This window comes from Ruegeria sp. AN6 (assembly GCF_056540425.1).
Genome location: NZ_JBQFWR010000012.1, coordinates 56,028 through 140,053, shown reverse-complemented (window position 1 = coordinate 140,053; position 84,026 = coordinate 56,028). Strand labels below are relative to the sequence as shown.

The 84,026-nt window shown below is 56.6% G+C and carries 85 protein-coding genes, 1 pseudogene and 1 riboswitch (1 of these 87 only partly in view); of the genes and pseudogenes, 38 read left to right on the top strand and 48 right to left on the bottom strand.

From position 1 onward, the window contains the following. Nucleotides 1-483, top strand: a 483-nt coding sequence (locus ACR0MQ_RS17620) for a hypothetical protein (RefSeq protein ID WP_480609831.1), incomplete at its 5' end; no start/stop codon positions are given. A gap of 75 nt (nucleotides 484-558) precedes the next feature. Here the strand turns inward: ACR0MQ_RS17620 and ACR0MQ_RS17615 are convergent. From ACR0MQ_RS17615 to ACR0MQ_RS17605, 3 genes are all read right to left on the bottom strand, one after another. Beyond that, nucleotides 559-1,206 carry a response regulator gene (locus tag ACR0MQ_RS17615; protein ID WP_480609828.1) on the bottom strand — a complete coding sequence of 216 codons (648 nt, stop codon included), beginning with the start codon at nucleotides 1,204-1,206 and terminating at the stop codon, nucleotides 559-561. Next, nucleotides 1,203-2,606 (bottom strand): sensor histidine kinase, encoded by a 1,404-nt coding sequence (locus ACR0MQ_RS17610; protein WP_480609825.1) that lies wholly within the window; start codon nucleotides 2,604-2,606, stop codon nucleotides 1,203-1,205. Before ACR0MQ_RS17610 ends, ACR0MQ_RS17615 begins: the two co-directional genes overlap by 4 nt. Nucleotides 2,607-2,709: 103 nt before the next feature. After that, entirely contained in the window at nucleotides 2,710-3,108 is a 399-nt protein-coding gene (locus ACR0MQ_RS17605; RefSeq protein ID WP_480609840.1) for a MerR family transcriptional regulator, read from the bottom strand. Between the two features lie 99 nt (nucleotides 3,109-3,207). Between ACR0MQ_RS17605 and ACR0MQ_RS17600 the strand changes: the two genes are divergently transcribed. The 3 genes and pseudogenes from ACR0MQ_RS17600 to ACR0MQ_RS17590 all read left to right on the top strand — a co-directional run. After that, nucleotides 3,208-3,531, top strand: coding sequence for a hypothetical protein (locus ACR0MQ_RS17600; RefSeq protein ID WP_480609822.1), 324 nt, complete (start codon nucleotides 3,208-3,210; stop codon nucleotides 3,529-3,531). A gap of 4 nt (nucleotides 3,532-3,535) precedes the next feature. Then, entirely contained in the window at nucleotides 3,536-3,754 is a 219-nt protein-coding gene (locus ACR0MQ_RS17595) for a GDCCVxC domain-containing (seleno)protein (protein WP_480609819.1), read from the top strand. Between the two features lie 137 nt (nucleotides 3,755-3,891). Beyond that, nucleotides 3,892-4,254: pseudogene (locus tag ACR0MQ_RS17590) on the top strand (ISNCY family transposase); the annotation flags it as partial. Between the two features lie 179 nt (nucleotides 4,255-4,433). Here ACR0MQ_RS17590 and ACR0MQ_RS17585 read toward each other — a convergent pair. After that, nucleotides 4,434-5,255 (bottom strand): MBL fold metallo-hydrolase, encoded by an 822-nt coding sequence (locus ACR0MQ_RS17585; RefSeq protein ID WP_480609816.1) that lies wholly within the window; start codon nucleotides 5,253-5,255, stop codon nucleotides 4,434-4,436. 360 nt (nucleotides 5,256-5,615) lie between these two features. Next, nucleotides 5,616-6,059, bottom strand: coding sequence for a manganese-binding transcriptional regulator MntR (mntR, locus tag ACR0MQ_RS17580; RefSeq protein WP_480609813.1), 444 nt, complete (start codon nucleotides 6,057-6,059; stop codon nucleotides 5,616-5,618). Between the two features lie 116 nt (nucleotides 6,060-6,175). Between mntR and ACR0MQ_RS17575 the strand changes: the two genes are divergently transcribed. The 4 genes from ACR0MQ_RS17575 to phnE are packed head-to-tail and all read left to right on the top strand — an operon-like array spanning nucleotide 6,176 to nucleotide 10,399. After that, entirely contained in the window at nucleotides 6,176-8,029 is a 1,854-nt protein-coding gene (locus tag ACR0MQ_RS17575; protein ID WP_480609810.1) for a cytochrome c peroxidase, read from the top strand. After that, complete coding sequence (locus tag ACR0MQ_RS17570) at nucleotides 8,029-8,889, top strand: phosphate/phosphite/phosphonate ABC transporter substrate-binding protein (RefSeq protein WP_480609807.1); 861 nt, start codon at nucleotides 8,029-8,031, stop codon at nucleotides 8,887-8,889. The genes ACR0MQ_RS17575 and ACR0MQ_RS17570 overlap by 1 nt, the downstream gene beginning before the upstream one ends. After that, nucleotides 8,886-9,656, top strand: a complete 771-nt coding sequence (locus ACR0MQ_RS17565) for a phosphonate ABC transporter ATP-binding protein (protein ID WP_480609804.1) — start codon at nucleotides 8,886-8,888, stop codon at nucleotides 9,654-9,656. Before ACR0MQ_RS17570 ends, ACR0MQ_RS17565 begins: the two co-directional genes overlap by 4 nt. Beyond that, nucleotides 9,656-10,399 carry a phosphonate ABC transporter, permease protein PhnE gene (phnE, locus tag ACR0MQ_RS17560; RefSeq protein ID WP_480609801.1) on the top strand — a complete coding sequence of 248 codons (744 nt, stop codon included), beginning with the start codon at nucleotides 9,656-9,658 and terminating at the stop codon, nucleotides 10,397-10,399. Before ACR0MQ_RS17565 ends, phnE begins: the two co-directional genes overlap by 1 nt. 214 nt (nucleotides 10,400-10,613) lie before the next feature. On the opposite strand, the gene ACR0MQ_RS17555 is transcribed toward phnE, so the two are convergent. Then, nucleotides 10,614-11,375, bottom strand: coding sequence for a transglutaminase-like domain-containing protein (locus tag ACR0MQ_RS17555; protein WP_480609798.1), 762 nt, complete (start codon nucleotides 11,373-11,375; stop codon nucleotides 10,614-10,616). A gap of 97 nt (nucleotides 11,376-11,472) precedes the next feature. Beyond that, nucleotides 11,473-11,901, bottom strand: a complete 429-nt coding sequence (locus tag ACR0MQ_RS17550) for a MerR family transcriptional regulator (protein WP_170634659.1) — start codon at nucleotides 11,899-11,901, stop codon at nucleotides 11,473-11,475. A gap of 213 nt (nucleotides 11,902-12,114) precedes the next feature. On the opposite strand from ACR0MQ_RS17550, the gene ACR0MQ_RS17545 reads away from it, so the two are divergent. From ACR0MQ_RS17545 to ACR0MQ_RS17515, 7 genes are all read left to right on the top strand, one after another. After that, on the top strand, nucleotides 12,115-12,678 hold the full coding sequence (locus ACR0MQ_RS17545; protein WP_209251500.1) for an SCO family protein: 564 nt from the start codon (nucleotides 12,115-12,117) through the stop codon (nucleotides 12,676-12,678). Nucleotides 12,679-12,683: 5 nt separating this feature from the next. Beyond that, nucleotides 12,684-13,106 carry a disulfide bond formation protein B gene (locus ACR0MQ_RS17540; RefSeq protein WP_209251498.1) on the top strand — a complete coding sequence of 141 codons (423 nt, stop codon included), beginning with the start codon at nucleotides 12,684-12,686 and terminating at the stop codon, nucleotides 13,104-13,106. Next, a complete protein-coding gene (locus ACR0MQ_RS17535; protein WP_480609795.1) occupies nucleotides 13,103-13,762 on the top strand; it encodes a DsbA family protein in 660 nt (219 codons plus the stop codon). The genes ACR0MQ_RS17540 and ACR0MQ_RS17535 overlap by 4 nt, the downstream gene beginning before the upstream one ends. 18 nt (nucleotides 13,763-13,780) lie before the next feature. After that, nucleotides 13,781-14,260, top strand: coding sequence for a copper chaperone PCu(A)C (locus ACR0MQ_RS17530; RefSeq protein WP_170634666.1), 480 nt, complete (start codon nucleotides 13,781-13,783; stop codon nucleotides 14,258-14,260). Beyond that, nucleotides 14,260-14,886, top strand: coding sequence for an SCO family protein (locus ACR0MQ_RS17525; RefSeq protein ID WP_170634668.1), 627 nt, complete (start codon nucleotides 14,260-14,262; stop codon nucleotides 14,884-14,886). The genes ACR0MQ_RS17530 and ACR0MQ_RS17525 overlap by 1 nt, the downstream gene beginning before the upstream one ends. Then, nucleotides 14,883-16,250 carry a M23 family metallopeptidase gene (locus ACR0MQ_RS17520; RefSeq protein WP_170634670.1) on the top strand — a complete coding sequence of 456 codons (1,368 nt, stop codon included), beginning with the start codon at nucleotides 14,883-14,885 and terminating at the stop codon, nucleotides 16,248-16,250. The genes ACR0MQ_RS17525 and ACR0MQ_RS17520 overlap by 4 nt, the downstream gene beginning before the upstream one ends. 102 nt (nucleotides 16,251-16,352) lie before the next feature. After that, nucleotides 16,353-16,514 carry a hypothetical protein gene (locus ACR0MQ_RS17515; RefSeq protein ID WP_480609792.1) on the top strand — a complete coding sequence of 54 codons (162 nt, stop codon included), beginning with the start codon at nucleotides 16,353-16,355 and terminating at the stop codon, nucleotides 16,512-16,514. 52 nt (nucleotides 16,515-16,566) lie between these two features. Here ACR0MQ_RS17515 and ACR0MQ_RS17510 read toward each other — a convergent pair whose 3' ends face one another. Further along, on the bottom strand, nucleotides 16,567-18,900 hold the full coding sequence (locus tag ACR0MQ_RS17510; protein ID WP_480609789.1) for a heavy metal translocating P-type ATPase: 2,334 nt from the start codon (nucleotides 18,898-18,900) through the stop codon (nucleotides 16,567-16,569). A 190-nt stretch (nucleotides 18,901-19,090) separates the two neighbouring features. Between ACR0MQ_RS17510 and ACR0MQ_RS17505 the strand changes: the two genes are divergently transcribed. Further along, nucleotides 19,091-19,363 carry a hypothetical protein gene (locus ACR0MQ_RS17505; protein ID WP_170481529.1) on the top strand — a complete coding sequence of 91 codons (273 nt, stop codon included), beginning with the start codon at nucleotides 19,091-19,093 and terminating at the stop codon, nucleotides 19,361-19,363. A 45-nt stretch (nucleotides 19,364-19,408) separates the two neighbouring features. Here ACR0MQ_RS17505 and ACR0MQ_RS17500 read toward each other — a convergent pair whose 3' ends face one another. The 7 genes from ACR0MQ_RS17500 to ACR0MQ_RS17470 form a co-directional block, all read right to left on the bottom strand. After that, entirely contained in the window at nucleotides 19,409-20,071 is a 663-nt protein-coding gene (locus ACR0MQ_RS17500) for a L,D-transpeptidase (RefSeq protein ID WP_480609786.1), read from the bottom strand. A gap of 397 nt (nucleotides 20,072-20,468) precedes the next feature. Next, entirely contained in the window at nucleotides 20,469-20,972 is a 504-nt protein-coding gene (locus ACR0MQ_RS17495; RefSeq protein WP_170634678.1) for a hypothetical protein, read from the bottom strand. A gap of 64 nt (nucleotides 20,973-21,036) precedes the next feature. Further along, entirely contained in the window at nucleotides 21,037-21,735 is a 699-nt protein-coding gene (locus tag ACR0MQ_RS17490; RefSeq protein WP_170634742.1) for a CbtA family protein, read from the bottom strand. A gap of 4 nt (nucleotides 21,736-21,739) precedes the next feature. After that, nucleotides 21,740-21,910, bottom strand: a complete 171-nt coding sequence (locus ACR0MQ_RS17485; protein ID WP_170481539.1) for a CbtB domain-containing protein — start codon at nucleotides 21,908-21,910, stop codon at nucleotides 21,740-21,742. Nucleotides 21,911-21,944: 34 nt separating this feature from the next. Next, nucleotides 21,945-22,160, bottom strand: a riboswitch (cobalamin riboswitch). Nucleotides 22,161-22,341: 181 nt separating this feature from the next. After that, nucleotides 22,342-22,677 carry a DUF1636 family protein gene (locus ACR0MQ_RS17480; protein WP_170634680.1) on the bottom strand — a complete coding sequence of 112 codons (336 nt, stop codon included), beginning with the start codon at nucleotides 22,675-22,677 and terminating at the stop codon, nucleotides 22,342-22,344. Nucleotides 22,678-23,822: 1,145 nt separating this feature from the next. Beyond that, nucleotides 23,823-24,446 (bottom strand): transglutaminase-like cysteine peptidase, encoded by a 624-nt coding sequence (locus ACR0MQ_RS17475; protein WP_247748073.1) that lies wholly within the window; start codon nucleotides 24,444-24,446, stop codon nucleotides 23,823-23,825. Nucleotides 24,447-24,794: 348 nt separating this feature from the next. Beyond that, the gene (locus ACR0MQ_RS17470; RefSeq protein WP_170634682.1) at nucleotides 24,795-25,211 is read right to left on the bottom strand and encodes a MerR family transcriptional regulator; all 417 of its coding nucleotides are present in this window, start codon (nucleotides 25,209-25,211) and stop codon (nucleotides 24,795-24,797) included. A 145-nt stretch (nucleotides 25,212-25,356) separates the two neighbouring features. On the opposite strand from ACR0MQ_RS17470, the gene ACR0MQ_RS17465 reads away from it, so the two are divergent. Together ACR0MQ_RS17465 and ACR0MQ_RS17460 are read left to right on the top strand one after the other, a co-directional pair. Continuing rightward, a complete protein-coding gene (locus ACR0MQ_RS17465; RefSeq protein ID WP_170634684.1) occupies nucleotides 25,357-25,680 on the top strand; it encodes a hypothetical protein in 324 nt (107 codons plus the stop codon). Nucleotides 25,681-25,684: 4 nt separating this feature from the next. Continuing rightward, the gene (locus ACR0MQ_RS17460) at nucleotides 25,685-25,903 is read left to right on the top strand and encodes a GDCCVxC domain-containing (seleno)protein (protein ID WP_247748072.1); all 219 of its coding nucleotides are present in this window, start codon (nucleotides 25,685-25,687) and stop codon (nucleotides 25,901-25,903) included. A gap of 211 nt (nucleotides 25,904-26,114) precedes the next feature. On the opposite strand, the gene ACR0MQ_RS17455 is transcribed toward ACR0MQ_RS17460, so the two are convergent. Then, a complete protein-coding gene (locus ACR0MQ_RS17455) occupies nucleotides 26,115-26,591 on the bottom strand; it encodes a DUF411 domain-containing protein (RefSeq protein ID WP_480609781.1) in 477 nt (158 codons plus the stop codon). Between the two features lie 284 nt (nucleotides 26,592-26,875). Continuing rightward, entirely contained in the window at nucleotides 26,876-27,289 is a 414-nt protein-coding gene (locus ACR0MQ_RS17450) for a heavy metal-responsive transcriptional regulator (protein WP_170634687.1), read from the bottom strand. A gap of 89 nt (nucleotides 27,290-27,378) precedes the next feature. Between ACR0MQ_RS17450 and ACR0MQ_RS17445 the strand changes: the two genes are divergently transcribed. Then, entirely contained in the window at nucleotides 27,379-28,407 is a 1,029-nt protein-coding gene (locus ACR0MQ_RS17445) for a lysylphosphatidylglycerol synthase domain-containing protein (RefSeq protein ID WP_170634689.1), read from the top strand. Continuing rightward, complete coding sequence (locus tag ACR0MQ_RS17440; RefSeq protein WP_170634691.1) at nucleotides 28,394-29,644, top strand: MFS transporter; 1,251 nt, start codon at nucleotides 28,394-28,396, stop codon at nucleotides 29,642-29,644. The genes ACR0MQ_RS17445 and ACR0MQ_RS17440 overlap by 14 nt, the downstream gene beginning before the upstream one ends. Nucleotides 29,645-29,935: 291 nt before the next feature. Here ACR0MQ_RS17440 and petA read toward each other — a convergent pair whose 3' ends face one another. The 9 genes from petA to ACR0MQ_RS17395 form a co-directional block, all read right to left on the bottom strand. Next, nucleotides 29,936-30,484 (bottom strand): ubiquinol-cytochrome c reductase iron-sulfur subunit, encoded by a 549-nt coding sequence (gene petA / locus ACR0MQ_RS17435; protein ID WP_170634693.1) that lies wholly within the window; start codon nucleotides 30,482-30,484, stop codon nucleotides 29,936-29,938. Between the two features lie 325 nt (nucleotides 30,485-30,809). Then, on the bottom strand, nucleotides 30,810-31,088 hold the full coding sequence (locus ACR0MQ_RS17430) for a DUF2933 domain-containing protein (protein WP_170634695.1): 279 nt from the start codon (nucleotides 31,086-31,088) through the stop codon (nucleotides 30,810-30,812). After that, the gene (locus ACR0MQ_RS17425) at nucleotides 31,085-32,419 is read right to left on the bottom strand and encodes an APC family permease (protein WP_475198682.1); all 1,335 of its coding nucleotides are present in this window, start codon (nucleotides 32,417-32,419) and stop codon (nucleotides 31,085-31,087) included. Before ACR0MQ_RS17425 ends, ACR0MQ_RS17430 begins: the two co-directional genes overlap by 4 nt. Beyond that, the gene (locus ACR0MQ_RS17420) at nucleotides 32,416-34,701 is read right to left on the bottom strand and encodes a copper-transporting P-type ATPase (RefSeq protein WP_480609837.1); all 2,286 of its coding nucleotides are present in this window, start codon (nucleotides 34,699-34,701) and stop codon (nucleotides 32,416-32,418) included. The genes ACR0MQ_RS17425 and ACR0MQ_RS17420 overlap by 4 nt, the downstream gene beginning before the upstream one ends. A gap of 132 nt (nucleotides 34,702-34,833) precedes the next feature. Continuing rightward, nucleotides 34,834-35,883 carry a YncE family protein gene (locus ACR0MQ_RS17415; protein WP_170417931.1) on the bottom strand — a complete coding sequence of 350 codons (1,050 nt, stop codon included), beginning with the start codon at nucleotides 35,881-35,883 and terminating at the stop codon, nucleotides 34,834-34,836. A 132-nt stretch (nucleotides 35,884-36,015) separates the two neighbouring features. Further along, nucleotides 36,016-36,375: a hypothetical protein gene (locus tag ACR0MQ_RS17410; RefSeq protein WP_152460765.1), complete on the bottom strand. Its 360-nt coding sequence runs from the start codon at nucleotides 36,373-36,375 to the stop codon at nucleotides 36,016-36,018. 84 nt (nucleotides 36,376-36,459) lie between these two features. Next, nucleotides 36,460-36,828, bottom strand: coding sequence for a hypothetical protein (locus tag ACR0MQ_RS17405; protein ID WP_157054266.1), 369 nt, complete (start codon nucleotides 36,826-36,828; stop codon nucleotides 36,460-36,462). Further along, nucleotides 36,825-37,547 carry a TVP38/TMEM64 family protein gene (locus ACR0MQ_RS17400; protein WP_331252139.1) on the bottom strand — a complete coding sequence of 241 codons (723 nt, stop codon included), beginning with the start codon at nucleotides 37,545-37,547 and terminating at the stop codon, nucleotides 36,825-36,827. The genes ACR0MQ_RS17405 and ACR0MQ_RS17400 overlap by 4 nt, the downstream gene beginning before the upstream one ends. Before the next feature lie 251 nt (nucleotides 37,548-37,798). Beyond that, nucleotides 37,799-38,314, bottom strand: a complete 516-nt coding sequence (locus ACR0MQ_RS17395; RefSeq protein ID WP_170417928.1) for an EF-hand domain-containing protein — start codon at nucleotides 38,312-38,314, stop codon at nucleotides 37,799-37,801. A 172-nt stretch (nucleotides 38,315-38,486) separates the two neighbouring features. Here ACR0MQ_RS17395 and ACR0MQ_RS17390 point away from each other — a divergent pair, with 172 nt between their 5' ends. After that, entirely contained in the window at nucleotides 38,487-39,212 is a 726-nt protein-coding gene (locus tag ACR0MQ_RS17390) for a response regulator (RefSeq protein ID WP_170417925.1), read from the top strand. After that, a complete protein-coding gene (locus ACR0MQ_RS17385) occupies nucleotides 39,209-40,606 on the top strand; it encodes an ATP-binding protein (protein WP_050605707.1) in 1,398 nt (465 codons plus the stop codon). Before ACR0MQ_RS17390 ends, ACR0MQ_RS17385 begins: the two co-directional genes overlap by 4 nt. A gap of 73 nt (nucleotides 40,607-40,679) precedes the next feature. Here ACR0MQ_RS17385 and ACR0MQ_RS17380 read toward each other — a convergent pair whose 3' ends face one another. The 6 genes from ACR0MQ_RS17380 to ACR0MQ_RS17355 all read right to left on the bottom strand — a co-directional run bounded on the left by ACR0MQ_RS17380 (nucleotide 40,680) and on the right by ACR0MQ_RS17355 (nucleotide 51,138). Then, nucleotides 40,680-41,300, bottom strand: a complete 621-nt coding sequence (locus ACR0MQ_RS17380; protein ID WP_170634705.1) for a class I SAM-dependent methyltransferase — start codon at nucleotides 41,298-41,300, stop codon at nucleotides 40,680-40,682. 565 nt (nucleotides 41,301-41,865) lie between these two features. Continuing rightward, nucleotides 41,866-42,207 (bottom strand): copper-binding protein, encoded by a 342-nt coding sequence (locus tag ACR0MQ_RS17375; RefSeq protein ID WP_209251489.1) that lies wholly within the window; start codon nucleotides 42,205-42,207, stop codon nucleotides 41,866-41,868. 29 nt (nucleotides 42,208-42,236) lie between these two features. Next, nucleotides 42,237-45,416, bottom strand: coding sequence for an efflux RND transporter permease subunit (locus ACR0MQ_RS17370; protein ID WP_209251487.1), 3,180 nt, complete (start codon nucleotides 45,414-45,416; stop codon nucleotides 42,237-42,239). Beyond that, on the bottom strand, nucleotides 45,413-47,608 hold the full coding sequence (locus ACR0MQ_RS17365; RefSeq protein WP_170634709.1) for an efflux RND transporter periplasmic adaptor subunit: 2,196 nt from the start codon (nucleotides 47,606-47,608) through the stop codon (nucleotides 45,413-45,415). Before ACR0MQ_RS17365 ends, ACR0MQ_RS17370 begins: the two co-directional genes overlap by 4 nt. 617 nt (nucleotides 47,609-48,225) lie before the next feature. Further along, nucleotides 48,226-48,612, bottom strand: a complete 387-nt coding sequence (gene cueR, locus ACR0MQ_RS17360) for a Cu(I)-responsive transcriptional regulator (RefSeq protein WP_152460772.1) — start codon at nucleotides 48,610-48,612, stop codon at nucleotides 48,226-48,228. Nucleotides 48,613-48,627: 15 nt separating this feature from the next. After that, nucleotides 48,628-51,138, bottom strand: a complete 2,511-nt coding sequence (locus ACR0MQ_RS17355) for a heavy metal translocating P-type ATPase (protein WP_480609776.1) — start codon at nucleotides 51,136-51,138, stop codon at nucleotides 48,628-48,630. A gap of 173 nt (nucleotides 51,139-51,311) precedes the next feature. On the opposite strand from ACR0MQ_RS17355, the gene ACR0MQ_RS17350 reads away from it, so the two are divergent. Further along, nucleotides 51,312-51,509: a heavy-metal-associated domain-containing protein gene (locus ACR0MQ_RS17350; RefSeq protein ID WP_170634714.1), complete on the top strand. Its 198-nt coding sequence runs from the start codon at nucleotides 51,312-51,314 to the stop codon at nucleotides 51,507-51,509. Nucleotides 51,510-51,544: 35 nt separating this feature from the next. Here ACR0MQ_RS17350 and ACR0MQ_RS17345 read toward each other — a convergent pair whose 3' ends face one another. The 7 genes from ACR0MQ_RS17345 to ACR0MQ_RS17315 all read right to left on the bottom strand — a co-directional run bounded on the left by ACR0MQ_RS17345 (nucleotide 51,545) and on the right by ACR0MQ_RS17315 (nucleotide 57,124). Beyond that, complete coding sequence (locus tag ACR0MQ_RS17345) at nucleotides 51,545-52,273, bottom strand: DsbA family protein (RefSeq protein ID WP_475190680.1); 729 nt, start codon at nucleotides 52,271-52,273, stop codon at nucleotides 51,545-51,547. Between the two features lies 1 nt (nucleotide 52,274). Beyond that, nucleotides 52,275-52,748, bottom strand: coding sequence for a c-type cytochrome (locus ACR0MQ_RS17340; protein WP_170634716.1), 474 nt, complete (start codon nucleotides 52,746-52,748; stop codon nucleotides 52,275-52,277). After that, complete coding sequence (locus tag ACR0MQ_RS17335) at nucleotides 52,748-54,118, bottom strand: multicopper oxidase family protein (RefSeq protein ID WP_480609773.1); 1,371 nt, start codon at nucleotides 54,116-54,118, stop codon at nucleotides 52,748-52,750. Before ACR0MQ_RS17335 ends, ACR0MQ_RS17340 begins: the two co-directional genes overlap by 1 nt. A gap of 39 nt (nucleotides 54,119-54,157) precedes the next feature. Then, nucleotides 54,158-55,057, bottom strand: a complete 900-nt coding sequence (locus ACR0MQ_RS17330; protein WP_480609770.1) for a c-type cytochrome — start codon at nucleotides 55,055-55,057, stop codon at nucleotides 54,158-54,160. 9 nt (nucleotides 55,058-55,066) lie between these two features. After that, the gene (locus ACR0MQ_RS17325; protein WP_170634721.1) at nucleotides 55,067-55,618 is read right to left on the bottom strand and encodes a c-type cytochrome; all 552 of its coding nucleotides are present in this window, start codon (nucleotides 55,616-55,618) and stop codon (nucleotides 55,067-55,069) included. Between the two features lie 396 nt (nucleotides 55,619-56,014). Continuing rightward, nucleotides 56,015-56,464: a c-type cytochrome gene (locus ACR0MQ_RS17320; protein WP_480457108.1), complete on the bottom strand. Its 450-nt coding sequence runs from the start codon at nucleotides 56,462-56,464 to the stop codon at nucleotides 56,015-56,017. A gap of 69 nt (nucleotides 56,465-56,533) precedes the next feature. Continuing rightward, complete coding sequence (locus tag ACR0MQ_RS17315) at nucleotides 56,534-57,124, bottom strand: L,D-transpeptidase (RefSeq protein WP_480457109.1); 591 nt, start codon at nucleotides 57,122-57,124, stop codon at nucleotides 56,534-56,536. Between the two features lie 351 nt (nucleotides 57,125-57,475). On the opposite strand from ACR0MQ_RS17315, the gene ACR0MQ_RS17310 reads away from it, so the two are divergent. Further along, the gene (locus ACR0MQ_RS17310; RefSeq protein WP_480457110.1) at nucleotides 57,476-57,748 is read left to right on the top strand and encodes a hypothetical protein; all 273 of its coding nucleotides are present in this window, start codon (nucleotides 57,476-57,478) and stop codon (nucleotides 57,746-57,748) included. 10 nt (nucleotides 57,749-57,758) lie between these two features. Here ACR0MQ_RS17310 and ACR0MQ_RS17305 read toward each other — a convergent pair whose 3' ends face one another. Further along, on the bottom strand, nucleotides 57,759-58,412 hold the full coding sequence (locus ACR0MQ_RS17305; protein WP_480609766.1) for a L,D-transpeptidase: 654 nt from the start codon (nucleotides 58,410-58,412) through the stop codon (nucleotides 57,759-57,761). A 374-nt stretch (nucleotides 58,413-58,786) separates the two neighbouring features. Here ACR0MQ_RS17305 and ACR0MQ_RS17300 point away from each other — a divergent pair, with 374 nt between their 5' ends. From ACR0MQ_RS17300 to ACR0MQ_RS17290, 3 genes are all read left to right on the top strand, one after another. After that, nucleotides 58,787-59,098: a DUF2933 domain-containing protein gene (locus tag ACR0MQ_RS17300; protein ID WP_255612174.1), complete on the top strand. Its 312-nt coding sequence runs from the start codon at nucleotides 58,787-58,789 to the stop codon at nucleotides 59,096-59,098. 39 nt (nucleotides 59,099-59,137) lie between these two features. Further along, a complete protein-coding gene (locus tag ACR0MQ_RS17295) occupies nucleotides 59,138-59,311 on the top strand; it encodes a hypothetical protein (RefSeq protein WP_170417885.1) in 174 nt (57 codons plus the stop codon). Nucleotides 59,312-59,398: 87 nt separating this feature from the next. Then, nucleotides 59,399-61,525, top strand: coding sequence for a protein-disulfide reductase DsbD family protein (locus tag ACR0MQ_RS17290; protein WP_253285959.1), 2,127 nt, complete (start codon nucleotides 59,399-59,401; stop codon nucleotides 61,523-61,525). Between the two features lie 9 nt (nucleotides 61,526-61,534). Here ACR0MQ_RS17290 and ACR0MQ_RS17285 read toward each other — a convergent pair whose 3' ends face one another. The 5 genes from ACR0MQ_RS17285 to ACR0MQ_RS17265 all read right to left on the bottom strand — a co-directional run bounded on the left by ACR0MQ_RS17285 (nucleotide 61,535) and on the right by ACR0MQ_RS17265 (nucleotide 66,306). Beyond that, the gene (locus ACR0MQ_RS17285) at nucleotides 61,535-61,993 is read right to left on the bottom strand and encodes an ATPase (protein ID WP_170417881.1); all 459 of its coding nucleotides are present in this window, start codon (nucleotides 61,991-61,993) and stop codon (nucleotides 61,535-61,537) included. Nucleotides 61,994-62,107: 114 nt separating this feature from the next. After that, nucleotides 62,108-63,256 carry a c-type cytochrome biogenesis protein CcmI gene (gene ccmI, locus ACR0MQ_RS17280; RefSeq protein WP_170417878.1) on the bottom strand — a complete coding sequence of 383 codons (1,149 nt, stop codon included), beginning with the start codon at nucleotides 63,254-63,256 and terminating at the stop codon, nucleotides 62,108-62,110. After that, nucleotides 63,253-63,741 carry a cytochrome c-type biogenesis protein gene (locus ACR0MQ_RS17275; protein WP_170417876.1) on the bottom strand — a complete coding sequence of 163 codons (489 nt, stop codon included), beginning with the start codon at nucleotides 63,739-63,741 and terminating at the stop codon, nucleotides 63,253-63,255. Before ACR0MQ_RS17275 ends, ccmI begins: the two co-directional genes overlap by 4 nt. Then, on the bottom strand, nucleotides 63,738-64,307 hold the full coding sequence (locus ACR0MQ_RS17270) for a DsbE family thiol:disulfide interchange protein (protein WP_170417873.1): 570 nt from the start codon (nucleotides 64,305-64,307) through the stop codon (nucleotides 63,738-63,740). Before ACR0MQ_RS17270 ends, ACR0MQ_RS17275 begins: the two co-directional genes overlap by 4 nt. Before the next feature lie 4 nt (nucleotides 64,308-64,311). Next, nucleotides 64,312-66,306 (bottom strand): heme lyase CcmF/NrfE family subunit, encoded by a 1,995-nt coding sequence (locus tag ACR0MQ_RS17265; protein ID WP_170417870.1) that lies wholly within the window; start codon nucleotides 66,304-66,306, stop codon nucleotides 64,312-64,314. 236 nt (nucleotides 66,307-66,542) lie between these two features. Between ACR0MQ_RS17265 and ACR0MQ_RS17260 the strand changes: the two genes are divergently transcribed. Then, on the top strand, nucleotides 66,543-67,652 hold the full coding sequence (locus tag ACR0MQ_RS17260) for a transporter (RefSeq protein WP_170417865.1): 1,110 nt from the start codon (nucleotides 66,543-66,545) through the stop codon (nucleotides 67,650-67,652). Nucleotides 67,653-67,656: 4 nt separating this feature from the next. On the opposite strand, the gene ACR0MQ_RS17255 is transcribed toward ACR0MQ_RS17260, so the two are convergent. Next, the gene (locus ACR0MQ_RS17255; protein ID WP_050605729.1) at nucleotides 67,657-68,322 is read right to left on the bottom strand and encodes a hypothetical protein; all 666 of its coding nucleotides are present in this window, start codon (nucleotides 68,320-68,322) and stop codon (nucleotides 67,657-67,659) included. Between the two features lie 229 nt (nucleotides 68,323-68,551). Here ACR0MQ_RS17255 and ACR0MQ_RS17250 point away from each other — a divergent pair, with 229 nt between their 5' ends. The 4 genes from ACR0MQ_RS17250 (at nucleotide 68,552) to repC (ending at nucleotide 73,706) form a co-directional block, all read left to right on the top strand. Continuing rightward, on the top strand, nucleotides 68,552-69,607 hold the full coding sequence (locus ACR0MQ_RS17250; RefSeq protein ID WP_480609763.1) for a tyrosine-type recombinase/integrase: 1,056 nt from the start codon (nucleotides 68,552-68,554) through the stop codon (nucleotides 69,605-69,607). Nucleotides 69,608-70,218: 611 nt separating this feature from the next. Then, nucleotides 70,219-71,421 (top strand): plasmid partitioning protein RepA, encoded by a 1,203-nt coding sequence (gene repA / locus ACR0MQ_RS17245; protein ID WP_480609761.1) that lies wholly within the window; start codon nucleotides 70,219-70,221, stop codon nucleotides 71,419-71,421. Continuing rightward, nucleotides 71,421-72,386, top strand: a complete 966-nt coding sequence (gene repB / locus ACR0MQ_RS17240; protein WP_480609758.1) for a plasmid partitioning protein RepB — start codon at nucleotides 71,421-71,423, stop codon at nucleotides 72,384-72,386. Before repA ends, repB begins: the two co-directional genes overlap by 1 nt. 225 nt (nucleotides 72,387-72,611) lie before the next feature. Beyond that, complete coding sequence (gene repC, locus ACR0MQ_RS17235; RefSeq protein ID WP_480609754.1) at nucleotides 72,612-73,706, top strand: plasmid replication protein RepC; 1,095 nt, start codon at nucleotides 72,612-72,614, stop codon at nucleotides 73,704-73,706. A gap of 392 nt (nucleotides 73,707-74,098) precedes the next feature. On the opposite strand, the gene ACR0MQ_RS17230 is transcribed toward repC, so the two are convergent. Together ACR0MQ_RS17230 and ACR0MQ_RS17225 are read right to left on the bottom strand one after the other, a co-directional pair. Further along, nucleotides 74,099-74,611, bottom strand: coding sequence for an RES family NAD+ phosphorylase (locus ACR0MQ_RS17230; RefSeq protein ID WP_480609751.1), 513 nt, complete (start codon nucleotides 74,609-74,611; stop codon nucleotides 74,099-74,101). Then, complete coding sequence (locus ACR0MQ_RS17225) at nucleotides 74,611-74,961, bottom strand: MbcA/ParS/Xre antitoxin family protein (RefSeq protein ID WP_480609748.1); 351 nt, start codon at nucleotides 74,959-74,961, stop codon at nucleotides 74,611-74,613. The genes ACR0MQ_RS17230 and ACR0MQ_RS17225 overlap by 1 nt, the downstream gene beginning before the upstream one ends. 387 nt (nucleotides 74,962-75,348) lie before the next feature. Between ACR0MQ_RS17225 and ACR0MQ_RS17220 the strand changes: the two genes are divergently transcribed. The 6 genes from ACR0MQ_RS17220 to ACR0MQ_RS17195 form a co-directional block, all read left to right on the top strand. Further along, nucleotides 75,349-76,281 (top strand): ArdC family protein, encoded by a 933-nt coding sequence (locus tag ACR0MQ_RS17220; protein ID WP_480609745.1) that lies wholly within the window; start codon nucleotides 75,349-75,351, stop codon nucleotides 76,279-76,281. 70 nt (nucleotides 76,282-76,351) lie between these two features. After that, on the top strand, nucleotides 76,352-76,741 hold the full coding sequence (locus ACR0MQ_RS17215; RefSeq protein ID WP_480609742.1) for a DUF3768 domain-containing protein: 390 nt from the start codon (nucleotides 76,352-76,354) through the stop codon (nucleotides 76,739-76,741). 268 nt (nucleotides 76,742-77,009) lie between these two features. Continuing rightward, nucleotides 77,010-78,983 carry a ParB/RepB/Spo0J family partition protein gene (locus ACR0MQ_RS17210; RefSeq protein ID WP_480609739.1) on the top strand — a complete coding sequence of 658 codons (1,974 nt, stop codon included), beginning with the start codon at nucleotides 77,010-77,012 and terminating at the stop codon, nucleotides 78,981-78,983. Between the two features lie 76 nt (nucleotides 78,984-79,059). Beyond that, nucleotides 79,060-79,653: a regulator gene (locus ACR0MQ_RS17205; protein ID WP_480609736.1), complete on the top strand. Its 594-nt coding sequence runs from the start codon at nucleotides 79,060-79,062 to the stop codon at nucleotides 79,651-79,653. Next, entirely contained in the window at nucleotides 79,653-80,309 is a 657-nt protein-coding gene (locus ACR0MQ_RS17200; RefSeq protein WP_480609734.1) for a DUF6927 domain-containing protein, read from the top strand. Before ACR0MQ_RS17205 ends, ACR0MQ_RS17200 begins: the two co-directional genes overlap by 1 nt. Before the next feature lie 104 nt (nucleotides 80,310-80,413). After that, nucleotides 80,414-84,026, top strand: partial view of a strawberry notch-like NTP hydrolase domain-containing protein gene (locus tag ACR0MQ_RS17195; RefSeq protein WP_480609731.1) — the 5' portion only. The gene runs 656 nt beyond the window's last position; 3,613 of the gene's 4,269 nt are visible here — the first part of the coding sequence; it begins with the start codon at nucleotides 80,414-80,416; its stop codon lies beyond the right edge, outside the window.

Sequence of the window (84,026 nt, the reverse complement as noted above, 5' to 3'; positions counted from 1 at the left end):
GATGATGATGACTCCAAACGCTCCAACAAAGGCAGCGGAAAGAAGGACCGGTCTCAAGCAGGGGGCAAACCGTCGGGCTCGGCTGGAGTAACAAAGGTCGAAACAAACGCTAACGGCATTGAAGTGCGTTACGCCGACGGAACCAAGGAGGAGATCGAAAACGGGCGGTACGAGAGAAAGAATGCTCAGAATCGCACTGTTGAGGAGCGCCCTGCGACCGGTGCTGACGTCTCAAGGCTTCGGTCTTTGGCGAATGGTATCTCAATCGACAACGTGCGCTCTTCTGCGCAAGGCGGCACTGCCGGAAGTCGACCCACGAAAATCGAACGCCAGGGCAATAATATCGAAGTGAACTATGCCAATGGGTGGAAGGAGGAGATCGAGTTTGGGCGTTACGAGTTGAAAGACCCGTACAACCGGACTGTTGTGGAAAGAAACGCAACGGCTTCTGATCGCCGGAGGCTACAGTCGGTTGCCAACTGAACTGCAACTCTAGTCGATGATCGGTTGGCGGCTTCTCTTGGTGGGAGGCCGCCATCGTCGTCAAATAGACCGAATTTAATCTCCCTTGCTCCAAACATCATGGGCAATGAGCGCAGCCTCTACCCGATTCCGAGCATGAAGCTTTGACAGGATTGCCGTCATGTAGTGCTTCACGGTTTTTTCCTGAAGGTCTAACTCGTCAGCGATTTCACGATTACTCAGTCCTTTGGCCACACGTCTCAGTATTTCTTCCTCCCGATGCGTAAGGTCATCGAGAATGCTGCTGTTAACAGACATGCCGGTGTCAGCGTTGATTTGAAGCAATACCCGCGAGGCCAAGCCCGGAGAAACGAACCCTTCGCCTGCGGCGATGCTGTGTAAGGAAGCAGTCAATTCGCTCGCGGTCACGCCCTTCACAATGTACCCAATCGCGCCCGCCTCCAAGGCGTCCGCTACATCGCTGCTGTTCTCTGAGACTGTCAAGATTGCAATGAAGGGCGGATTTGCCATCGCTGCAATTTCACGTGTTGCGCTTATCCCGCCACCGGGCATCGAGAGGTCAAGAATGGCTATGTCCGGTTGATGCGTGACGACCAGCGATACTGCATCTTCAGCGCTGGACCCAGCAGCCAAAACTTCAAAACCATCAGCTTCATCCAACGTTCGTTGCAGTCCATCCCTGAAAATTGGATGATCATCCGCTATAATGATAGAGGTTGTCATGATGCGCTCATCTTTCTGGAAAACAGTGTCATAGCAATGGTGGTGCCTTCGCCCGGTCTCGATGCGACTTCGAACATGCCACCAATACTCTCAACCCGATCTCGCAAGCCCATAAGCCCCTGGCCACCATCGTCTCGCAACGTGGTTTCTTCTGACCTGTCAAATCCAGGTCCGTCGTCTTTGACCTTTACAACTATGCGGTCGTTCTGCGCCTCAGAGATAACAGTGCATTTGGAAGCTGGAGCATATCTCGCGGCATTGGAAAGCGTCTCCTGAAGAAACCGAAAAACGCACAGCTTGTCGGACAATGACAACTCTGGGGCCCGGCTACCCAGGAATGAAATATCCGGTCGCAACGGGCTGTGTTCGACGTGATCCTCTACGGCTCTCTTCACAACATCGACGAGTGACAGGCTGTCGATATCTGGCGCGGATAGCCCTCGCGATATTGCACGAATTTCAGCCAGAGACTTTTGCAAAGACTGCTGAATTTCCTCTGCCTCTTTAGGCCTTTCGGACTCTTTGGAAAACGCCGCCTCCAGTCTAAGGGCGGCGAGCGACAAGTATTGCGCAGGACCATCATGTAGCTCGGCACCGAGTTTCTTGAGGAACCGATCTGTTTGCGTGGCATATCTTTCTGACGCCTCGACCACACGCGACCGCAGCCGAGCATTCTGCTCTGCCATCCTCTCACTTTCTGTCAGGCGCTGTTTAAGAAGAGCCCCCTGTCTTCGAATAGTTTTGTCACCTATTGCGACGATGGAATACAGAACAATAGTACTTGCCAGAAATGCGGAACCGACGACCAACCAACTTGTTCGCCTGGCCTTGGCTAAGTCTAACTCAAGCTGATCAGCTCTTTCGTAGAACTCCGCAACTGCGATGATTTCGCCGGACCAGAGTTCGCGGATAGGGCTGTAAACTTCAAGTAATGGTATCCCCAATGCCGCCTCGGCGGCGCTCTCGGCGTGATCAAGCTCTTCGAAAGAACCAGAGATATCACCGCTCCACGCTCGCCTTAAGTCATCCGTTGGATTGAAACGAATTCCAATGATGTCCGTATCCGAGGCATGTGCAATAACACCGCCTTCCTTCCAGAATTTGTAGGAGACAATGCGGTCACGCATTGGCTGAGTCATGAAAATCTCGTCCAGCGCCAAGCTCGCCTGCTCAGAAAGATGGTCGCCATGTGCTAATTCCTGGCTGAGCGGGGAAACCACGCTTTCCATATATAGCGCTGCGGAATTGGCGGAGTTCTGCACGACGGCGTTCTGGATTCGATTAGACACCCAGACCCCGACGATTGCGGTAGCAGTACCCATCACGAAAATGCTGGCCGCAAGAAAGACTCGCGACAACGACCAATTGCCAATCGTCAGGTCAGTTACTTTCGCTCTCATCGTGAAATCGACTATGTACTACAATCTGTTACCGCACCACAGACCTTGGTCTGACGTGATCTGGCTAAATCTCAGACTCTTTGATTCCACCCAGCGGCCAGAGTCAGATATCATCCATCGTTCTCAGTCTTTGCAGCATTGGGCATTGAACGTTTCCGCTATCACAATTGGCCGTAAGCTCACTCAAGGCGTGCTCCAGGCGTCTGAGTTCATCAATCTTACTTCGAACGCTGGTAATGTGAGCCTCGGCCAATTCTTTCACTGACCGGCAGTCTTCAGCACTTCCTTCCGACAGCTCCAAAAACGCCTTTGCGTCTGAGAGAGGAAACCCCAGGTCGCGGCACTTCTTCAGAAATCGAAGTCTTCCCACATCGCTTGCTGAATAGAGGCGACGATTGTTCAGAGCTCGAGCGGGTCTTGGTACGATACCTTCGCGTTCGTAGTAACGGATGGTTTCTATTCCGACCCCGCTTTGCCGGGAGGCTTCACCTATCGCAATCATGTGAAATGCCACCCCTTGATCCTGTAGTTACTACAGGAGTTATACGCTCTGAATGTCGATGCCTCAACACAATCAAATCGAGTACCCAGGGAGCGAAAGATGAAGAAATATGTGAGCCTCAGCTACTTGGGATCGGTTTCCGCTCTGGGGGTCGCGACATGCTGTGTTCTTCCAATGGCCATGATGTTGTTAGGCCTGGGTGGCAGTTGGTTGGCGGTATTCGGAAAAATAGCAGCGGCAAGCTACTATGTTCTCGCCATCTCAACAGCGCTGGTGGCAGTTTCGTGGTTCGTAGCGCATCGAAACGGGACGATGGCAAATCTGAAATGGTGGCTTGTCGGAAGCACAGCGATTACCGCGATGGCATGGATCATCGTGTTCAATGAGGCGCAGATCAACGACTATCTAATCATGCAGATGTGAGACAATGACAAAACAAACTGTGGTGCTGGATAGCACTTTGACCTGCCCTCGGTGTGGGCACGTTGAAATCGAGAAAATGCCAACTGACTCGTGCCAGTGGTTTTATGAATGCAAATCATGCAAGTCAGTTTTGAAGCCTTTAGAAGGCGATTGCTGTGTTTTTTGTTCCTACGCAACTATCCCGTGCCCGCCAATTCAGTTAGGTGACTGCTGTTGTGGATAAGCGGGCCGCAACCGCTACATCCGAGAAAGATGTTGATTGTCCGTGTTTGCTCGTCCACCAAAGTTTGCAAAGTCTGGTTTCTGCGCTTTGCTGTCATTGGGGCATCGCGCAGCGTCGGTCACACTATGAGCGAGCGCGAGTTGATCCAAATTGTTGGCTCGGATCACCGTCGGTGCGAAGATCGCGGCGATCCCTGCACTTTGCTCGTGTTCATTGATGGCGTGACCAGCACGCTGATGGAACTAATGTTCGTAAAGTCGGAGAGCACCTTCAGTTACTTTGATCCGTTGGAAGCTACCTTCTGAAGCATGGTCGCCTTTTTTACAGATACAAAATACACGGTGTTCCGGGTTCCAAAACCCAGCGAGTACACGTCGGGCATGACCCAGCTCCGGCGCTCTCTCGCCGAGCTAAACATCGAAATCATCTGCGCCAGTTCCTTCCAAGCCAAAGGCCGCATCGTACGCGCGAACCGGACACTGCAAGACCGGCAGGTCAGGTACCCTACCCAGGCGCATTAAAGTTGTCGGAGCGTCCACCCCTTCAGTTACTTCACGAAGATCTGTCACAAACTTCTTGGAAAAGCCATCGAAACGAAGGATATTTCCGACTTTTGTAGCACTACGCGACACAACAACCTTGGCTATTTCGTTTATTTCTCGTGAAACCATGCGCGGAGTCAGTCGGCTTGGCCGGAGTCCTTGAGGTAGCGAGCCATGCCTTCGATATTCTCCTGGCGCCAGGCATCGTACTGGCCCCAATCCTTATAAGCATCCATGGTGACCTCGGTTTTCAAGTCTTCAACCGACTTTCCAGCTTTGAGTCCTTCGAGTATGGCGGCCTGCAAGTCGACCATGTAGGTGCGCGCATCATCGAGATCTGATTTTGTCCCGACGGCTCCATGGCCCGGTGCAAAAATTTCGAAGTCCAAAGCCTGAGCGGTTTCAAGTTGTTTGAACCATCCTCCAATATCAGAGCGGGCAAAATCGCGGAATGGGAGCCGCTTGGGCGCTGCTACATCCACTATAAATGCCACGTTCTCGGGCCGGACAATCGTAACCAGCATATGATTGTCGTGACCAGCTCCAAGGTTCGTGAGTTCGATGGTCTTTCCGCCTATATTGAGCGTGTGTGTGTCGCCTACGCGTATGTCAGGCGCAACGCCATCGATCGACTCCGGTGCATCCTCGTGCGCAATTACGATTGCATCCCCGTGTGCAGCGCCACCTGAGGCATGATCTCCGTGACTGTGCGAATAGATCAGATGGCTGACCTTTTCCTGTTCAATCTGGCCCAAATTGGAATTTAACCATTCGCCGGCCTCTGCGTTGATTGGATCGACCCGGACGACACCCTCTTCCGTGGCCACAAGAAGCGAATTATGAAAATTGTTACGCATCAAATAGACGTCGCCGGCTACCGGCTCAATACTGCGCTTCACCTCTTGCGCCAGCACTGGAGTTGTTAAGGCGACGATCAATGCACTTAGCAAAAGTCTCATAGAGGCCTCCTATAGTCAAAGACTTGATCGGTCGCAGTATGCGATTAACAGCCTCTGCTTGGCGGTCACTTTCCTGTGAACGGGCGCGGCACCAACTGCCTGCGTCGCGGTTCAACCCTGCGATATAGCATCGCCAAATTGATCCTCTCCGCGATCTCGCGCAGCGCTCCAACATGGCTTTTCCGGCCTTAATGGTTCCCGTTCAGGTTGCCTGCATACCCACTTTGCCGCATCAGGGCCAATTGGGGCGTCTAAACCTTTAAAACACTCTAGTTCGATGCGCGGCAAGGTACTTCGCCAAGAAAGTACTATGCGGGGCGCGCGCGCGTTCGGTCTAATAACATTGTGATCTTGGGATTGTTAGGAATTGCGATTGGTGAAGTCTCTAAAAACATGCAGTGTTTCCTCACTGACATGATGTTCAATGCCTTCTGCGTCGTGCTCTGCTACTTCCTGTGAAATACCCAATGCGATCAGGAACTCCACGACAATTCGGTGGCGCTTTCTGCAAGCTTCGGCTAGCTGACGCCCTGCATCGGTCAACTGAAGTGAACGGTAGGGTATTTGCTCAATGAAACCCTCTCGTTTCAAACGAGCCAAATTCTTGGAAACCGTAGGCTGGGTAACGCCTAACCGCTCGGCTATTTCGACCGGGCGCGCAGCGCCATTCTGATGGATTAACTCCGCGATAAGTTCAACATAGTCTTCAACCATTTCGCTTTGGTGGGCCTGTCGCACAGCCTCAAACCCACTCGCCTGGGTATCAATACTACGATCTGAATTTAGCGGTTTTGTTTCGGTCATCGGCTCACGATCAGGTCGTCAATCCAGCCTCCAGTGTATGCACCTGAAAGCCGAACTTGACAATGAGCATGCCTTCATTATTAAATTAGACAAGGCTAACTTTAATAGACAGAGCTATGAAGCACCTGATAGCGTCCACACTTCTTTGCGCATTGCCAGTGATCGCGGATGCCACGGCGATTGAAGAATCTCCCTGGGCACCACGCGCTGCCGCGTATCGACTGACCTTGTTCATGGGAAATCTAACCCCGGTTCCCTGGGATGAAATTGAGAGGAGTTGGACTTCGCCTGCTCCTGGCAGTGACATTCAGGTCGCTCCCTTATCACGCGTAACCGACAACGAGGCGCTTGCGATTAACCAAGCTATGAAAGGCGAAGATCGCCAGGCGCTGTTCGAAGCAAGCACAACTGCCATTGCTGAGGGAATTCTGCGCCATCTGGATGTCGCAAAGACCGCGCTGGGTCAGCCTGAAGCGGCACGCGAGGTCGCGCAAGCGGCTGCTCTGTTCCGCGCATTTGAAGATGGTATCAAGGCTGCGGATGCATCGGCCGCACGCGATCTTGGCCGAGCATGGCTGGTGCTAAACTCCACCCTTGGAAGCGCAGGAGTACTGGGCAACGGCGCACAAACAGTGGATGCCGACCGATTTGCAGAAGCTCAGGCCATTGTCGCTGCCTATATTCGCGTCAACTATCTGCCATCCGAGTATGCCCAACGCGACAAGTTAACACCGCTGCCTGAAACAGTTATTCTTTCCGGCGAACAAATCACCGTGCCCGCCACGCTGCCGCCAGGGTCGAACATCGGTGATCAGGCGCAGCTGCCGCGATTGGTTCTTCAGTTCGAGGAGGCGGGTGAGGATGAAGCCAATCTGCCGCTGGTGGCTTATGGCGACATGCTGTTCGACAGCCCTGAGATCTTCGGCGGTCCGGCGCGCGAGTTGGGGATCGCCTGCTCGACATGTCACAACCGCTCCGACGTGAACCGGGAATTTTTCATTCCTGGCCTGTCGTCTCATCCCGGCGGCATGGATGTGGACGGGTCCTTCTTCAATCCGATGTTCAATGACCGGGCCGATGATCACCTCGACACGCCTTCTATGCGTGGCATCCGCTTTTCCGCACCTTATGGCCGCGACGGGCGTGAACCCAGTCTGCGTCGGTTCATCCGCAACGTGATTGTGACCGAATTCGCGGGAAAGGAACCAACGCCGTTCCAACTGGATGCGCTGGAAGCCTATGTCAAACAATTCGACTTTCTTCCCAACCCAAAGATCGACCGGTCCGGGAAGCTGACCGATCTGGCGTCAGATGCCGCCAAGCGCGGGGAGGTGCTATTCAACACCAAATTTGCCGGACTTGGTGACAATTCCTGCGCGTCGTGTCACACACCTGACCGTCAGTTCCGCGATGGTCTGACCTACGACATCGGCAGTGCTGAACCACCATTCCCCGGCGGCACGGCTACCGCATTCGAAACCCCGACACTGCGCAACGTCAATTTCACTGCACCGTACATGCATGACGGATCGCTGCCGACGCTGGCCAGCGTTGTTGACTGGTTCAATGACACCAAAAATATGGGGTTGGACGAAGCACAGCGCGCAGATCTGACGGCCTATGTCGAAGCCGTCGGAGACGGCGAAGACCCCTATCAAATATTCGAAGGCCGCAATAGCGTTTTCCGCTTGTCCTGGGAGGAACTGACGACATTCGCCAGCACTCTCGATACATTGTTGCCGATGCAGGATGCCGAGAACATAGCGGTTCTGATCGACACAGTGGCTCCTGATCTGGCGGCGGATGCCAGCGTAATGGTCAATCAGAACGCCAAGCCCGAAATCTACGAATTCGCCGCGATCCTGCGGGCGGTTGGCGATGCCAGCGCGGTAGGGAACTGGACCGAAGCCACCCGCCAGTGGGAGCTGTTCAAGGCCATGCAGGCCGAAATTGACGAGAGGATGTTCTGATGTTGTCGCGCCGCACTTTTCTGGCCGCTGTGGCCGCGTCTGCAGCCCTGCCTGTGATGGCTGCAACTGATCCGGGGCTAAAGCTGGCCTTCATCCCGCAGGAGAACCCCGAAAAGCTGTTGGGTGACATCAACGTCATTACAGGCTGGCTTTCCGAGCAGATGGGCGTCCCGGTGACGGGGTTTGTCACGTTCGACCACGCTGCCGCCGTCGAGGCGTTGCGCAACGGTGATGCCGATATCTCGTTCATGGGAGCGTTGCCCTTTGTGTTAGCCGAGGACCAGATCGGCGCCGTACCGCTCTTGTCCGAGGTTTATCGCGGGCAACCCAGCTATTCGGGCCGTGTCTTTGTGCGGCGTGACAGCGGAATCGAAACGCTGGCCGATCTCCGGGGACGTGACATCGCTTTTTCCGATCCGGTCTCGGAATCCGGTTACATCTACCCGCTTGATCTGTTTGTGCGCGCCGGGCTGTTCTCGGGTACGGGCGATGCCGACAGATTTTTCGGGCAGAAATTCTTTGCCGGTGGTTATCAGCAAGCGATGCAGGCCATGGCCAACGGACTGGTCGATGCGGCGGGCGCGAGCCAGTATGCCGATCTCTATCTGTCCCCGGATCAGCAGGCCGAAGTCAAGGTGCTGGCGGAATCAGAACAAATTCCCAGCCACGCAATCATTGCCCGCCCTGACCTGGACGCCGGACTGCAGGCAAAGTTCATTGAAACCATGCTGCGCCTCAACGAAAGTGAGAACCGTCACCTGCTGGCCTACCTCTATGGCCCAGACGGCTATCTCCCTGCTGATCCGTCGGTCTACGAAGGCGTGCGCGAGACTGCGCGGCGCTATGGGTTTCTGAAATGAACCCTGTGATTTCACTCAACGCGGTATCGCAGAACTTTGCCAGTGCGGCAGCTCTTGCAGATGTTTCACTGTCGGTGCAGCCCGGTGAAAGCGTCGCGCTACTCGGTCCTTCCGGTGCGGGCAAATCAACGTTGCTGGCGTTGTTGGATGGCCGTTTGAATGGTTGGCAGGGCGAGGCTCAGGTGCTGGGAAAGCCACTTTTGGCAACTGGGATTCCATCCCGCGAGGACCGTGCCAATACTGGCTTTGTCTTCCAGGAATTCGCATTGGTTGATCGGCAGAGTGTTTATCAAAATGTGATGAACGGTCGGATGGGCCGGATGAATATCTGGTCCTCACTCTGGGGGCGGTTTCGGGAAGAGGACCATATGTGCGTGACACGGGCGCTTCAGGATACGGGACTGTCCGACCTGGCAAGCCGCCGTGCCGATCAGTTGTCGGGTGGACAACGGCAGCGCGTTGCGATTGCCAGATGTCTGGCACAAGAACCCGAGTTGATCCTTGCGGATGAGCCCGTCAGCAATTTGGACCCTGCACACGCCGAACGAATTCTGAGCCTGATCACAAGCTCTGCACGTAGCCGCGGAATCGGCGTCATTTTCAGCTCGCATCAGCCCGAACTGTCACGCCGCTTTGCTGATCGTATCATAGGCCTGCGAGATGGCGTGGTATTATTCGACAAACTGTCGGCTCAATTGACCAGCGGGGACATCGACGAGCTATATCACGGCGCCAGTGTCACATCTGGGCTGCGAGTAGTCAGTTGATGGTCCGATCTGTCATTTGGGTCATGCTGGGGCTGGCGATCCTGTGGTCGCTGACCAGCGGGAATATGGGTTTGGGCAAGCTACCAGGCGCAGGCCCCCGTCTGGCAGAGTTTATGGGGCGCATGATCCCACCTGACCTGTCCGTTTGGCGCGAGGTTCTGACGGGGCTGGCGGAGACACTGAGGATCGCCATTCTGGGAACATTGTTCGCCGTAATCCTGTCTTCGGGACTGGCCGTTCTGGCCTCTCAAACTATGGTGTCATCAACGATTTGGCGCCCTGTCCGCGCCTTGCTTGCGGTTATCCGGTCGATCCCGCTGATCCTGGTAGCAATGCTAATGGTCGGTGCTGTTGGATTGGGTCCGCTTCCCGGTATTCTGGCGATCACATTTCACGCGACTGGCATGTTGGCAAAGTTCTATGCGGAAGCCATCGACAATGTTGCCATCGCTCCTGTGGCGGCACTTGAAAGCGCAGGGGCCAACAGAGTTCAACAGTTGCGTTGGGCGATCTGGCCGCAGATGGCACCTGTGATCATGCGCGATACCGTGTTTCGGTTTGAGCTAAATCTGCGCGAAAGCCTGATACTGGGTATTGTCGGTGCCGGTGGCATTGGGTTGTATGTACAAACCTATGTACGGTCGTTTCAGTATGAAAAGGCTGCGACTGTGACGTTGGCAATCATTGTTCTGGTGTTATTGTCGGAGGCGCTGAACACGGCCTTGCAAAAGCGGTTTAACTAGGCCGGAATTTCCCAATTCTCCCACGAAAAGACTCGTGTCTTTCCTTTTCTTCCATCGTGATTGACGGTTGGATGCTTCGCTTGAAACCTGGCCGGAATAATCTACTACACACGCCCTCACGCTGGTTTATTGAGACTTTAAATGCGCTAGATTGAAGATCACCTCAGCCGAAAGACACCTGCGTTTAAGAAAAATCTTGGTGCCAATCTAGCGTTCAAATGGATTCACCAGAGTTCCCATGGGAATGCGTTGCCGAAGCGTTTGCCACCAGCGTGCCAGTGCGTAGTGCTCTGACACGTGAGTTCATCCAATGCCTCACGACAACTCGGTACATCAGTTCACGGAAAAAGCCAAAATTCTGCCTGTGACGAACATAAAAAGAGTCAGGTGAGTCAAAGACCCCAAAATCCTGCACGATGCCGTTTCTTTGAATGTATGTGTCACGGCCTTCCCATTCGACCTTGGGATCGCTCAGGCAATCCGTCCCCACACCATACCCACACAGGTTTTTTGTTTTAGGAAAAGTCTGTTGCAACACGCGCAAGAAAAGCTCATCCAGGATAAAGCCTTCCAGCTTTAGCCACGTACCCTGTGCTTCGACTTCAACCCATGAATGCACAATCTCCGACGGCGCCATCGGATAGAAAAGCTCGGGAACCACACCCCTCTGCAACTCTTTGTGGATCGTAAAGCCATGCAAACGGCATCGGATACCGCTGCCGCGAAACAGTGCCATCAGAAGAGTGCCCTTGGTATTGCATTGCCCATAGCCATTGGCGAGTACGTCTGATGCCGGGATATCGTCCGCACGGTTGTAGCCAAAGGCAATCTCGTTACGCACGAAATCATAGATAGCGCCAATTCGATCCAAGACAGGCAGATCGGGCCAGCGCCGTTCCGTTATGAGCCCAGAAATTGCGGGCGTTTCAAAATCAAGAAGAGGTGTGGCGGCAAGCAGCGGGTCGTGGTTCAGCATTTGGTCTCTCGTCGAATCAACTCTGAAAGACTTGTAATTGCTATAGTGACTATAGCTTCAAGAGGCTAATTTCAGTTCGCAACAATGCTGCCCAGGGTTACGCGCCGATTTCTTCGTGATCAGTAAGACATTCGGAATGATCGCGCAGAACTTCGAGAACACGACAATCTGAGGTGTTGCCACCACTGCATTCATGCACCATGCGCTCCAGCTCGGTCCGCAACGCTTCTAGCCGCGCCATTCTTTGCTCAATCTGTTTGAGTTGCCGGCGCGCGATACTGTCGGCTTCATGACATGGGCGATCTGGATCGTCGGACAAATCAAGCAGTTCGCGTATCGCCTCAAGCGAAAACCCCAATTGGCGGGAATGACGGATGAATGCAAGGCGATCCAGTTCGGCATGGCCGTAACGCCTCTGGCCACCTTCGGTGCGCCCCGGTTCCGGCATAAGTCCGATCTGCTCGTAGTAGCGGATCGTCTGAACCTTGGTTCCGGTCTTTTTTCCGAGCGTTCCGATCGTCAGCATCTGGGTCTCCTTGCAAAGTTACAGCTTATGTAGGTTCGCGTCGACACCGCACAATAGTACCTTCCAGCCGGTGGACCTGTGACACCCAGCCGCAGGCTCGAAATCCCCTTTGAACCTCTAGCAGGTAGAGGGTGTACATGCCGTTCTGAACCAAGAATCACAGGCGGACGGCTAACTTTGAAACTGACCGTGTTTCAGAAAATCTTATGGGTAATGGCTGGTGTCGCAACGGCGGCATTTGCCTATCTGATGCTGTGGTCAGAATATAGACCTGCGCGGATTGAGGAGGGGTCTGTCCCGTTCGAAGCCAGGTTCGAACTGACAGATCACTCTGGTGTTGTCCGTACTCAGAACGACTTTGCGGGCAAATGGATGTTGGTGTTTTTTGGGTTCACCAACTGCCCGGACGTATGCCCTACAACACTGTCTGAGGTAGCAGCAGTGCAGGAAGGGCTGGGCGACCAATCAAACCAAGTGCAACCTATCTTCATTTCAATTGACCCCGAACGCGACACTCCGGCCGTCCTGGCCGAGTATGTGCCACTTTTCGATGCGGGGATCATTGGGCTTACAGGCACGCCAGAACAGATTGCGCAAACGTCCAAGACCTTTCCGATATTCTACGAACGGATCGAACAAACCCCTGCGCCGGATGGATATACGATGGGGCATACCTCTCATCTGTTTCTGTTCAACAAGGACGCTGGATTCGTCCAGTCCTGGTCCTATGGCACGCCTGCCGAAGAAATTCTTGCGGATCTGAAACAGAGACTCTGAGCACCATGTCCCGGTTTTCTAAAGATACACTTCTCGGCCTGGCCTGGGCGATTGCCTTGGTTGCTTCTCTTTCTGTTCTGTTCATTGGAGAGATCCTGGGGCAGACGCCCTGTGTGCTGTGCTGGTTCCAGCGCGCGTTCATGTTCCCATTGGCGATCGTACTGGGGCTTGGCCTGTGGTGGCAGGACCAGAACGTGGGCCGATACGGGATAGCACTGGCATTGGGGGGCGCCGTTGTCGCCTTGTGGCACATGGGCCTGTATGCTGGTCTGATCCCGGAAAAAATCCAACCATGCTCGGCAAGTGGTCCGTCCTGCACCGACGCAAATCAATCTGTTTTGGGCATCCCGATTCCGCTGATGGCGCTCGTTTCATTCGCGCTGATCGGCGTTCTGTGCGCCCTTTCACTCAAGGAGAAACAAGTATGAACAGACGTGGCATGATCTTGTCCGTTCTCGCGCTCGGTGGGACCGGTTTCGGAGCCGCCGCCTGGTACGTGAACCGAACGACTGCTTCAGGCAATACCGAGCCTGTCGCACCTGAGATCGCTGAAACGCTTATCCGTTCTTACTCGCCTGTTCTCGGCCCTAAAGATGCACCGGTTACAATCGTCGAATTTTTCGATCCGGCTTGTGAAGCCTGCCGTGCCTTTCATCCGGTCGTGAAGGACATCATGGCACAGCATGGAGACCTCGTGCGGGTTGTGATCCGGTACACCCCTTTCCATGGCGAAGGCTCAGAGGAGGCGATCCGCGTGCTTGAAGCGGCACGCATGCAGGGGGTCTTTGAGCCGGTCCTGGAAGCCGTGCTGCGAGAGCAGCCCAAATGGGCCGCGCATGGTGCGCCCGAGCTTGGTCTTATTATTCGAATTGCCGCAGTGGCGGGTCTGGATGTCGAGGCAGCGCAGGCACAAATGCTCGCGCCCCAGACAGTCGGTGTTCTCAATCAGGATCGCGCTGATGTCGAAGCGGTCGGTATACGTCAAACTCCGACATTCTTCGTCAACGGCAAATCTCTGGATCCGTTTGGTGAGGCTGAATTGAGACGCCTGGTCGCTGCAGAAGTTGCAGCACTGCAAAGCTGAGCAGTAGCGAGAGATACTATGAGACTCACTGCAAAAAATACTCTTCTGGCAGGTTTGCTGAGTGCATTCGGTCTGACGGCCATTCTCTCGGCACCGGTTCTGGCAGGGGGCGACGATGTTGTCATTGAAGATGCCTGGTCACGCGCTTCTATTGGCACCAACCGGCCGGGGGTCGCTTACATGACGATCCGCAACACCGGCAATGTGGCCGTCACGCTGACGTCTATCCGCACCGATCTTGCGATGATGCCCGAGATCCATCAGACATCGACCAATGCAGAGGGCGTTAGTTCCATGGCACCAGCTGGAGAGCTGGAAATTGCGCCGGATGGTTTCGTAGCGCTTGAGCCGGGCGGGCTCCACGCAATGCTCATGCGGCTGCAACGCCCTATGAACGAAGGCGAAAGCTTTACGCTGACTCTTATCTTTGCTGATGGCGCAGAAAAGACGGTCAACGTGCCGATATTTGGCATTGCTGCGCGAGGCCCCGAGAACTGATGCAGCGGCGGCGCGTTCTTACATTTGGGGCTGCTGGAGTTGGTGCAATCGGCCTGACGCTCTTTGCTGGATGGTGGCAAGTGGATGGGCCGGGAGCGGCTCCATCTGATCGCCTTCGTCCCCTTGCGTTGTCGGACATGAACTTTCACATGGTTGATCACGAAGGGACCCCCGTCACCCCGCAATCGCTGGTCGGACGTGCAACAATGGTGTTCTTCGGCTTTACCTACTGCCCGGGTGTTTGCCCGACGACTCTTTCGGATATTTCCCTCTGGCTGGATGATCTGGGCAATGACGCGGATGATTTGAACGTCGTGTTCATAACCGTAGACCCTGAAAGAGACACCGTCGAAGCCATGGCCGATTATGTCAGCTACTTTCATCCGGCAATTCGCGGATGGGTCGGCGTTTCGGACCAAATCGCTCAGGCCGCAGATGGCTTTCGTGCCACTTATGAAAAAGTTCCGATGGACGATGGTGATTACACAATGAACCACACCGCAAGTGTTTTCCTGTTTAGCCCCACAGGCGAATTTGTCAGCACCATCGACTATCATGAGCAGAGAGAATTCGCTGTGCCCAAGATCCGTCGCGCTTTGAAAAGTGGAGCGGATACAACATCATGAAAGCACGGTTTCTAGCAACCTCGGCAATCGCGATCAGCAGCGTTTCGATTGCTTCGATCGTGTTCATTGCCTCGAACCGGTCTGAAATGAAGGCGCCTGCGCCCACGGTCTTTCAGGTGCCCAAACTTCCTGCGGAACCGCAGATCACATCGGCTCCGTTGCCGAACATTCCATCGGCAGAACTCGCTCCAAGCCCCGTTTCGTTTCGACCTGCTCAGCCGGAACCCATTCAGGCAGAGGAACCTTTGCCACCTGTTGAACCGCCTTCACGGACATGGACACGCGAACTTGCGTTGGGTGACACGCTCGACAGTTTGCTGTCTAAAGCCGGGATCAACGCAACCGATCGCGCCGAAATCGCACTTGCGCTTGGCGCTGAATATGATTTGCAGCGACTGCGCCCGGGTCACTCGATTACAGTAGTTGCAACCGTGGCGGATCAACCGCGGAGCGTGGAGCTCGCGGTGGAGGATGGCGTAAGAATTGAGGTGATATTTAGCGAAACGTTGTCCACGCGCGTAGTCTCGCCAGAACCCGACACCGTCATTCTGGCCCGCAAAACAGAAGTCGAAACTTCGATCTCAAATGCACTAAGTAGCGCAAAGATCCCGGTTCGTTTTGCGGTGGATCTGGCGCAGATGCTGAGCGGGACAGTGGATTTTCGGAGGGACCTGACAGGTGGTGAAGCTCTCCGTCTTCTCTGGCGCGAAAAGAGTATCGATGGCGAGAGAACAGGCCCGCCAGAACTCATTTTTGCGGCGCTGGAAGTTGATGACCAACTTTACGAAATAGCATGGCCAGACGCCGAAAATGGCCGCGCCACAATCTATGTCGATGGTGAGCTTCTTCGCGTCTTCTCGCAGCCAGTCGAGGGCGCGCGCCTGAGTTCTGTCTTTGGTCGGCGGAAACACCCGGTCTACGGAAATGTTCGCATGCATACAGGTGTCGATTTTGCTGCCGCACGTGGTACTCCGGTACATGCGACGGCCCCGGGCCGCGTTTCCTATATAGGTTGGCGCGGGGGGTATGGGCGTGTGGTTGAAATCGCTCATGGATCGGACACGGTCACGCGATATACTCATCTTAGCGCAACCGCCGATGGTCTGGCCAAAGGTCAGCGAGTGGAGGCGGGCCAGGTGGTTGGTCGTGTCGGGTCGACCGGCACCGCGACCGGCCCAAATCTTCATTATGAAGTATTGGTCGACGGGCGCCCGACAGACCCGCTTTCTGACGATCGACTTGCTGCCGCTGCAAATGAAAAGGTTGAAAACGAAGCAGCGCGAAAACGCTTAAGAAATGCTCGGGCACAGCTTGAGGAACAGCTGGACAATCCCGTCGCCAAAAAAAGCGAATCTAAATCGTGAGAGTTTCTTAAAACGGCTTCAGGTGCGCGGCTATCAGTTTGCGGGTATGCGCGCCTGAAGCGAACTGCACTGCCGAAGAACCAAATCAGAGGATGTAAGATGATGGCAATCGTGGGCGCCTTGGTTGGCGCCGTTTGGGGTGGGATCCTGGCAAAGCGCCGGAATGGCAACAGCCTTGATATTCTTCAGTACGCCGCAGGATATGCCATCGCTTTTGGGCTGGTGGCGTTTTTTCTTTCGATCGCAGTTGTGCGCCTGATGTAACGCGCCGGTAAGCGAGGCGAAAGCCGGACACCTTGGAATCCGGCTTCCACTCTTATGTGGTCGCAGCGCCTATTCCCTGCGAGCCAAGGGTATTTGCCGCAGTCTGGGCGGTGTGATCGTCCGGAGCTTTCAGAAGCCGCAAGGCGTTGGCCACGACCAGCAAGGACACTCCGACATCTGCGGCGATCGCACCCCACATGGATGCCAATCCAAAACCGGTAAGGGTCACAAACAGGGCTTTGGTCGCAAGTGAGAAGCCGATGTTCTGACGGATGATCGACATGGTTCGACGTGAGTGATCGATCAGCCAAGGTACTTTACCGATGTCGTCAGTCATCAGAGCAATGTCTGCGGTCTCGATCGCTGCATCGGACCCAACTGCACCCATCGCAACCGCATAATGTGCCCGAGCCATCGCAGGTGCGTCGTTGACGCCATCGCCGATCATCGCAACCATCTCGTGTTGCTCTGCCAGTTCCTCGATCGCAGCGACCTTGTCTTCCGGCAGAAGCTGGGCCCGAACTTCGTCGATGCCGACTTCGGCTGCCACCGCTCTCGCGGTCCGTTCGTTATCGCCGGTCAGCATGATGATTGACTTCACGCCCTGTGCGTGAAGCCGGGCAACGATACTTCGGGCTTCGGGTCGAATGCGGTCCCGCAGCTCAAGCAAGCCGGTTAACCCGTTTTCATTTCCGACAACAACAAGTGTGCTTCCCGCGCTCTCGATTTGGTTGCGCAACTCGGCAGGGATGGAGGCGCCAAAGCCCTTCTCTACAGCGAAGCGGTCAGAGCCAAGCCAGATAATTCCGCGCTCGGTACGGCCTTCCAGACCCCGACCGGGAACGGTTCGGATGTCTTCGGCCGCCGATATCGAAACGTCGGTCTGTTCTGCCCGGGTCAAAATGGCGCGGGCCAGCGGGTGTGAAGACCGAACCTCAAGGCTGGCGGCGCTCGCCAACAGCTCCTTCTCGGATGCGCCGCCCAGCGGATAGACATTGGCCACTTCAGGCTCGCCCATGGTGATCGTGCCCGTCTTGTCCATGGCCAGTGCGGTGGTACGACCGGGGGCTTCAATATATGCACCGCCCTTAATCAGGACCCCGGCCCGTGCCGAAGCGGTCAAAGCCGCTACGATGGAAACCGGTGTGGAAATGACGAGTGCACAGGGGCAGGCGATAACCAGAAGAACAAGTGCATTGTAAAACCAGAAGCCCCACGATGCGCCAAATGCAATCGGTGGGATAAGGGCGATAGCCACTGCGACAACCATAACGATGGGCGTATAGATCCGCGCAAATTTTGTAACCCACTGTTCAACCGGCGCACGGCGAGCATGAGCATCACCGACCATCCGGATGATCTTGGCAAGCACGGTGTCCGACGCTGTTTTCGTCGCACGTATTTTGAGGGTGCCTTCACCATTGATTGTGCCGGCATAGACCTCATCACCCAGCTCTTTGGGAATCAGCGCGCTTTCACCTGTGATTGGAGCCTGGTCAACTGCACCGGCCCCTTCGATGACTTCCCCGTCAAGTGGAATACGATCCCCACCCCGAACGATGAAGCTGTCACCGACAACGGCATCGGCCGCCGGGACCGTTGCTTCAGAGCCGTCGGCACGAACCAGCCGCACCGTCGGGGGGGCCAGATCAAGCAGCGACGATACCGCGTTGCGAGCCCGCCCGACACTCCAGCTTTCTAGATAAAGAGAGAGCGAAAAGAAAAATGCTACAGTTGCCGCCTCAAAAAACTCACCCAGAGCGATGGCACCAGCGACGGCAACAACCATCAAAAGGTTCATATCCGGCGAAAGTCGACGCGCCGAAGACCAGGCCTTGGGGGCCACCAGCCAGACGCCAAACAAAATCGCGACCGCGAACAAAGCGGCCTCAGGCAAAGGCATCGGAACCTCACCATGTCCCGAAAACAGCCCGAGAGCACCGCCCATGCCTGTTTCGAAAATGTGCCAGCCAAAACCTGCCGCCCAAAACCCTCCGCTGAGTGTGGTGAACCGCCGCTGACGTGCAATATGCGCCGTCTGGTCCTGGGCGGCATTTCCGTCATCCCATGGTTTGGCGGTCATACCAGTACTGGCAACCAGCAGCATGACATCTTCGTCAGATAACTTGGCAGCACTTTCAAGAAGCGACATTCGACCGTTGATGACATCAAATGCGAGATGCTCTTCACCACCAACTTTCGGGCCGACAACCCGGTTCAGGATCGCAACCTCTTCGGCGCAATCGAGGCCAGAGACCTGAAAGCTTCTACCACCGTCAGGAATCGGATCGGCGGGCGCGATGTCACCGCACCCGCCACTGCCGCAGGCGTTGTGACCTTGTCTATTTTCGTGGTCATGGTCGTGGCTGTGGGTATCGGAAGACATAGTTAGGCCTCAAGAATCTCTGCGGTCCTTTGCAAATAGTTCCTACAGCAACTAGAGCTTCAACACCTTTCTGAATTTTTTAGCATCCGGGTTCCTTGCGCGTGATACCGACACTCCATTCCTTCTTGCGGGCTGGTTGCGTGGATGCAATCTAGTCGCAGAAGACGTAAAAAAAATTTGGAACAGGTCAATGCAGAAACGGATCGCAATTACCATCACGTTAGTCTCGATTACTGCCGGTTGCTCAGCCCAATTCACAGGGGGCAAGAGTAAAGCACTCGAACCAGGCAATCTGCCAGATTCAGTCGTTGCGCTGGCAGGGCCGGGGCAGGATCTGGCTACGGCACGCCTTTTGCCAGAAGACAATTGCTTCTGGTATGAGCACAGCGGACCTGTCGAGACGACATTGGTACCATTGCGCGCGACAAATGGCGCTCCGATCTGCGCCGCGCGCGACGCCTGATCAATAAAAAGGGGCGGCCGCGTCCACCTGCGCTGCCCCGACGTTCTATGACCGAGCTGAGACGCTATCTTCTGCCGAGTAAAGGAAAGCGGTCGAGCCGGTTTTTACATTTGGGTAGAGATCATTGATATGGGCCATGATCATTCGAACACAACCAGAACTTGCACGACCACCTATGCTTCTGGGCTGAGGCGTACCGTGAATTCTGAGATATGTATCTCGATCTCCGACATATAGATAGAGAGCGCGAGAGCCGAGAGCGTTGCTTGGTCCGGGTTCCATGCCATCCCTGAATTCCGCATATTCGGGGTTGCGCTCAATCATTGAAGCAGTTGGCGTCCAATGTGGCCACTCAACTTTGCGCCGGATAACATAGGTTCCGGGCTCGTAAAGATTCCCGCGCGCGATCGCTACTCCATAACGCATTGCGGTCCCTTCCTCCTCGATATGATAGAGATAGCGCGCGACTGCATCGACATGGATATCACCGGGAACCAGACCATCATTCGCCGCGACGCGTCGTGGCAAAAACCGCTCATGTACGCCCCACGGATTTGAAGTTGATGGATTGTAACCAAATGGAGTGACTTGGCTGTCCCAATAGTCCTTTTGCGACGCGGTTGGCCACGTCTTGGCAATCAAAGGACTGGCCGCAGACGCCGAAAACAGTGCCGTGGTGGTTTGAATGAAATGACGCCTTGTCAGCATTGGTCTCGTCCCGGTTCACAAGTGTAATGTGCATGCTTCGCAATTTTGCGATCAAATTCCAATTATAGAGCCTCTAGCAGCTAGAGCTTCAAGAGGTTTCAGGTAACGCTTAGTTTATCCAGTCGATCAGGTGCGCGGTGGCGTGAACTCTGATTTGATCGAGTTTGCTTTGGACTGGGTCAAAAAAGCAATGGAAAGAACCGAAATGCCCATTGTAGTTGCTTCATGTTTTCGGTTTCCGACGATGCAAGCCAAAGGAACAAGACGGGAATTCGGCGCGGCTTTGCAACAGCTTATCTGTCCTTGGATACAGAGCGGCAAAAACCCGCGCGCACGCTGTACTTGCCGCTTAGACCCGCTGAATCCGCGTAGTTGTCTTCTCAGCCAGGAATGTCAATCAGGAGTCATCGCCGTCAGGCTGCACGGTCACTTTGGCCTCCACGGGCACACCCTCAACCATCAGAGGGCTGTGGCTGTTGCCATTGAGAGAAACTTTTACTTCAACATCGCCATCGGGGAGCGACGGAAGGTGTAACCAATTGGCATAAAGGCGGCCCAGCTTTTCGCCGTTGATATAAACATGCGCGTGACCTTCGCCTGGAACGTCAGCCGTGGAGGCATTTTCCGGAGCAAAGCGAAAGTTCTGCGGTGTCACACGCAGATTCCAGCCCGCCATAGGATCCTTAATCATCTGGATCGCCACACTGGGGGCGTCGCTGTCGGCAGGCAGATTAGTGGCAGCGGAGTGGTCGTGCGCTGCCATCTCCATGTTGCCGCCGTGTTGGGCCGGGTCAGTATGGTCATGGCTCTCAAAGGTGCTACCGCTGCTGGCGGCAATCACAAAGCCAGCACCGCCGCCAAAGACAAGTCCGATGGCAAAGAGAGCAAGAGAACGGGACATCTTGTCATCCTCAATAAAAAAAACCCGCCGGTGTAACCAGCGGGGTAGCAATGGAGGAGCGCGATCAGACTGCAGCGCCTGCGCGCTTGCCTTCTGTCTGCCAGAAGTGGCCGGTGAAACTGCCTAAGAGTGCCCAGGCGGCCATGCCGATGCCGAAGGCCCGGGCAGCAAAAAGCGCCCCGATCTCGGTCGGAACCGGCCCAGAGAAACTCTCAGGCTCAGGGGCCCCGATAATATGCGGTACCATTAGCAGCACGGCCGCAATCAGGTAGCTTACCAGGTTACCTCCAAAGGCAATCAGCCACATGGCTACGCCGGCTGCGGCAACGGTGACCGTCCACCAGATCTGACGCACTCCCACATCTGCTGCCGCTACGCCGGGAACTTCTGGAGCCAGTGACAAGCCAGGAGCAAAGTGGAAGGCGACAAAGCCCGCAAGACCCCAAAGCAGGCCGGTGCGGCCGTTGATCTCATGCCCCTGACGTTCGGCTACTGACATCAGCGCCGCCAGGACTAGCGCATAGCCGGTGTAGGTAAGCATGGTGAAGATAATGCTGAGACCATCGCGCATCGGCTCGGCGAACATGCCGGGCAGGTCGGGATGCGCAGTTACGGGATCAGCGCCAAAATGCACCAGGTCGCCGCCCTCATAGAGCTCGGCGTGAAGTAGCACTGGCTGCACGAAATACAACTGCAGAAGGGCGGCAATCAGCCCCGCTGCTGCACCAGCGAACAAGCCGCTGGTCAGAATACGACTGAACATTGTTTTAGTGGCAGGGGAAGCCAGTTGCGTGGCGCACATCATGAGCCGCGTCATGCAGGCCAGAAGCCTGAACATGGCCAGTCACGGTAATGATCCCTAGACCCAGAACCACGGCGAATACTGCAGGCAGAAAGGATGCGCCAGCGGCGGATGCCTTGATCGTTTTTGTCGTCATTTTAATCCTCCTCGCCGTCACACCCGACGGCATATGTTGTGTCCATCCTACGGCCGGTCTCCTGACTCGCAGGTCACAGCAGACTTCCCCCTTCCCAGCGCCATTACGCCAGTGGTATTGGAAGGCCGCTCGCCGCTCACAGTCGCGGGGGCGGTCAAGGCTTCAGTGCGGTAGTTTGGTGCACCGTCCTCATTCCCGTTTCAGTCCCAGTGCGTAGGCACCTTTGGACACCGTAGAAGCCTTTATTGTTCCATAGTGCTTTGTTCCGTCAAGTACGAAAGCGACATCATAGTATTCTGCAGCGGTCAATCTTAGGTAATGGCAGGCTTGGTTTAGATTTTAGCCGTTCAGTGCAGAAGGCTAAGTCGAAAAACACAAACTGTAAGCTGAAAACTCGACACCGGAGCTTTGGTCGGCAAGTTGCATGTTGGCTATCTTTTTTGTGCCGGTATACGTGCAATCGCCTTGAAACGTAGCTTACCTAGCTTCCTGGCGTCAGCGAAGTCGCCGTCAGTACTGTCCTCATACATCCGCATGAAGATCATTATGTCCGGAAGATCGACAACCGTAACCTCACCGAAAAGATAGGCGGTCTTGCCGCTTTGTCGCACCGCCAACGTCTGTGGTCGGTGACAACCGGACATGCAATCCACTTGCTGCAACTCGGCTTGCACCCCCGATGCCTCCAGCGTTGCGGCTAATTGATCATAAAGGGTGGAATCCGCGTCGCGGCAGGTTCTGCAAAGCGTGAGGTTAGGTAGGCACATGCGTCAGGCTGATCCTTGATCGAGAACTTCCATCTGAGATTTCATATTTGCTGGTCGGTTGTTAGCTCAGTTTCAATACGTGTTTTGACTCTAAGTCTGGAAAAGAGTCCATACTCAGGCAGGAAGGACACATGAGCCCTAGCCCTCGAAAACTTTGCAAATACACCGAGTGCGAGACGGGGATTTGGCAGGGCGAAGAAGCAACCATCAGACGAAAAAATTTTTAAGTTTCTACGTGAGACTGAGCTGAAGCAGGTGGTAGGCGATGAAGTGGAAACAGCTCACGCGAAACATCTTTGTTCTTCAATAATCTGAAACAGCATTGCCTCCGGGATCGGCTCGCCATGACACGCCTATTTTCAGGTCCGCGCGCACCGCGCCTCCCAAGGCGAATTCCGAGACGCGACAGGTTCTTGTTGCGCGTAACTAGGTTCGTTCTATCGTCAATTACAGTCTAGATCCGGGACATATAGCGGGGTTCGTGCTTGATGGTTACCTTTCGGTTACCACGACCGATCATGGGACTGAATGCGTAGCGACAACCGACGACATTCAAAAGGAAGTACGCTGATGCGAAACGCCTCGGCATTAACAACTTTTCTGTCTGCGTCACTACAACCGAGGATCGCCCATGCCGCCATCGGTTCTCGCCGCAACCCGGTGTGATGGGTGTTGTGATAACGGCATATCTCCGGGTGCAGCCAGTCTTCGAACTCCTCCAATGTCATCGACGCAGTGCCGGAGCCGTCGCATTTCCCCTTATCCTTGGGGGATAATTGCGTTCTTCCCTAAAGTAGATGAACGGCCTCCATGGTCGTCCTAATCAGGCGTTCGATATCTTCGCCGTAACGCGCTCGACCCGGTGGCCTTTACTTGACGGAGATACTCCAATCTGAGCGGGTCAAATGGAAGGTTTCGCTGCGGAAACGCGCCCATTGTCTACGTGTATGGCTTGCGGAATCCCAACAGTAGGCCAATACGACACCTCCGAGATATCTGGCGCGCGGATCGAATTCGTTCACACGCAATGGTGCAAACACAAGCAGATGGACGAGTCGGACTGAGCATCGAAACTCAACTATGCGCCCAGAACAATGCAGGTCGTGACATCAATTGCGAGAGGCAACCAATGTCTACCCAATGGTTTAGCCGCTAGAAACCTGTACCCAACGATCAGGGTGAATCGGGTCCTGTATTCGTAGGAAAAGATACCTTGTTTCCTTCCACGTTTTGATCCTGTTGGTAACATTGTCCAGAACCAAATCGCCTTCACTCGAGCGATAGACTAGAACAGCATGGCCATTGCGATTGGTGTCCAAGACGGTCGCGATTAGTAGCTTCGTAGGATCCACACCGTTCTGCACAAGTTCAAACTTCTTTTGCAAAGCGAAGTCTTCGCAATCTCCTGACCCTTGCGTCGGCAGTGTCCAGTATTCCTTTGTCCCGTATTGGCTTTGATCCGAAACGGCACGGATTCTCCGATTGACGCGCGTGTTGATCGTTTTAACGATCTGATTTTCTTGTGCCACGGACAGACCAGAACTACGAGCGCTCGCGCACGCCCAAGAGTAATCTTTGCATAGTGTTTTGGCACCGGATGGCGCTTCAATCTTTCTGTCAAGACCGATCGAGGGAAGCTCAGAGGCTTGTAATGTAGCGGCAGACACAAAAAAGCTGCATATAAAACAGATCATTGGGAGATAACCCAGCAGGTTTTTCGATAACATTCTCTGAACTAACGTGGGATTTGTCATATCTGCCTTCTCCATGCTCGTTCCTCGAAGGTATCCAAACTTCCGGGGCCAATGTATTTTATTCCAAGCCTTCATGTGCCTTGAGGCATTGCAACTGCTTCTTAGCCTCTAGGGGTAAAGCGGCAAAAATTTGCAGATTCTTTGGTATTTCTTCCTTAGTTGACAGCATCAGAGCATCCACGCCATCACCAGTCCGGCATAGCTAACAGCGCGAACTAGAGGGTAAGCTGATCGCAATTCTCTCATTCAACAAAAATACAACACAGATCGGCCGTCATCGCTTAAGGTTACGAAATACTGGGACAATGAAGCCGCTCCTCCCCAAACTGAGACAGGCAGTTTCGGTTTTTCCGGGCGCTGCAATTAGTGACCGCTAATGACATCTTTGACGACAGGCTCGTTGAGCAACGCCGTTAGCAGGGGGCATGCTGCTCCTTCAGTACAGGTCTGCACAAGTTCTACCAATGCTTGCTCCAGCCGTTGGAGAGCGGCGATCTTTGACCTGACCTTGTCGAGATGTTTTGTTGCGACGTCTTCGGCGTCACGACAGGCTTGCTCCGGCGCTTTGGACAATTCGCGAAGTGCGCATGCATCCTGAATAGTGAAGCCAAGATCGCGGCAGCGTTTGATGAATCTGAGCTCGGATATTTCCCGTTCCGTGTAAGCGCGGCGCCCCGAGGCGGTTCGACCGGTTTTCTCGACTATGCCTTCCCGTTCGTAGTAGCGGATCGTCTCGACCGACAGGCCGGTCAATCTCGCCACTTCGCCAATCGCAATCATGTGATGACCTTTCCCTTGAACCTGTAGCCACTACAGGATGCATATTGTCGGTCATGATGTCGAATTTCGCAAACCGCACGAAGCAAAAATCGAGGAAGCCGAACCGGCTTCCGCTCAAGATCGTCAAAGTCGGAGAAAGCAGACTATGAGCAAGTTTGTAGGGGCGAGTTTTCTTGGATCGTTTACCGCATTTGGCGTTGCGACCTGCTGCATCTTGCCGATGGCCTTGATTTTACTTGGCTTGGGAGGGGGCTGGCTGGCCGTATTTGGCAAGATTGCCGCCGCGAGTTATTACGTGCTCGGCGGTTCGACGGCCCTGCTGTTTCTCTCTGGCATCGTCGCGTACCGCCATGGTTCACTCGACCGCCTCAAATGGTGGCTGACAGGCAGTTTTGCGTTAACGACCATCGCTTGGGTTATCGTACTCAACGAAATCCGAATAAATGATTTCCTGATAACCTTAATGTGACGCCATGAGTGAAGAACGCCCGAACCTTGTCAGCACGATCATCTGCCCGGAATGTGGACATTCAAGACCTGAAACGATGCCAACAGATGCGTGCCAGTGGTTCTACGAATGCACATCTTGCGGAAAAGTCCTGAAGCCACTTCCCGGCGATTGCTGCGTCTACTGTTCCTACGGATCGGCCCCATGCCCGCCAATTCAGGCGGGCGACAAATGCTGCGGTTGATACGGCGACCGGGATGTCGGTTTTGTCCGCAAAGCCGGTCATCAGGCTTGGCGGACGCAGGTATTTTTTCACCGTAGGCTGGAACTTGCCCGGTAGGACAAGGCAGGCGTGAAGTCACGGATCAACTGGTTTGCCGTGAAGAATGTCACGTAAACCGGGCAGAACAAGCGAGCGCCGTGTTTTTCAGGATCTTGCCAGCGCCGTCGGGACTTCATACGGCCGGGTAGCTGGCAAACACCTCTGTGGTTCCATCCTTGCGGATCAGGAAGACGTCAAAGGCTTCGCGTTCGCTTTCCGGCCCCATGCCTGGCGAGCCGAACGGCATTCCGGGAACCGACAGTCCGACAGCATCCGGGTGTTCGCCCAGCAGGCGCCGGATGTCAGCGGGCGGGACGTGTCCTTCGATCATGTAGCCCTCCACGCGGCCCGTGTGGCATGACATCATGCCCTCTGGAATACCGTTGGCGGTTTTGTAAGCGTTCAAGGCCTCCCAGGCACTGTTTTCCACGCTTAATTCAAAGCCTTCCGCCCGCATGATTTTGATCCACGAGCCGCAGCATCCGCAATTCGGATCCTTCAGGACATGGATGAAACGGTCGGTTTTCGCGAAGGCGGGAAGCGCCGCGCTTCCCGCAAGGGCCGCGGCTCCTTGCATCACGCGGCGGCGGCTCAGGTTATTCGTCGTCATGTTCCCTCCGGGGAAAACTTGTCTTGAACCGATGTGAAAGCGCACCGGCAGGGTTGAATGCGGATCGCAGATACGAGACTGCCATATTCGTTACCCTCGGATACTCATCAGATATGGCTTTCTGGGCGACGGAGGGATTTCTCACAATGATCTGGCGCAAACTCTGCTCGGAGACGGAACCCTCGCTCTCCTTTTTTCGCTGCACCAGCCACTCTGGGTCTTGCTTGGCAATAACCCGGTTCGCAAGCAACTCCGCTACCCTCCGATCAAGGCCGGAATTGCGCCTATTTCTCACTGCTGCGTTCTATGGCACCCACGATCGAACAGTTCTGAATTCCACCACGCCCCGGACACGCCGCTATCAGCTCGTCCAGATTGTTCCTCAACCGTACAAGCCCGTCGATCCGTTCCTGAATTTCGTCCCGCTTTTTGCGCGCTCTGGCCTGCATCGCGACGCACTCGGTATTTGGTACCGTGCGCAACTCCAGAATTTCCGCGATTTCTGCCAGCGAAAATCCGAGCTTCTTAGCGCCGGATATGAATTTCAGCCGCCAAAGCGTGTCACCACCATAGTCCCGCGCGCCGCCGTCAATTGGGCGCGGCGGCTGAGTGACAAGGCCCTTCCTTTCATAAAATCGGATCGTCTCGACGCCTATCCCGGTCTCGCGCGCGGCCTGGCCGATCTTAAGTGGTTGCATCGCGGTCTCCCTCCTTCACCGGCATCTTGACACCGTATCATGATACGGAGGTTAAAACATTGGGGTCTTGGTGCTTGCGAGGATGTCATATGCGGATCTTCCTGAAACGGTGGCTGCTGCCGATATTCGGCTCCGCCCTGGCGCTCTATCTGGTGTTTGCGCTCTACGGCAGCCTCGATTTTGCGCTGTTTCTGCAGGGCCTGCGCGGAGCCAACATGTTCTGGATCGCGATTCTTGCCGCCACCATCCTGCTGGAGCAGCTGATGAGCGGCTGGAAGTGGCGGCAGATCCTGTTCGACGTGAAACCGGTCGGCACCCTGCGGCTGACGGGGGCGCTACTGGCAGGTTATGGCGCAAATGTCCTTGTCCCGCTCGGCATCAGCCCGCTGGTCCGGGCCTGGCTGGTTGCTCGGCTCGACCGCTTGAAGATGGCGACCGTGCTTGCAACCGCGATCATCGCCCGGTTCCTCGACGGCGTCGTTTTCGCCCTTTTTGCCGGAGCGGTGGCCGCCGCCGGCCAGATTCCACAGATCGAGGGTGACCTGCGGCTGGGATTGAGCGTTGCGGGCCTGTTGAACCTGATGCTTTTCGGCAGCCTGCTTTGGGTTCTGTTCCGGTTCCGCGCGTCACTTCTGAGCGAAGACCCTCTGGTCTGCCGACTCTTCGACTGGGCTGCCGCCCGCATCGGGGCCGATGGCGCGTATCTGCGCACCGCGCTCGGTGAAGGGATTGTCTGGCCACAGGCACGGGCCCGCCGCATCGCCGCCATTGCCGCAGCCATTGCGGGTAAGCTGGTGGCGACAACCCATTTCCTGTGGGCCGGGCTGGCGGTTGGCGTGGTGCTGAGCGCGTGGGATTACCTGTTCCTGATGGTGTTTGCCGGGTTCGCCATGGTTCTGGGTCGTTTCGTGCGCATCCCGGCGAGCTTTGTCTTTGGGGCGGGGTTCGCGCTCAAGGTGCTTGGCGTTCCGGACGAAACCGCCCTTCTGATGATCCTGTTCAACTATGTGCTGACGATCCTTCTGGTGGTCGGGATCGGCCTGACGGTGTTGTGGCAGAGCGGCATCGACATCCGCCGCGCCCGGGCGGAGGCAGAGGCGGCGAATGGCAAGGCGTAATCCCGAAGACACGAGATTTTGGCGGATCGCCGGTGCTGGTGCGGTGTTTCAGGGCGGGTCGGCGGCGGTGGACAGCGCGACGGTAGTGGCCAGTCTGGTGCATATGCTGACCGGTAGCGCGCTGGCCGTGGGCTATGCCAGCACGGTCCTGCGTCTTGGCTGGCTGCTGCCCCAGTTCGCGGTGGGCTACCTCGCCGAGCGCACCGATCGGCGGATGCCGTTCTACGCCCTTGGTGCCTATGGGCGGGCGATCACGGTCGCGATGATTGGTATTCTTCTGTGGTGGGGGGCCGACTGGCCTCAGGTCGATTGGCCTCCGGTTCCGCTGGCGCTCGGGATGCTGGGATTGTGGACGGTCTATGCCTTTGCCAGCGGCGTGGTCGCGGTGCCCTACAACGACATCGTCGGCCGGGCGATCCCGTCCGAGCGCCGCAGCCGGATGTTGGCCTGGCGCTTTTTCGGCGGCGGTGTTCTGGCGGTTCTGGTGGCGGGCGTTCTGCGACTCGCGCTCGACGTGATGCCGCCGCTCAGGGCCTATGCGCTGATATTCTGGCTCGGCGCGGTGCTGATGATCGTCTCTGCGACGCTTTTTGTCTCCGCGGGTGAGGCCGCTACCGCTGCAAGGGCGCCACGGGACCGTCCTGCCAATCTGCCTGGATTTCTGCGCGAAGGTTTCTCGACGCTGCGGCAGGACCGCCGGTTCCGGCTGTTCCTGATCTTCCAATGGCTTGGTGCAGCGACGCTGATGGCGTTGCCGTTCTATGTCGTTGCCGCCAGCCGCAGCGGCCTCGGGGCGGCGGATGTCGGAACGCTGTTGGCGGCGCAGACTGTCGGCGCGCTGGCCTCGAATCCGCTCTGGGGCCACATCGGAGACCAGGCGGGCAAATTGCGCCTGCTGGGGATAGTGGCACTGGTGCGTCTCGGACCTCCGGTGCTGGTTTTGCTGCTTGTGGTCACGGGTTCGGGGCTGACCAGTTTCGCGGTGCTGTTCTTCCTGATCGGCGCGATGATGAACGGCGTGACCATCGGCTATCTCGGCTACTTGCTGGAGATCTCGCCCGACGACCGCCGCCCGGCCTATTCCGCGTGGTTCAACAGCTTTGCGGCCCCGGCGGCGCTGGCGCCGCTTGTGGGCGGTGTGGTGGTCAGCATGATCGCCATCGAAGCCGTGTTCATCGCTGCGATCCTGGCCGCGCTGGGACAGGTCGCGATCGCCGCGCGGCTTACACGGGGTTGAAATAGCACCTTGTTCAGGACCAAAGCGTTTCCTCTCAACCCGCAATTCAGATGCGATCCTGTCAAAAGGCAAGATGGCATGTCTAAACATGGGCGAAGCAGAAACCTTGAGCGCAGCGATTAGAATTGTTCCGTTCAGAACATGACGGCGAGGTCTCTTCTCGAAAACTCCAGAAAGCGGGGTACATGTCGAATTCCGCCACATAGCATCGCGGCGCTGATCGAGGGATATTCGAGGACTGACAAACGAACCTGGTGAGGCACGCGCCTCTGAACAAAGTTCACCGCGCCGTCACCCAATTTTGACCCGTGTGTCGGTGACGAACTCGTAAGGGGGCAGATCGAGGTTGCGGGGCGCGGGGCCTTTCCGAATTCTACCAGACGTGTCGTAATGTGAACCGTGACACGGACAGAACCAACCGTCCCAGTCTCCGGTGGGTTCGCTGCCGCCCTGCCCGAGTGGTATGCATCCCAGATGGGTGCAAACGCCAATAACTACCAGCCATTCCGGTCGCTGTACGCGCTCGGCGTCAGGTTGCGGGTCGATCATTGGTGCATCGTCTTCTGCTATCGCCAGCGCGATCCGCTCTTTAGTCCGGTGGTCTATAAAGATCGGCTTGCCTTTCCATTTAACAGTGATCCTCGTTCCTGGTCCGACACCTTCAAGATCTATGTCGACAACGGCTTGGGCGGAGATGTCTGCACTGGGGTTCATGCTGTTAACAAGTGGCCAGACCGCCGTGCCCGTGGCCACGATGGCGGCACCGCCGGTGACGAAGTATAAGAAATCGCGCCGAGTTTCAGGCTCTGAAGGTGCCTGTCTTTCAGAAAATTCAGACATATTGTTCCTCCTGTGCGTCAGGACGGGTTCATCGAATGATAGGACTCGGACGAGGTGGATCAGTCGCCTTGGTCCTCTTCTTCACCGCGATGCCCCATTCCCTATTCATCAGAGTGATCTTCGTCGGTGTCACCGTGCAATGCCTTTACAGGCAGTGCACCGGCCGTCAGGTGCAGTTCAATTGCTGCTCTCCGAATTGGATTTGCTAACATGGCAATTTCCCTTCCTTATTGGGTTACAAATTTGTTCTGATCAGTTGGCCGTTGCTGCTCCTTGTTGCGCAGTGTTCTTGCCGCAAAGCCTCCAGCCATACAGGGCGCCGTTCTCAGTGTTTGCCGTGGCCGCGATGCATTAAGAAATGCATGCCCACGCAGACCAGCAAGAACAGCAACGGAGAACTGAGCAAAGGATAGAGTGTCTCGCGGTATTCCCAGCCCAGAACAGCGGCGCCCAACGCGATCGCAATGACAACCGGGAGCCAATTACGCTTGGCACCGTTGGCCGTCTGATCTTCGGTTTTGGGCGCTTCGGCCGTTACGTCATAGCTGACCCTTTCGGTCGTCTCCTGTGTGGCGCGGGTTTCGTCGAAATTTGATTGGGTCATAGCTGATTTGCCTCCTTTTCGATGATCCATTGTTTGAGAAAGATGCGCTCATAGACGAAGACCAAGCCGATGCCAGCAACGGCATATACTACGATCATCGGGTCGGAGCGCAGCTTGAGTATTGTGAACGCGGTCAGGACTACGCAGTCCAGCGCCAGGGCGGTTAACAAGACCCATCCACGGGCTTTGATCTGACCGCGCAAGCGTCGCCAGACACCCCAATGCACCGCCATGTCCATCACCAGGTAAAAGAACGCCCCCAACGAGGCGATGCGAGACAGGTCGAACAACACCGCAAGCAGGCCCGCAATCACGACCGTGTAGATCAGCGTGTGAGACTGGATGCTGCCCGTCATGCCGAAATGGCTGTGCGGGATCATTTTCATGTCGGTCAGCATCGCCAGCATCCGGGACACAGCAAAAACGCTGGCGATCAGCCCCGAGGCCGTCGCCACCATCGCCAGCGCCACGGTCAGGTAGAACCCGCCCTGCCCCAGCACCGGCCTGGCAGCCTCGGCCAGGGCATAGTCCTGCGCCGCGCGGATTTGCTCGGGCGGCAGGCTGACACCGACGGCAAGGGCGACCAGCAGGTAGACCACCGCGCAGATCGCGATCGAGATCATGATGGTGCGCCCGACATTGCGGTGCGGGTCGAGGATCTCGGCCCCGCTGTTGGTGATGGTGGTAAAGCCCTTGAAGGCGAGGATCGACAGGGCTACCGAGGCGACGAACCCCAGCGGCGCGGCCGGTTCCGAGCCCTGAACCTGCCAGGTTCCGCCCGCAGCCCAAAGTGCGGCGATGCCGAATATTGCGATCCCGCCGATCTTGAGCGCCGACATGATGATCGACCACAACCCCACGGACCGGTTGCCCGACCGGTTCACCGCATAGGCAAAGACGATCAGCGCAACCGCGACCAAAGGCACCAGCGGTCCGCTCTCGATGTTGAACGGGCGGAGCGCATAGCTCGCGAATGTACGCGCGACGAGGCTTTCGTTGATCACCATCGACAGCGCCATCAGCAGCGAGGCCGCCGCCGCAACCGCCCCGGGCCCGTAGGCCTTGGTCAGGATCATGGCGATGCCGCCCGATGAGGGCCAGGCGTTGGACATGGCGATATAGGTATAAGCGCTGAAACCCGTCACCACGGCCCCGACCACGAAGGACAGCGGAAACCACGGCCCCGCCAGCCCGGCGATCTGTCCGGTCAGTGCAAATATCCCCGCGCCGATCATAACGCCGGTACCCATGGCGACGGCCCCGGTCAGCGAGATTGATCCGGGCTTCAGCGCGCCACTGGCGCCGTGCGTACTATGCTCGTGCGTGCTCAAATCTTCGCCCCCCGCAATCGCAGCGCATTTAACACCACTGAAATCGACGAAGCGCTCATGGCGAAGGCGGCGAACATCGGGCTGATCAGGATGCCGAAAAGCGGGAACAGAAGACCCGCCGCCACCGGAACGCCCGAGGCGTTGTAGATCAGGGCAAAGAATAGATTCTGCCGGATATTGCGCATGGTAGCGCGGGCCAGCCTTCGGGCGCGCACGATGCCATCGAGGCTACCGTTGACCAGCGTGAAGCCTGCACTTTCGATCGCCACGTCGGCGCCGGTGCCCATGGCGATGCCCACATCGGACTGCGCTAACGCGGGTGCGTCGTTCACTCCGTCACCCGCCATGGCGACCTTTGCGCCTTTCTCCTGCAGTTCGCGAATTATGCGGGCCTTGTCCTCAGGTAGAACGTCGGCTCGAATCTCATCGATACCCAGACGTTCGGCCACCGCCTTTGCAGTGCGTTCGTTGTCGCCAGTCGCCATGATAATTCGGAAACCCAACTCGTGCAGTGCTTTCAGTGCTGCAGGCGTGGTTTCCTTGACCGGGTCTGCGACGCTGACCAACCCTGCCACTGAACCATCAAGCATCACGAACATTACCGTTTCGCCGTCATCCCGGCGCGCATCGGCCTTGGCCGTCAGATCGGTCGCCTCGAGTCCGAGATCGGTGACCAGTTTCAGGTTGCCGAGCGCGACGGGGCGGCCATCCACCGTGCCTTTCACGCCTTTACCAGTCACCGCCTCGAAGTCACTGGCGTCGGACAGGGCCACGCCACGTTCCTCGGCACCTGTGACGATTGCCTCAGCTAACGGGTGCTCCGAGCCCTTCTCCAGCGTCGCAGCCAGCCGCAGCACCTCGGCCTCGTCATGGCCGGGTTCAGGTAACACAGCCACCAGCTGCGGCTTGCCCATGGTCAGAGTGCCAGTTTTGTCGACGATCAAGGTATCGACCTTCTCGAACCGTTCCAGAGCTTCGGCGTTTTTGATCAAAACTCCGGCTTGTGCACCTCTCCCCGTGGCCGTCATGATCGACATCGGAGTGGCCAAGCCAAGCGCGCACGGGCAAGCTATGATCAGTACCGACACCGCTGCGATCAAGGCGTAGGAGAGTGCCGGAGCCGGTCCCCAAACCGCCCATGCAATGAAGGCCAATACAGCGATGCCAATGACCGCTGGCACGAACCATCCGGCAACTTTGTCGGCGTATTTCTGGATCGGTGCGCGCGAGCGTTGCGCGTTGGCCACCATTTCGACAATCTGGGACAGCATTGTGTCAGAGCCCACTCGGGTTGCTTCGATCACAAGGCTACCGGTGCCGTTGATTGTGGCCCCTGTGACCGGCTCGCCTTGTACCTTTTCGACCGGAACCGGTTCGCCAGAGATCATGCTTTCGTCAACAGATGAGCGCCCTTCGAGTACAATGCCGTCTACTGGCACCTTGTCGCCGGGGCGTACGCGAAGGCGGTCACCTACCTGTACTTCTTCAAGCGGAATTTCCTCTTCACTGCTGTCAGGGCGGATAATGCGGGCGGTCTTTGCGGCCATGTCCAGCAAAGCGCGGATTGCCTTTCCTGTGCCTTCGCGTGCCCGCAGTTCCATCACCTGCCCGAGCAGAACAAGTGTAACGATAACTGCGGCCGCTTCGAAATAGACCCCAACATGGCCTTCTGAATCTCGAAAACCGTCCGGAAATATGTGGGGCATCAATACGGCGACAACGCTGAACAGCCACGCGGCCGAAACCCCCATGGCAATCAACGAGAACATGTTCAGGTTCATGGTGCGAAACGAATTCCACCCTCGTTCCAGAAATGGCCAACCGCACCAAAGAACAACCGGAGTGCCAAGTATCAGTTCAATCCATAGGGTTGTTCGCTCACCAAAAATCTCTCGCACACCAGACAGCCCAACGTAGGGGCCCATCGTGAAAACCAAAAGTGGAAGCGTCAGAATCGCACCTACCCATAGGCGCCGAGTGAAATCCACCAGTTCCGGGTTCGGCCCCTCGTCCACCATCGCCGCGCTTTCCAGCTCCAACCCCATGCCGCAGAGTGGACAGGACCCGGGATGGGTTTGCCGCACCTGCGGATGCATCGGGCAGGTATATACGGGTCCGTCATAGCCTGTCGGAACGATGTCATATTCACCGTTCTCGTCCGTCGCGCCATGATGCGCGGAATGGTGGTGATGCGCATGCGCATCCACCTCGCCCTCGGGCACAAGGTGCATCCCGCATTTGGGACAGTCGCCGGGCCCAGATTGACGCACGTCAGAATGCATGGGGCAGACGTAAGCGACCTCGGTCGGGCCGTTCGCGTGGATTCTGATGTCGTGGTCTTCTGTCATGTTCTGCTCCCTGGTTTAAGCTTTGGTCGTAGAGCCGTTTAATTACGCAATGCCGGGCACAGTCCTTCAGGGCAGAACAACCATCTGGTGGCCCTCACCCAGTATCGGCATTTCGGTAATAGCCGTCAGGCTGACTTGATCGACGATCCAGACCTTCGGTTCGGTTCGGCTTGATACCATCACTTTGCCTGAGTTCGGTATGGTCGTCAGGTGATAAGGTGCCGGTGACAGGTTGGTCGAGCGCTGTTTGCCCGTAGCAAGATCAATCGACAACAACCGGTCGGTGCCTTTGGCGGCCACGAACAGTACGCCCTCGCGGTCGGACAGGCCGATCCCGTGCAACTCGCCTCCAATGTCATAGGTTTCGGTGACAGAACCGCTGGCAAGATCTACGCGGAAGGCCTTGCCACCATCACTGTCGGCTACGAAGGCGGCGCTGCCGGTGGCGTTAAGTACAAGATGCTCAGGGCCTTCGCCGACGGGCATGTTGCGTACGACGAAGCCTTTGACGACATCCACTTCGCTAAGTGTACCATTGCCGGTATTGGTGACATAGACCCTGTCGCCGTCAGGCGCGAATACCGCATAGTTGGGCATTGGCCCGGTTGCTACGAAACCAAGGAAGCTGAGCTTATCGAGATCGACGATCGAAATACCGTCACCGCCCGGATGGGTCGCCACCGCGAACCGCCCGTCGGGCGACACCGCAGTGTGATGCACCGCACCTGGAACCTCGATCTGGCGGACGACCTCGCGTGTTTCCGCATCAAGGATCGTCAGCAGGCTCCGCCCCTTGTCTTTGGGCAACGCAGTGACATCGCGCTTGGCGTGGTGCGCAGCGTGTTCATCCTTGGACATACCTTCGGGTTTTGGTGGCGTTGTGGCCTCGGTTTCTGCGTAGCTGCCCGCGACCAGGTACTTAAAGCCGGGCGCGCCGGCCAGCCCATGGACCGCCACGAGCCTCGGCAGCCGCTCGACGGTCTTGCCGGTTTCGGAGTCGATCACCAGAACCGAGTCCGCGCTGCCTTCGGGAATGAACACGGTTGCCGCCAGCGTGAGCGAAGGCGCAGTCAAAGCTGCGACGGACAGGCCTGCGGCCAGATTGAACAGGGTCATTTAGGTTTCCTTTCGTCAACTGAAACGCGCGCATTGGCGGGCACGTGCAGAAAAATCCGGTAGATGACGGCCATCAGGAAGGGCGTCAAAAGCAGGGTCAGAGCGATGGCCTTCATGGCTTTGTCCTTTCAATCAGTTGAGTTTTGTGCGAGCCGCAAAGACATTGAACAGTCCGCCGAACAGCAACGCGGCGTACCAGCCGTAGAGAAACGCCCATAACAGTCCCAACAGGAATGAGGGCAGGCTGAGCCAAGTCATTCCGGGCATCAGGCCGATCCAAGCCCGGTACATGGCAAAACTTGGAAAGATCAGGTCAAAGGCCACGCACAGCAGGTAGGTTGCGGCCAGAAACAGGCTGAGCGCCCAGCCAAGGGTTGTCACCGGAACACCGGGATGATGTTCTTGTGTCCCCATCACACAGGGGCCACAGGTCAGGCGCAACAGTGCGAATAGCACCACGCCCGTGACGAAAAAGTACAGAATGGTAAGCATGGTAAGTGTCCTGAACTGAGTTGGGCCGCAATCAACGGCTTGGGCAAGACCCCGGAGCGATTCCGGAGCCATTGCCGGTCACGTTCAGGACAGGTTTGGCGGATGTGGTAGTGGTGCGACCGGCAGGCTTGCGCGTGGCCGGAACCGTTCTGGCGCCACGGGCGTAGCAATACGCATCGAGAGCAATTCAGGTGCCGCCATAACTGCCATCGCATAGCAGCCCGGGTGCACTGAGCAGTCTAATTCTTCTGATGGATGAGACGCGGGATACCCACCGCTGTCATCGATCACAAGCTCGGCCTGGGTGGCGGCCTTCGCGATGTCATGCCCGGCATGGGACGGCACAACAGAGATCAGCATCGAAACCACCAACGCACAGATCAACAGGACCTGCAGCCGGCCCATGGCTCGGGCCGTCCGTGTCGCAGTTGATATCCATTGTGCGCGGATCACTTAGGGTTTCCTCCATTCTCCAACAGTTTAGGGCCGCTTGGACCGGTCGCATTGATCTGGCTCAATTCGTGGTCTGAAGAGCCAACAGGCATCTTGCGTTTCCAAGCCAACCAGATAAGTGGCGCCCCCGTCAACAGCCCAAGCCCGATAACCGCAAGGCTGGTGCCGCCTGTCGCGGTTTCGGTAATCTGGCTGCCCAGATGGGCCAGAACGAAACTGGCCGGCAGGAGTCCAGCCAAGGTGGCCAGTGCGAACCGCCAAAATTGAAGTCGGGTCAGACCGGCGGCATAGCTGACCATGTCGAAAGAAACGAAAGGCATCAGGCGGCTGGTGAACACGGTCAACATCAGGGCATTCTGCGATCCAAGCAACCCCAAGTCCAGCTTGTCGCCGAACCACTGGCGCAGCGCGTCGCGCCCCAACCAACGGGCTATCAGGAACGCCAGCAGCGCCCCCAACTCCGCTCCGATAGCAACCAATGCGGTTCCCAGCCCATGCCCATATGCCACCCCGGCAGCGACAGCGATCGGAGCGCTGGGGATTGGGCTGGCAACCACTGCGGCTGTCATGAAGCCGATGATGACAACGGGTCCGAACGGGCCGGCCCAATCCACCCACGCAGTAATGACTTCGCGCGATAGTCCTGCGTCCAACGCGCCAGACAGCCACAACCAGATGGTGGCGATCAGCAACGCGATCAAAACCGCGATGAAAACCAAACGGCTATTGCTGTGCAGGCCCTCCAGCTTTCGTTCCTCCTATGACATAGCCCTCCACCCCTAAACGGGAGTGACGGATTCCGAGGTCACTTAGCGATGTATTTGATCAGCGCTACGATCGCCAGAACGATCAACACTGCGATCAGCAACATCCAGATCATTCCAAACCCCATTCCAGCGCCATAGCCCATCATCGCTTTGTTCCTCAGTGGTTTGTGCCGAGTGCGATGACCCGGCTACACGGTTGCGTTTCAGTTGTTGGTTTCAGAAGCCTTTGTCACAGGTTTCGAGGCCTTCATGCCGTGTTTCGGCGACATCGTCTTTGCGCCTTTCTCGATTTCCCCTGTGGTCACAACGCCATCGCCATTGGCATCAAGATGCTGAAATCGGTCCACCATGGTTTCGCGGATCATCCCGGAATGCAGCGCTTCGAACTCATCAATCGACAGGTTGCCATCTCCATTGACGTCATGCGCCTGCATCCGGGCCTTCAGACCTTCGGCGATCTCAGATTCGCTCGGGCGACCGTCCTCGTCCATGTCCAGAACCGCCAGCCAGTTGCCGCCCATCATCTGGCCATGCATTTTCACCATCATTTGCATCATGCCTGCGTGATCGCCCATCATGCCGCCGGGCGCACCCTGCATCATGCCGCCCTCATGGCCCTGCATCTGCGCGCTGCTGCCATGCTGACCGGCGGCAAGCGCGGGCAGCGCCATCAAAGTCGCGGCAATGGCTCCAGCGGCCAGCGTGAAGGTACGTTTCATGACTTTCACCTCTCGGGTTTTTGTTTCTACACAAAGCATATGGCCGCCCTCGGTCGCGCCACCACCCCCCTGCTCAACCCGGTTTGTATCGTTGTGTCGCAGCCCGCCCAACTGATACAAAGGGATACAAAAAAGCCGGGATTTGTACCGCGCCGGGGCTTATGATTGCGCCATGACTGAAGCACCACATATCTTGATTGTCGACGACCACCGCGAAATCCGTGATGCTGTCAGCCGCTATCTGGAAAAGAATGGGTTGCGCGCCAGTACCGCGCGCGACGCAACCGAGATGGACGCACGACTGGCGGCCGGTCGGATTGATCTTATCGTACTCGACATCATGATGCCGGGCGAAAACGGATTGTCGGTCTGTCGCCGCCTGTCCGCGGCCGGTGGCCCGCCGATCCTGATGCTGACAGCCCTCAGCGATGACACCGACCGTATCGTGGGTTTAGAGATCGGCGCCGATGACTACCTGCCCAAACCATTCAACCCACGTGAATTGCTGGCCCGGATCAAGGCGATCCTGCGGCGTTCCGAAACCACCGTCCCCCCGGCTGGCGATCTGAGCGGCAAACGGATCGCCTTTGGAAGCTGGGTTCTGGATGCCGACAGTCGCACCTTGATATCCGCCGAAGGGGCCGAAGAAAGTCTGACCACCGCCGATGTCCGGCTGCTGGCCGTATTCCTGCAGCGGCCCCGCAAACTCCTGTCGCGAGACGAACTGCTGGATTTGACCGCCGGCCGCAGCCCGCACTTGTTCGACCGTACGATCGACAACCAGGTCAGCCGCTTGCGTCGCAAGATCGAAGCTGACCCAACGCGGCCGAAGCTCATCACCACGATAAGAGGTGGCGGTTATTGCCTGTCGACCGACGTGAGCGAGCTTACGGGATGAAAGCCTTTGCCCAAAGTCTGCGCGGTCAGCTTATCCTTTTGATCATCGCCGCGCTGGCTGCCGCGCAACTGGTCAGCCTGTGGCTGTTCGTCGACGAACGCTCAATGGCAGTGCACATGGCCCTTGGCCTGGAAACCGCCGGACGCGCCGCAAACATCGCGCGGCTGATTGAAGAAGCTCCACCCGAGATGCACGACGCGATCCTGCGGGCGGCAAGTTCTCCACTGGTGCGTTTCAGCCTTACAGATACGCCCGCAGTCGATCACACCGGACATAGCGCTGGTGGGACGGTCGAAAACACAATCCGCAGAATTCTGCCAGGCTATGAAAACCGTCCCATCCGGGTAGAGTTGCATGAGTTCTCTCCCGATATGCTGCCGGTTGAAGGTGTTCCGTCTACAATGGCTGAAATGCACATGGCAATGATGCGTGATCACGTTTCCGCAATTGAAATGCAGCTGTCGATCGCTCTGACGACCGATCAATGGCTCAACGTGGATACCCGGTTCCATAACCCTCCTCTGCAATGGCCTTTGCAGTCCTTCGTCAGCTTCGGTTTCACTGCAACTTTAATTCTTGGAGCAGCCATTTGGTTTCTACTGACACGGCTGACCGGCCCGTTGCGCCGCCTGTCACTGGCTGCAGACCAGTTTGGTCGCGGTGAAGACGTCCAGGAACTGACGGTTTCTGGTCCGACCGAGGTGCGAGATTTGACGCAGGCGTTCAACCATATGCGTGATAGGCTGACTCGCTATGTTGCCGATCGGACCAGACTATTGGGGGCGCTGGGTCACGATTTGCGGTCGCCACTGACGGGATTGCGGGTTCGCGCCGAACTGGTGGAGGAAGAGGAGACCCGTGACCATCTGATCGAGACCATCGAGGAAATGCAGGAGATGGTGGACTCCACCCTGTCATTTGCCAAGGGCGTGGCCACGCGCGAACCTTCCAGTACCGTCCCAATTGGTGAATTCGTAACCAAAACGACCGAAGACATTGTGCAAGCCGGTGACACGGTTGAAGTATCGGTCGCAGACAATCCGGCCGTCACGCTTCGGCCGATGCTGATGAAGCGAGCTCTACGCAATATCATTGAAAACGCCTGCCGGTATGGTGCCCGGGCCAACGTCTCGGTCATGCAAGAGGGGAATGAGGCAAAAATATTGATCCAGGATCAGGGGCCCGGCATCCCCGAGCATATGCTCGATGCGGTATTCGACCCATTCGTGCGGCTTGAAACATCCCGCTCGCGAGAGACTGGCGGAACCGGCTTGGGGCTGTCGATCGCACGTACGATCATCCAGTCGCACGGTGGCACGATAGAATTGCTAAACGGGGAAACTGGCGGCTTGTGCGCTAAGGTGGTTCTGCCAGTTTTTGAGGGCCAAACGTAACTTGTGAACACAATCGGCACGTTCTGAAAGCTTATTGGAAGCGCACCGCTTTGGGCCAGTATCAGGTGTGGGCTCAAACGCAGCGGCGGAGAACACTGAACTGGAAAGACTGACTTTCCCCCCAAGGGGTTTGGTGCAGGTGATGGCGATGCGCGACGAGTTCAAAGTGGTCTTCGAAAAGCACGGCGATATCGCTCGGACTATAGCGGGCGACCGGGAGACCACTGCAAGTCTCCGGCCCATCAAGTGCAAACGTAGCAATGATCACATGGCCGCCAATTTTTACCCCTCTCTTCACGCTTTCCAGATAGGCCGCGCGTTGCGACGTATCCACGAGAAAGTGAAAAACCGCCCTATCATGCCAGACGTCATATCTGCGATCGGGGACCCAGGAAGTTATATCTGCGGAAATCCAAGTGACTGTTTCAGCGGCGCGCCCCAACCTTTCCCGGGCCGTGTCCAACGCGACCTGCGATAGATCGAGAACTGTCACGTCATGGAGCCCCTTCGCAAGCAACGCTCCAGCAAGACGAGATGTACCTCCACCAATGTCGATGACGGATGAAGGCTTAGACACTCTGATCAACTCGATGAGTTCAAGCGATATCTCTGGATCATCCTCGTGCCAACTCAATTGGGTGTCAAACTTCTCGCCATAGACATCGTCCCAGTGCTCTCTTGTGTTAGCCGTCATGTCGTATCGTTTTCCCAAGTCATCGCCCTGGAGATATCCTCATTTTGACCGCTCCGCGCTGCGTTTTCGACTGGAGCAAAAACCAACAAGGCAACGCTTCAGACAATTCGATGCTGGTTCGTTGAATGGCCGCATGAAGTCAGCTCGGCGACATTGTAGTACACACATTCCAATAGTGAAATGTTTTAGGTGGGATTTGCTTGTCGGTCAGATTTCCACTGGGCTGCGCAAGTAGCTCCAGAATTTTGCGCAGTTTAACTGCAGTGGCGCGGGCCGGAGACACCGAAGCGTTGGCAGTTTGTGTACTGCTTGCCTGGATTGCTCTGTTCAATCAGTATAGCCGGAAGATTTTCTGAGCTTTGGGGCTTCAATCAGTCAACGAATTGATTAAAGCGCCTTTAACCGACAATGGACTGATAACTTTTGAGCAGAGCCACAGATCGTTGAAATACGATTTGGTTCTTGAGTGGCTCCTACTCCATTTCTCTTAGTTCATAGAATTTCCTACAGTCCTTGAAACGGCGAACAATCACATCATTGGTGAATAGCTGCCGCATCAACAGACTCAGTTTTTCATGATCGCGCCGATCGCATACATACCACCATCGCTTTTGACCAACATCAGTGTGACTTCGTCACCGGCGCTAATCTCACCCATCATCTGGGCATTTTCAAGAAGCTGCAAATCCATCGTCATCGCGGGCCACCCGATCTCGGGGATCGGATCATGGCTGACGTTAGCGGTTTCGTCGCCAATTGAGTTCACCAAAGCTTTTGCGTGAACCGCCCCTTCCATCTGTTCGGAAGACATGGACATGTTGGAATGGTCCATGCCCTGGTTCGTTTGCGCGATGCTGGTTGTCGTAGACACGGCCAAAAGGGCCACAATAGCAGTCAAAGTTTTCATCAGATGCTCCTGTTTCAAGGTTGTGGGTATCATTCTGCCGGAAGCGCAGGGGGCACTTCCTGGATCGTGTGGGAGATCTCTCGGTTCACGCGATTGAGCGCGAGCCGTTTCCAAATCACGAATATTGCGGGAATGACGAAAAGCGTAAGAAGGGTCGCTGTCACCATGCCCCCAATCATCGGCGCAGCGATCCGCTGCATGATTTCAGAGCCTGTACCGGTGCCGTACATGATGGGTATCAGTGCTGCAAAGATCGTGGCTACAGTCATTACCTTCGGCCGAACCCGAAGAACGGCGCCTTCGAACACCGCGTCTTCGATATCGTCACGTGTCAGCTTTCGCTGTTCCGATTGCGCCAGCCCACGACGTTTCTCCCAAGCAAGATTGAGGTACAGCAACATGACAATCGCTGTTTCCACGGCAACTCCCGCCAGCGCGATGAAGCCCACGAGCACAGCAATTGAGATATCGAAGTTAAGATACCATAAGAACCAAACCCCACCTGCCAATGCGACCGGAAGCGCCGCAAGAATTATCCCGACCTCAATCACCCGATTGAACGCCAAGAAAAGCATGAGCGTGATGATTAGCAGGGTTGCAGGAGCAACGATCGTCAGCCTGTCCTGCATTCTCTCAATGTACTCATACTGCCCCGACCAGGTCAGCGAATAACCCGGAGGCAGGTTGACCTTTTCTGCAACCACCTCTTGTGCTTCGGCCACATAGCCGCCCAGGTCGCGCCCTGCGATGTCGATGAACACGAACCCAGTTCGTCGAGCGTTCTCTGATCGTATCATTCCCGGCCCGTCAACTATTCGAATATCGGCGAGAGCGGACAGTGGCACATGAGCACCCGACGGCGTGACGACAGGAAGATTTTCGAGCCGTTCCGGGCTGTCTCGCCATGCCTGAGGGTACCGAAGGTTTATAGGAAACCTCTCCAGCCCCTCCACAGATTCCGACACTTGCATACCGCCAATTGCGGTCTGCACTACGTCCTGAACTTCTCGAACACTCATCATGTATCGGGAGGCGGCATCACGCTTGACGTCGATTTCGATGAAACGCCCGCCAACAGGTCGCTCTGCGTAGGCGGAAGCCGTCCCTTCAATATCAGCGACCGCACGTTCTACTTCGATCCCTATATCTGTAATGACCTCCAAGTCGGTGCCGGATATTTTGACACCGACAGGTGTACGGATACCGGTTGCAAGCATATCGATGCGGTTCTTGATAGGTTGGATCCAAACATTTGTGACGCCCGGAACCTGAACAATTCGATCGAGCTCATTCCGGATTTTCTCCATTGTCATGCCGGGTCGCCATTCTTTTTTCGGCTTGAGTTGGATAGTGGTCTCCACCATCGTTAGAGGTGCTGGATCGGTTGCAGTCTCCGCACGCCCAACTTTACCGTGAACAGTTTCGACTTCAGGCACGGTCGCGATCAGACGGTTGGTCTGCTGCAGTACCTCACGGGCTTTTCCCGTCGAGATCCCGGGGTAGAAGCTCGGCATGTAGAGAAAATCACCTTCGTTCAACTCGGGCATGAATTCAGAGCCAATTCTCTGGTACGGGTACCACATGGACGTCACCAGAACGCCGGCCAACAGTGTTGTTGCCCATGGCCAGGCAATTGCCGCGTCCAGAAATGGGCGGTACACGAACACGACCAAGCGATTTAGCGGATTTTTTCGCTCCGGTAGAATACGCCCCCTTACAAAGTAACCCATCAAGACCGGAACCAGCGTTATCGAAAGGATGGCGGCTGCAGCCATGGCGTAGGTTTTGGTATAAGCGAGTGGCGAGAAGAGCCTACCTTCCTGATTTTCCAGAACGAAGACAGGCAGAAAACTAACCGTGATGATCGCCAGAGAATAAAAAAGTGCTGGTCCCACCTCAGACGCGCACTCTTGCACAATCCGCCATCTGTTCTCTGCTGTGAGCTTTTCTTTTTCCAACCGCCTGTGCATCGCCTCGATCATCACAATCGATGCGTCGACCATCGCACCAATAGCGATGGCTATGCCGCCGAGCGACATGATGTTTGCGTTTACTCCTTGCGCCTTCATCAGAATAAATGCGGCAAAGATTCCCAGAGGGAGCGACAGAAGAATTACGAGGGATGACCGCAGATGAAGTAGAAAAGCCGCGCACACAAGAACAACGACGATGAATTCCTGCGTCAATTTCTTCTGGAGGTTATCGATAGCGCGCTCAATCACACCAGATCGGTCGTAGGTCGTTATGATTTCGACCCCTTCCGGCAGGTTTGAACGCAACTCTTCTATGCGCGCTTCCACCGCTTTGATCGTCGCTAATGCGTTCCCACCCCATCGCAGGATGACCACTCCGCCAACCGCGTCTCCTTGCCCGTCGAGCTCCCCGACACCACGGCGCATTTCAGGCCCCAGGCGGATTTCAGCGACGTCTCCAAGCGTCAGAGCGGCGCCGCGCTCGTTGACCATCAATGGCGCGCTTGCAAGGTCTGACAATTCATCGATGTAGCCCGATGACCTGACCATGAATTCGGCTTCACCCATCTCAATGACGCTGCCGCCCGTCTCGCGGTTGGCCGCCTGAATAGCCGTCCTCAATTGTGCAAGTGTTATGTCATAGGCACGTAGTTTGTTTGGGTCGACGACGACCTGGTACTGTTTGACCATTCCGCCGATGGTGGCGACTTCTGAGACGCCTTCCACGGCTTGTAATTCGTATTTCAGAAACCAATCCTGCAGAGTCCTGAGCTGAGCCAGATCATGATTTCCGGTTCTGTCAACCAGCGCATACTGATAAATCCACCCGACCCCAGTCGCATCTGGGCCAAGTTGTGGTGACACGCCTTCAGGCAAGCTGCCGGTAATCTGGCCCAAATATTCGAGCACACGCGACCGAGCCCAGTAGAGGTCCGTCCCGTCCTCAAAGACGACATATACAAAGCTGTCTCCAAAGAACGAGAACCCGCGAACGTCTTTTGCACCGGGTACGGCCAATAGGGCTGTCGCAAGTGGATATGTGATTTGGTTTTCGACAACTTGAGGTGCTTGCCCGGGATATGGCGTGCGAACAATTACCTGGACATCCGAAAGATCCGGGATTGCATCAACCGGCGTCTCACGAATGGCCCAAATACCCGCAACTCCTATCATGAATGCGAGGGCCAAGATGACGAACCTGTTGGCAAGAGAAGAACGAATGATGGCCGTGATCACTGCGTAACACTCCCATCAAGCGCGACCTCTAACAGCGTCATCGAAAAGTCGGGATTGCGGCGAAGGATCAAAGAAACATCAATCCCTACAGGCAAGTTAGAAACCTCAATCCCCTCCGCAACCGGGAAATCCATGGTCATGCCCGGCATGCCGATCTCAGTCATCGGACCGTGTGTTACATTCGCGGTCCGCGCGTTTGCGTCGATACTGTTAATCCGGCCAGAAACCTGAAGCGGCGGCGCAATAGGCGTTGCCTCGGCCAATACCATTGTCATGCCATCTGCACGCGCGAAAGTCAGAGTCATTTCAGAACCGACTTCGAGCATGTTAGGGTCCAATGACGGCTCTAATGGGAAATCCATGGTCATCCCCGGCATACCAATCTCAGTCATCGGCCCGTGAGTGATGCTTGCAGTTCCCGCCTCAGCATTAACGAGGTTGATCGTGCCGGTGACCACAATCGGTGGAGCAGAAGGCGTCTTGGTTTCTTCAGGTTCAACAGAATCCGTTGGCGTGGAGCCCTCTTCGCGAATTGCCACAATCGAGAACATCCCCCCTTCTCCCTCAGCCAGATCAAACTCAATTGGCATGCCGATAGGCACGGTAGTGAGATCTACTCCGACAACCGACAAATCCATTGTCATGGCCGGCCAACCGAGCTCGGGGATTGGTCCGTGCTCAAGCGTCAATTTGCCATCGGAAGTGACGGCGCGCGCAACACCAGCTCCAGTTCCGGCAATACCGTCGTCCGGCGCAAGCTCCATCAGGCTCAGAAGCCCATCCGCACCCCGCGCGATCACGAAAGCAACCGCGTCGCCAGCATTCAAACGGTCGAGCGAAACACCAGACCTAACCGGAAACTGCGAAGTCATTGCGGGCCAATCGAGGCTTTCGAGAACATCGTGACGAACAGTTGCCATACGATTTTCGGCATCGAGTGAAACCAGGGTGCCTGCCCCGCGTGCTGGTTCGGTATCCGTTGGTGCCATTCGGGTGAAACCGGCGCTCAAAGCACTTTCACTGTCGATTAGAAACTGTGCGGATGCGACAACTTCCTCACCGGGTTCAAGCCCTTGCAGAACTTCTGTTCGACCCCCCTCGCCGAAACTGTCTCGAAGACCTGTGGTCACCAGTCTCGGGCGAAAAGTACCATCGCCTGTTTTCAAGATGACGCGTTCCGCCGAACCAGTACGAATTAGCGCCTCTGATGGAACAGTGAGAACATTCCGGCTTTCATCCGGTATAAGGCTAACGCTGCCAAACATGCCCGGCCGAAGAACGCCGTCGGTGTTATCGAAACTCAGTCTGACGGGAAGAGTTCGGGTTTGCGGATCAAGCTCAGGGTAAACATAGTCGATTTCGCCTTCGAAGGTGCGACCGGGTAGGTGCTCGAACCTTGCTATTGCGCGCATGTCCTCCGACAAACGTGCAATATCTCGTTCGAAAACATCGACGATCAACCATACTTCAGAAAGATCGGTGACCGAAAACGCAAGCGTGCCTGGCTGCAGGTACATTCCATCAGCGGCATTCAGCGCTATGACAACACCGTTTTGAGGCGCCTCAATTTGCACATTTCGAACCAACTCACCGCCCGCCTCGATCTCTGCAACCTGACGTGCGGACATACCGTGGCTGATCAACTTATTGCGCGCCGCGTCCAAAATCCGCGGGTCACCGGCTTCAACTGCGCGTACAAGATCGCCGGTCGCAGCTGCGATCAATGGTGAAAAGAGTTCAAATAAAACTTGCCCCTTCTCAACCCGATCACCGACCGCGCGAACTTTCAGTTGCTCAATCCAACCTTCAACACGCGTATGAACGTGATTGGTCAGGTGTTCGTCAAAGCCGACGAAACCCACCGTCTCGATGCGAGGTTCGATATCAGTCATGCGTGCAACCGCAGTCCGCACACCAATTGCGTTGATTTCCGCAGCGCTTAGGGTGACTTCTTCAGGGTCGCCGGTAGGTTCCTGCCCAGAATAAACCGGGATCAAATCCATACCCATCGGCGATTTTCCAGGTCCAGGCTGCCGAAAATTCGGATCCATCGGTGCTACCCAATAAAGGACCTCTGGTTCGTTCGACTGGCCCTGATCAATTGGATTCAGGTACAGTCTTTCAAGAATGACACCTCCACCCAGGCCAAACGCCAAGGCAAGTACTGATAGTGCCGCATATCTTCCACGCATAATAATCTCCCGACGGTCGCATTGAATGCTGGAACCGAAACAACATGAATGCCCGCGCTTGCGGGCCTGAGGATGTCAGGAGATTTGAGGAGGACGATCGGGAGTCAGAGGTCCCTGAGACAGATGGGTTTCCGAATCCATGTTTCGGTTTTGCTGCCCGAAAGCTGTAGCCAACACAGCAACACTCACTTGGGTAGGATATTCACCAACGCAGCAGATGCCGGAATGACATTCTCCGCTGTGATTTACGTGGCTATCAGTGTGGATTTGGCCAGTCGTCGGATGCAAACCGCTATGGTCGTGTTTGAAGTCTGATGACTTTGCAGCCATTGAAACGCCGTGAGGCTCAGAGGTGCTACTGTTTTTGACGTCACTGCTCGCGACCACAACAGTGCCGACGAAGGTCATCGCCAAGCAGACGCATGTCAGAAACGTCATTCGCAACACTGAGAAGAACTTCCACTCCATCCCGTGCAGTTAGGACGAACGTAACGTGTGTTCAAGCCAGTCGGAGAAAAAAACAGGTGAGTTGGTGCGCTGCATCGAAATGAAGCTGATTCCCGCGAATACACGTAACAAACTGCCAAAATCGGAGGCAGTTCATACGATGAGCGCATCTAAGTTTGGCCGAGGTTCTTCAGGATCGGGCAGTCAGGGCGGTGGTCGCCAGCACATTCGTCGATCAGATGAGACAGTGTAGCATGCATGGCCTTCAGGTCCGCGATCTTGGCATCTATCTCTTTTAGGTTCTGTTTGGCGATATCCTTCACGTCCGCGCTTGCGCGTTCTTTGTCCTCGTACAACGCCAGTAGTGAACGGCAATCCTCAATGGTAAAGCCCAAGGAACGGGCCCGCCCGATGAAGGCCAGTTTGTGCAGTTCCTTTTCGTCGAAATGTCGATACCCGTTCAGACTGCGCCTGGGTTTGATGAATCCGATATCCTCGTAATAGCGGATGGTTTTGGCAGGCAGACCCGAACGTTCTGCTACATCTCCGATATTCACAGCGGTTCTCCTTTTCTATTCAGCAGGCGCTGATCGCAGCGCCTGCTCTTCATTCTGCGAGATCTGTTCTCGCCCAACTTTGATCGGCTTAACCCAGCGCAACCGCAGCGCGTTGGTCAGGACAAATACACTGGACAGCGCCATGGCACCTGCAGCCAGAACCGGCGACAGCAACGGGCCGCCAAACGGATAGAGCACCCCCGCTGCAACCGGTATGAGCAGCGTGTTGTAGCTGAAAGCCCAGAACAGGTTTTGTCGGATGTTACGCATGGTGCGCTGACTAATATCGAAGGCGTTGACCACGCCTGTCAGGTCGCCTGACATCAGAACGACGTCGGCCGCCTCGATGGCGATGTCAGTGCCTGTCCCGATCGCAATTCCTACGTCAGCCGCCGCCAGAGCGGGGGCATCATTGATGCCATCACCCACAAAGGCCAGTTTTCCGCCATTTGAGCGCAGATCTTGCAACGCGGATACTTTACCTTCGGGCAGAACCTCGGCCACGACATGATCGATGCCAAGCTGCGCCGCGATGGATTTGGCTGTAGCGGTATTGTCGCCGGTAATCATCGCTACTTTCAGCCCCAGTCCGTGCAAAGCTTCAATTGCGTCTGGCGTTGTGGTCTTGATTGGGTCCGCCACGGCGATGACGGCTGCGATAACTCCGTCTACGGAGGCATAAAGTGGAGTCTTTCCGTTGATTGCGAGTTCAGCGCCCCGATCAGACAACGCGCCCATTTCAACCCCTTCGCGACTCATCAGGCGGTCGGCCCCGATCAAGATTGTATGGCCTTCGACCGAGGCGCTTACCCCGTAACCGGTGATCGACGTGAAGTCTTCTGGCTTCGAAAGCTCCAGACCACGGGTTTCAGCCGCGCGCACGATGGCCGTGGCGATCGGATGTTCGGATGTGACCTCAACGGCAGCAACAAGGCGCAGAACCTCATCCTCGGCCAATCCTTCGGCCACAATAAGGTCGGTCAGCTCCGGGCGCCCTTCGGTCAAGGTCCCTGTCTTGTCTACCGCAACAACAGTGGTTTCCTGCAGCATTTGCAAGGCGTCGCCCTTTCGGAAAAGGACACCCATCTCGGCCGCACGGCCGGTGCCGACCATGATTGAGGTGGGTGTGGCCAACCCCATGGCGCAGGGGCAAGCAATGATCAGTACCGCAACCCCGGCTACCAACGCCAGGCTGAGCGCGGGATCGGGTCCGAACAACATCCAAACCAGCACAGTCACAACGGCCACAGCGATCACTACCGGCACGAACCACAGCGTGATGCGATCGACCAGGCCTTGAATCGGAAGCTTGGCCCCCTGGGCTTGTTCGACCATTTGAATGATCTGGGCCAACATAGTGTCTGCGCCGACCTTTTCAGCCCGGTACGTCAATGCGCCCGCGCCATTGACTGTTCCGCCGACCACAGTTGCGCCCTCGGTCTTTTCGGCAGGAACCGGCTCGCCGGTGATCATGCTTTCATCGACATATGACGCGCCGGTCACTACGGCACCATCCACCGCGATTTTTTCGCCCGGTCGAACGTGCACAATATCCCCTACAACGATCTGCTCGATCGGTAGCTCGACAACCGATCCGTCGCGCTCAACTCGCGCTGTTTTTGCCTGCAGACCGACCAATTTTCGGATCGCTTCACCAGTTCGCCCCTTGGCGCGCGCCTCGAGGAACCGCCCCAGCAATATGAGAACCACGATCACCGCTGCGGCCTCGTAGTAGACGTTTGCGGTGCCGGCGGGAAGAACACCCGGCGCAAAGGTGGAAACAAGCGAGAACCCATAGGCCGCCGAAGTGCCCAGGGACACCAGAGAGTTCATGTCCGGCGCGCCTTTGAACAAGGAAGGGAAGCCCTTGGTGTAGAACTGCAAACCTGGCCCAAAAAGAACGATCGTGGTCAGAAGGAATTGCAGGTAATAGCTGTTCTGGATGCCGATCGTGCTCGCTATCAGGTGGTGCATGCCCGGAATAACATGCGAGCCCATTTCAAGGACGAATACCGGCAAAGCGAGCAAAGCGGCAAAGCTTGTTCGCCGCGCCAAATGGTGGATCTCTGCCGCTTTGCGGTCTTGTGGTTCGGTCTGCGTCGCGGATCGCAAGCTCGCCGGATAGCCAGCAGATGCTGCAAGCGCCGCGATAGCTTCAGGCGTGGTGACACCCTCAGCATAACGTACAGTTGCACTTTCGGTGGCCAGATTGACCGACGCGGACAAGACGCCATCATCTGCTTGCAATGCCCGCTCAACGCGCCCCACGCACGATGCGCAGGACATGTTCTGAATATCCAGCGTTACCTCTTCCGTCCGTGCCGGATATCCGGCGCTGTTTAACGCATCAGCAATGGCCGCTTTATCGGCTGGATCGCGGAAATCGACCTGAACGCTTTCGCTGGCGAGATTAACCGAAGCGGCATCTACCCCTGGCACATCTTTCAACGCGCGCTCGACGCGCCCTACGCAAGAAGCGCAGCTCATACCCTGAACTTGAAATCGTGCATGTGAAATTTCAGTCATATTGTCACCACAAATGTTCTGCTGACGGGCAACATAAGGGTTCCAGCAAGTGGAAGGTCAAGTGATGGGGTTGACTTTCTTTTCCACTAATTTTGGCGATCCAATTTTCACGACTTGACCTTCCTGTGCTGGAATACTTTAGCCGGGACAACGGAAAACAGGAGCAAACATCCATGACGACCCTAAATATCCCGGATATGAGCTGCGGGCACTGCAAGTCAGCAATCGAAAAAGCCGTTGCCACGGTGGATTCCTCCGCACAGTTGGACTTTGACATGGAAAACCGCAGGGTACGTGTCTTAAGCGCCAATCCACTTGATCAAATCCTTGCTGCTCTGAAGTCCGAGGGATACGAAGCCACGGTCGCATGAGACACTTAGGGGCGCATTCTGTCGCCGCCTTGGTTTTATCTTGCGTCTCTGACTGCCTCGATTAGCCGGGTCATTTCATCTTCGGCGATCAGCCCCGGGGCAAGAGCATCTCCAATCACAAACGAGGGGGTGCCACTGAAGCCAAGCTGTCGGGCCAATTCCATGGACACCTGAATATGTGCGTCGACTTCCGGCGCCTCCATATCTGCGCGCAATTGATCCTCGTCCAGGCCGAGTTCACGGACAACTTTCAGTACACTGGCCTCAGTGGCACGACCGTTCAGAGCCATAAGCGCCCAATGAAATTCTTCATATTTTCCCTGATTACGTGAGGCAAGCGCGGCGCGTGCCGCGAAGTCGGAACCTTCTCCGAGTATGGGCCATTCTCGATAGACAACTCGTACATCGGAATCGCCTGCGATTACGTTTTTCACGACCGGGGCAGCGCGTTTGCAATATGGGCAGTTGTAGTCAAAAAACTCGACCACGGTTACATCGCCTTCCGGGTTTCCGATGACAGGCGCATTCGGATCCTGTTCCAGCAATTCACGCTGATTTTCCAAGACGCTTCCAATTGCTTCGGCTTTTGCCTGATCCTCGCGCTGTTGAAGCAGTTGAATCGCCTGCATGATGATCTCAGGGTTTTCCAAAATGGCTTCGAGAGCCAGCCGTTTTACATCGGAGTCAGACAGCTCGTCGGCGCGTGCCATAGGAATGCCAATCGACATGGCGATAGCGACTAAGCCTGCAAGTATTCGTTTCACATCAGTTTCCTTCCGTTTGTTCTGCTTCGGTGCGTTGCTCTTGCAGCTTGCGTTCCCGATCCGGCCAACTCTCCTTGATGAAGGCGAGGATGTCCCAGATATCCTGATCCGACAGAGTGTCCCCGAAGCCTGGCATGCCGCTTTTGACGTCAGCGACACCCATCTGTTTCAAAGTTTGGTCCCCGCCAAACTTTGTATAGTCGAACAACAGCTTGTCGCCGTGATGCCAGGTGTGCCCGGTTCGGTCATGCGGGGGCGCCCGCAAGACGCCATCCGGATCAGGTGTTTGCCAATCCGGCTGACCCTCCAAATCTGCCCCGTGGCATGACGCGCAGTTTTCGGCGTACAAAACTGCACCACGTGCCGAATCCGCCGATGAACTGTTCTGCGCACGCCCACCCAGGCCCCAGCCAGCGACCGCGACAATGATCACCACAGCAGCCAGTGACACCCATTTCGCCGCGCTCTTGTTCATCACGCCACGCTCAGCCAGGTCTTCATACCAGCGGCCTGATGCGACAGCATGTGGCAATGAAACAGCCAGTCCCCCGGGTTATCCGCAACGAACGCAATCTCCCGCGTTTCTATCCGGTCAACCAGGATTGTGTCCCGCAGCGGCCCCAGGCTGCCGTTCGGCAGAACTTCCTGAAAGTGCGTCCCGTGCAAGTGCATAGCGTGCGGAAAGACGGTGTCGTTCTGCATCTGAATCCGGACTATGTCGCCACGCGAAACGGCAGCAAGTGGGTTTTCAGGTAACCCGGCGACACCGTTGAATGTCCAGATCTGCCCTTCCTGGACCAATTCATTGGTGCTCATGACCCGGCCGTTAAAAGTGCCTTGACGCAGTCCGCCCATCGCCCCGCCTTCCATCACCAATGGAACTGTCAAAGCGTCAGAAACATCTTCGAGAAAAGAAGCAGGGTTGGGTGGCAGGGCTGCGATCACACCGCGGTTAGCAGATGTGCCGCTTCCCGAAACCGGAATCTCAGCGATGACAAACGATTCATCGCGTTCGTGAAGAGTTATTTGAACGGCTTCGTTCGATTCCGCTGTGACATCAACAATTAAGTCTGCTCGCTGTGCAGGCCCGAAAACAAGGGTTTCAAAATTCTCTGGCTGCCTTACGGGCATGCCATCATAAGCGACCAGCTTCCCGTTTGCGCCACCTACTGAGACATACATGATCCGATCAGTTGCCACGTTGACCATTCGAATACGCAAACGTTGGTTCGTCAAAACTTCTGTCATGGGCGATATGTGCGCGTGAACGTAATTTCCCATTCGGCCTGCATGCGTCCAGTCATGCATCGCGCCAAAATCATTGACGATTTGGGCGTCCTGACCCAACCTCCAGTCATCCAGCAGGATCGCAATGTCATGATCCGTGTCCGGCGGGTCCGTTTCTTCGACGATGAACGCGCCGTAAAGGCCTCTGGCCACTTGTTCCGTCGACTGGTTATGAGAGTGGTACCAGAAGGTTCCCGCATCCTTCAGAGGCAATTCATACTGGAACTCGCCGCCTGTTTGTACGGCCTCCTGTGTAAGACCCGGCACCCCGTCCATGTTGTTCGGAACCCGCAGTCCATGCCAATGGATTGCCGTAGGCTGAGGCAGTGAGTTCAGAAGCGTCCGGCGAACCGTTTCACCCTGCCGGGCACGAATTTCGGGGCCCGGAACACCGCCATCATATCCCCATATCTCGGTTTCAGGATAGCTGTCGGGCGCAACACGCACCAATCCTGAACGCGCCTCGATTATTCGGGGGGCGGTAGCCGCCCTCCCGATAGTCGGCACTGCGATTAGTGCCGATGTGCCTGCAACGAATTGCCTGCGATTGAGCTTCATGAGGACTTCCCTCCAAAGAAAATTTGATCTCTCACTCGATTACCCCCCGTCGTGCACATCCAGCAGATAGGTCGCCATCGCCTTCCGGTCATCGTCTGTCAGAAAGCTGGTGCCATAGTTTACGACCTCTCCCATGGCGCCGCCGAATACATCGCCATCAGGCATGACACCGGTGCGCAACGCGTAGGCCAAATCATCTACCGTCCAACCACGCTTTTGCAGTGTCTCAAATTCGATGGCCGGTGCCTTGTCACCGCCCGGCAGGGAGTCACTTCCTTTGAAGTGTTCCGTGTCCGAATTTCTTGCGCCAGCCAGGTTCCTCCCGGTGTGGCAGGCCGCACAATGCGTGGCGCCTTCGACCAGTAGCCGGCCCCGATTCCACACTTCGTCATTGCCCGGCACGGGATCAGTGCGGGGTGGTTCCAGAAAAGCCGCGCGCCACAGCTTCAGGCCCCATCTCTGATTGAAGGGGAACGCCATTTCCTGCTCTTTCGACGGTTCCGGTACCGGTGGAACCGTTTGCCAGGCTGCCCAGAGATCCGCGATGTCCTGATCTGTGAAGTTGGCATAGAACGGATAAGGAAAGGCTGGGTAATAGGGTTCGCCGTCAGGCGACACGCCCTGACGCACCGCGCGGGCAAATTCCTCGACCGTCCAATCACCGATACCGTGGTCAGGATCGGTGGTCAGATTCGGTGAATAGAGCGTGCCGAACGGGGTATCCAACTCCACCCCACCGGCCAAGGGCGCACCCCCTTTAGCAAAATCTGTGTGGCAAGCGATACAGCCACTTGCCCTTGCCAGATAAGCCCCGCGGTTAACGTCACCCTGAATGTCGAGAGCTTGTAAGGGCTGGCCAATTGGCCAAGCCATCACGGCAACAAGTCCCGCTGACGCCGTTACGGCGGCAGCAAGGCCCAATCGGAATATCGGTCTCATGACGCATTCCTATTCCGACCGAAACTGCGTGTGACATGCCGAGCATGTCTGGCTCAGCATCATGAACACACCATCTGCCGGCATTTCAGAAAGTTGTGCCTGGTTTGGACTGCCGCCCATCATTCCGGCACCCATCATGGATGCGCCGCCCATCATGCCCGAACCATGGCCCGACCCGGACATCATCAACCCGTTGTCCGCCGCAAGCACAAGGCCTTCAGAGTAGGTTTCCAACTGCCTGGCTAACTCTGCAAATGAACCCCAATCCTGCCAGATCTCCGATTTGGCCTCCGAGGGTTTGCCATCAGATCCCTCTGGAAACAGCTTTGTCATGCTCTCGCCAGCGTGACGCCCGATTTTCTTGGCCTCGCTTCGTACCGTTTGCGCATTGTAGGGCGTTTTCCCCTGCATCATCGGCGTAAGGATCTTCATGCTGTCCTTCATCGCGGACATACCATCCATGCGTTCTTTGACGATGCCGGTTGCGCCACCATGCGCCAGGGCGGCGGCTGCGAACAGAGAAACCAGGGCAACGCCTGTGGTCAATTTTAGAATGTTCATTGTTTTGTCCTTGTCGTCTGCTTCGACGCGCCCAAGTTGAGCGCAATTCGACTGGTCAGATCAGGACACGCGGCGGTGGTGGTTCAAACGCCGCGATACCGAGAACACGGTATTGGGCTCGAGGGATCGAGTATCTTTGTTCAGTATCTTGAGGGCCAGGCGGTGTTGGACCCATCGAAAATAGACCAACAGCGTTGCAAATCGTTCCGCCGTGACAATGTCCAGGATGACCCTGCTTGACATGCTCAACGTCCGCAGAGACCGTTTGTTCAATCACGTGCTGTGAACCACTGCCATGTGCATGAGCAGAATCGGCCGTCCCAAGCAGCCCGCCAAAGGCCAGCACCATTGACAGGATGATGTAACGAATTGCACTACCCATTCGGCTCGTCACCTTCAGAAAATCCCGTTTTCCTGCTGCAACTCTCTTATATATGCCACGATGCCTTTCACATCCGCACGGGTCAAGCCATCGACCGGCGGCATATTGCCGAACTTCCAATGGTGTGCCCGAACTCCTTTCTGGACTGCCACATAAAATGACTCGTCCGAATGGTGGCTTGGTTCATAGATTTTATGCACCAATGGAGGCGCGAGCCCTTCCAGGCCAGTTGCATTCGCGCCATGGCACGCCGCACATTTGGCGTCGAATGCCACTTTGCCGACGGCAGCAGACTCGCCCAGCTGCTCTGGCAAATTGACGTTTTGGATTGGGTCTCCTGGCTCCAGCACCGACGTATCAGGTGGCGTCATCGAATGGCCAGTTGGTTGCTGATCGAGATTGTAGACGATAGCGGCGGCACCTGCGATCGCTACTCCGCCTATCAAGAGTGTAAGTTTATCCATCTCAGTTTTTCACGTCGTTGTCAGTTACCGAATTTAAGCACCTGTCCTGAAAAGTCATCTTGACCAAGGTCAGATCAATTTTACCTGCGTGCCCACAGTGGCCAGTTCGAACAATTCCGCAATCTGCTCGTTGTATAAACCAATGCAGCCGTTGGAGGATCTTCTCCCGATCTTGCGCGTGTCGTTGGTGCCGTGGATGCGGTAGTATTGCCAGCTCAAATAGAGCGCATGTGTCCCCAGAGGGTTCTCAGGACCCGGGCCTACATAGTCAGGCCATGCTGGATTGCGCTCTTTCATTGCCGGCGTTGGTCGCCAAGATGGCCCTTCGACCTTGCGAATAACTGTGGTATAGCCCAGCCTTGTAAGGTCTTCCGTGAGCGGTACGCTGGTTGGATACATCCGATAGACGCTTTCGTCTTCTGACCAATATTGCAGGACCTTGGACTGTGTATCGGACAGGATTACCCCGTTTTTCAAGGTATCAAAGTGGTCCTGCCATTTAGCAACGCGGAATGAGGAAACATTGCGGCGCGTCCCCTCAGTTGCCGTTGATTGGGCCCAAACGGCCGGTGCTGGAAAAAGTGTCGTCGCAGCAAACGCGGCAATCACTCCACGTCGCGTAACAACCTTACCTTCTTTGCTCCGTTTCATGCCTGCCATCCCAAAGTTTATTCTTTTATTCCGACTCAAATAATTCGTATGCCCGGTTCCTGCGCTGGAAGGTCAACACGCAAATGACATTTCATATGGGGCGCCTCGTCTGAATTGTCGTTGCCGTTGGCGCAGTGATATTTCCTTAGAAGGCGGACCCAAACCATCAAGTCGTTGTGGAAAAGCAATTTTTCTTGGACGTAATTCCAGGCTGCTTTAAGCAAAACCTGACTTTCTTGAATCGACCGAGCACAAAAAAGCAACGCTAACAATTGCTTAGTTCTTAGTGAATTGATGTGATCACCCGTCGATGCGAGGGTATCAGGTACTACAAATGACAAACACAATGGACTAAACACCATGTGCTTCAAGAAAGCTTTCCAAGCACTGGCCGCACTTATGCTCGTCGGCGCCTGCACTGAAACAACGTCAATACCTGCAGATGGCGAGCCCAGAACGCTTTCCCGAGTTCCTGACGCCGTTGCCCAGATTGCTGCTCCGGGCCAGGACCTGAACGCCGTGAAAATCATGCCTGAGGACGGTTGCTATTGGTATCGCTACGTGGGACCGGTTGAAACGACCTACCTGCCACTCAGGACTATAGAAGGGCGCCCAATCTGCACGCGCGCCTGACAAGCACCTATCAGCTGGTCGCGGTCAAATGCCGCTCGGGAGGGTAGAGATGCGCCGTGGCACCTGGCCTGACACGGTCATACAGTCCGATGATATGTGGCATCGCCATCCTTACGCAGCCGGAACTTGCACGACCTCCTATAGATCTTGGATAGGGTGTTCCGTGAATTCGCAAGTATGTGTCGCGACCGCCTTCGAACAGATAAAACGCCCTTGATCCCAATGGGTTTGTCGGCCCACCGGGCACACCATCTGCGAATTGCGCATATTCATCAGGGTCGCGCTCAATCATTTCGGCTGTAGGAGTCCAACGCGGCCATTTGGCCTTTCGCTTGATCGTGTAGACTCCGGGCTCGTAAAGATTGCCTCGGGCAATGGCTACGCCGTAACGCATTGCTGTGCCACCGTCTTCGATGAAATACAGATATCGTGCCACCGCGTCGACATGAATGTCACCCGGAGTAAGTGGTCGATTGGTTTGCACACGCTGAGGCAGGAAACGTGGGTGTAAACCCCAGGGATTGGATGTTGCGGGATCAAAATTGGCTGGAGTTACTTGCGCATCCCACTCCGACCATTGCGAGGCCGCCGCCGACGTCACTCCAAAAACCGGCTGAGAGAAAATGGCGAGCGAGGCTGCAACAAAATGTCGTCTGGTCAGCATTGATAGCGCTCCTATTGGCTGGTTGGTGTCTGGAGTTAGTACCCAGGGGATTAGACAATCCGCGACGGGGGAAGATTTGTCCATTCAATTATTCGTTCGATATCGCTTCGACCCACCCGCGAGTTTTCAAGGCTTAAAGTGACCTAGGCAGCTTCGTGTTTAACCTGAAACTTCACCAGGCGTCGGGACGACAATGCCTGCTGTTCATACCCCTAAAAACTTCCCTGTTCCGGCCGTGTCTATGCACCAAGTAAGGCCCAAGCAAATGCTGGACTGGTTTGACAGCGTCAAATTCGCTTCGCGCCAAAACAGCTTGACCTTCCATCGTGGGAAGGCGTTAGCAGAGGTCTCCAATCCAAATTTTGGAGTTGAATGTGAAAGAAAAACAGACTGCAAACGCGCCGCAGGCGTCAGTACCGGTTAGCGGCGGCAAGATAATGAAATGGGGCATGATGGTATGTTGCATTGCCATGATAACGCCGATCGCTCTCTACTTGATCGCCGGCGGGACGGTTGGTGGGCTTTCTGACTCCTTGGGTCTTTTCGCACCGTTGATCCTGTGCCTCGGAGCCCATTTCTTTATGCACAAGGCGATGGAAAAATCCTGTCATTCGAACAAATCTGAATCGGAAAGACCAAAGGCAACAGACGCCGCGGTCGGACCGAACCCAGTACACCGGCAATAATCTTCAATCATGAAGCTTTGGTGCTCAAGGTTGGCCGCCATGTCGCTGGCCGCTCTTTCGCTGGCGGCTTGCGCACCACGCCCTAAACTATGCCCGCTGCAACCGCCGCAGCCTGAATACGCCCTGCCCCAAGGTTGCCGGGTTCAATGGGAGGGCGCGGATGGCGGGGCCTATTTCATCTGCGAAGACGGGCGCGAAGGTTTCGTGAGCTGATCGTGGGGATGTGACATTCCGGCTCGTTGACCCTCCAGCGCTGGAATCTGGCAGAGACGGGTGCAAAACAACCGATGGCAACGCGCAATGGCAAGAACACTCCTAAATTTATGTATTATGATCTTGGGGTTAATCTTTGGCCAGACTTCCGCCGGGACAAGCCTTGCAGCTACATCCCAAGCGTATGAATCAGAGCCCCTGGTCGCACACATAATTACCGCGCAGGACGGGATCGCGCCTGACGTCAAGACGATCACTGCAGGACTGCATCTGAAACTGGGCGAAGATTGGAAAACCTACTGGAAGTCGCCTGGTGAGGTGGGAATTCCGCCCAAGATCACTTGGAACGGCTCGCAAAACGTCAGCGACGTACAGTTTCACTGGCCCGCGCCGATCCGTTTTCGCGCCTTCGGGATCGAGAATTTCGGGTACAAGGACGAAGTGGTCTTTCCGCTGACCGTCACACTCGAGAACCCCGGAGCGCCAGTTGACTTGAAGGCCGCTGTGACAACGCTGATCTGTTCCGATATCTGTGTGCCGGTCGAGTTTTCGCTGGACTTGTCGCTGACTCAGGGAACGGGTCGGGATCAGGACTCGGCCCGGCTTATAAATGCCTTTCTGTCGCGGGTGCCAACCACGGGAAACACAAGCGGAATGAAGTCCGACGCCGCGACCCTGGATACCGAGTCCGAGATGCTGACGCTGAATTTCACCAGCGACCTGCCCTTTGATGCGCCTGATGTCTTTCCCGACATGGGACGTGACACCGCGTTTGGTGCACCCGACATCCGGCTCGCTGGCGACAGGCGTCAGCTATGGGTGCAGTTCCCGGTCCTCGCTCTGGCACAGGACCCCCCCGCCTTGTCCGTCACGGTTACCGACACCAACCGCGTGGCCGAGTTTTCGCCCCGTACCGACGCTCCCCCTACCCCGCCACCATATGAGATCGCGGCCGCCGAAACTTCAGCCAGCGCGCTGGTCTGGATCATTTTGCTGGCGGTGGGCGGCGGGTTGATTCTGAATGTCATGCCCTGCGTACTGCCAGTGCTTTCGATCAAGCTTTCCTCGGCGGTAAAGGCTCGCGACCGCTCTGCGGCTCAGATTCGCGCCGGGTTCCTGGCTTCGGCAGCCGGAATCCTGACATTCATGTGGCTGTTGGCGGCTATCACCATTGCGGCGCGGTCGCTGGGCTATTCCGTCGGCTGGGGCATCCAGTTCCAGAATCCGCTTTTCCTTGCGGTGATGATCGTGGTGCTGGCGGTTTTTGCAACCAGCCTCGCGGGCTTGTTCGAGATCACGCTGCCGCAGTCGCTGAACACCCGGCTTGCCCATGTCGAAAAGGGCCGCGTGTCGCTGGTCGGGGATTTCCTGACCGGAGCCTTCTCAGCAGTTCTGGCGACGCCCTGCTCGGCCCCCTTCCTCGGCACGGCGGTGGCCTTTGCCCTGACCGGCCGACCGGTGGATATCGTGGCGATCTTCACCGCAATGGGGGTCGGGCTGGCCATTCCTTACCTGCTGGTTGCAGTGCACCCGAAACTTACCGCCGCTCTGCCTAAACCGGGGCGTTGGATGGTGGGATTAAAATGGGCCCTGTCGGCGGCACTGCTGACCACGATCGGCTGGTTGGTCTGGGTGATGGTCGGGGTGGCCGGAGACACTGCTGCAACTGCTACCGTGCTGGCTGCAACTGTTCTGGTCCTGTTGATCTGGAAAAGTACGATGATGCCACCCGTTTTGCGCTGGACAGCCCTGTTGCTGACGCTGACCGCAGCGTTTGCCGCACCGGTTGCGATTGCCGGCAAAGACCGGTCCAGGCTGCTTGAACCAGCCGGAGAGATCCCTTGGATTACCTTCAGCCGCCCCGAAATCGCCCGCCTTGTGTCGCGCGGCGAGGTGGTTTTCGTCGATGTCACAGCCGACTGGTGTCTGACCTGCAAGGCCAACAAAGCGCTGGTGCTGGAACGCGGCGAGGTTCTGGCAACACTGCAATCGGACAAAGCAATTCCGATGCAGGCCGACTGGACCCGCCCCGACGATGTGATCGCCCGTTTCCTTGAGGACAATGGACGGTTCGGGATCCCCTTCAACATCGTCTACGGCCCGTCGGCCCCCGAAGGCATCGCCCTGCCAGAGATCTTGACCACGAACGCCATTCTCGACGCGATGGAACAGGCCGCGCCGATTGCGGGCGGAGCCGTGGAAAGCGGATCCTGACCCCGGAGTTCACATATCCCGGACGCGGTTGCTCTGCTGCGCTAAACGCATGGTCTCGTGCTCTTCCATATCCAGTATCGCCTGAAAGAGTTCGCGTGCCTCGGGTATCTCGGCACGCCCGTGCAAATACCGATATAAGTCGATCACCTGATTGTGAAGATCGAAGACCGCTTCGCAGATCTCATCGACGCTCATCTGTGCGAACGGCCTGTCGCAGGCGCGATGTGGGTCGATCGGCTCATTGCCCAAATAGTCATATACCCAGGTGTTGAGCGCTTTGGGATCGGCTCGTTTCACGAAACCATCGACGATTTTCTCCAGAGCAGCCTCATGATCGGCGAGGTAGGTAAGCAACATCCTGGCCAGCTCCTGCTCTGACTGTGTCGAACAGTGGGCCAAACATTCGGCGAGCCAATGATGCATTTCCCGCGTCCAGACAATTAGATCAGAAAACGTTTCAACTTTCATGGTCTCAACCTCCTAAAGATCGGCATGCGATAGCCTAAACCGGAATTTTCCAGATGGCTCACTGGGCATCAGCGCGAAGTCGGCGCCGGCCCGATCCACGCCGGGCTGCGGGAATCAACCCCCCAGTTCCAGCAATGCCCGGTCGATTGCCACCTTGCGCGGATCCCCCTGCGGCAGGTCATCCGCCAGATCCCTTGCCCTGCCATAGGCGTTCCGGGCGCCGTCGGTCTCGCCCAGCACCGAATAGGCGTTGCCCAGCCGCATCCAGCCGTCCAGATCGCCTGGGTTTTCCTGCATCCGGCTCGCAAGCCGTTCGACCATCGAGCGGATGAAGGCCTGCCGGTCTTCGTCTGACATCTCCTCGGCCGCCGCCACCTGATCGGCAGTTGGGCCGGGCATGGAAGGGGCAAAAGCCGCCAGATTCACCGGAGCCCGTCCGATCGACGGGGCGATGCGGTTAAGCTGGGCCACAAAACTCTCCATCCATGGCCGGAACTCCTCTTCGGCGTCCATCCGCGTCTTCAGTAGGTCATAGGCCTTATCAGGCGATCCAGCCTGCTCCAGACCAATGGCTTTGTAGAATGTCGCTGCTGGGTTCGATGGGTCCAGTTCCAAGGCTCGTTCAAACGCCCGATCGGCCTTGGGCGTAACGACACCGTCATCGGCATAGACCAACGCCTCGCCATATTGCGACACCAGCGCTGAATTCGCATTGGGTCGGTCCAGCAACCCCTCGAACGCGTCTGCGGCATCTCCAAAGCGTCCCATACGCATATAGGTCTGAGCCAACAACACCCATCCCTCGGTTGGCCCGCCGGTTTCATCCGCCTCAAGCCGCGACTTCAGGCGCACGGCAAGGTCGGCGATTTCACGGGCTTCGGCCTGCTCCCCCTCGCGTTGGGCAAATGGCTGGCTGGGGATGTAGGGACTACCCAGTTGCCAATAAAGACCGGCTCCGAGCGCTGGAACTACCAGCGCGGCAAGTAAAATCAGCGCACGCCCGGAATGGCCCATTATCGCTTTGTCGTCCGATTGCCGGTCAATCGCCTTCAGGCGACGTTCTATCTCGGCTCTGGCGGCCTTGGCCTCTTCGGCTGAGATAATTCCTCGTTCCAGGTCCTTCTCCACTTCGCCGATCTGGTCGGAAAAGATGGCAGAGGCGCTTTCGCGTCTCGACAAGTCCGAGGTCTTGCGCCCCAGGCCGGAGAGGGCGAGCGTCAGAAACACCGCCACGGCCATGAATGAAAAGATAATCCAGATCATGCGTGCGGCTCCGTGAGTGAATGGTTTTCGGGATTCCGTTCTTCGCTCGCGCCGCGTTCCGTCTCTTGTTTTCGCGACTTCCGATATCGGCGCGCATTTTGGGTCAATACCGCTGCAGTCGCGATACCACCCAGCCCCAGGATGACGATAGGCGCAACCCACAGAATGTAAGTTGATGGCTTCCATGGCGGGTTGAACAGAACATAGTCGCCATAACGCGCAACCAGAAAGTCCATAACCTGCTGGTCCGTGTCGCCTGCCACCAGCCGTTCGCGCACAAGCAGACGAAGGTCGCGCGCCACGCCAGCGTTAGAACTGTCGATGTCTTGGTTCTGGCACACCACGCATCGCACCTGTTTCGAAATCGCCCGGGCCCGCTCTTCCAATACCGGATCTGCAAGTATCTCGTCGGGCTCAACCGCGAATGCCGGCTGCGACACCAGCATCGCCAGAGTGACCGCGGTAATTACAATGCGACGTATCATGACGCCTCTCCTCCGGCCGCCCGCGCCTGATCCAGCGCGGTGCGCATCTTTGAAATTGCCTCGTCGCCCAGCACCGGGCCGACAAAACGGAATACGACCTTGCCCGCGCCATCAATCACAAAGGTCTCCGGCACGCCGGAAATCCCCCATTCGATCCCGGCTCGGCCGTCCAGGTCGGAACCGATGCGCTCATAAGGGTTGCCCAGATCGTCGAGCCATTTCCGCGCGTCCTGCGGCTTGTCTTTGTAGTTAATGCCCATCAGGCGAATGCCCTCATCGCGTACCATACGCGTCAGCACCGCATGTTCGGCCCGGCAGGGCACGCACCAGGACGCAAACACGTTGACCACGATCGGAGCTGACCCGTCATTTTCCACCAGATCGGTACTGGACAGCCCGTGGGTATCCAGCCCTTCGACCGGCGGCAAGTCGAACTCAGGCACCGGCTGCGAGATCAAAACAGACGGGATTTCGTTTGGATCGCGATCGGGATTCAGTCCCCATAGCAGGAAGGCACCCAGGATGCCGGCAATCGTAATTGGGAACAGTGCAAATAGACGTTTCATTGCCCTACTCCGCCGCCACCGCAACGGAGCTCTGCCCAGTCCGTTTTCGTGGTGCACCGACGCGTAGACGCCGATCGGAGAGTGACAAGACACCACCAAATGCTAACAATCCTGAACCTATCCAGATCCAGACCACCAATGGCTCATACAAGATACGCAGGGTCCATTTGCTCTGTTCTGATTCCGCCGCCGGTTCCGATATTGAGGCGTAAAGGTCCCCTGCCAACGTCGTTCGAATTGCTGACTCGGTCGTACTGGTACCCGCCACGAGATAGGCCCTGCGCTCGGGTTGAAGCGTGGTGACATAAGCGCCATCGCGAAATACCGTCAGTGTGGCCGCGCGAGACAGATAGTTCGGACCGCGAAGCTGTTCCACACCGTCAAAACGCACGTCGAACCCTGCTATCTCAATCTGTGTTCCGGGCTCGGCAAAAGTCACGACCTCGGATTTCCAAGCGCTGGACCCGATAAAGCCGATCATACAGACAGCCAACCCCGCATGGGCCACGACCATGCCGTAATGAGAACGCGGTAGGCTGCGGGCCCGACGCAGGGACTCGGCCAACGGTGCCTCACCCAGCTTAATTCGGCTGGCCCACTCTGTCAGCACAGCGCCCAGCAACCAAACCGCAAGGCCGATCGACACTACCGCCAAGGCTGGGCCGCCGGTATCCAGATACCACACAAGCAACGCTACGAGCAGGCTAACCCCGGCCACCCATTTGAGCCGGGACAGAACACCGCGCAAATCCGCCCGCTTCCATGACAACAGCGGCCCAATCCCCATTACAACGACTAGAACCAGCATGATCGGCACGAAACTGGCGTTGTAATAAGGTGGTCCAACCGAAATCTTTTCACCTGTCACAGCCTCAAGCAAAAGCGGATAAAGCGTACCGAATAGAACCGTCGCCGTTGCGGTGGCCAGCAGCAGGTTGTTAATAAGCAAACCGGCCTCGCGGCTGATCGGGGCAAAAAGACCGCCGCCCTCCATCTCCGGTGCGCGTATGGCAAACAGCGTCAATGAACCACCGATCGCGACAGCCAACAGCGCCAAGATGTAAATGCCGCGTTCGGGATCGACCGAAAACGCATGGACCGATGTAAGCAAGCCTGAGCGGACAATGAATGTCCCCAACAAGGACAACGAGAAGGTCAAAACGGCCAGTAGGATCGTCCAACTTTTGAAGCTGCCGCGCTTTTCGGTCACAATGGCCGAATGGAACAGCGCTGTGCCAGCAAGCCAGGGCATAAACGAGACATTCTCGACCGGATCCCAGAACCACCAGCCGCCCCAACCCAGTTCGTAATAGGCCCACCAGCTGCCCAGAACGATACCAAGTGTCAGAAACACCCAGGCCGCCAATGTCCAGGGTCGGACCCACCGCGCCCATGCCGGATCGACCCGCCCCTCAATCAGGGCAGCCACGGCGAAAGAAAATACGATAGAGAAGCCGACGTAACCCAGGTATAGGAACGGCGGGTGCATAGCCAGGCCGACATCCTGCAACAGCGGATTTAAATCCTGACCATCCAGCGGTGCCGGAAACACCCGGTCAAACGGGTTCGAGGTGAACAGCATGAATGACAGGAACCCCGCGCTGATCCAGGCCTGCACTGCCAGAGTGCGCGCCTTGAGTTTCAGTGGGATGTTCCGAGCCAACAGAGACACACCCAGCCCGAAAATCACCAATATCAGAATCCACAACAGCAGCGACCCTTCGTGGCTACCCCAGGTCGCAGCCACCTTGAAAAGCATCGGTTTCAGCGAATGAGAATTGCTGGCCACATTTAGCACAGTGAAATCGCTGACCACGAAGGACCACATCAGAGCGGCGAAGGCGATAGCAACCAGCGCTGTCAGTAGGACCGAGGTCGCAGATGCCGATCGCATCCACATGACATTGTTCCGTGCTGCTCCAATCAAGGGAAATACGCTTTGCACCAAGGACACGGCCAGGGCAAGCGCCAGGGCGAACTGCCCGATTTCCGGTATCATTCCAATCCCTCCGGATTTCCGGTTTTGCGGCCTTGTCCGACAATCCAGCGCTGGAGGGTCAAGCGCATTATTGCCGCACCCCCTTCGGCTGATGCATGCTTGACGAGCGCAAATCTGGCCGGCGGCCTTGACCTTCCAGCGCTGGAGACCCCCACCATTTCGACTTCACCGATGGACGTACCGAACACTTTGTTTTCAGGGCAGGGACTCAGGAAACAAACGAACACGAGGGCATCATGACACGGAGCAACAGCAAGATTACGTGCGTCTGGCAACGCCTCCAGGCTGTAATACTGGCTGGGGGGCTGAGCCTTGGGTCAACTGCCATGGCCCAACCGGAAACCCGTCCGGCTGACAACGTGGCGATGAACCCGCAAGCCTCCAGCAACATGTCAGGTATGGGAAGCATGTCCAGGATGATGCGCCCCGACGCGGTGCCGCCAACGGGTGTCGTTGGCGGTATGCATCCACCCGAGGGTGTTTTGATGCCTGTGTTCTCTTACATGAACATGGAGATGGACGGAAATCGTACCGGAACGCAGTCGCTGTCTACCTCGAACGTTCTGTCGCAGTATCCGATCGCGCCGCTCAGCATGAGCATGAACATGGCGATGGTCGGCCTGATGTACGGTGTGACCGACGAGATCTCGGTGATGGCGATGCTGCCCTATACCCGCAAGACGATGAAGCACCAGACCCGCATGGGCCAGACCTTTAAGACCAGGGCACAGGGGTTTGGCGATCTGAAGATCATCGGCGGATATGATATCTACAAATCCGACGGGCAGGTGCTGGAACTATCTCTTGGCCTCAGTCTGCCGACTGGCTCGATAGACGAGACCGACACCACGCCAGCTGGGCCGGACCAGCTGCTGCCCTACCCCATGCAACTGGGTTCAGGCACCTACGACCTGCTGCCGGGCGTCACCTATACGGGCCAGAACGCGGATTGGTCTTGGGGCGCCCAGCTGGCCGCCGTGATCCGGATGGGTGAGAATGATGCCGGTTACACCTTGGGTGACGTCTATTCAGCAACAGTTTGGGGTGCACGGCGCTGGAATGACCAGTTCAGCTCCTCGTTGCGGGTGGTCGGCGACATCGTGGAAAACATTGACGGGTCGGATGCGCGCCTGAACCCAGGCATGGTGCCCACCGCTGATCCGACCCTGCGCGGCGGCCAGTTTCTGAGTATCGGAATCGGAGTGAATTACCTTGTGCCGGGGTCGGGCGTTTTGGCGGGCACGCGCCTGGGTATCGAGGGCGTGATCCCTGTGTATCAAGATCTGGATGGGCCCCAGCTTGAACGCGATTACGCAGTCTCCTTCGCGATACGCAGGGCGTTCTGACCCTTCAGCCCCAAACCGACTGTAAACGGACAATCAGCGCCGCCGCGGTGGTCAGAACGACCACTGACACCGCCATCAGTAGCAGGGCCAATGTCACAGGTCCGCCGCGCCCAGGTACGCGACGTGCCAGTTGGGCTGCAAATCCAGTACCGTGGGCGATCTGGCTCTGAACGACGGATAGGTATAGCGGCAGCGCTCCGACCAGCGTGGCGTACAGGTAAACGCCTGAGATGTTCTCGAAGTAGGCGGAGCGTACCAGCGTCGGACCGACTACCCGCAACGCCACTACGGGATCACCGCCGAAAGACCCGAACCAGTCTGCCGAAAGCGCGTAGATCAGCGCGTGCAGCGCGATGAACAGGACGGCCCGTAGCAGCAGGTCAATTAGCAGATACCGGGCCGGGATGGCCCCCCTGCCCCGCGCCCTTACCCCAACGGCGAAAAGAAAAAAGCTGAGATAATTTAAAAGGAAAACGACCGGCAACCCATTCGTCACCACCTGACGCAAAAACCGAACAAACGCGGGACCACTGTTCAGGAGGTGCGTCGCAAAGCCCGGCGTGCGCAAAACGAAGATGGCCAACAGCGGAAACAACGCAAGGCAACTGACGATCAGCGTGTTTCTGGCAAACTTCCAGAAAGGCAATTCAGTGGCAAAATATCTGTTCATTTCATTTAGTTTGCCAACGGTTCCAGCGCAATGTCGATGCCAATTGGTTTACAGACCTGCGACAGAACCTCCGATTTTATTATTCCGCAAGCCCTCTACCTACTTTACGCGCAAAATCTGTTACTTTTGCTCGTTACTTTTGTTGCGCTATCAGTTTCAAGTTACACTCGATAAGTATCCCTTATCAAGCACAATTGATTTTGCCGAGAAATGCAGGCAGAATGCCCTCATGAAGCCCCCTGCCCCATACCTCCCCGCCGCCGCCCCTGCCCTCTCAGACACAGATCAGGAGGCGCTCACTGATCTTTATGTGCGCGGCACACCGGAAAACACGTTGCGGGCCTATGAGCGCGATCTGCTCTACATCACCGCCTGGAAAGCGACACGTTTTGGAGCGGCGCTGGACTGGCCCGAATCCGAGCCCACGGCGCTGGCCTTCATTCTTGATCACGCCCGCGATCTGAATGACGCACCAGAAACGGATGTGGCGCGCGAAGCCGCGGAAGCGCTAATTGCTCAGGGGCTGCGCAAGTCCCTCGCCTGCCCTGCCCCTTCTACGCTGGACCGGCGCATCGCCTCCTGGCTTGCCTTTCATCGAATGAAGAACCTGACCAGCCCTTTCGGTGCGCCGCAGGTGAAGCAGGCCCGTGCCAAGGCGCGCCGGGCTGCAGCCCGGCCCCCTGCCCCAAAATCGCAGCACCCGATTACCCGCGATGTGCTTGAGCAGTTGCTGTCCACTTGTCGGGGGTCCCGGCGGGATTGCCGCGACCGCGCCATCTTGATGCTGGGTTGGGCTTCTGGTGGCAGACGGCGCTCGGAGATCACCGGGTTGATGTTTGAAGACGTCTCGCTGAAGGAGTTCGACGAAAAAAACCTGGTTTGGATTTCACTGCTGGAGACCAAGACGACAACCAAAGGCGAAACGCCGCGGCTGGTGCTGAAAGGCCGCGCAGCCCAGGCGCTGGTCCATTGGATAGAGGTTGGACAGATTAAGAACGGGCCACTGTTCAGACCAGTCTCAAAAGCAGATCGTGTGCTGAAACGTCGGCTTTCGCCAGACGCTATCTATCAGATCGTCAAACATCGCCTCCAGTTGGCAGGGCTGCCGGAGGACTTCGCTTCGCCGCACGGGTTGCGCTCGGGCTTTTTGACCCAGGCCGCGCTGGACGGTGCTCCGATCCAAGCCGCCATGCGCCTCTCGCTGCATCGCTCCATGGCCCAGGCGCAGAAGTATTACGATGACGTCGATATTGCAGAAAATCCGGCCACAGACCTGCTGGGGTGAGAAAATACCCAGTCAGCTCAATTGGCCCCCTGCCCCGCCTTGACACATCGCCAAGGCGGAAACGTGCCGCGGCAAGTCGCGGAGAGAATGCAGGATACTAACAATGGCGACAACGTCCGTCCTATCACAGAACGGCTGAAAGTGCTCCTCTGCCCCTGTTTGAGGCCCTTCAATCTGGGGGATTCGTCAAGATCCTTGGAGAGGGCATACTTGGCGGCTATCCCACGCGTCCGGTTTTTTGCGTGTTCTGGATAGATCGAGCCGAACTGGGCTCACATGAATGGCAGTCAAATTGCTGCCCGATCATCCATGGTCCGTTAAGATTCGCAGAAAGATCTCACCGCGACCCCTAGGGGTAAGCTGCAGCGGTACCACAATATGTACGGCACATCCCTATAGTATGGCTCAAAATATCACTATTTTCCAAAGACTTACATCAACACTTCCTGTATCAACCGAAGCCTTACTTAAGGTGCGCGTGCACTGCACTATAAAAAATTGTTGTCTGGTGATAAGTTGCGTGTCATTAGTGCTCTTGTCGCAAGAATGCGAAAATTGCGCAATTTAGCGACGAAACGCAATCGACCCACCAAAGAGGTCATGAGGGCAGCATGAACAGTAAGGCAGAATTCCCAGACGCGAAATCCATTGCAGCTTCCATTTCTGCCAATGCTGCGCGTCTATCGGATGCCCTGAACCATCATATGCGAAATAGCTTTCAACCTGAAAGCCGAAAGACGCTGCGCAAATTCCACCCTTCTGAGGTTTCCGAGCTGACCGGCATAAGCATGTCGAATCTCAGAACCCGCCATCAGGAAGGTGATTTTCCCGATGTAGAAACAGATTCCCGAGGCAGGCGGCTCTATTCCGCTGAAGAGATCGACCAGATCCGTCGAGTGATGGCGCGAACCGGTCGCAATGGTGAAGCATATTTACCGGGCCGGCGGGATGGTGATGCACTTCAGATCATCTCCATCGTCAATTTCAAAGGTGGCTCGAGCAAAACGACGACGGCAATTCACCTCGCACAACGCTACGCCCTCAGAGGTTATCGGGTTTTGGCCGTGGACATGGATCCGCAAGCCAGTCTGACAACAATGTTCGGATACCGTCCGGAGATTGAATTTGCCGAAAGCGGCACGGTGTACGACGCTTTAAAATATGAAGATCCAACGCCCCTGAGCCAAGTGGTGCGCAAGACTTACTTCCACAACCTCGACCTCGCGCCAGCCGGGTTGTTGTTGTCAGAATATGAAACCGAAACGGCCTACGCACTTCAGCACAAGATCGATCCGCCCTTCACACAGCGTTTGGCGATTGCACTCGACGAAATCGAAGCGAACTACGATTTGGTCATTATCGATTGCCCACCTCAGCTGGGTTTCACGACAATGACTGCATTGCTTGCATCAACCGGGCTTCTGATAACCGTCGTGCCGAGCATGTTGGACGTTGCCTCAATGGCCCAATTTCTCGAGATGGCTGGAGAGACCGTTGTAACCTTGGAGGAAGCCACAGGGCCTATAGACTGGTCGTTCCTCAAATACCTTGTTGCAAGGTTCGAACCGACCGACGTTCCGCAGTCACAGATGGCGGGGTTCCTGAGATCGATATTGCTGGACCAAGTTCTCAACACACCAATGCTTAAGTCTACCGCCATTTCGGACGCCGGAATGACACAGCAAACAATCTATGAACTGGACCCCAGCCAAGTCGTCAAAAAGACCTTGGACAGGATCATGGAAAGCGTGAACGGCGTTGCGGACGAGTTCGAAAAGACAATCCAACAGACTTGGGGAAGGGAGGTTGAATAATGGCACGTAGAAACCTGTTCCAGCCCCCTCCCCCGCCAGAGTCATCCGAAGATATGACGACAAGCGACGTGAAACCTCGTTTCCCCAACACTGGTGCGATGAGCGGAGTGAAATCGACGCTAAAAGACCTCTCCAGCAACGCGATACGTGAGATTTCAGTCGACCTTATCGAAGAGGATGGGCCGAAGGACCGGCTTTCATTTTCAGATGCTGACGTCGCCTCTCTTGCAACGAGCATCAAAGAGCACGGTCAGCAAGTGCCCATTATGGTCCGTCCGCTCGCGGAAAAGCCTGGTCGCTACAAGATTGTTTACGGACGTCGTCGACTACGCGCTCTGCAATCAATTGGAATGTCAGCCAGAGCCTTGGTGCGTACGCTATCGGACGAAGAAGCGATCCTAGCTCAGGGCCAGGAAAACTCGCATCGATTGGACCCAAGCTTCATCGAAAAAGCCTTGTTCGCGGCGCAGCTGAGTGACGATGGCTATGATCAGCCTGTGATCCTCGACGCACTTGCCATCGACAAACCGATGCTGTCTCGAATGACTAAGGTTGCCCGTACTATTCCGGAGACCGTGATTCAGTTAATCGGATCGGCGCATGGAGTCGGTCGTCGACGCTGGGAGGAACTAGCAGACAAAATTAAGGACAGCAAAACTGACCTAGTTCGGGTAGCTTCTGATTTGGGAATAGATAAGATTCCCGCTTCTGACGACCGGTTTGCACGCGTCTGTGACGCAATTTCAAGCAATAGCAAATCGGCGAAGTCCACAAAACCCACAGCACGCATGGTTGTCTCTAGCGACGGCAAGACACTTGCAGAGGTCAAGGATAGTCCACGCGCATTGACGTTGAAAATGTCTAAGATTGACACCCCAGAATTTGTTCAGTGGATGCGAGACAACGCGGAAGTTGAGCTGATACGTCTCTATGAGGCGTGGCAGTCGGACCGAAAAACCGGCTGACAAACAAACGAGCAGTACAACAAAAAGGAGCACGAAAAACAGCCAGAAAAGAAAGAGCCCCCCAAGTTCATCCCCGGAGAGCCCAATCTGATCTTAGCACTTTCAGATTTACCAGCTTCTCCCTAACAGTCAACAACAACCGATTCGGTTGAACGATGATTTTTTGTCTTTTCTCAGAAAATCAGGGGATCTGGGCCTTTCCCAACCGGTTGTCGTGAAAAATTCATGGCATTTATTCAAGCATCCGCTTCCTCCGGAGAGCGGACAGGAACGCTGTTGTCCGCGGACAACTCTCACCCCGAGCGTCACATCGTCATTGACACACTTCGCCAGGCCGCCCCGCTGATGGGCCTTAAAGCACCTGTCATTGCCACCCTCGACGCAATGCTTTCGTGCCTGCCCCCAAAGAGACAACACAACACAGTCTTCGCCTCAAATGCCACTCTGGCGTTTCGGAGAAATGGGATTTCCGATCGAACAATTAGACGCCACGCTGCCATTCTCCAAGAGTGCGGCCTTCTTGTTCGCAAGGACAGCTCAAATCGTAAAAGATTCAGCCGCAAAAACGTAGCCGAAGGCACTGTGCTTAGATTTGGATTCGACCTCAGCCCGTTGTTCCAACGCTTCTCGGAAATTGCTTGGCTTGCCATGCAGGCCGTACGCCAAAGCGATCAACTTGCCTACCTAAAGGTCAAAATTAGAGCCGCAGCAAACGAATTGCTCCAGACCGATCCCGAGAGTGTTGAAGCATTATCAGCGATACGTGCCCTTCGCAGAAACCTTTCACTGGAAGATTGCAGCAAATTGTTGGATAGCCTCGACATCACAAACGTAGAAGCTGAACAACCCTGCGAAATCCAAGATGCCCAGGAAGAAAAAATGTCCGGCAATGACGGCCAAAATGTCCGGCACCATCATAACTCAAACAAAGAACATATTGATAATAAGAAACAGAACCAATCGGAAGCACAGTCAGAAGACCACCCTGTCCCACAACTCAGCATTTCGGAAATCCTAAGTACTTGCACCGAAGCTGCCGAGTTTTCACCCGCGCCTGTGAAAACTATATCTGATGTTGTCTCTCACGCTCAAACTCTAGCACCAATGCTTGGGATTGACGCTAGAAATTACCAAGACGCTCAAGAGAAGCTTGGAATAGAGAAAACAGCTTTGACTGTATGGGCAATTATGCAATTCCACGGAAGGATCCAAAAAGTTGGTGCCTACTTCCGTTCAATAACATCAGGAAGAAACAGCTCTGACTTCGACCCCGAACAACTCATCCGGCGACTCTCCCGGTTGCAACCAAAGCTAACTTGAGCAACGAACGACGAGCGAATTCTTGATAGATTTTTCAGATCTCTCCAGGTCCCATGCGAACAATTGTCCGCGGACAATTTCATCCGTAGAAAAGGTCGACTCTGAAAATAGAAACTTACGCTCCTGTCCAGTTATTTGACTTGCGTCGAGATTGGATGTCGTTGAAACCTCGGTTGTCTGGCTAAATTGTCCCGCCCCAAAAAGTTCAGGTACCACTTAAAACCTCAGACTGTACAACCGAAGTTGCCTGACTTGCTTCAATCTATATCTGGCACGAGACCGACAACGTAATCATTCACAGCCACAAACAACATGATTGTAGAACTGCCTCGAATACCAAGTTCACTTCCGACGACCCCCAAGCGATAAGCAACGGACAAAGGCCTCTTGGCTCACATTCGCGATAACCGATCTTCGTCGTCCACGACACTCAGTGCACAGTCGTGGCCACTCCATCGCCAGAGAACGATGTTAAAGTCAGTCGAAGATGCGCCTTTGGCATAGCTTCGGACAAGCAGGCCGGCGAACCCATCTGCAATCAAACTACCAGCGAAATCCTGCGTCGGCACGTTTTGGCCCCCGAGCATCTTTGAGCGCCATCCCGGATCAGCAATTGCTCTTTCCGAAGTGCCATATTGTTCAAGCACCGTCTCATCGCGGGTGTCGAGGATTGGGCCAAGATTTGCGGCGTAGGAGACTAGGATTGTAGGCTGCAGACTGCCGACCTGGTTGACTTCGCGTAGCGCACCAGCCGGATCAACGGCAGTATAAAGGGCAGGGGTGCCTTTTGCATTGAAACGACCACCAAAGAGTTCTGCGCCACGACCGGAGAGCGGTTCACGCGCATAAACCGGATTCAAGGCTCGGTACAGAGGCCCTGCATAGCGCCCGTTGCTTAGCGGCATCAGGTAAAGACACCCGCGTCTACGGCGTCGATATACTCAAGAACCTGTTGCGCCTTGCCTTCCTGCACGAGTTGCATAGCCGTCCGACCATCAAACCCAGGCAGGGGTTCTGAACGATACCAGGCATAGGCCATCAGTTCCGAGCCAAAGCGTGGCTCGACCTTGTTGAGGACTTCGACCAGTTCGCGCAAGCGGCGCTGTGTCTTGTCTGAGTTAATCCGCGTGCGGCGTTGCAGGGCGTCTTTGCCAAGGCCCACTGTCATGGCAATCTCTTCGGCCGAGGTTCGAAGTGCTGCCGCAATCTTGCGCGGTTCAAACTGTCCGCTTTCGGCGAAGCTCATAATATGCATCGCATTGCCTCCATCAGTGATTATTACGGTATATAGTGTTATTATTGCTGGATTACAAGAAAAATGAGGGAGGGTGGCTAAAGCTGGGCCACCGATCGGAAAGTGAAAGTGTCCTTTTGGGGTTTGTGACTGACGGAAGAGGGACCTTGGGGTGCTTTTGACGGGTTCGGGCCGGGTTCCGGTCTGTCATTTCCGCAGAAGTGCCTCTCATGAAACCATGTGTCTTAAACATGTTGCGTGCAACAGCTGCCTCGTGACGGCAACGTCTCCCGGATCAGCTATCTCGAACTTACCAACTATCTCTGCGCCAGCATCGTCAACGATCTCAGACCACGCCCTTTCACTTAGTCACGAACTTCCCAACCAACATTCGAAAGGAAGCCAGTCATGGCCCGATCCCGTACGCCTAAATTCGATGCCTCCGAAGTCATAACAAACGAAATCATCCGCATCATTGAGCGCGGTGTCTTGCCATGGCGCAAACCCTGGACAGCTGGTGGCAGCACACGACCGCTACGCGTTGGCGGAGAGCCCTACCAAGGCATCAACAACTTCCTGCTGACAATGCGGACCCTCATGGCCGGCCACAGTTCTCCTTTTTGGATGACGATCCCGCAGGCCAACGCGCTGAATGCCAAGGTCCGAAAGGGCGAAAAGTCTTCCGTGGTAGTCTACTATGGTCATAGCCGGACAAAAGGGGAGGGGGGTGACGACGCCGACGATGGTGATGTTGACGGGACTCGAGTCTTTCGCTTCCAGAAATCATACCGTGTATTCAACGCCTGCCAGATCGAAGGGCTTCCGGACAGTTTCCACCCTGAACAAAATGCTGAGCCGGAACACCCGCCTGCAAAACCAATCCAACACATACAGCAGTTTTTTGATGCCATCGACATCACCACGGTTTTCTCAGGCACAGAGGCCTACTATCTGGCGCCGGTAGACAAGGTCTACATGCCATCCATCACGCGGTTTCAGGATCCAAGACGCTTCTACGGGGTCTGGGCCCATGAACTGGCCCATGCGACCAAGGCACCCCATCGGTTGAACCGGGATTATGGCCTTACCCAATTTGGCAACACTTCGTACGCCCGCGAAGAGATCGTGGCGGAACTGACGTCTTGCTTCCTGGGGCAGGAGCTTGGTTTTTCTGCGCATACGCTCGAGATGAACGCCTCTTACCTCTACAGCTGGTTGCGCGTCTTACGCTCGGACAAAAACGCGATCTTCAAGCATGCAGCAGATGCGCAGCGCGCTTGCGACTACCTGATCGCAAGGTCTGAGGCGGGTAGGGCCGTGGAAACCGATCAGGCCGCTTGAGATGAATTGTTCAGGCAAAGGGAAAGAGGGCTTTGGGAAGGGTGTTTCAAACTTCTCAAAGGAGAACCCTATGACCGACACCGCACTGCCTGTGACAGACCGTCCGAACCCTGCTGTGCTTGCCACGCAGAACGACGCTTTTCGAAAGCAAGCCTGCCTCGGAATCCCACCAGAGCACCCCATTCCGGGTCGGATGCATGTGACCCGTTCGTTGATCGAGGCCGGAGATGGTTTCATGGCCGAGGCGGTAAAAGCCGCTGGGGAGTTCGACACGTTCGAACCCAAGAACGATCCGGATGGATGGCACGACTTTGGTGCCGTCGAAATCCGCGGTGAAACGGTGTTCTGGAAAATCGATCTCTATGAGGCCAGCTCCGACTTCCGCTACGGCGCGGAGGCACCGGACAATCCTGAAACCACCATACGCGTGCTCACCATCATGATGGCGAGCGACTGGTAGGGCAGGGAGCATTCCCAAGATCACTGCTTCAATAACTCAGGCCCGCTGATCCCACAAAGGGAGAGTGGGCCTTTTGCTTTTGTGAGCAGTTTTCGAACTTTGTGGATCGCCTTTTGCGTCCGAACGCGTTTGCCGAGCAAACGCTGCCTCGGTCGCGGCGGCGATGCATCAATCAAGTTGGTTCGAAAACGCTCGAGATCCCCAATCCCGGGGATTGGTCGCGCTGTTGATCGCGCAGGCCTCACAAATCCATTGAGAAGGACACCCCATGACCGCAAGTTTCAAACCCTTATCCGTTGCAATCGGCGATCTGGTCGCTCACCCCGCCAACGTACGGAGCAATTCCCCGGAGAGTTACGCATCCGAGAACATCGCGCATCTCAAGGCCAGCATCGCCGTGCTGGGCCTGCTCCAGCCGCTGCTGGTGCAGAAGATCGATGGCAAATTTGCCGTACTCGCCGGTGGGCGTCGGCATGCCGCGTTGAAAGAACTGGCTGCGGACAAAGTGGCGAAGGGTTTCTCGGCCAAGACCAAGATCGATTGCCGCCTCGTGCCCGAGGATTGCGACGTGACCACGGCACTGTCGCTCGCCGAGAACATTACCCAGGCACCGATGGGGGCGATTGACGAATTCGAGGCCTTTGCGCGCATGATGGGTGTCGATGGGCAGACGCCGGAGACCATCGCAAAGACCTTCGGCACCACAGTTGCTGCCGTCAAAAGCCGGTTGCGCTATGGTCTGATCCACCCTGACATCCGTGCCGCCGCGCGTGCCAAATCCATCACGCTCGATACGATGAAGGCCTTTGCCGAACATCCGAGCCAGGAGGTGCAGCACGAGGTCTTCGAGGCGCTGACGAAGGAAGGGGGTTATCTGCAGGCTTATACAGTGCGACAGGCGCTGAAATCCCGCGGCGTCCAGGTCAGTGACGATATCGGGACCTTCGTGCGTGAGGATTATGAGGCACGTGGTGGTGCCATCGCGGCCGATCTTCTGGAAGAGCATTCGGTGCTCGAGGATGCGGAGCTCGTCGAGACGATCCTGCTGGAAAAGCTTACCGCCGCAGCTGAGGAGGCCCGCGAGAAGATGGGATTTGCCTGGGCCGATGCGGTTGTGCGCTATGATTATTCGGAAATGGCCGATTATGGCCGGGTATATCCCGGACCCATTGAGCCTGATGAACAAGCGCAGGCGCGCATCGACGACATCACTGCCGAACTCGAGAAACTGCAGCTCGAAATGGAAGATGAAGGGCTTGATGATGACGCCTACAACACGCTCTACGAACGCGTGGATGCTCTGGAAGACGAAGCGCGAGATCTGCAAGAGGCCTATAGCACCGAAGATCTTGCGCGCGCTGGTGTGATCGCGTCGTGGTCCAACGGGCAGGTGACGCTCCATGCGGGTCTCGTCCGCCCCGAGGACAAGCCTGAGGTGCCAGACAGCTCCACCGGGGCATCTGCTGGGAAAGCGGAGGCAGATGCCGGCGAGATCAGCTATCCGGCCTCGCTCGCGGAAGATCTCAAGACCGAGCGGGCCATGGCCCTTGGCGCCGCCATGGCGATGCATCCGGAGGCGACGCTCGATCTGACGCTTTTCAAGCTGGTGAGTGACGTTCTCTGCCGTGGCATGAGCGTCACGACCGCCATCAAGCTCGATGCGCGCAAGGAGTATCGCAACCATGCCAAGATGGATGACATTGACGGCACCTCGCTCGAGCAGGTGGCGGAGGCGCATGATGCGCTCGATCTGTCCTGGCTCGATGAGGCCCGGTCGCCTGCCGATCAGTTTGCGGCGTTCCGTGCACTGAAGCCGGGCGAAAAGGCCAGACTCGTCGCCTTTGCTGCTGCCAGCACCACGCAATCCTGCTTTGCGCGGGACCGGCAGCGCGACAGCCTGATGCATGATTTTGAGATCGAGATTATGCCCGACATTCGCGCGCACTGGACGCCAAATGCGGCGCTGTTCAACCGGTTCAAGAAGGCCTGGCTCCTGAAAATTCTCGGCGAGGATCTCGGCCTTACCCAGGAAGCGGTCACGTTGGCTTCTTCAAGCAAGAAGGAGATTGTCGCCTTTTGCGGCAAGCTCTTCGCCGAGCCTTTCGCCACGCTCACGGACGCTCAGCGTGCGGCAGTCGCCGCATGGTGCCCGCCGATGATGCAAACGGCGGGGGTGGCATTCGAGGGTGTCCCCGAGGCTGAGGCGCAGACCACCGAAGACGACGTCGCGGAAGCGGCCTGAACGCTCCATCGACCCGCGCGAGACTCAGTCACCGCGCGGGTCAACTCTCTCCCACACCCAATGGAAAGACAGTCCCATGGCTATTCTCAAATTCTCCGCGTCATCGGTCGCGGCGCAGATCGATCACGCGCGCGCCTGCAAAACCTTCCTGCCCAACTGGAACGGGCCCGTGGACAGGCCCGCTCTGATCTTGATCGTCGGCAATGGCGTGCATCTGCGGTCAAATGGTATCGACGGCACGACCACCCGCATCGTCACAACCAGACAGGCCGATCCCACTTTCGCTTTTGCCGATGGCCTGAACCCGTTTCGTGATCTCGATTGGATGGCACAGCGCCAGACTGCGTTCCGGGACCTCACTGGCCAGTTCTACACCGACATCCTGGACGACGTGCAGGTGCTCATCGACCGGGGGCAGGGAGCGATCCTGCTCGCCACCGACGGGCACAGCATCCGCGTTTTCGCGCGTAGCCCTTCTGACTATCTCATCGGTGGGACCTACGAGGTGCCCTCCGGTCTCGGCGGCACGTTTCGGGTCATTCTCAAGGATGCCTGCGACAGCTTCGCCATCGTCGAGAACAGCGGCAATTGCGAGGATTTCGACGCGATGCAACCCTACCGCGTGCCGCTTGATGCGCTCATGGAAATTGATGACCGGAGGGCGGCATAGTGGGATGGCTTTTCTATACCGACCGCCGCGTCAAATCCTATGCGGATGAGAAGGCGGAGATCACGCGGCTCTGCACATTTGAGACCGACATCCGAAAGACCGAACTGGTCAAAGCCTGCAAGGTCGGCTCGACCTGGTATGCGGCGGCCAAGGTCTCGAACCTCGATGGCTCACCCGTCGAAGACAAAACCTATGTGAGCGATGCCGATGGGTCCATCACCTTCGGGGCTGTCTTCCTCACGCGGTATGACGATGGCTGCTGGGGCTACAAAGACATGGAAGAGAACGCGGGCCCGGTCGAGTCCCGTGCACCACTCAGCCTGTTGGCACTACTGTCCGAGATCAAGGACCCCGACAACTATGCCCATGCCTGGCGTCAGCGTTGTCGGGATTGGGCCACGATTCCGGCGTATGAAGAAGGCGACAAGATCAAACTTGCCGCTCCCGTGACACTGACCGATGGCAGCACCTGTCAGATCGTCACTGCGACGCACTACCGGCGCGGGCAGCAAAAGCGGCGCTGCTATCGCATCGCGGAAACCGGCGGGCTGGTGCGTCTGTCAAAGGCCTCACTCGCGGGATCGGAACTTCTCACCTCGGCGAAAGGTGCCGCGAGCCCGGTTCTCGCCGAGTTCCTGGCGGGGCAGGAGGAGTGACGAGCAAACTGATACATTTCCATTCGAGCCCCCTCCGCACTCCCAAAGTGTAGAGGGGGCTTCTTGTCTTTTGGAACTCAGACCTGACCCAAAGGACAGACCCCATGGCCGTATCCAGCCCAACACATACCGCTCACACTATTTCCGAAGCTGATCTCGTCACGGCGCTGCAGCGGATCGGAGCGGAGATCAATCACCGGCCGCTGCGCAGTTCGGTACTGGCCCGCATCATGCGCACATGCTTTGGCGGCAGCGATGCCAGCGGCGCATGGGACTGGCGCATAGCCTATGACATGATGCAGTCCGCCACGGTTCAAACACTCCTGACAGGTGATGAAGATGTTGACGATATCGCCTCGGCAAAGCTATTCGCATCGCGCCTACTAACGGAAACGCGCCGTTCAGAGCAACAGATCCGGCTGCAGCAATTTTCCACGCCGCTGCCCTATGCGGCCCTGGCGGTGCGGGCAGCGGGAATCCGCAATGGCGAGACCGTGCTGGAACCCTCAGCCGGAACCGGTGCTTTGGCCGCGTTTGTTATCCGCGCGGGCGCAAAAGTGATGCTGAATGAAATCGGCCCTTTCCGCCAACGCCTCCTTCGGGCCGTCTTCGGCACCGATGTGACGGGGCATGACGGCGAGCATATCGACGATCTGCTGCGATCCTCGACCTTGCCTGATGTCGTTGTGATGAACCCGCCCTTCGCCTCTTCGGTCGATCGCTCAAAGGACAGGCATATCGCGGCCAAACACCTCATCGCCGCGGCCAAGCGTCTCGCGCCAGGCGGGCGGTTGGTGGCGATCATGCCGCCGGGGTTCAGCCCGGAACGTGATGACGCGCATTGGGCGCGAGCCTGTGGCATCCTCACCCCGTGCCTTGCGCTGACAATCCCGGGACAGGTGTACCGCAAGCTCGGCACGACAGTTGAAACCCAGCTCATGGTCTTTGACAAGGTGCAGGAGCAGAGCGATCTGATCCGGGCCAGTGTTGACGACCTGGACAAAGCCCTGGGTCATATCGATGCGGTTGCCGCAACCCGGTGCGAGACACGCCCTGTGCAGGCGGCGGCCATGCCATACCCATCAAGGAGTGTTCCCGCGCCTGTCAGACGCAAGCAGCCAGCTGCGATTGCCGCGTCCAAGCCCCGCAGCAATGTGGCCATGCCGCTTACCATTGCGAGCCTAGAGACCCCGCGCGACAATACGCCCGTCTCGGACATCTATGCCCGCTATCGACCGCAGCGGATCAATATCGCCGGGGCGCAGGAACACCCCACGCCGCTGGTCGAGAGCATCGCCATGGCCTCTGTTGCACCACCGGTGCCCTCAAACACGGGTGACGAGGAATTGCGGCTGCCCGCCCGCCTGATCGAGGAAGGGCACCTCTCCGAGGCGCAACTCGAGACGGTCATCATGGCGCATGACGCTCATGGGCGCGATCTGCCCGGGCGTTTCACCATTGATGACGACCAGAGCAAGCTGACACGGGCGGATGACGATCTGGACGCTCAGGCCTATCGACTTGGGTACTTTCTTGGCGACGGCACCGGATGCGGTAAAGGCCGGGAATGCGCGGGGCTGATCCTGGTGAACTGGCTTGCCGGGCGTCGCAAGGCCGTCTGGGTTTCCAAATCGGCCACTCTCATCGAGGACGCCATCCGCGACTGGGCCGATCTCGGGGGCTCGCCGGCTGACATCCAGCCGCTCTCCAAATGGAAGCCGGATCAGCCCATCCCCATGGGGGATGGCATTCTCTTCGTCACCTACGCGATGCTACGATCCGCGGGTAAATGCGGCACCACGCGGCTGAGCCAGGTCCTCGACTGGATGGGAACAGAGTTCAACGGGGTGCTGGCGTTTGACGAGGCTCACGCGATGCAGAACGCCGCCGGATCCGAGCAGGGCAGGGGGGTCAAACCCTCCCAACAGGGTCTTGCCGGCCTGCGGTTACAACTTGCTGCGCCACACGCCCGCGTCTTCTACATCTCCGCCACAGGCGCAACCAGTGTGCACAATCTTGCTTATGCCGCCCGGTTGGGTCTTTGGGGGCAGGGACCAGAGTATCCTTTCCCGAGCCGCGAGAGCTTTGTATCCGCGATGGAGGCCGGTGGCGTCGCCGCCATGGAGGTTGTGGCACGCGATTTGAAGACGCTTGGTCTCTACACGGCCCGCGCGCTCAGTTTCGATGGCGTCGAATATGACGTGCTCGAACACGCACTCACCGCGGCCCAGACCGAGATTTACGATGCCTATGCGGGCGCGTTCCGCACGATCCATCATAATCTCGAGGCGGCTTTGACCGCCACAGGCGTCAATGACGCCTCGGGTAAGACCAATGCCTCCGCCGCGCGCGCATCGGCCAAGTCCCGCTTCGAGAGCACCAAACAGCGGTTCTTCAATCATCTCCTCATGGGCATGAAGGCACCCAGCATAATTCGAGCCATCGAGCAGGATCTGGCGGAGGGCTATGCTTGTGTCGTCCAGGTGGTCTCGACGGGGGAAAGCCTGTTGAAGCGGCGGCTCGAGTCCATGGACCCGGAAGATGAGCTGGTCGAGGGGGCATTGACGCCCCGGGACTACGTGCTGAGCTATCTCGAGCAGGCCTTCCCGATCCATGCCCAAAAGCTCGTCGAGATCGACGGGAACATGGTCGCAGAGCCTTTGCGCGATGAGAATGGCTCGCTGGTTGTCTCGCGCGAGGCGCTGGCCCTGCGGGATGCGGCGATGATGGGCCTGATGACACTGGCACCGATCCCCTCGGCGCTTGATCAGATCCTCTGGGCCTTTGGCGACGAGGCGGTTGCGGAAGTGACCGGGCGTTCCATTCGACCCTTGAAGGCGGAGGATGGTCACCTCTTTATCGAGAAACGCGCCGCCAGCAGCAAGTCATCGGAAACCCAGGCCTTCATGGATGGCGACAAAGATATCCTCATCTTCTCGGATGCTGGCGGGACAGGGCGGTCCTATCATGCCGCAAAGACAGCGAGGAACCAAAAGCGGCGGCGGCACTATCTGTTGGAGCCCGGCTGGCGGGCCGATGCAGCCATCCAGGGGTTGGGCCGCACACATCGCTCGGCGCAGGTCAGCGCGCCCTTCTTCCGGGTCTGCACCTCCGATGTGCATGGCGAAAAACGCTTCACCTCCACCATTAGTAAACGCCTGGATCAACTGGGGGCTTTGACCAAGGGCCAGCGCGAGACCGGTTCGCAGGGTATGTTCCGCGAAGAGGACAATCTCGAAAGCCCGATCGCGCGGGCGGCGCTGCGTGGCTACTACGCCGATCTTGCTGCCGGGCGCGCCGAGGCGATGAGCTATGAGCGCTTCACCGACTGGACCGCGTTGCGGCTGGTCGATGGTGACGGCATTCTGCTAGAAGAGCTCCCCCCGATCCAACGGTTCCTCAACCGGGTGCTGGCGCTGCCGATCCACATGCAGAATGCGCTCTTTGCTGAATTTATGCGCCGTATCGCCGATCAGACCGAACGCGCCCGTGCGGCGGGCACGCTCGATCTTGGGGTAGAAACCCTGCGCGGCGAGAAGATCGAACAGGTCTCGACCGAAGATCTCTGGACTTGCCCGAAATCCGGCGCGGTCACGCGTATCATCGGACTGGAGGTGACGGACCCTGTGTACGTGCTGTCGGCCGAAGAAGCACTCGATCGCAATTCGGACAAGCGGCCGATGATCAACCGTGCCTCCGGGCGCGCAGGTCTGATCT

Bases quoted from the DNA above. Each gene is read 5' to 3' on its own strand.
- ACR0MQ_RS17535 (WP_480609795.1), top strand. From the start codon at position 13,103: ATGAACAGACGTGGCATGATCTTGTCCGTTCTCGCGCTCGGTGGGACC.
- ACR0MQ_RS17610 (WP_480609825.1), bottom strand. From the start codon at position 2,606: ATGAGAGCGAAAGTAACTGACCTGACGATTGGCAATTGGTCGTTGTCG.
- ccmI (WP_170417878.1), bottom strand. From the start codon at position 63,256: ATGATCTGGATTATCTTTTCATTCATGGCCGTGGCGGTGTTTCTGACG.
- ACR0MQ_RS17305 (WP_480609766.1), bottom strand. From the start codon at position 58,412: ATGCTGACCAGACGACATTTTGTTGCAGCCTCGCTCGCCATTTTCTCT.
- ACR0MQ_RS17550 (WP_170634659.1), bottom strand. From the start codon at position 11,901: ATGCTGACGATCGGAACGCTCGGAAAAAAGACCGGAACCAAGGTTCAG.
- ACR0MQ_RS17355 (WP_480609776.1), bottom strand. From the start codon at position 51,138: ATGACTGAAATTTCACATGCACGATTTCAAGTTCAGGGTATGAGCTGC.
- ACR0MQ_RS17290 (WP_253285959.1), top strand. From the start codon at position 59,399: ATGGCAAGAACACTCCTAAATTTATGTATTATGATCTTGGGGTTAATC.
- ACR0MQ_RS17490 (WP_170634742.1), bottom strand. From the start codon at position 21,735: ATGTTCAGTCGTATTCTGACCAGCGGCTTGTTCGCTGGTGCAGCAGCG.
- ACR0MQ_RS17475 (WP_247748073.1), bottom strand. From the start codon at position 24,446: ATGGAGAAGGCAGATATGACAAATCCCACGTTAGTTCAGAGAATGTTA.
- ACR0MQ_RS17575 (WP_480609810.1), top strand. From the start codon at position 6,176: ATGAAGCACCTGATAGCGTCCACACTTCTTTGCGCATTGCCAGTGATC.
- ACR0MQ_RS17600 (WP_480609822.1), top strand. From the start codon at position 3,208: ATGAAGAAATATGTGAGCCTCAGCTACTTGGGATCGGTTTCCGCTCTG.
- ACR0MQ_RS17380 (WP_170634705.1), bottom strand. From the start codon at position 41,300: ATGACGGCTAACACAAGAGAGCACTGGGACGATGTCTATGGCGAGAAG.
- ACR0MQ_RS17480 (WP_170634680.1), bottom strand. From the start codon at position 22,677: ATGTGCCTACCTAACCTCACGCTTTGCAGAACCTGCCGCGACGCGGAT.
- ACR0MQ_RS17375 (WP_209251489.1), bottom strand. From the start codon at position 42,207: ATGAAAACTTTGACTGCTATTGTGGCCCTTTTGGCCGTGTCTACGACA.
- ACR0MQ_RS17485 (WP_170481539.1), bottom strand. From the start codon at position 21,910: ATGACGACAAAAACGATCAAGGCATCCGCCGCTGGCGCATCCTTTCTG.
- ACR0MQ_RS17330 (WP_480609770.1), bottom strand. From the start codon at position 55,057: ATGAGACCGATATTCCGATTGGGCCTTGCTGCCGCCGTAACGGCGTCA.
- ACR0MQ_RS17495 (WP_170634678.1), bottom strand. From the start codon at position 20,972: ATGTCCCGTTCTCTTGCTCTCTTTGCCATCGGACTTGTCTTTGGCGGC.
- ACR0MQ_RS17315 (WP_480457109.1), bottom strand. From the start codon at position 57,124: ATGGCAGGCATGAAACGGAGCAAAGAAGGTAAGGTTGTTACGCGACGT.
- repC (WP_480609754.1), top strand. From the start codon at position 72,612: ATGGCATTTATTCAAGCATCCGCTTCCTCCGGAGAGCGGACAGGAACG.
- ACR0MQ_RS17420 (WP_480609837.1), bottom strand. From the start codon at position 34,701: ATGCATTCTGACGTGCGTCAATCTGGGCCCGGCGACTGTCCCAAATGC.
- ACR0MQ_RS17205 (WP_480609736.1), top strand. From the start codon at position 79,060: ATGGCTATTCTCAAATTCTCCGCGTCATCGGTCGCGGCGCAGATCGAT.
- ACR0MQ_RS17215 (WP_480609742.1), top strand. From the start codon at position 76,352: ATGACCGACACCGCACTGCCTGTGACAGACCGTCCGAACCCTGCTGTG.
- phnE (WP_480609801.1), top strand. From the start codon at position 9,656: ATGGTCCGATCTGTCATTTGGGTCATGCTGGGGCTGGCGATCCTGTGG.
- ACR0MQ_RS17230 (WP_480609751.1), bottom strand. From the start codon at position 74,611: ATGCCGCTAAGCAACGGGCGCTATGCAGGGCCTCTGTACCGAGCCTTG.
- ACR0MQ_RS17520 (WP_170634670.1), top strand. From the start codon at position 14,883: ATGAAAGCACGGTTTCTAGCAACCTCGGCAATCGCGATCAGCAGCGTT.
- ACR0MQ_RS17570 (WP_480609807.1), top strand. From the start codon at position 8,029: ATGTTGTCGCGCCGCACTTTTCTGGCCGCTGTGGCCGCGTCTGCAGCC.
- ACR0MQ_RS17540 (WP_209251498.1), top strand. From the start codon at position 12,684: ATGTCCCGGTTTTCTAAAGATACACTTCTCGGCCTGGCCTGGGCGATT.
- ACR0MQ_RS17275 (WP_170417876.1), bottom strand. From the start codon at position 63,741: ATGATACGTCGCATTGTAATTACCGCGGTCACTCTGGCGATGCTGGTG.
- ACR0MQ_RS17410 (WP_152460765.1), bottom strand. From the start codon at position 36,375: ATGCTTACCATTCTGTACTTTTTCGTCACGGGCGTGGTGCTATTCGCA.
- ACR0MQ_RS17500 (WP_480609786.1), bottom strand. From the start codon at position 20,071: ATGCTGACAAGGCGTCATTTCATTCAAACCACCACGGCACTGTTTTCG.
- ACR0MQ_RS17350 (WP_170634714.1), top strand. From the start codon at position 51,312: ATGACGACCCTAAATATCCCGGATATGAGCTGCGGGCACTGCAAGTCA.
- ACR0MQ_RS17615 (WP_480609828.1), bottom strand. From the start codon at position 1,206: ATGACAACCTCTATCATTATAGCGGATGATCATCCAATTTTCAGGGAT.
- ACR0MQ_RS17585 (WP_480609816.1), bottom strand. From the start codon at position 5,255: ATGAGACTTTTGCTAAGTGCATTGATCGTCGCCTTAACAACTCCAGTG.
- ACR0MQ_RS17430 (WP_170634695.1), bottom strand. From the start codon at position 31,088: ATGACCCAATCAAATTTCGACGAAACCCGCGCCACACAGGAGACGACC.
- ACR0MQ_RS17450 (WP_170634687.1), bottom strand. From the start codon at position 27,289: ATGCAACCACTTAAGATCGGCCAGGCCGCGCGCGAGACCGGGATAGGC.
- ACR0MQ_RS17565 (WP_480609804.1), top strand. From the start codon at position 8,886: ATGAACCCTGTGATTTCACTCAACGCGGTATCGCAGAACTTTGCCAGT.
- ACR0MQ_RS17285 (WP_170417881.1), bottom strand. From the start codon at position 61,993: ATGAAAGTTGAAACGTTTTCTGATCTAATTGTCTGGACGCGGGAAATG.
- ACR0MQ_RS17415 (WP_170417931.1), bottom strand. From the start codon at position 35,883: ATGACCCTGTTCAATCTGGCCGCAGGCCTGTCCGTCGCAGCTTTGACT.
- ACR0MQ_RS17460 (WP_247748072.1), top strand. From the start codon at position 25,685: ATGAGTGAAGAACGCCCGAACCTTGTCAGCACGATCATCTGCCCGGAA.
- ACR0MQ_RS17335 (WP_480609773.1), bottom strand. From the start codon at position 54,118: ATGAAGCTCAATCGCAGGCAATTCGTTGCAGGCACATCGGCACTAATC.
- ACR0MQ_RS17395 (WP_170417928.1), bottom strand. From the start codon at position 38,314: ATGAAACGTACCTTCACGCTGGCCGCTGGAGCCATTGCCGCGACTTTG.
- ACR0MQ_RS17260 (WP_170417865.1), top strand. From the start codon at position 66,543: ATGACACGGAGCAACAGCAAGATTACGTGCGTCTGGCAACGCCTCCAG.
- ACR0MQ_RS17510 (WP_480609789.1), bottom strand. From the start codon at position 18,900: ATGTCTTCCGATACCCACAGCCACGACCATGACCACGAAAATAGACAA.
- ACR0MQ_RS17470 (WP_170634682.1), bottom strand. From the start codon at position 25,211: ATGATTGCGATTGGCGAAGTGGCGAGATTGACCGGCCTGTCGGTCGAG.
- ACR0MQ_RS17530 (WP_170634666.1), top strand. From the start codon at position 13,781: ATGAGACTCACTGCAAAAAATACTCTTCTGGCAGGTTTGCTGAGTGCA.
- ACR0MQ_RS17310 (WP_480457110.1), top strand. From the start codon at position 57,476: ATGTGCTTCAAGAAAGCTTTCCAAGCACTGGCCGCACTTATGCTCGTC.
- ACR0MQ_RS17525 (WP_170634668.1), top strand. From the start codon at position 14,260: ATGCAGCGGCGGCGCGTTCTTACATTTGGGGCTGCTGGAGTTGGTGCA.
- ACR0MQ_RS17225 (WP_480609748.1), bottom strand. From the start codon at position 74,961: ATGCATATTATGAGCTTCGCCGAAAGCGGACAGTTTGAACCGCGCAAG.
- ACR0MQ_RS17455 (WP_480609781.1), bottom strand. From the start codon at position 26,591: ATGACGACGAATAACCTGAGCCGCCGCCGCGTGATGCAAGGAGCCGCG.
- ACR0MQ_RS17210 (WP_480609739.1), top strand. From the start codon at position 77,010: ATGACCGCAAGTTTCAAACCCTTATCCGTTGCAATCGGCGATCTGGTC.
- ACR0MQ_RS17385 (WP_050605707.1), top strand. From the start codon at position 39,209: ATGAAAGCCTTTGCCCAAAGTCTGCGCGGTCAGCTTATCCTTTTGATC.
- ACR0MQ_RS17320 (WP_480457108.1), bottom strand. From the start codon at position 56,464: ATGGATAAACTTACACTCTTGATAGGCGGAGTAGCGATCGCAGGTGCC.
- repA (WP_480609761.1), top strand. From the start codon at position 70,219: ATGAACAGTAAGGCAGAATTCCCAGACGCGAAATCCATTGCAGCTTCC.
- ACR0MQ_RS17515 (WP_480609792.1), top strand. From the start codon at position 16,353: ATGGCAATCGTGGGCGCCTTGGTTGGCGCCGTTTGGGGTGGGATCCTG.
- petA (WP_170634693.1), bottom strand. From the start codon at position 30,484: ATGTCTGAATTTTCTGAAAGACAGGCACCTTCAGAGCCTGAAACTCGG.
- ACR0MQ_RS17390 (WP_170417925.1), top strand. From the start codon at position 38,487: ATGACTGAAGCACCACATATCTTGATTGTCGACGACCACCGCGAAATC.
- mntR (WP_480609813.1), bottom strand. From the start codon at position 6,059: ATGACCGAAACAAAACCGCTAAATTCAGATCGTAGTATTGATACCCAG.
- ACR0MQ_RS17250 (WP_480609763.1), top strand. From the start codon at position 68,552: ATGAAGCCCCCTGCCCCATACCTCCCCGCCGCCGCCCCTGCCCTCTCA.
- ACR0MQ_RS17605 (WP_480609840.1), bottom strand. From the start codon at position 3,108: ATGATTGCGATAGGTGAAGCCTCCCGGCAAAGCGGGGTCGGAATAGAA.
- ACR0MQ_RS17220 (WP_480609745.1), top strand. From the start codon at position 75,349: ATGGCCCGATCCCGTACGCCTAAATTCGATGCCTCCGAAGTCATAACA.
- ACR0MQ_RS17545 (WP_209251500.1), top strand. From the start codon at position 12,115: ATGGCTGGTGTCGCAACGGCGGCATTTGCCTATCTGATGCTGTGGTCA.
- ACR0MQ_RS17440 (WP_170634691.1), top strand. From the start codon at position 28,394: ATGGCAAGGCGTAATCCCGAAGACACGAGATTTTGGCGGATCGCCGGT.
- repB (WP_480609758.1), top strand. From the start codon at position 71,421: ATGGCACGTAGAAACCTGTTCCAGCCCCCTCCCCCGCCAGAGTCATCC.
- ACR0MQ_RS17340 (WP_170634716.1), bottom strand. From the start codon at position 52,748: ATGAACAAGAGCGCGGCGAAATGGGTGTCACTGGCTGCTGTGGTGATC.
- ACR0MQ_RS17595 (WP_480609819.1), top strand. From the start codon at position 3,536: ATGACAAAACAAACTGTGGTGCTGGATAGCACTTTGACCTGCCCTCGG.
- ACR0MQ_RS17365 (WP_170634709.1), bottom strand. From the start codon at position 47,608: ATGCGTGGAAGATATGCGGCACTATCAGTACTTGCCTTGGCGTTTGGC.
- ACR0MQ_RS17270 (WP_170417873.1), bottom strand. From the start codon at position 64,307: ATGAAACGTCTATTTGCACTGTTCCCAATTACGATTGCCGGCATCCTG.
- ACR0MQ_RS17445 (WP_170634689.1), top strand. From the start codon at position 27,379: ATGCGGATCTTCCTGAAACGGTGGCTGCTGCCGATATTCGGCTCCGCC.
- ACR0MQ_RS17505 (WP_170481529.1), top strand. From the start codon at position 19,091: ATGCAGAAACGGATCGCAATTACCATCACGTTAGTCTCGATTACTGCC.
- ACR0MQ_RS17325 (WP_170634721.1), bottom strand. From the start codon at position 55,618: ATGAACATTCTAAAATTGACCACAGGCGTTGCCCTGGTTTCTCTGTTC.
- ACR0MQ_RS17265 (WP_170417870.1), bottom strand. From the start codon at position 66,306: ATGATACCGGAAATCGGGCAGTTCGCCCTGGCGCTTGCCCTGGCCGTG.
- ACR0MQ_RS17295 (WP_170417885.1), top strand. From the start codon at position 59,138: ATGTCGCTGGCCGCTCTTTCGCTGGCGGCTTGCGCACCACGCCCTAAA.
- ACR0MQ_RS17555 (WP_480609798.1), bottom strand. From the start codon at position 11,375: ATGCTGAACCACGACCCGCTGCTTGCCGCCACACCTCTTCTTGATTTT.
- ACR0MQ_RS17255 (WP_050605729.1), bottom strand. From the start codon at position 68,322: ATGAACAGATATTTTGCCACTGAATTGCCTTTCTGGAAGTTTGCCAGA.
- ACR0MQ_RS17465 (WP_170634684.1), top strand. From the start codon at position 25,357: ATGAGCAAGTTTGTAGGGGCGAGTTTTCTTGGATCGTTTACCGCATTT.